The 115,343-nt window shown below is 47.1% G+C and carries 96 protein-coding genes, 1 tRNA gene and 3 riboswitches (1 of these 100 running past the window's edge); of the genes, 46 read left to right on the top strand and 51 right to left on the bottom strand.

Annotated elements, in window-relative coordinates; translation table 11 throughout:
- The 6 genes from astD to OCU49_RS13795 all read left to right on the top strand — a co-directional run.
- Positions 1 to 261, top strand: partial view of a succinylglutamate-semialdehyde dehydrogenase gene (gene astD / locus OCU49_RS13770; RefSeq protein WP_261841140.1) — the final stretch only. It extends 1,209 nt beyond the left edge of the window; 261 of the gene's 1,470 nt are visible here — the last part of the coding sequence; its start codon lies off the left edge, out of view; its stop codon occupies positions 259 to 261.
- 196 nt (positions 262 to 457) lie between these two features.
- Positions 458 to 1,810 (top strand): N-succinylarginine dihydrolase, encoded by a 1,353-nt coding sequence (astB, locus tag OCU49_RS13775; protein ID WP_261841141.1) that lies wholly within the window; start codon positions 458 to 460, stop codon positions 1,808 to 1,810.
- A 92-nt stretch (positions 1,811 to 1,902) separates the two neighbouring features.
- Positions 1,903 to 2,763, top strand: coding sequence for a PhzF family protein (locus tag OCU49_RS13780; protein WP_261841142.1), 861 nt, complete (start codon positions 1,903 to 1,905; stop codon positions 2,761 to 2,763).
- A gap of 179 nt (positions 2,764 to 2,942) precedes the next feature.
- The gene (locus tag OCU49_RS13785) at positions 2,943 to 4,424 is read left to right on the top strand and encodes an SPM autocatalytic domain-containing protein (RefSeq protein ID WP_261841143.1); all 1,482 of its coding nucleotides are present in this window, start codon (positions 2,943 to 2,945) and stop codon (positions 4,422 to 4,424) included.
- A gap of 223 nt (positions 4,425 to 4,647) precedes the next feature.
- On the top strand, positions 4,648 to 5,607 hold the full coding sequence (locus OCU49_RS13790; protein ID WP_261841144.1) for a LuxR C-terminal-related transcriptional regulator: 960 nt from the start codon (positions 4,648 to 4,650) through the stop codon (positions 5,605 to 5,607).
- 111 nt (positions 5,608 to 5,718) lie between these two features.
- Positions 5,719 to 6,351 (top strand): cytochrome P460 family protein, encoded by a 633-nt coding sequence (locus tag OCU49_RS13795; RefSeq protein WP_261841145.1) that lies wholly within the window; start codon positions 5,719 to 5,721, stop codon positions 6,349 to 6,351.
- Between the two features lies 1 nt (position 6,352).
- Here OCU49_RS13795 and OCU49_RS13800 read toward each other — a convergent pair whose 3' ends face one another.
- Together OCU49_RS13800 and OCU49_RS13805 are read right to left on the bottom strand one after the other, a co-directional pair.
- The gene (locus OCU49_RS13800) at positions 6,353 to 6,772 is read right to left on the bottom strand and encodes a GNAT family N-acetyltransferase (protein ID WP_261841146.1); all 420 of its coding nucleotides are present in this window, start codon (positions 6,770 to 6,772) and stop codon (positions 6,353 to 6,355) included.
- Complete coding sequence (locus tag OCU49_RS13805; protein WP_261841147.1) at positions 6,772 to 7,254, bottom strand: Lrp/AsnC family transcriptional regulator; 483 nt, start codon at positions 7,252 to 7,254, stop codon at positions 6,772 to 6,774. Before OCU49_RS13805 ends, OCU49_RS13800 begins: the two co-directional genes overlap by 1 nt.
- A 332-nt stretch (positions 7,255 to 7,586) precedes the next feature.
- On the opposite strand from OCU49_RS13805, the gene astA reads away from it, so the two are divergent.
- Entirely contained in the window at positions 7,587 to 8,645 is a 1,059-nt protein-coding gene (astA, locus tag OCU49_RS13810) for an arginine N-succinyltransferase (RefSeq protein ID WP_261841148.1), read from the top strand.
- Between the two features lie 110 nt (positions 8,646 to 8,755).
- Here the strand turns inward: astA and OCU49_RS13815 are convergent, their stop codons facing one another.
- The 3 genes from OCU49_RS13815 to OCU49_RS13825 form a co-directional block, all read right to left on the bottom strand.
- Positions 8,756 to 9,583 carry a hypothetical protein gene (locus OCU49_RS13815; protein WP_261841149.1) on the bottom strand — a complete coding sequence of 276 codons (828 nt, stop codon included), beginning with the start codon at positions 9,581 to 9,583 and terminating at the stop codon, positions 8,756 to 8,758.
- A gap of 190 nt (positions 9,584 to 9,773) precedes the next feature.
- Positions 9,774 to 10,580, bottom strand: a complete 807-nt coding sequence (locus OCU49_RS13820; protein ID WP_261841150.1) for a DUF1338 domain-containing protein — start codon at positions 10,578 to 10,580, stop codon at positions 9,774 to 9,776.
- 153 nt (positions 10,581 to 10,733) lie between these two features.
- Entirely contained in the window at positions 10,734 to 11,153 is a 420-nt protein-coding gene (locus OCU49_RS13825; RefSeq protein ID WP_261841151.1) for an Lrp/AsnC family transcriptional regulator, read from the bottom strand.
- Positions 11,154 to 11,444: 291 nt separating this feature from the next.
- Between OCU49_RS13825 and lysA the strand changes: the two genes are divergently transcribed.
- On the top strand, positions 11,445 to 12,782 hold the full coding sequence (gene lysA / locus OCU49_RS13830; RefSeq protein WP_261841152.1) for a diaminopimelate decarboxylase: 1,338 nt from the start codon (positions 11,445 to 11,447) through the stop codon (positions 12,780 to 12,782).
- 61 nt (positions 12,783 to 12,843) lie between these two features.
- Here lysA and OCU49_RS13835 read toward each other — a convergent pair whose 3' ends face one another.
- Positions 12,844 to 13,839: a DMT family transporter gene (locus OCU49_RS13835; RefSeq protein WP_261841153.1), complete on the bottom strand. Its 996-nt coding sequence runs from the start codon at positions 13,837 to 13,839 to the stop codon at positions 12,844 to 12,846.
- 182 nt (positions 13,840 to 14,021) lie between these two features.
- Here OCU49_RS13835 and OCU49_RS13840 point away from each other — a divergent pair, with 182 nt between their 5' ends.
- Together OCU49_RS13840 and OCU49_RS13845 are read left to right on the top strand one after the other, a co-directional pair.
- Positions 14,022 to 14,969 carry a LysR substrate-binding domain-containing protein gene (locus OCU49_RS13840; RefSeq protein WP_261841154.1) on the top strand — a complete coding sequence of 316 codons (948 nt, stop codon included), beginning with the start codon at positions 14,022 to 14,024 and terminating at the stop codon, positions 14,967 to 14,969.
- Between the two features lie 186 nt (positions 14,970 to 15,155).
- Positions 15,156 to 15,908 (top strand): HDOD domain-containing protein, encoded by a 753-nt coding sequence (locus OCU49_RS13845; RefSeq protein WP_261841155.1) that lies wholly within the window; start codon positions 15,156 to 15,158, stop codon positions 15,906 to 15,908.
- Between the two features lie 131 nt (positions 15,909 to 16,039).
- Here OCU49_RS13845 and OCU49_RS13850 read toward each other — a convergent pair whose 3' ends face one another.
- The 3 genes from OCU49_RS13850 to OCU49_RS13860 are packed head-to-tail and all read right to left on the bottom strand — an operon-like array spanning position 16,040 to position 19,976.
- Positions 16,040 to 17,002: a LysR substrate-binding domain-containing protein gene (locus OCU49_RS13850; RefSeq protein WP_261841156.1), complete on the bottom strand. Its 963-nt coding sequence runs from the start codon at positions 17,000 to 17,002 to the stop codon at positions 16,040 to 16,042.
- Positions 17,003 to 17,013: 11 nt separating this feature from the next.
- Complete coding sequence (locus OCU49_RS13855; RefSeq protein ID WP_261841157.1) at positions 17,014 to 19,446, bottom strand: mechanosensitive ion channel family protein; 2,433 nt, start codon at positions 19,444 to 19,446, stop codon at positions 17,014 to 17,016.
- A 38-nt stretch (positions 19,447 to 19,484) separates the two neighbouring features.
- Positions 19,485 to 19,976: a methyltransferase family protein gene (locus tag OCU49_RS13860; RefSeq protein WP_261841158.1), complete on the bottom strand. Its 492-nt coding sequence runs from the start codon at positions 19,974 to 19,976 to the stop codon at positions 19,485 to 19,487.
- Positions 19,977 to 20,079: 103 nt separating this feature from the next.
- Here OCU49_RS13860 and OCU49_RS13865 point away from each other — a divergent pair, with 103 nt between their 5' ends.
- On the top strand, positions 20,080 to 20,976 hold the full coding sequence (locus OCU49_RS13865; RefSeq protein ID WP_261841159.1) for an endonuclease/exonuclease/phosphatase family protein: 897 nt from the start codon (positions 20,080 to 20,082) through the stop codon (positions 20,974 to 20,976).
- A 169-nt stretch (positions 20,977 to 21,145) separates the two neighbouring features.
- Here the strand turns inward: OCU49_RS13865 and OCU49_RS13870 are convergent, their stop codons facing one another.
- Together OCU49_RS13870 and OCU49_RS13875 are read right to left on the bottom strand one after the other, a co-directional pair.
- The gene (locus tag OCU49_RS13870; RefSeq protein ID WP_261841160.1) at positions 21,146 to 21,835 is read right to left on the bottom strand and encodes a hypothetical protein; all 690 of its coding nucleotides are present in this window, start codon (positions 21,833 to 21,835) and stop codon (positions 21,146 to 21,148) included.
- Positions 21,836 to 21,940: 105 nt separating this feature from the next.
- Positions 21,941 to 22,282 (bottom strand): hypothetical protein, encoded by a 342-nt coding sequence (locus tag OCU49_RS13875; protein WP_261841161.1) that lies wholly within the window; start codon positions 22,280 to 22,282, stop codon positions 21,941 to 21,943.
- A gap of 337 nt (positions 22,283 to 22,619) precedes the next feature.
- Between OCU49_RS13875 and OCU49_RS13880 the strand changes: the two genes are divergently transcribed.
- Complete coding sequence (locus OCU49_RS13880; protein ID WP_261841162.1) at positions 22,620 to 23,582, top strand: integron integrase; 963 nt, start codon at positions 22,620 to 22,622, stop codon at positions 23,580 to 23,582.
- 112 nt (positions 23,583 to 23,694) lie between these two features.
- Here the strand turns inward: OCU49_RS13880 and OCU49_RS13885 are convergent, their stop codons facing one another.
- From OCU49_RS13885 to OCU49_RS13905, 5 genes are all read right to left on the bottom strand, one after another.
- The gene (locus tag OCU49_RS13885) at positions 23,695 to 25,674 is read right to left on the bottom strand and encodes a Rieske 2Fe-2S domain-containing protein (RefSeq protein ID WP_261841163.1); all 1,980 of its coding nucleotides are present in this window, start codon (positions 25,672 to 25,674) and stop codon (positions 23,695 to 23,697) included.
- A gap of 26 nt (positions 25,675 to 25,700) precedes the next feature.
- Complete coding sequence (locus OCU49_RS13890; protein WP_261841164.1) at positions 25,701 to 26,876, bottom strand: SRPBCC family protein; 1,176 nt, start codon at positions 26,874 to 26,876, stop codon at positions 25,701 to 25,703.
- Between the two features lie 151 nt (positions 26,877 to 27,027).
- Positions 27,028 to 27,172, bottom strand: a riboswitch (cobalamin riboswitch).
- Between the two features lie 194 nt (positions 27,173 to 27,366).
- The gene (locus OCU49_RS13895; RefSeq protein ID WP_261841165.1) at positions 27,367 to 28,755 is read right to left on the bottom strand and encodes an MATE family efflux transporter; all 1,389 of its coding nucleotides are present in this window, start codon (positions 28,753 to 28,755) and stop codon (positions 27,367 to 27,369) included.
- Between the two features lie 102 nt (positions 28,756 to 28,857).
- Positions 28,858 to 30,186 (bottom strand): sensor histidine kinase, encoded by a 1,329-nt coding sequence (locus OCU49_RS13900; RefSeq protein WP_261841166.1) that lies wholly within the window; start codon positions 30,184 to 30,186, stop codon positions 28,858 to 28,860.
- A 27-nt stretch (positions 30,187 to 30,213) separates the two neighbouring features.
- Positions 30,214 to 31,746: a response regulator gene (locus OCU49_RS13905; RefSeq protein WP_261841167.1), complete on the bottom strand. Its 1,533-nt coding sequence runs from the start codon at positions 31,744 to 31,746 to the stop codon at positions 30,214 to 30,216.
- An 814-nt stretch (positions 31,747 to 32,560) separates the two neighbouring features.
- Between OCU49_RS13905 and OCU49_RS13910 the strand changes: the two genes are divergently transcribed.
- From OCU49_RS13910 to OCU49_RS13960, 11 genes are all read left to right on the top strand, one after another.
- Positions 32,561 to 33,820 (top strand): flavin-containing monooxygenase, encoded by a 1,260-nt coding sequence (locus tag OCU49_RS13910; RefSeq protein ID WP_261841168.1) that lies wholly within the window; start codon positions 32,561 to 32,563, stop codon positions 33,818 to 33,820.
- Between the two features lie 79 nt (positions 33,821 to 33,899).
- Positions 33,900 to 34,319, top strand: a complete 420-nt coding sequence (locus OCU49_RS13915; RefSeq protein WP_261841169.1) for a RidA family protein — start codon at positions 33,900 to 33,902, stop codon at positions 34,317 to 34,319.
- Positions 34,320 to 34,426: 107 nt separating this feature from the next.
- Entirely contained in the window at positions 34,427 to 35,098 is a 672-nt protein-coding gene (locus OCU49_RS13920) for a DUF1028 domain-containing protein (RefSeq protein WP_261841170.1), read from the top strand.
- Positions 35,099 to 35,245: 147 nt separating this feature from the next.
- A complete protein-coding gene (locus OCU49_RS13925) occupies positions 35,246 to 36,031 on the top strand; it encodes a helix-turn-helix domain-containing protein (RefSeq protein ID WP_261841171.1) in 786 nt (261 codons plus the stop codon).
- Positions 36,032 to 36,216: 185 nt separating this feature from the next.
- Positions 36,217 to 36,576, top strand: a complete 360-nt coding sequence (locus OCU49_RS13930) for a cupin domain-containing protein (RefSeq protein WP_261841172.1) — start codon at positions 36,217 to 36,219, stop codon at positions 36,574 to 36,576.
- A 41-nt stretch (positions 36,577 to 36,617) separates the two neighbouring features.
- Positions 36,618 to 38,684 carry an oxidoreductase gene (locus OCU49_RS13935; protein WP_261841173.1) on the top strand — a complete coding sequence of 689 codons (2,067 nt, stop codon included), beginning with the start codon at positions 36,618 to 36,620 and terminating at the stop codon, positions 38,682 to 38,684.
- A 72-nt stretch (positions 38,685 to 38,756) separates the two neighbouring features.
- A complete protein-coding gene (locus OCU49_RS13940; protein WP_261841174.1) occupies positions 38,757 to 39,929 on the top strand; it encodes an MFS transporter in 1,173 nt (390 codons plus the stop codon).
- Positions 39,930 to 39,988: 59 nt separating this feature from the next.
- Entirely contained in the window at positions 39,989 to 40,735 is a 747-nt protein-coding gene (locus OCU49_RS13945) for an electron transfer flavoprotein subunit beta/FixA family protein (protein WP_261841175.1), read from the top strand.
- Entirely contained in the window at positions 40,735 to 41,676 is a 942-nt protein-coding gene (locus OCU49_RS13950) for an electron transfer flavoprotein subunit alpha/FixB family protein (RefSeq protein ID WP_261841176.1), read from the top strand. Before OCU49_RS13945 ends, OCU49_RS13950 begins: the two co-directional genes overlap by 1 nt.
- Positions 41,677 to 42,163: 487 nt before the next feature.
- A complete protein-coding gene (argE, locus tag OCU49_RS13955) occupies positions 42,164 to 43,342 on the top strand; it encodes an acetylornithine deacetylase (protein ID WP_261841177.1) in 1,179 nt (392 codons plus the stop codon).
- 131 nt (positions 43,343 to 43,473) lie between these two features.
- Positions 43,474 to 44,901, top strand: coding sequence for an APC family permease (locus OCU49_RS13960; RefSeq protein ID WP_261841178.1), 1,428 nt, complete (start codon positions 43,474 to 43,476; stop codon positions 44,899 to 44,901).
- Positions 44,902 to 44,982: 81 nt separating this feature from the next.
- Here the strand turns inward: OCU49_RS13960 and OCU49_RS13965 are convergent, their stop codons facing one another.
- Positions 44,983 to 45,894 carry a LysR family transcriptional regulator gene (locus OCU49_RS13965; RefSeq protein WP_261841179.1) on the bottom strand — a complete coding sequence of 304 codons (912 nt, stop codon included), beginning with the start codon at positions 45,892 to 45,894 and terminating at the stop codon, positions 44,983 to 44,985.
- A 134-nt stretch (positions 45,895 to 46,028) separates the two neighbouring features.
- On the opposite strand from OCU49_RS13965, the gene OCU49_RS13970 reads away from it, so the two are divergent.
- The 3 genes from OCU49_RS13970 (at position 46,029) to OCU49_RS13980 (ending at position 48,733) form a co-directional block, all read left to right on the top strand.
- Positions 46,029 to 46,469, top strand: a complete 441-nt coding sequence (locus tag OCU49_RS13970; protein ID WP_261841180.1) for a VOC family protein — start codon at positions 46,029 to 46,031, stop codon at positions 46,467 to 46,469.
- A gap of 83 nt (positions 46,470 to 46,552) precedes the next feature.
- The gene (locus tag OCU49_RS13975) at positions 46,553 to 47,653 is read left to right on the top strand and encodes an alkene reductase (RefSeq protein WP_261841181.1); all 1,101 of its coding nucleotides are present in this window, start codon (positions 46,553 to 46,555) and stop codon (positions 47,651 to 47,653) included.
- 213 nt (positions 47,654 to 47,866) lie between these two features.
- A complete protein-coding gene (locus OCU49_RS13980) occupies positions 47,867 to 48,733 on the top strand; it encodes a substrate-binding periplasmic protein (protein WP_261841182.1) in 867 nt (288 codons plus the stop codon).
- A 23-nt stretch (positions 48,734 to 48,756) separates the two neighbouring features.
- On the opposite strand, the gene OCU49_RS13985 is transcribed toward OCU49_RS13980, so the two are convergent.
- The 3 genes from OCU49_RS13985 to OCU49_RS13995 are packed head-to-tail and all read right to left on the bottom strand — an operon-like array spanning position 48,757 to position 51,521.
- Positions 48,757 to 49,785, bottom strand: coding sequence for a FecCD family ABC transporter permease (locus OCU49_RS13985; protein WP_261841183.1), 1,029 nt, complete (start codon positions 49,783 to 49,785; stop codon positions 48,757 to 48,759).
- 4 nt (positions 49,786 to 49,789) lie between these two features.
- Positions 49,790 to 50,746 carry an ABC transporter substrate-binding protein gene (locus tag OCU49_RS13990; RefSeq protein WP_261841184.1) on the bottom strand — a complete coding sequence of 319 codons (957 nt, stop codon included), beginning with the start codon at positions 50,744 to 50,746 and terminating at the stop codon, positions 49,790 to 49,792.
- On the bottom strand, positions 50,691 to 51,521 hold the full coding sequence (locus OCU49_RS13995; protein WP_261841185.1) for an ABC transporter ATP-binding protein: 831 nt from the start codon (positions 51,519 to 51,521) through the stop codon (positions 50,691 to 50,693). Before OCU49_RS13995 ends, OCU49_RS13990 begins: the two co-directional genes overlap by 56 nt.
- A 176-nt stretch (positions 51,522 to 51,697) precedes the next feature.
- Positions 51,698 to 51,899, bottom strand: a riboswitch (cobalamin riboswitch).
- 210 nt (positions 51,900 to 52,109) lie between these two features.
- Positions 52,110 to 52,225: riboswitch (TPP riboswitch) on the top strand.
- A 66-nt stretch (positions 52,226 to 52,291) separates the two neighbouring features.
- Between OCU49_RS13995 and thiD the strand changes: the two genes are divergently transcribed.
- From thiD to OCU49_RS14035, 8 genes are all read left to right on the top strand, one after another.
- Positions 52,292 to 53,116 (top strand): bifunctional hydroxymethylpyrimidine kinase/phosphomethylpyrimidine kinase, encoded by an 825-nt coding sequence (thiD, locus tag OCU49_RS14000; RefSeq protein WP_261841186.1) that lies wholly within the window; start codon positions 52,292 to 52,294, stop codon positions 53,114 to 53,116.
- Positions 53,116 to 53,886: an ABC transporter ATP-binding protein gene (locus OCU49_RS14005; RefSeq protein ID WP_261841187.1), complete on the top strand. Its 771-nt coding sequence runs from the start codon at positions 53,116 to 53,118 to the stop codon at positions 53,884 to 53,886. Before thiD ends, OCU49_RS14005 begins: the two co-directional genes overlap by 1 nt.
- Positions 53,879 to 54,724: an ABC transporter permease gene (locus OCU49_RS14010; RefSeq protein WP_261841188.1), complete on the top strand. Its 846-nt coding sequence runs from the start codon at positions 53,879 to 53,881 to the stop codon at positions 54,722 to 54,724. Before OCU49_RS14005 ends, OCU49_RS14010 begins: the two co-directional genes overlap by 8 nt.
- A gap of 21 nt (positions 54,725 to 54,745) precedes the next feature.
- Complete coding sequence (locus OCU49_RS14015; protein ID WP_261841189.1) at positions 54,746 to 55,675, top strand: ABC transporter substrate-binding protein; 930 nt, start codon at positions 54,746 to 54,748, stop codon at positions 55,673 to 55,675.
- 44 nt (positions 55,676 to 55,719) lie between these two features.
- Positions 55,720 to 56,385 carry a thiaminase II gene (tenA, locus tag OCU49_RS14020; protein WP_261841190.1) on the top strand — a complete coding sequence of 222 codons (666 nt, stop codon included), beginning with the start codon at positions 55,720 to 55,722 and terminating at the stop codon, positions 56,383 to 56,385.
- Positions 56,386 to 56,599: 214 nt separating this feature from the next.
- Complete coding sequence (locus tag OCU49_RS14025; RefSeq protein ID WP_261841191.1) at positions 56,600 to 57,004, top strand: helix-turn-helix domain-containing protein; 405 nt, start codon at positions 56,600 to 56,602, stop codon at positions 57,002 to 57,004.
- Between the two features lie 63 nt (positions 57,005 to 57,067).
- Positions 57,068 to 57,457, top strand: coding sequence for a VOC family protein (locus OCU49_RS14030; RefSeq protein WP_272885298.1), 390 nt, complete (start codon positions 57,068 to 57,070; stop codon positions 57,455 to 57,457).
- Between the two features lie 206 nt (positions 57,458 to 57,663).
- A complete protein-coding gene (locus OCU49_RS14035; RefSeq protein ID WP_261841192.1) occupies positions 57,664 to 58,128 on the top strand; it encodes a cyclic nucleotide-binding domain-containing protein in 465 nt (154 codons plus the stop codon).
- A gap of 148 nt (positions 58,129 to 58,276) precedes the next feature.
- Here OCU49_RS14035 and OCU49_RS14040 read toward each other — a convergent pair whose 3' ends face one another.
- A complete protein-coding gene (locus OCU49_RS14040; protein ID WP_261841193.1) occupies positions 58,277 to 58,735 on the bottom strand; it encodes a hypothetical protein in 459 nt (152 codons plus the stop codon).
- A 252-nt stretch (positions 58,736 to 58,987) separates the two neighbouring features.
- Positions 58,988 to 61,591 (bottom strand): inverse autotransporter beta domain-containing protein, encoded by a 2,604-nt coding sequence (locus OCU49_RS14045; RefSeq protein WP_261841194.1) that lies wholly within the window; start codon positions 61,589 to 61,591, stop codon positions 58,988 to 58,990.
- A 495-nt stretch (positions 61,592 to 62,086) separates the two neighbouring features.
- Between OCU49_RS14045 and OCU49_RS14050 the strand changes: the two genes are divergently transcribed.
- On the top strand, positions 62,087 to 62,533 hold the full coding sequence (locus tag OCU49_RS14050) for a pseudoazurin (protein ID WP_261841195.1): 447 nt from the start codon (positions 62,087 to 62,089) through the stop codon (positions 62,531 to 62,533).
- 89 nt (positions 62,534 to 62,622) lie between these two features.
- Here OCU49_RS14050 and OCU49_RS14055 read toward each other — a convergent pair whose 3' ends face one another.
- The 4 genes from OCU49_RS14055 to OCU49_RS14070 all read right to left on the bottom strand — a co-directional run bounded on the left by OCU49_RS14055 (position 62,623) and on the right by OCU49_RS14070 (position 67,818).
- Complete coding sequence (locus tag OCU49_RS14055) at positions 62,623 to 64,023, bottom strand: ATP-binding protein (RefSeq protein WP_261841196.1); 1,401 nt, start codon at positions 64,021 to 64,023, stop codon at positions 62,623 to 62,625.
- The gene (locus tag OCU49_RS14060) at positions 64,010 to 64,657 is read right to left on the bottom strand and encodes a response regulator (protein ID WP_261841197.1); all 648 of its coding nucleotides are present in this window, start codon (positions 64,655 to 64,657) and stop codon (positions 64,010 to 64,012) included. The genes OCU49_RS14055 and OCU49_RS14060 overlap by 14 nt, the downstream gene beginning before the upstream one ends.
- A gap of 192 nt (positions 64,658 to 64,849) precedes the next feature.
- The gene (locus OCU49_RS14065) at positions 64,850 to 66,736 is read right to left on the bottom strand and encodes a methyl-accepting chemotaxis protein (protein ID WP_261841198.1); all 1,887 of its coding nucleotides are present in this window, start codon (positions 66,734 to 66,736) and stop codon (positions 64,850 to 64,852) included.
- Positions 66,737 to 67,239: 503 nt separating this feature from the next.
- A complete protein-coding gene (locus tag OCU49_RS14070; protein ID WP_261841199.1) occupies positions 67,240 to 67,818 on the bottom strand; it encodes a TetR/AcrR family transcriptional regulator in 579 nt (192 codons plus the stop codon).
- Positions 67,819 to 68,322: 504 nt separating this feature from the next.
- Between OCU49_RS14070 and OCU49_RS14075 the strand changes: the two genes are divergently transcribed.
- Positions 68,323 to 69,237 (top strand): SDR family NAD(P)-dependent oxidoreductase, encoded by a 915-nt coding sequence (locus OCU49_RS14075; RefSeq protein WP_261841200.1) that lies wholly within the window; start codon positions 68,323 to 68,325, stop codon positions 69,235 to 69,237.
- Between the two features lie 18 nt (positions 69,238 to 69,255).
- A complete protein-coding gene (locus OCU49_RS14080; RefSeq protein WP_261841201.1) occupies positions 69,256 to 70,308 on the top strand; it encodes an MBL fold metallo-hydrolase in 1,053 nt (350 codons plus the stop codon).
- Between the two features lie 112 nt (positions 70,309 to 70,420).
- Here OCU49_RS14080 and OCU49_RS14085 read toward each other — a convergent pair.
- Positions 70,421 to 70,497, bottom strand: a tRNA-Val gene (locus tag OCU49_RS14085).
- 278 nt (positions 70,498 to 70,775) lie between these two features.
- Here OCU49_RS14085 and OCU49_RS14090 point away from each other — a divergent pair.
- The 3 genes from OCU49_RS14090 (at position 70,776) to OCU49_RS14100 (ending at position 73,295) form a co-directional block, all read left to right on the top strand.
- Positions 70,776 to 71,648, top strand: coding sequence for a transporter substrate-binding domain-containing protein (locus OCU49_RS14090; RefSeq protein ID WP_261841202.1), 873 nt, complete (start codon positions 70,776 to 70,778; stop codon positions 71,646 to 71,648).
- 106 nt (positions 71,649 to 71,754) lie between these two features.
- Positions 71,755 to 72,303, top strand: coding sequence for a heme NO-binding domain-containing protein (locus tag OCU49_RS14095; RefSeq protein ID WP_261841203.1), 549 nt, complete (start codon positions 71,755 to 71,757; stop codon positions 72,301 to 72,303).
- Complete coding sequence (locus OCU49_RS14100) at positions 72,300 to 73,295, top strand: sensor histidine kinase (RefSeq protein WP_261841204.1); 996 nt, start codon at positions 72,300 to 72,302, stop codon at positions 73,293 to 73,295. The genes OCU49_RS14095 and OCU49_RS14100 overlap by 4 nt, the downstream gene beginning before the upstream one ends.
- A 57-nt stretch (positions 73,296 to 73,352) precedes the next feature.
- Here the strand turns inward: OCU49_RS14100 and OCU49_RS14105 are convergent, their stop codons facing one another.
- The 6 genes from OCU49_RS14105 to uvrB all read right to left on the bottom strand — a co-directional run bounded on the left by OCU49_RS14105 (position 73,353) and on the right by uvrB (position 83,948).
- Positions 73,353 to 76,034 carry a bifunctional diguanylate cyclase/phosphodiesterase gene (locus OCU49_RS14105; protein ID WP_261841205.1) on the bottom strand — a complete coding sequence of 894 codons (2,682 nt, stop codon included), beginning with the start codon at positions 76,032 to 76,034 and terminating at the stop codon, positions 73,353 to 73,355.
- 491 nt (positions 76,035 to 76,525) lie between these two features.
- Positions 76,526 to 77,812 carry a response regulator c-di-GMP phosphodiesterase, NosR family gene (nosR, locus tag OCU49_RS14110; RefSeq protein ID WP_261841206.1) on the bottom strand — a complete coding sequence of 429 codons (1,287 nt, stop codon included), beginning with the start codon at positions 77,810 to 77,812 and terminating at the stop codon, positions 76,526 to 76,528.
- Positions 77,813 to 77,857: 45 nt separating this feature from the next.
- A complete protein-coding gene (locus tag OCU49_RS14115; protein WP_261841207.1) occupies positions 77,858 to 79,756 on the bottom strand; it encodes a sensor histidine kinase in 1,899 nt (632 codons plus the stop codon).
- Positions 79,753 to 81,012: an ABC transporter substrate-binding protein gene (locus tag OCU49_RS14120; RefSeq protein ID WP_261841208.1), complete on the bottom strand. Its 1,260-nt coding sequence runs from the start codon at positions 81,010 to 81,012 to the stop codon at positions 79,753 to 79,755. Before OCU49_RS14120 ends, OCU49_RS14115 begins: the two co-directional genes overlap by 4 nt.
- 33 nt (positions 81,013 to 81,045) lie before the next feature.
- Positions 81,046 to 81,759, bottom strand: a complete 714-nt coding sequence (locus OCU49_RS14125) for a response regulator (RefSeq protein ID WP_261841209.1) — start codon at positions 81,757 to 81,759, stop codon at positions 81,046 to 81,048.
- Between the two features lie 170 nt (positions 81,760 to 81,929).
- Positions 81,930 to 83,948, bottom strand: coding sequence for an excinuclease ABC subunit UvrB (uvrB, locus tag OCU49_RS14130; RefSeq protein ID WP_261841210.1), 2,019 nt, complete (start codon positions 83,946 to 83,948; stop codon positions 81,930 to 81,932).
- Between the two features lie 233 nt (positions 83,949 to 84,181).
- On the opposite strand from uvrB, the gene OCU49_RS14135 reads away from it, so the two are divergent.
- The 3 genes from OCU49_RS14135 to mepK all read left to right on the top strand — a co-directional run bounded on the left by OCU49_RS14135 (position 84,182) and on the right by mepK (position 87,847).
- Positions 84,182 to 85,363, top strand: a complete 1,182-nt coding sequence (locus OCU49_RS14135) for a pyridoxal phosphate-dependent aminotransferase (protein ID WP_336605337.1) — start codon at positions 84,182 to 84,184, stop codon at positions 85,361 to 85,363.
- Positions 85,364 to 85,730: 367 nt separating this feature from the next.
- Complete coding sequence (locus tag OCU49_RS14140; protein ID WP_261841212.1) at positions 85,731 to 87,146, top strand: L,D-transpeptidase family protein; 1,416 nt, start codon at positions 85,731 to 85,733, stop codon at positions 87,144 to 87,146.
- A 110-nt stretch (positions 87,147 to 87,256) separates the two neighbouring features.
- A complete protein-coding gene (gene mepK, locus OCU49_RS14145) occupies positions 87,257 to 87,847 on the top strand; it encodes a peptidoglycan L,D-endopeptidase MepK (protein ID WP_261841213.1) in 591 nt (196 codons plus the stop codon).
- A 4-nt stretch (positions 87,848 to 87,851) separates the two neighbouring features.
- Here mepK and OCU49_RS14150 read toward each other — a convergent pair whose 3' ends face one another.
- From OCU49_RS14150 to OCU49_RS14165, 4 genes are all read right to left on the bottom strand, one after another.
- The gene (locus OCU49_RS14150; protein ID WP_261841214.1) at positions 87,852 to 88,268 is read right to left on the bottom strand and encodes a hypothetical protein; all 417 of its coding nucleotides are present in this window, start codon (positions 88,266 to 88,268) and stop codon (positions 87,852 to 87,854) included.
- Positions 88,258 to 89,283, bottom strand: a complete 1,026-nt coding sequence (locus OCU49_RS14155) for an alpha/beta fold hydrolase (RefSeq protein ID WP_261841215.1) — start codon at positions 89,281 to 89,283, stop codon at positions 88,258 to 88,260. Before OCU49_RS14155 ends, OCU49_RS14150 begins: the two co-directional genes overlap by 11 nt.
- Before the next feature lie 108 nt (positions 89,284 to 89,391).
- The gene (ada, locus tag OCU49_RS14160; protein ID WP_261841216.1) at positions 89,392 to 90,444 is read right to left on the bottom strand and encodes a bifunctional DNA-binding transcriptional regulator/O6-methylguanine-DNA methyltransferase Ada; all 1,053 of its coding nucleotides are present in this window, start codon (positions 90,442 to 90,444) and stop codon (positions 89,392 to 89,394) included.
- Positions 90,441 to 91,376, bottom strand: a complete 936-nt coding sequence (locus OCU49_RS14165) for a DMT family transporter (protein ID WP_261841217.1) — start codon at positions 91,374 to 91,376, stop codon at positions 90,441 to 90,443. The genes ada and OCU49_RS14165 overlap by 4 nt, the downstream gene beginning before the upstream one ends.
- A 363-nt stretch (positions 91,377 to 91,739) precedes the next feature.
- On the opposite strand from OCU49_RS14165, the gene OCU49_RS14170 reads away from it, so the two are divergent.
- Positions 91,740 to 92,405, top strand: coding sequence for an OmpW/AlkL family protein (locus tag OCU49_RS14170; protein ID WP_261841218.1), 666 nt, complete (start codon positions 91,740 to 91,742; stop codon positions 92,403 to 92,405).
- Between the two features lie 192 nt (positions 92,406 to 92,597).
- On the opposite strand, the gene OCU49_RS14175 is transcribed toward OCU49_RS14170, so the two are convergent.
- Complete coding sequence (locus OCU49_RS14175; protein ID WP_336605338.1) at positions 92,598 to 93,242, bottom strand: LysE family translocator; 645 nt, start codon at positions 93,240 to 93,242, stop codon at positions 92,598 to 92,600.
- 368 nt (positions 93,243 to 93,610) lie between these two features.
- Here OCU49_RS14175 and OCU49_RS14180 point away from each other — a divergent pair, with 368 nt between their 5' ends.
- Positions 93,611 to 96,763 (top strand): HD domain-containing phosphohydrolase, encoded by a 3,153-nt coding sequence (locus tag OCU49_RS14180; RefSeq protein ID WP_261841219.1) that lies wholly within the window; start codon positions 93,611 to 93,613, stop codon positions 96,761 to 96,763.
- Positions 96,764 to 96,831: 68 nt separating this feature from the next.
- Here OCU49_RS14180 and htpG read toward each other — a convergent pair whose 3' ends face one another.
- The 7 genes from htpG to OCU49_RS14215 form a co-directional block, all read right to left on the bottom strand.
- On the bottom strand, positions 96,832 to 98,739 hold the full coding sequence (htpG, locus tag OCU49_RS14185) for a molecular chaperone HtpG (protein ID WP_261841220.1): 1,908 nt from the start codon (positions 98,737 to 98,739) through the stop codon (positions 96,832 to 96,834).
- Between the two features lie 178 nt (positions 98,740 to 98,917).
- A complete protein-coding gene (locus OCU49_RS14190) occupies positions 98,918 to 99,886 on the bottom strand; it encodes an MBL fold metallo-hydrolase (protein WP_261841221.1) in 969 nt (322 codons plus the stop codon).
- A 19-nt stretch (positions 99,887 to 99,905) separates the two neighbouring features.
- Complete coding sequence (locus OCU49_RS14195) at positions 99,906 to 100,451, bottom strand: YceI family protein (protein ID WP_261841222.1); 546 nt, start codon at positions 100,449 to 100,451, stop codon at positions 99,906 to 99,908.
- A 19-nt stretch (positions 100,452 to 100,470) separates the two neighbouring features.
- Complete coding sequence (locus OCU49_RS14200; RefSeq protein WP_261841223.1) at positions 100,471 to 100,992, bottom strand: cytochrome b; 522 nt, start codon at positions 100,990 to 100,992, stop codon at positions 100,471 to 100,473.
- Between the two features lie 5 nt (positions 100,993 to 100,997).
- Complete coding sequence (locus OCU49_RS14205) at positions 100,998 to 101,585, bottom strand: YceI family protein (protein ID WP_261841224.1); 588 nt, start codon at positions 101,583 to 101,585, stop codon at positions 100,998 to 101,000.
- A 211-nt stretch (positions 101,586 to 101,796) separates the two neighbouring features.
- Positions 101,797 to 102,696 carry a LysR family transcriptional regulator gene (locus OCU49_RS14210; RefSeq protein WP_261841225.1) on the bottom strand — a complete coding sequence of 300 codons (900 nt, stop codon included), beginning with the start codon at positions 102,694 to 102,696 and terminating at the stop codon, positions 101,797 to 101,799.
- A 4-nt stretch (positions 102,697 to 102,700) separates the two neighbouring features.
- Positions 102,701 to 103,429 carry a DUF599 domain-containing protein gene (locus tag OCU49_RS14215; RefSeq protein ID WP_261841226.1) on the bottom strand — a complete coding sequence of 243 codons (729 nt, stop codon included), beginning with the start codon at positions 103,427 to 103,429 and terminating at the stop codon, positions 102,701 to 102,703.
- Between the two features lie 178 nt (positions 103,430 to 103,607).
- Between OCU49_RS14215 and OCU49_RS14220 the strand changes: the two genes are divergently transcribed.
- A complete protein-coding gene (locus OCU49_RS14220; RefSeq protein ID WP_261841227.1) occupies positions 103,608 to 103,925 on the top strand; it encodes a DUF3301 domain-containing protein in 318 nt (105 codons plus the stop codon).
- Positions 103,926 to 103,995: 70 nt separating this feature from the next.
- Here OCU49_RS14220 and OCU49_RS14225 read toward each other — a convergent pair whose 3' ends face one another.
- The 6 genes from OCU49_RS14225 to OCU49_RS14250 form a co-directional block, all read right to left on the bottom strand.
- Positions 103,996 to 104,712, bottom strand: a complete 717-nt coding sequence (locus tag OCU49_RS14225; protein WP_261841228.1) for an esterase/lipase family protein — start codon at positions 104,710 to 104,712, stop codon at positions 103,996 to 103,998.
- A gap of 49 nt (positions 104,713 to 104,761) precedes the next feature.
- Positions 104,762 to 105,772 carry a class I SAM-dependent rRNA methyltransferase gene (locus OCU49_RS14230; RefSeq protein ID WP_261841229.1) on the bottom strand — a complete coding sequence of 337 codons (1,011 nt, stop codon included), beginning with the start codon at positions 105,770 to 105,772 and terminating at the stop codon, positions 104,762 to 104,764.
- Positions 105,773 to 105,942: 170 nt separating this feature from the next.
- On the bottom strand, positions 105,943 to 108,015 hold the full coding sequence (recD, locus tag OCU49_RS14235) for an exodeoxyribonuclease V subunit alpha (protein WP_261841230.1): 2,073 nt from the start codon (positions 108,013 to 108,015) through the stop codon (positions 105,943 to 105,945).
- Complete coding sequence (gene recB / locus OCU49_RS14240) at positions 108,002 to 111,706, bottom strand: exodeoxyribonuclease V subunit beta (protein ID WP_261841231.1); 3,705 nt, start codon at positions 111,704 to 111,706, stop codon at positions 108,002 to 108,004. Before recB ends, recD begins: the two co-directional genes overlap by 14 nt.
- Positions 111,699 to 115,004: an exodeoxyribonuclease V subunit gamma gene (gene recC, locus OCU49_RS14245; RefSeq protein ID WP_261841232.1), complete on the bottom strand. Its 3,306-nt coding sequence runs from the start codon at positions 115,002 to 115,004 to the stop codon at positions 111,699 to 111,701. Before recC ends, recB begins: the two co-directional genes overlap by 8 nt.
- Before the next feature lie 115 nt (positions 115,005 to 115,119).
- Positions 115,120 to 115,323 (bottom strand): hypothetical protein, encoded by a 204-nt coding sequence (locus tag OCU49_RS14250; RefSeq protein ID WP_261841233.1) that lies wholly within the window; start codon positions 115,321 to 115,323, stop codon positions 115,120 to 115,122.
- Positions 115,324 to 115,343: the final 20 nt, after the last annotated feature.

Consider the following 115,343-nt stretch of genomic DNA (forward strand, 5'->3'; position numbering starts at 1 on the left):
GGTTTGTCAGCAGGCCTGTTCAGCGACAGCGAAGATCAGTTCAATACTTTCTATAAAAAGATTCGTGCCGGTATCGTTAACTGGAACAAACAGATTACCGGTGCCAGCAGCGCCGCACCATTCGGTGGCGTAGGTGCCAGCGGTAATCACCGTGCCAGCGCTTACTATGCGGCAGATTATTGCTCATACCCTGTTTCCGGTATCGAAACTGACAGCCTGGCCATGCCTGCCACCCTGTCTCCTGGTCTAAAGCTAGACTAAGAAGCATGACTAAGAAGCAGAACTAGGAAGCTGGACTAAACAGACACCAGAGTTGATGTATTTTAAGCCGCAGTTCGATTGCTATTAAGCTTGATAGCTGCGTAAACCTTCAGGCACACGGATTTTTCCGACCTGATGCTATCCTGATACACGCTCTGGCAAACCATTCTAACGATTACATATTCAGGTACCTTCGATGACAGCACGCGAAGCTAATTTTGACGGCCTGGTCGGCCCAACCCACAACTATGCCGGCTTATCTTTCGGCAACGTTGCCTCTGAACAGCATCAGGCTGCGGCTTCCAACCCAAAGCTGGCAGCTAAGCAAGGCCTGCAAAAGATGAAAGCTCTGCATGATATGGGCTTTGTTCAGGGCGTACTGGCACCTCAGGAACGCCCGGATATTGATACTCTGCGACGTCTCGGCTTCACTGGCTCAGATGCCAGCGTACTCGCCAGCGCAGCTCGACAGGCGCCACGTATTCTTGCTGCTTGCTGCTCAGCTTCCAGCATGTGGACAGCTAATGCTGCAACCGTTTCACCCAGTGCTGATACTGCAGACGGCAAAGTACATTTTACCCCGGCTAACCTGACCAACAAATTCCATCGCTCTATCGAGCACAGTGTGACTGGCCGTATTCTGCAAGCCACCTTTGCCGATAATCAGCACTTTCAACATCACCATGCATTACCAGGCGTTGAGCATTTCGGTGATGAAGGTGCCGCGAACCACACGCGTTTTTGCCATGACTACGGCAAAGCCGGCATCGAGTTTTTTGTGTTTGGCCGCTACGGCTTTGATATGAGCAAGCCAGCGCCTCAAAAATATCCGGCCCGCCAAACGCTTGAAGCTTGTCAGGCAATAGCCCGCAAGCATGGCTTGCGCGACAACGCTGTTGTATATGCGCAACAAAACCCAGCGGTTATCGATCAGGGCGTCTTCCATAACGATGTTATTGCTGTCGGCAACGGTACCCTGCTGTTCTGCCACGATCAGGCCTTCCTGAATCAGGCAGAGGTAAAAGCAGAGCTAACCGCAGCTATGGACAACGACTTTGAAATTATCGAAGTCCCCAGTAACAAAGTATCAGTACAGGATGCTGTTCAAAGCTATCTATTCAACAGCCAGTTACTCAGTAAACCAGAAGGCGGCACTTTGCTGATCATTCCGGAAGAATGTGAGAAAAACCCGGCAGTATGGTCTTACCTGCAGGAACTGGTTAGCAGTGATGCCAGTATTGATGAACTGAAAGTATTCGATCTGAAACAGAGCATGAGTAACGGGGGCGGTCCAGCTTGCCTGCGCTTACGGGTAGCAATGAATACAGCAGAGCAAGCTGCTTTTAACCAGCATACCCGCATGAATGACACACTCTTCAACACGCTGAACGCCTGGGTAGACAAACACTACCGTGACCAATTACGGGAGCAAGATCTGGCTGACCCTCAGCTGCTAACTGAATCCCGAACTGCACTGGATGAGCTGACTCAGATTTTACAACTGGGATCGGTATATCCGTTCCAGCGCGAAGGCCGTTGCCACCCCTAATCTATTCACTCAAAGATATTTTGTCTGCAAGTGTTTTACGCCGGTATTATTATACCGGCGTTTTAGTTTCAATGACTGAGAGAAAGACCTACATGCAGACAGAAGTCTATACGGTTAATGCATTCACCTATCAAAATCAGGGAGGCAATCCAGCCGGAGTTGTAGTGAATGCTGATCCCCTTAACACTGACCAGATGCAAAAGATTGCCAGCAAAATGAGCTACCCGGAAACTGCATTTGTCTGTACACCTCCTCAGAATATACATGCCGACCTTACCGTACGTTTCTTTACCCCATCATCAGAAGTAGATTTCTGTGGTCATGCGACACTGGCAACATTTTACCTGCTCTGGCACCTCAAAATACTTTCTGCAGGTAACTATACTCAGGCAACCAAAGCCGGATTGCTGAATGTCTGTATTACGGACAATGGCCAGATAATTATGGACCAGCAAGCGCCACAGTTTATGTCCATCTTTCCCGCTCAGACAATCGCACCTTTACTGGATTTACCCATCAATGCTATTAATTCGCAGTTTCATCCGCAAAAAGTAAGTACCGGCCTGCCAGATCTGTTTGTTGCTGTAACAAGTGGCTATCTTCAGCAGGTAACGCCAGATCTGCCTGCAATTTCTGAGCTATCCCGACAACATAACCTGACAGGTTTGCATGTATTTGAATTAACACCTAAGGAAACACACGACGCTATCTGCCGCAACTTCGCCCCGCGCTTCGGCATTGATGAAGAAGCAGCTACAGGTAGCTCCAGTGGCGCACTGGCCTGCTATCTACAACGTCACTACTTCCCACAAAAAACTGATTACAGCTTCTTACAGGGACAATCTCTTGGCCTGGAATCAGAGATAAACGTCTCACTAACAATCGCAGACAATGCAGTGACTCAGGTCCAGGCCTTTGGCACAGCAACACTTATTAAACGGCAGACGCTATAGCCATCTAACTCTTTACAACATTGCATTAGCGACACCCTAAAATTCCAGCAATTTTTATGTGTATATAACTTACTTTTTCTCTCCACCAGCCGATAGCCTTATTATTCACCAACACCTGGCTCGCATATTGTTTATATATCTGTTGTTATTACAGCCAGCAGAATCATAGGACGATTACTGTGAAAATCTCATCATCAGAGGTAGCCTTCAGGGCATTACATAACAAAGAAGACAGCCATCATTACGAAAAACAAACCACTGCGTCTGAGCAACGCCGCCGTGGATTCGGAATCCAGACAGGCCTTAGTATCACCGAAACGGTGACCGACCTGTCTTACCAGGCCAAAATGCGCCATCAACAAAGTAACTCCTTATCAAGCCAGTCAATCATCAGCCTGAACGGCCAGACACAAAAGCTTGAAAGTACCAGCAGTCTTGAAACACTCACCCGAACAACCCTTGGGCTTAATGCGCAAACGGCCCGTATCAATATTGAACTGCCAGTCCAGACTCGCAGCCTTAATCTGCAGCATGCCGAAACCTATCAAAATGTTTCCCAACTGACTCAGGGCGACGTAGAGGCAATCGCGGTGAATGCCTCAGGTGGAACCAATGCCAGACTGGATATAACCGAACAGCATTTTTATAAAGAAAAAGAAAAACTCCAGGTTGATACTCAGGGAACCGTAACCACCGCCGATGGCCGCCAGATCAACTTTCTTATGGAACTGGAAATGGAGCGCAGCTTCGAATTAGAAGAATCAATGCAGATCCGCCACAGCGAACGTGAAGTCATGGACCCACTGATGATTAACCTGGGCAATGCCGGTGCCGCACTCACCAGCACCAGCTTCAGCTTCGACCTGGACGCAGACGGCACCACAGAACAAATATCATTTGCCACCGGTGGCAGCGGCTTTCTCGCTCTGGATATTAACAACGACAACAAAATCAACGATGGCAGCGAATTATTCGGCACCCAGGGAAGTGACGGCTTTGCTCATCTTGCCCGCTACGACGATGATGGTAACAAATGGATCGATGAGTCTGATGAAGTGTTCGACAAACTTAAAATATGGAGCCGTGACGAAGCCGGTAATGATCAGCTTATCAGCTTAAAACAAGCCGGTGTTGGCGCCATTTACCTGGGTGCTGGTAGCGGTAACTTCGACCTGACTGACAGCTCTAACCAACTGCTTGGCCAGGTTAAAAGTACCGGCATGTTCTTAATGGAGAGCGGCGAAGCCGGAAGTATTCAGGAAGTTGATCTGGCGATTCATCCTGAAGCAGAGCAGCTGCAAAACGTACCTGATCCGGTTGAGCAAAACCTCAGCACTAATGTGAATCAAACGGCTGACACCCCCAGATTTGTCAGTATTTTTGACCTGATGATGCCAGAAAACAACCCGCCTCAAATGACCCGTCGTACTGAAACCACTACGGTGACAAACAATGAACAGGTTACCGTTAAGACTGATAACAGCGAAGAACAGCCCAAGGAAGTGAAGAAAACACATTCGGGAGAGCTTGGTGAAAGCATCCTCGAGTCACTCAACCGGCTAATCGAGCTGGCACACCTTAAACAAGAAAAAGAGTACGACGAAAACCAGAACCTTAAGGATATCATTCAGAATTTGCGCAAACATCATCTGAATAATTAACCAAGCGTTCTTAGCGGGATCAGGGCCAATCAATTAAAGCCCTGATCCACAACCTGAAAAGCTCTTAAAAACTAACGACTTCCGAGCCAAAAACAAAACCAGCTTAGCGGTGGTTCCACACACCTGATTCTGTTGGCACACCTTCATCCCCAGACGCTGCGTTACCATCCCGTCATACCTAATATCCAAATACAATAAAAATAACAGTATCCTGGAGCCAAGTATGACAACGTCTCAACGGCCCGTAGTCCCTTCTGCTTTGCTGAATAAATGGCAGCACATTATCGACTTACTGGCCCGTCTCAGCCACACCCCGGCAGTACTTATTACCCGCGTGCGTCAGGATGATATAAGCCTGTTATTGCGAAGCCGTAATACTGAAAACCCGTTCCAGCCTAAAGGCTTCAATAAACGTTGCAGCGACATGTACTGCGACCGGGTAATAACAGATCAGACGCCCCTGTTAATTAACAATGCTCTGGAAACAGCCGATTGGAAAAACGCCCCCAGCGTTGAACGGGGAATGACCTTCTATCTGGGCTACCCTCTTAGCTGGCCTGATGCAGAACCCTTTGGCACCATCTGCGTCATGGATCAGCAAGCCGACAATCAGGCGCTTGATTATCAGCAGCTGATGGAAGAGTTTCAGGCTTTGATCAACCACGACCTCAAACTGTTACATGAACTGGAAAGCCATCAGCAACAGCAACTTCAGATGGAGCATCGTCTGAGCACACTGAATACTGAGATAGATGCCCGCGCCATAGACTTAAATGAAATAAACACTGCACTGCGGGTATTACTCCGTCAGAGGGAGAGCGACCGACAAGCCCTGGAGCAGGAAGCCTATGCCGAACTCAGCCAACAAATTACGCCCTTATTAGAGCAGCTTTCTGCAGAGCCGCTAAGCGACGCACAACAAAGTTGCCTGCTGAAAATCCAGCGCTGTCTGGCTCCCGGCGACAATAATGCTCTGCATAATCTGCGCTTGCTCAGCCCGGCGGAACAAAAAGTCGTTGGCTATATTCAGGCGGGAAAATCAAGTAAAGAGATTGCTGCATTATTGCATGTCAGTAAAAAAACCGTTGATTATCATCGCCAGAACATTCGTAAAAAACTTGGCCTTAACAGTGCTTCATTAAGTTTGAAAAGTTATCTGACCCCGTACTTTCCCCGCACTTAACTGGTATTTAATTCCGACAACCCGCTATTTATTCTGAAAGTGTACATCTGACTTACTTCGGTAAGCTGCAGTAGATGCACGCCTTACAGACATTTGCTCGGAATAAAAATAATGACAAGACGCATTGCTACACACTCAAAACTGACAGAGAAACTCCTTAAAACAGCGGCAATAACCCTGCTAAGTACCGGACTGCTAAGCAGCCCCGTCATTGCAGAAGACCTGCCCCCACCAGCTCACTTCAACGCCAACAACGAAATGCTATTACCGTTAGATTATCGTGAATGGATTCAGGTAGGCGCTAACGTTTCACCCAATGAACTCAATAACGGCAAAGCCCCTTTCAATGAAATGCGTACCATTTATATGGACCGAGGTGCATTCAAGCACTGGAAGGAAACCGGCGAATTCCGAACCGGTACTCTTTTACTGAAAGAAGTTATGAGTATCACCCACTATCAAGGCATGACGGGAACAGGTTATGGCGCAGGTGAAGTAGTCGCGGTAGCTGGCATGCTTAAAGACCCGATAAAGTTCGCCGATGAACCTGGCCAGTGGGGCTTCTATCGCTTCCCAAAACTGGAAAACAGCGAATTTTTCCAGAAAACCAGTGAGCAGTATCCAACCGGGAAATGCTCAGGATGCCATACTGCCGGCGCACAGGACGATATGGTATTCACCCAGCATTACCCGGTATTAACCGATGCCAAAGGCACCGGACGGGTTGCAGTACCGGTGGAATAAGTTAACAGTCTCCAGAGGCTGACCAGTCATAATACATGCCCTCACTGCGGGGCCTGGTCAGCCGAAAACCATACTTTTCGTAAAGTGCTGGCACATCTCCCATCAGGGTAATATAAGAATCCCTTGGCGCATTACTTTGTAACCATGCCATTAAAGCATTCATTATCAGCCGGCCCAGCCCTTGCCCCTGATACGCCGGATCAACCGCCACATCAACGATATCAAAGTTAAGCGCACCATCACCAATGATCCGCCCCATGCCAACCGTTTTGCCATTATCATCAATACAAACGGCATAAAGACTCGCAGCCAGTCCACGGGAAACTGCATCTACAGGTCGTGGGCTAAGGCCGGTAATTTCCCGCAGATGTATAAAATCTTCCGCGCTAACTGTCTGCTCAATCAATACTGGCTGTGTCATCAGTTATACCCTTCCCATAATTCATTAAGCGGATATCCACTAAACTCTTTCGGTGTGTGTAACACCACATGACTACTGATATTTACCTCACCGGGCAACACATCCAGCAGTTGATCATTAATAGCGTTATAACGCAGCATATCCGGCGCAACTATACGCATAAACAAGTCAAAGCTACCACTGACAACATGACACTCCACCACTTCCGGAATCGCTTGCGCGGCTTCCTGGAAACAACGAAATGCTTCTGTACTCTGGTCCTTCAGACTGACAGTCGCAACTACAGTTACACTGCGAAACAGTTTAGCCAGATTAACAATACCCAGGTAAGGACCAATCAGCTCAGCATCCTGTAATTTACGTACCCGGTTCAGGCAAGAGCTTGGCGATAATCCAACCCGGTCAGCCAATTCCTGATTAGTAATCCGCGCTTCACCCTGCAGCACCGAAAGAATATTTCGATCAATACGATCTAACTGCATTTTATATCTCTTTTATGCTTTATTTTTATACCAACAGAACACCTTAAAACAGGAAGCTCTGTCGCTAAGCCCAAGTATATATTGGTATATCTTCTGGATATACGCCAACTGACTGGCATTTTTATAAAAACAGACTAGACGAAATATTATTTTGCTATCTGACAAAATCGTGCAGATTCTATCTGCCACCCGGGTAAATTACACAGCTCATTTGGCAGCAGAAACTTTAAAATAGACCTAATACAAAAGATTACAGCAGCCGGCCAAGGATAATAATTTCCTGTCATACATCACCAGACAGTCCCGCCGGCTCACTATAAAAGGTAATATCTATGCTGATTATCCGTCCTTGCCAGCCAAACGATCTCCATGACCTGATGCATATTTCAGCTGTTGTTGGTCGCGGTATGACCTCGATGCCTGCAGATAAAGCCGCATGGGAAAGTAAAATCACCGCATCACAGAAAGCCTTTGCCGGCGAAGCGGATACCAGCAGCAGCACCTATTTTATGGTTCTGGAAGATAATGAAACCGGTCAGGTTGTAGGTACTACTGCTATCTATACAGGTATTGGCCTGTCACAACCTTTCTATTCATACAAAGTTTCTACGCTGGTCAGTAGCAGCCAGCAACTGGATATGATCCGGCAGGCAAAAGTTCTGAGTATGGTCAACGACTATACCGGTGCGACTGAAATCGGCTCCCTGTTCCTACTGCCTGAATACCGTAAACCCGGTGTCGGTCAGTTCCTGTCACGGGCGCGTTTTCTGCTAATGGCAGACTTCCCTCACCTGTTCGCCGATACCATTATGGCGGAATTGCGTGGCTGGCAGGATGAAGCAGGCAACTCACCTTTATGGCAGCACCTGGGCCATAAATTCTTCGCGATGGAGTTTCAGGAAGCTGTACGTACTGCAGCCCTTGAAGGCTCGCAGTTTATCTCTGACATGATGCCTAAATATCCAATCTATATTGATCTTCTGCCGGAAGCTGCACGAGAGGTGATTGGCAAGCCTCATGACAGCTCAGCGCCTGCGCTAAACATGCTGAAGAAAGAAGGTTTCCAGTTCACTGGCTATGTTGATCTGTTTGACGGTGGCCCAAGCGTTCAAATCGCCCGGGATGAAATCCATACCGTACAGCAGAGTCGCACGGCAGATATCACTACTGATCAGACCACTGAGACGACAGGCCTGCAACAGGATTACATCATCAGTAACGGCAAACTGGCTAACTACCGTCTGGCACTGGCTCCTGCCAGCGTTGATGCTAAAGGGCAGTTACATATAGACACTGCACAACTGGACGCTTTGCAACTCAGTGAGCATGCTCAGATACGTTACGTAGAAGCACGCAAAGCCCGACCAGTAAGTAATGCCAAGGTCGCCTAAAGGCTTAAAACAAAACTAGAGCAATCTAAAACGCCGGCTAATCAGCCGGCGTAATTTAACTATTCCGTTTTAACTGTATTCTTTTAACCGTCCTCTTTTAACTATCCCTTCTAGCTATCTTCTTTCTTTCCAGATACCCGGGCTTCCATCTTCTGGAGAATACTCGGCACCAGGGTTTCCGAAAACCCCGCCACAACCAAAATCAGCATTACCTGCCAATAGCTTTTAAAGCTCGCAAGAGACAATATTGCCCCGGACTTCAGCACTATAAAAGCAATCGCAGCCGCCACAAAAGACAAGAGCAAGCGCTCTCCCCCCAGAAACACATATTTTCTCTTCTGGCTGTACTCGTAGAAATTCAGTTTTGAGGCATTCTTCAATACGCTCATAAAGCCCCCCAGAGAGGCTGCCAGAAAAGACGTAAAGATAATCCACCATTCATTATCAGGTGCTCTGTTCTCCATCAGTATTAAACACACCAAAAACAGAGCCGGAACAGCGACAAAATGCGGCAGTAAATAATAGAACCGGTTCTTTGTCGCCTTTGCGTATTCTTCTTCAATAAAATTAATCAGATTTTTAAACGTTTGCTCTGCCGACTCTTTAGACAACTCTTCATCTTTTAAACAGTCTTCAACCGTTTTAGCAATTCGATATTTCATTGCATTGAGGTTAGGAGAGCTGGCCAGCAAACCTTTAGCATTAAAGTAAAAATGCCTGATATAGCTATACCGTTTGTCTATACCTTTACTGTCTTCATGTTCAGAAATGTAGACTCTCAGACTGTTATTAACATCAGCGTCGTCTATCTGGTAGATCATGAACAGCTTACTTTTAACAAAGACATGGCTGACCTTGTTACCAAAAACATCTTCTTTGAGATCCCAGATACTCTGAATATCTGCCGCAAATTCCATCTTTCCTTCTGACACGGACATATCCGCTCCTTCCTTTTATAGCTTTCAACTGCAGCCTTCTTCCGCTCCTCACAGCCACAACTGTCATATATACAAATACATTCATATTCTTGCTCTTATTCTTACTACAAAGGATAAACCAGATATCCCAGATAATAAAAAATCCGGCGAGTCTGCAACCGGCCGGATTTAGAAACAGATGAATTAGGAATCAGTTGGTTGATTCAAAAATCTTATCCGCATTGGCTTCAACAAAACCCTGATACACAATGCCATCTGCTCCCGGATAACGCTTAGCAAACTCATAAAAACAGGTTGGAATTTCTTGCTGAGCACCGCATCCAAACTCATACACCTGACGATCAGCCATAGTAGAACCCTGCTCCAGTAAATTCGCAGGTGTGCCTTTAATCTCACCACCCACAGTATTGATTCCAAAGCCAGCATCTTTAACCCGTTGCAGAACAGTCTCAATGCTATCAGTACTATTTAGATGATTAATGCTCACCGTAAAGTGGTTAACTCTCACACCTATTGCCAGCAACCATGCACCGTACTCACTTTCAGCCATTACCGTCTGGTAATCTTCCAGGCTTGGCATATCCCAGTGACGCGCTGAATAAAACACATCAGGGCTTAAACTCTGAGGTTCAATCTGAACGGTATAGCGGGCAATGATTGCCTGAGTTGCTTCACTAAGCTGCTCTGTTAACAATTCAGAGCAGAAAATTTTAGGCTGCTTAGGATCAGGATGAATAAAGCTGTGGGCACGCAGTTTCTTAGCTTTAAAATCATAGCTATCCTGACGTTCGTACCCCATGCTAAGAATAACCGGTTCCAGATTATCCAACTGCAGTGGTGTGCCGGCAAAAGTACGGAAAGCTACATGATCGTTAATCACCTCACCGTCACTGGCAACAAACAGTTCCTGAATAGCTTTAGCCTGTGGGGTAATCTGAATATAGTCCTGCCAAAGGTTTGAAAAGAACTGATCGACTTGCATAGTAACTCCACTCATTGGTCCGTGATCCGGGCTGAAACAGCCTCAGCTAGTTATCTAAGTTTGGTATGTACCGCAGGCTTTATCAACCAATAAAACTTACCTACAAGAACAAGTTATACTTGTTCCTGTTATCAAACCGACGAAGCAGACAGTATGATTACGCGCCACTTACACCAGTTGTTCCAGCGCTGTAGAAGTAACAATCTTTTCCAGATCTGGTAAATCAGCCAACTGCTGTCGAATACGTGTAAGACGCTCCATCGACCCAGCTTCAACAAACAGCAACACATCGGTAGAGCCACTCAGTGCATGCGCCTGACGTACTTCAGGAATCCGCTCAAACTGCTGTTTTACCGCCTGCAAATCAAATGGCCTGAATGTCAGCTCAAAATAAGCGCTGACTTTTTGCCCCTGTAAATCACCACCTAATTCGAGCGTGTATTTACGGATAATACCCTGACCTTCCAGCTTTCGGATTCTGTCGTTAACGGCTGTTCGGGACAGGCCAACACTATTACCGATCGCAGCAACAGACTGACGGGAATTTTCCGATAGTAGATCAATAATTGCGTGGTCAAACTTATCCATTATGTTCTCTGTTTACCATTACCTGATTCTTAGTGAAGGCAATCAGCCTGAAACCTTTATTTAAGACCTGCTTACATCTGCTCTGCTTAGCCAAGCCCTGCCTACCTTAGCCCTGCTTACGTGACAGCACGTCCACCTGAATCAAGTTTACTAAAAACAAATGCAGGTGTGGCCCGACGATTTAACTGAAATACAGACACTTTAACCGTTTGATACGTGAATCTGACAGCAGCCATTACTCTGTGGTTTTCGTAAGCTATTCATACATACAGACCAGCACCGGAGCATATTGTGACAACACTGCTGACAGAACAAATTTACTACGATAACAATCAGTTGCAAATAGAAGCTTGCAGCATTTCATCCATCGCAGAACAGATACCAACGCCTTTCTACTGCTATTCAAAAGCCAGACTGCTAACGAACATTACTCATTGTAAAGAAGCCTTCGAAAACTATGGCATTGATATCCATTACGCCATGAAAGCTAACAGTAATCTGCACATACTACGCCTGATGAATCAGCAAGGCTTAGGAGTAGACATGGTATCCGCAGGTGAAATGCGCAGAGCAGAAGCCGCTGGTATTCCGGCTAACCGAATGATTTTTTCAGGCGTTGGCAAATCAGAAACAGAACTTCGACAAGCCATAGAAACCGGAATCTGTCAGTTTAATGTCGAATCGGCAGAAGAGCTGGCGTTACTGGCATCGCTGATGAACGAGTATACCCGCCCGGTCAATATAGCACTGCGGGTTAATCCCAATGTCGCCGTCGATACTCACAAGCACATTACCACCGGAACCAAAGGCAATAAGTTTGGTATAGAAGCGACGCAGACACTGAGTCTGTTCCGTCAATACGCAGACCATCCTTTGCTGAATATGAACGGCCTGGCAATGCATATCGGTTCACAAATTTGTGATACCGCCCCTTATCATCAGGCAATATCCAGGCTTTTAGAACTGGTAAACATACTCGAAGCAGAAGGTATGAAAGTTAGTAGTCTGGATCTGGGCGGTGGTTTCGGCATTGATTATGGTGATGGCCAGAAGCTGAGTTTCGAAGCCGTCGCTAAAACCATAGCCGAAGCTACGACCGACTTTAACGGCAAAGTTGTTATTGAACCCGGCCGCTCACTGATTGCTGATGCAGGAGTTCTTGTCAGCCGGGTAAACTATGTAAAGCAGGCAGAACCACGGTCATTCCTGATTCTGGACGCGGCAATGAATGATCTGATGCGCCCGGCACTTTACCAGGCGATTCACCCGCTGGTAGCAGCAAACACAACTGACTACGATTCAAATGCACAAAGCTCTGAACTAAAAAGCTCTGAACTAAAAAGCTCTGAACTGAATAGCTCCGAGCTAAAAAGATCTGAACTGATGAACGTCGATGTCGTCGGCCCTGTATGCGAAAGTACAGATACCTTTGCCCGGGATTATCCAGTGAGTAGCCGAACCAAAGCTGGCGACCTAATGGTCTTCCTCTGCACCGGCGCCTATTGCTCGGTAATGAGTTCCGGCTATAACAGTCGCGATATAATCCCCGAAGTAATGATATCTAACGATGAGATTCAGATAATCCGCCAAAGAATTACTCAGGACGACTTAATGAAATTCGAAGTGTAATTCGTTAAAAACCTGCATCGCCGGTGAATACAACACCGGCCATGCCTGTTACGAACGATAATTAACGGCCCGCCTGCTGAACAGATAGCAGTTCAGCTTTCTGACTCTCTGATTCACTATACTCAGATATTTTATTTTCAGACGTTTTATCGCCACCATCTGGCACCGCCAACACTTCCAGTACACAGGCACTGATAATCAACGCCGCACCACTCCATTCAATCAGTGACATTTGCTCTTCCGGCAACAGTAAACTGGCAGAAGCAACAGCCACAATCACTTCCGACATCATCAACAGACCGACACGGCCCGGCAAAAGAAACTTTTGTGCCCAGAAAATAGCCAGAACCGCAGGCAGAATTATGCCAATCGCTATCAATGACGTTACCGGCAGTACAGGCATAATTTGCGCAAAGCTGATCTCGCTAACAACATCACTGGAAACACCATAAGACGAGCTCGCAATCAGACCCAACGCCAATGCACCTGTGACAGTGAAAAAAAACTGGCTAAGTAACATACCTGGCAGAGGCACAGTGTCGTAACGCTTAATCATGGCGGCGCCCAAAGCCCAGCAAACACCGGAAAAGAAGGCAAACACATCACCAAGGTTAAATGCAGCAGAACCCTCACCAGATAACAGCAGCGCCATACCCACTAAACCAGCAACCGCTGCCATCCAGCGCGACCAGCCAGCCTTCTCCTTAAACCAGAAAATCTCAATCAGAGTGGCCCAAACCGGTGTCAGATAAAACAGCAAAGTCGCCCGAACCACTGACGAATAAATAACCCCGGAAGAATACAGCGCAATTGCCAAACCGGTGAAAATACCGATCAACAACATACGATTCAAATACCCCCGATGGGCACGAAACTGAAATGCCACCAGCAACAACAAAGGCAAAATAGCCGGCATGTTCAATACAGCAACAGCAGCCGTTCCGGTGATGCCCTGCTCTTCCAGAAAGCGTAACGGAATCCAGTAAATGCCCCACAACGCAGCGGAGAAAAATACGACAACCGATGCCAGCCCGGCACTTGGAGATTTTATCAGCACGGCTAATCACCCTTACAATGAACGCGTTACATATTATTAATATTGACTGCACGAAAGGCCTGTATAGCAGCCTCTTGTGTTTTTGTCTTATGCTTCTTAATTTATCAACATTCTAGCCATCTTATTATCCGGGCGGAATTCATATATTATCGATTGATCATTAACATTTTCTAAATACTCATATGATTCAGTCATTGCCATCGCTAAACACTTTAAAGGCTTTTGAAGCTGTTTCCCGGCATCTCAATTACCATGCAGCCGCAGAAGAACTAAATGTTACACCTGCGGCGGTAAAGCAACTGGTTAGCCGGCTGGAAGCTTCTGTCGGAACACCACTGCTTAAACGTAAAGGTCGTGGACTGGTCTTAACTGTTGCAGGCCTGGCCGGGCTCGATGACCTCAGCCTGGCAATGAACCACATGAAAATCTCTGTCGAGAAAATGCGTGAAACACAGCACAGCCGACAGTTAATCATTACTGTTGAACCTTCTTTCTCCAGCGCTTGGCTAGTACCACGTTTAGCCCATTTCAGAAAAACACATCCGGATATAAGTGTACTGATTGATTCATGCCCTCAGGTGATGGACCTGCAGCGCAGCAACATTGACCTGGCCATCAGATACGGCACATCGCGCAATGACAACCTGGTACGGCATACCTTATTTCATGATCAGATTATTCCTGCCTGCAGCCCGGCATTCGCAGCTGAACTTTCTACACCACCAGCACTGACAGACCTTTTAGCCACTTCGCTGATTCACTGGGACACGACACAACTGGAGAGCGCTAAATCCAGCCAGCAGTGGTTCGCCTGGAAAGGTTGGCTGGCAAACTTTGGCATAACGAACATCGCCACCAACGAAGGCCTGCACTTCAGCGAATACAGCCAGGCATTACAGGCGGCTATTGCAGGCCAGGGTGTAATTCTTGTCAGTGAACCTATTGTCAGTAATCTGTTTCAGTCCGGCCTGCTGACCTGCCCGTTTACAGAAAAAGCCGCACCGGAGCTGAGCTATGATGTTGTGGCAACCAATGAATCAATACAGCGCCCGGAAGCTCAGGCGTTCGTCGACTGGATTATTAAAACGGTAAAAGATGAACAATACTCAGGGGCTTTTTCAGCATCTTAAGGCTACGTATCTTTACTGACTTACACCGTGAAAAGCACATTCTGAGTACCTTTCCTCACATACGGCGACTATAACAACCAAAATACATACCTGAGTCAGGTGTTTGTATTAAGTAGTATTGCCATTACTGCGCCGTCTGTAATAATTTTCATAACAACATGGCGAGGAACACCCAGCAGGACGCCTATGGACACATCCGATAACAAGCGCAAAAAATATTTAGATTTAGATGCAATCGAAAAGCATATCGGTCAATTGCCAATGCTACCCGGTGTGATCGATAAGTTGATGCAACTGAACACAGACTCAGAAACATTCTTTGAAGCTGTGTTCCGTCTGGCCAGAACTGATCCACCACTGGCATGCCTGATACTCAGCCACGCTAATTCAGCAACCTCTGCCCCCAGCCACCCTATTTATGACCTACGGGAAGCTCTGACACGCATAGGCTCAGAAACCGTCGTAAAGCTGGTGACAGATGTTTCTGTCGGCAAGGTATTTATGCCCTCTACAGATGCAGAAAGAAGCCTCTGGACACATTCAGTAAATGTCGCCTCTCAGGTTGAACTCAGATGCCAGCAAAAGGACAGTAAAATCCCACCGGAGCTGGGTTATATATGTGGGCTGCTCCACGACCTGGGCCGATTTATATTGCTGCAGTTCTCACCAGAAACTATTAATCAGGCGGCCGCTGCTGGTTGGGAAATACTGGACGATCTGCCCAAAGCTGAATTTGAACTCATCGGTACTACTCATGCTCAGATTGGCTATATAGCTGCCAGAAAACTGAATTTACCTAAGATCATCTGCAGCCTGATCAAACATCATCATGATGCAGCACTTGCAGAAAGCCCTAAAGCACCGGAAAGATTTAAGCTACTGGTCAGTTTTACCAGAGAAGCTTTAAACTCGAACCCTAATACCGTGATGAACACATAGCAGAAAAAGAACATGAGTAGAGACAGCAGTTAAAGAGAGCAGGAAAAAAAAAGAGCAAGTAAAGACACCTGCTATCTACCATCACGCATTAAGAACTCAGACCGTATTTCAAAACACTTTTTACAGCCACGTTATTCAGTAGCAATCCGATGCTTCACCAGAGCATTAGCCTGCAGTTGCTGCTGTTGCCAGCGAATGAAATCAGCAACTAAGGTGTCACTGTGCAAATCATCCAGACTTTCGCTGGCGATTAACCAGTAACCCGGCATCAGTGCCGGATCAAGCTGACTCACGGTCCAGTCGCCTAAAGGCTGAATCAGATCACCGCTGGCAACATACTCACGCGCTACATCTTCAGACATCAGCGCAACACCCAATCCCCGCAGCGTTGCTTCTATCTGGCTGGCCTGGCTATCCAGTGGCATCGCCTGACGCTCAACCACTGTATCAAGACCAAAATGCTCCAGAACCTGCTGCCAGAGGTATACCGATAACTCAGTACACAATAAACGCTGCTGCAACAGATCCTGAGGATTCAGCAAAGGCTTACGTCTGACCAGTTCCGGGGCGCATACTAAGCACTTATCATCACGGATAAGAGATTGTTTATGTCGAAAAGGCCACTGACCAAAGCCCCACTGTATCGCAACATCGATATCTTCCCGGGAAAAATCCGGGAAACGTAATGCGGTCCGAACATTAAAATCAACCTGCGGATAGCGAGCTTCAAACTCGCTGAAACCCGGCAGCAAACAATGCACCGCAAACCAGGGAGAAACCCGGATATTAAATTGCCTGCGCCCCTGCTTGGCACGAATATCTGCAATACCGGTTTCTATCAGATTGACGCCCCGCTCTACATAATCCAGTAGCTGCCCGCCTTCTGCTGTCAGTTGAATACCCGCCGGTAAACGGACAAACAATTCAAACTGAAGCGATTCTTCAAGTGAGCGCACCTGCAGGCTAACCGCTTGCGGCGTCACACACAGCTCTTCTGCTGCTTTCTTAAAACTGCCGTGCCGTGCAGCAACGGCAAAGATATGCATTTGCCTGAGCGGCAACCGGCCAGAGGCCAACTGGGCTTTTTGTTTCATTTCTTCATCCGTTACGCTGGCTTAGCTGCATCCGCAGACTGACTGCTCTGAATCGCTTCACTGGCAGCGGCCACAGCCCGCTCTCTGTCCTGTTCAGTTGCGTGCTCCGGCATCTGAACCTCTACTTTACGGCGAGCAAATTCAATACCGTTTTCAGCAAATATACGCTGTACCTGCGCGTACACTTCTTTACGAATCATAAACTGACCACCGGGCTTACAGGTAAACTTACCCCGTATCACCATACCGACTTCATCCACTTCAAGAACGCCCTGGCTCTTGAATGGCTCGATAAAATCTTTACCTATAACCGGATCATTCAGCAACTCTTTACCCAGGTTCTTAAACAGCTTCTTCACTTTATTAATGTCGGTATCATGCGGCACCCGAAAGCGCAGTTTCATGATTACCCAGTCACGACTGTAATTAGTTAGCCTGGCAATATCACCATAAGGCACTGTATGTAATGCACCCAAATGATGCCGCAAGCGTAATGAGCGTAAGGCAATCTTTTCGACAGTTCCTTTTATCTCGCCCACATCCACGTACTCCCCCATCCGGAACGCATCATCTATCAGGAAGAACATACCTGAAACAATGTCTTTCACCAGCGTCTGAGCGCCAAAACCAATCGCCAGACCGACCACACCAGCACCTGCGAGTAGCGGTGTAGTATTAACACCCAGGCTGCTAAGAATCGCAAACAGTGAGCTGACAAAAATCAGTACAAACGCAATGATCCGTACAATCGGCAACAATGTAGCTGCGCGGGACAAACCCTGACCACCTTCTGAATCATGTTCATCACCACCGGATGGCAATTCCATCGCCAGCTTACGTTTCACCAATACATCAATAACCTGAGCAGCAATCATCGCCAATAGTAACAGCACGGTAGACTCAACCAGGCTGGCGGCAATACGCGCACTGATGCCCTGACTCGCCAGATCTACATAACTGACGCCCCACAACAGCGGCAAAATAATCAAAATTAAACTCGCTAACAAAAACCGGGTTACCCGCAAAGCACTTACCTGTACTTCACCGCGCATCATTGCTTCCTGCGCCCAGCTTTCCTCAGCCGTTTCATTATCTGCCTCTGTATCATCAACATCGGCATCAGCACCATCAATTACAGCTTCGCTTTCGGACTCTTCAGCTGAATCATTAAGATGCAAAGGATACAAAGACTCAATCATTGCGCGGATAGCCACATCAAAGAAAGGCACTACAAGAAAGATCACCAGTGTCACAACAGCCGCGTAGATGACCTCTAAACTAAAACCACCGTTGGCGATTATCACCTGCAAACTTACCCAGGTAAGTACCACAGCAATCATAACTACCTTGGGCCAAAACTCCGCAAATCTGATCCGCGACGGGCTGCTTTGCTCATTTTGCAATAACAACATCGCCGTAAATGTTTGGCGGTTACTCCAGACAATCCATAGCAAGGCCAGGTAAAAACAGAACTCCAGCCAGAAACCAAGGCCGGCCTCGAATGGCTTAAGACCCAGATGCCAACTCCATTCCAGCACAATGCTGCTGGTCGCCAGCAAGGCAAGCACAACACCCTGATACACCATTCGCGATGCGTCACGGTCAGGTAGATTGATCATCCGCAAATGACCATGACAAGGCGCCAGAAACACTGACATCAACACGTAAGCAACCCGGGCGATATACACGTAATCCAGAATGGCAACAGCCGTCATCATCGCAGTACTGTTACTAACAGATAACATAATCAAGGTTTCAGCCAGGCTGTAAAATATCAGTAGGCCAATATTAGCCAGAACAAATTGTCGCCCAAGCAATTTTAATTTAACCGCAAACGGCACTATGCTGCCGTCATCTTCCGGTAAACGATAGCGGGCGGGTAATATCCGCAACGCAATGACCGCAACAACGTAAGCAGCAGCAAGAATCATAGCGACCAGCCCCGCAAACCAGATGACCGCAAAAAAATCACCGAATGCGTCACCTAACTCATTACCAACAACCGATAAACTTTGTGGTAAATCCAGCAATCGCTGTATCGCATTATGCAAATGATCCCGGGTATTAATAATCCCGGAGGTAAATCCCTCAGACAGACTCTGCTTACCTTCAGCAGACTTCTCTGCCAGCCCCTGCAGCTGTTTATTCAACAGACTACGAACTTCTTTATCCGACAATTCTGCCAAAAAACCACTGACACTTTCTTTTGTCAGTGTCTCGGGCAACTGAGGTTCAGCAGTTGATGTTGCTGCTGCCTGAACATTTACCATCAGACTGAACACCAGAACCATGGCCAGACCCAGAGACATCCGGAACTGCGACAACAAAGTTCGTGACAACAAAGTTCGTGACAACAAAGTTCGTGACAACAAGTTTCGTAACAACAAGGTGCGTAACAACTGAATACCCGACACAGAATATAGGGATAGAGATTGCTTCAGCATTGAGACTTTCCTTTTTTATTATTCTATTCGAAGGCTACTCAGAACCAGCGACGTACCTGCTGCATATAAGCCTGATACTCAGCACCAAACTTAGCCAGCAAATAAGCTTCTTCTTTACGAATGACAAAGTGCGACAACAACCGTAAGGTCAGACTGACACAGAGCAAAATCCAACCATTGGCCAGCCATAATCCAAGGCCAATCTGAAACATAAACATCGCCAGATAAATTGGGTTACGGGAAAACCGATAAACACCCGTGATAATAATCCGGCTGGTTGGCTGCCAGGGCTCTATATGGGTTTTTGCCCGCAAAAACTGCAAGGCACATACCAATGCTAGTAACACAGCGGCAGCCATCACGCTTACACCCGGCCAATACACTACAGAGCTCAGCGTTAACGGAATGATAAGGTTCAGTCCCATCCCCAGTAATATCGAACCTGCAACCATCAAAGGTGGTGGCACCCGAACTCCCGGCCCACGTTGATCGTTATCAGGATCAAACTGCTTATCTGGATTGGCAGTCATAGACATTTCCGGTCAGTTAAACTGTTATCAAAACAAACCACTGGCTTGTCATCATTAACAGGCAGTATATTGAATCCACAGTGTAATGATAAGGAAACGCAGAATGTTCGTGTTACAAAACAATAAGCTAGCAAAACTGCAACTCATTACCGCCCTGATTCTGTGCAGTCAGTACAGCTTTGCCGATTCACTGAAGCTCGCCAGCTGGAATATCGAATGGCTAGATACCACCCCGGAACAACGCCAGCAAGAACGTAGCCCCTCAGACTATAAAACCTTACGCGCTTACGCCCGCCAGTTGGATGCCGACATCATCGCTTTTCAGGAAGTAGCCGACACAGCCAGCGCCGCTAAATTATTTCCAGCGAATGAATACCAGCTACTAATATCGTCCAGAGACAATGACCAGAAAGTCGGTTATGCGATACGCAAACACCTTAAAGTAACCCCCCTTCCAGAGCTGAGATCACTAGATCTGCATAACATACAAAGCCTGCGTTACGGCCTGCCAGTTACTGTTACCGCCCCAGACAAGCAAAACCTCACCCTGCTCAACGTTCATTTGAAAGCAGGCTGCTACAACAATAAAGCCGACAAACAAAGCAAGCGCCGTAAAAGCTGCCAACAATTGAATCAGCAGATTAGTCTTATCAAATCCTGGGCTCAGCAACAGGGCAATACAAAGTTTGCAATTCTTGGCGACTTCAACCGCCAGCTAAAAAACAATGCTGACAAGCACTGGAAGAATTTGAAGCAAGCAGACCTGCGTACCACCGGCAACAACAATGCCAGCCAGTGCTATAGCCGCCGCTATGACAAAAAAACAAATACCTGGAAATTACGTAACTACAAGCAATACATCGATCATATATTGCTGAGTGATGCAGCCAATCAAACTATGGAGTCAGGCTCTTTCTTCCAACACGTCTATAAAAAAGAAGACGTGTTAAAGGACTACCTGAGTGATCATTGTGCGGTGTCGGTGGAATTGAAGCTTTAATATAAGTGGAAGTTTAAGCAGAGCCTACATCTAAAAATTCAGAGCTGAGAGCAATGCGATTAATTTTTTCATATGCAACCTAACGCCTTGCTAAGCGGAAAATAATGGTTGGCTATAATCGCGGAGCGGTGGCCAACTGTTATTTTTCCGTTTAAGCAACTTGTTAGATTTATTCTGATTCTGAATTTAAAAGTGGAGGTTTAGCATCACTAGGAAGCTCTTCTGCTCTCGACTGAGTTCTCCATACAATTTCTGTAATCTCTTTAACCCTATCGACTATGGGCTTTGCATCTTTTCCAAGCTTACCCAATATTACTCCAGCGTCACCAATTAATCCCCAGTATCGGTCTAAGTCTGATTGTTTTTTATGCAACTCTTGTTGTAGTAACTCAAGTCGCTTTAAAAGCCTTTGCTTGTGTTTATCTTCAAACAACGTTGATTTAGAAATGAAATCTCTCAGGGAGTTTAATTTACTTTGAATTTGTTCTAGATCGCCATCAGAAAACTCGTAAATAAAAGTGTTTTTAATTTTAGTTAAAAAGCCTTGTCTATAGTTTTTTAACTTACGTTGTTCTTCGCTTACTAGAGCGTAAGGTGATAATTCATCTTTTAAGCTTTTGAAAAAATTGATCAACTCTTCTTTATGAGACTCAGGTTCATCAAATTTAATTGGTGGTAATTCCCAATTCAGACTGTTGGCCTCTGAAATAGCTTCCAATAAAGCATATGTACAAAGGCCAAGTTCACTTTCATCATCCACGGAGACATTTTGAAATTTTTTATCATATTGAGAAAGAACTTCGTACCCAGCTATTTTAGGGTCATTAGATAAGCTATCTAAAAAATTATCTGTAAACATTCATACTCCTTTTGAAATAAATCTAACGCTCGCAGCACACGTGGCTTTGTAGTGGAGGCGAAGCCGCAACGAAAAAGCCGTCGCTGTGACTGCGCTTGTTAAAGGCTACTTGGCAAAATACTCTTTTACTTCGCCATTACTTTTTGTTGTGCGTTTACCAATTAAGCCTTTGGTTTCATAAATGTACTCAATCCTAAAAAACATATTTTTACCAATGTACTTCGTGAGCATCAGAACTTCCCCAGAATCGCATACCAACTGCACATAGTAGCCTTCGCCATCGTTCCTTTTTCGGGCAATCTCTTTCTCATCGATAGCTTCTGCTACCACCTCTGGAAAAACCTTTAAACCCGCAGCTGCGTAAGTCGTCTCTACCGCGTTATCGCAAGCCAAAACAACCACAGGTAAAAAAGCCGATAAAAGTAACACTGCAATGCGAATGATCATGTGCTCTTTTGTCCTTTAACATTTTAATACTGAGCCGGCTCGTTTACCCAGTTTTTGAAACGGAACAAATAATCCATAACCATATGATATAAAAAAGAGTTATTAGATTACTCTTCAAGTCCTGCCTATAAAAACGAGCCGACGTATATATTCTGAAGGTATGGCGCGGTATCTACACACCTGAATTTTATAACTTACTGATAATGCGACAGTTTAAATTTTATTTCCAGCATAAACGCGCATCAAAAAACATACTTTCGTGACCATTTTCTTGAAACCCCACAATAAACTGTATATACATACAGATATCTTAATGAGAAGGATCTCCGAGGTAATCATGGCAAAGAGCAAGCTACTGGAACAGGTTCGACAGGAAATCAGACTGCGCGGCTATAGCATCAGAACCGAAAAAACTTACATAACCTGGATAAAGCGCTATATATATTTTCATCAACTCTCGCACCCAGCATCCATGGGGACAGATGAGGTGAGAAGTTTTTTATCCTGGCTGGCAAATGAACGACATGTCGCTGTTAATACACAGAAAACAGCATTAAATGCTCTCGCCTTCTTATACCATCAGGTTTTATCTATTCAATTAGGTGACATTGGCTTCACCCATGCAAAGCAACACCGTCGATTACCAACGGTGCTAAGCCGTTCAGAAATCAGTTTAATACTGCAGCAGTTACACCCACCTTACCGGCTAATTTTCTCACTATTGTATGGGAGTGGGTTACGCATTACCGAATGTTTACGGCTTCGCGTTCAGGATATAAATTTTAATGATGCTTCATTGACCGTACGTGATGGCAAGGGCGGCAAAGATCGTAAAACTCTACTGAGTCGAAACCTTAGCGAGCCCCTTAATGACTGTATTAAAACCAGCTTACGCATTCAGGCTTTAGATAACCAACAAGGCTTAGGACCATCGCTTCCACACGCTTTGGGACGAAAATACCCCAATGCTTATCGACAACCGGCATGGATGTTTCTATTTCCTTCTCAATCACTTTGCCCCCACCCAATAACAGGTGAAGTTTGCCGCCACCATCTACACGATTCAACGCCCCGAAAAGCATTAAAAACAGCTGTGAGAAAAGCTGGCATTTTAAATAAACGCATCAGCTGTCATACATTCAGGCATTCATTTGCAACCCATTTACTTCAGTCAGGGCGCGACATCAGAACAGTGCAGGAATTATTGGGCCATAGCGATGTATCAACCACCCAGATATATACTCATGTGTTGGGCCAACATTTTGCAGGAACAAGCAGCCCCTTAGATGAATTGCAATAATTGCAATACGCCTCACCTTTAACATATCGTCGCTGGTATCCGTCCGAGCACAAAAAGGAGAGCCGAAGCTCTCCCTTTTTACCGAATCTCACTTACGTACTTATACAATCACCTACAGCGCAATTTCAGTATTGGTAATCGGGTTAGTACAGCATGCCAGTACATAGCCCTGATCGATTTCCTTCTGGCTGATACCGCCACTGTGAACCATGTGGGTTTCGCCGGAAACGACTTTAACCTTACAGGTACCACATACACCGAAGCCACAGGCACTCGGAATGGCGATATCTGCAGCTTTAGCAGCATCCAGAAGCGTTTCACGCTGGCTAACTTCACGGCTCTTATCAGACTTGCCGAAGTTAACGTGCACGATTTCTGCGCCATCCGGGAACTGATCTTCCTGATTAGAGGTATCCGGCGCACCGAAGCTTTCTTCGTGGTAACGAGCCATGTCGAAACCGGATGCATCCAGTGCATCCCGAACCGCTTTCATGAAAGGTGCAGGTCCGCAGCAATATACGTCACGGTCCATATAATCCGGAGCCGTCAGACCCAGAATCAACTTATTGAAGCGACCACGTAAGCCGGTCCAGGCGTTGTACTTAGTATCTTCAGCACACACCCAGCTCAGACGGAAGTTAGGACAACGTCCTGCTACATTCTCCAGCTCTTCACGGAACAGAATGTCCTGCGGTGTATTCACACAGCTGATGAAGTTCACATCCATGTCGTAACCGTAATCGAACATCCAGCGTGTCATAGACATCATTGGCGTGATGCCTGAACCCGCAGAGATGAACAGATACTTATCTGATGGCTGATTAAAGAAGCTGAACTCACCTGCTGGGCCATAGGCCTTCAAAATATCGCCAGGCTTAACGTTTTCGAACAACCAGCGGGTACCTGTGCTATCTGGCTGCACTTTTACAGTGACAGACAAAGAGAACGGCCGTGAAGGTGTTGATGAAATCGTATACGTACGCAGAACAGGACCGTCTTCAGTTGGCAGTGACAAAGTCACAAACTGACCTGGCTTGAACTTAAACCAGCTGTTGCCATCTGTTTTAAAAGTATAGGTCTTAACGTTCTCGGTCTCATCCACCACCATGGTGCACACCAGTTCCTGGGCACTGCTATCCCAGGTACGGTGTTCAGAGAACATGTCGTTGTAGTCCATGTCGTTATGACGAAGGACAGGTGCTTCCAGACCGTACTTTTCAGCGAATTCCATATTCGCCTGATGTTGCTCATCAGGGTCAGTTTCAGTCGTTACAATAATGCTGGACTGGTAGTCAGTAACGCCCCACTGCTCCATCAATGCCTGGTCATGATAATCACGGCCCATAACTGAATCTGCAGCTACCAGACACTGAATCGAAATTTCAGTCTGATACAGGTTTAACGGGATCTGACGAATAATGGCGATATGATCCGGTGCCTGCCAGATGCTAATACTTTTACCGCTATACAGGCATTCAGCAGCATCATTAACAAAGCTTTCAGCTTCATCCCAGTGCGCATCAACTTGCTGACGGTAATCCGCAGCAGAGCTCCACTGATCGATATCAGACAAGGATAAATCAGACAGCGTCTTCTTAAAGGAATCATCGACGCCTGCAAATACCGCGTCTTCATCTGTCAGGTGTACAAAAACAAAACCATCATGTTCAGCAACCGCAAACTTCTTCAGCGGAAACTCATCAATGTTGATTTCATCCATCATGTTGCGGGCAAAAACCAGCTGGCCGTTCAGATCGTAAGTCCACTGATGATAAGGACACACCAAATTAGGCGCATTACCCTTATCCTGCTGGCAAACCCGTGAACCACGATGCCGACAGCTATTATTCAGGGCAACGATTTCAGCATCATTATTACGGACTAAAATAACCGGATAGTGACCAGCCTGAACCGTGATGTAGTCACCATTAGCAGGAATCTGGCTGCTATGGCTGGCAAAAATCCAGTCGCTGTACCACTGATCATGCAGTTCTGACTTAGAACTTTCATGGCTTTGGTAGATCAGCTCCTGAGTGTCATCAGTTCCGCTATTAGTACCACAAGGGCGGCTTGTCGTATTAGTTGTTGTCATTATTATATCTCTTACTGATGCGCTGCTTAGCTCAGACGTTCTTGCAAAGTGTTGGTGTACCATTCAACAAACTGGATAACACCGTCTTCCTGATTGACAGAATATGGGCCTGGTGCATACAGAGGAGAATTAATACCCCGCTGATTCTCTTCTACCAGATGCTTATCCTGCGCATTGGTGGCTTCCCATACTTCAAGTAATTCCGCCGGGTTGTAATCAACGCCTTCTTCAGCGTCGGCACGTACCATCCAGTGCGTGGTTACCAACGTCTTTTGTGGGCCCAGTGGCAGCGTCCGGAAAGAAATAACATGATCGCCCAGGAAATGATTCCAGGTATTCGGGTAATGGAACAGCACCAGCGCACCAACATTCGGCAGGCTTTCATCACACAGAGGCTTGGCCACTGCATCAGCACCGCTCATGGTGTAGCTGGTGAAGTCTTTCAGCAGAGGCATGCGGGCAACGCGGAAGTCACCTTTATCAGAAATTTTGAAACGGCTCGGTAAGCCTGCAGCTTCGCAACGCTCCCAATGATCAGACACCATCTCAGGCACTTCTCCACTTGGGCTCACACCTGTTACTGCCGGATCTTCCGGATAGGTGATGATCAGCTCAGGATGATTACTCAGGCAGTGATAACATTCGCGGTTGTTCTCAAATACCAGCTTCCAGTTACCTTCTTCGATAATGGATGACTGAGTAGCAATCTTCAGATTATCCATGCTGTGCGGTGCCATATATGGCTCAACAACACTGCTGAAAGTTGCGAAGTCTTCAGGCTCTTCTGCCAGACAGATGAACATATAGCTCTGCACAGAATTTAACGCGATAGCCTGTAGCTGTGCTTCTTCTTCGCCCAGTGACTGACCATCCAGCTGATACTGGATAGTTGCACCGCTGTCGCCCAAAGTTTGCTGATTACCGCTTTCTTCATTACACAGCGGATAACCACTAACCGGACAACGGTTATAAAAGGCTTGCAGGGAATCACCCTGGTTGATGATGACGACATTGTGCTCACCAAGTGGGAGCGTCATGTAATCGCCGGTATTGGCTAATTCGAAATCATGGCCGACAAATATCCAGTCTTTGTACCAGATATTTTCCAGGTCCATCTGATAAAGCGCAGGGTCGTTATAAAATTTGCCTGCCAGACTAAAATTCTTTGGCTTATCGGCAAGCTCAGTAAGTACGTGTTGCATAGGGCGCCTACACTAAAAAAAACAATAGCATCTAGGCGGCGAACAGAATGAATCATGACGGCTTCTTTCGGCAAGGGGTAACCCTGCAGCTAAGCCACAATTCATTTTTTGTTGTCCACCGCAACCTTATTCACCAGGCTCCATGCCTGGTATCCAGTTTGTTACTTAGGTGGGATCGGGCTAGAAACGACTCTTTATCAGAAGACGTTCTCACCGTTACGGGGATAGCAACAGAGTTTCACTGTTTTCACCAACCCGCCGCTTTTGGCGGCGTGTCCTAAGTGGCGCCAGTATCGCAAAAAAAATATTCGGTCATTGCACAAAAACGACCATTCCAGACCCAAAACAGCCGCTTAAAGGGTCGTAAGTCGCATAACAACAGGGTTAGAGTCGCAATTGGGATCGGCGAAAAGAAGAAAATCACACAGCAGGAAGCACGAATAAACGAAAAGCCTCTTAATATTCGTGCCGGTAGAATCTATAACAGAGTTTAAGCGCCAGCCAGCCAGCCCTTAGTACGCACCATACGGTACAAACGGCGTGACTGAAATAATGCACTGAGCAACACACCGCACATAAAGCCAGCCCAAAATCCAAACACGCCGTATTGCTCTCCCCAGATATCCGTCAGGCCTAAGCTGTAACCAAGCGGAAACCCTATTACCCAGTACGCAGTGAGCTGAATCACCATCGGCATGCGGGTATCCTGAAATCCACGCAATACCTGAATACACCAGACTTGCAGTGCATCGAAAAAGAAAAATAACGGTGCGAACACCAACATAGCAGCAGATAACGCGATAACAGTGGCATCCCGTACAAACAATGCTGGTACCTTTTGATGCCAGAACATAATCAGCAAACCGGACACCAGGCTGAAGACTACAATCATTCCCAGGCCCGCACTCAACTGCTGACTAACACCAGCAGTATCCTGACGACCAATGCTTTGCGAAGCCCGAATGGCGGTCGCCTGACCAATACAGAGCCCTACCATCAGCACCAGTGCTGCCACCTGAATAGTAATCTGATGTGCACCCATAGAGCTGACGCCCAGCGGTGCAATCAGTAGAGCTGATATATTGAAGTAGCCCTCTTCTGCCAGCAGCATCAAACCTATTGGCAAACCCAGGCCAAGTATTGCTTTGATACGCGCTACATCAATACCCGGCCAGCGTTTATAAAAACGGTAAGCTTTCAACTTAGGATGCTTCACCGCATAAACACAGAGTGCAATCGTCCACACAGCATATAAGGATGCCGAAGTAATCGCACAGCCCACACCACCCATTCCTTCAAAAGGCCCGATACCAAATACAAACACGTAATCAAGTAACAAATTCAGAGGCAAAATACACAAACTGCTCAGTGCGATAAAGCGGGTCAGACTGTGGCTTTCAAGCAAGTTCATAATCACGATGAACACGCCTATTGCCGGAAACCCCAAACCAATAATTTTCAGGTAGCCTTGCGCAATAGCAGTTTCAGCCTCACCTGCTCCCAGAGCCGGAAGCCAGCCCGGAATAATCCAGCTCAGTGCTGTCATCATGAAACCAAGACTGACTGACAAAATCAGCCCCTGCTGAATCTCTCCAACAACATTGTCTTTATCGTCTGCCCCATGGAACCGCGCCATACGGGGCAATACTGCGCCCAGTACGCCCACCATAAACAACACCAGAATCAGCCAGATATTACCGCCCATCGCCAGGCCGGCGAGATCTTGTGCACTGTATTGTCCGGCAACGATAGTGTCGATCACCTCCATACCAACCATGGCGATATGCGCAACCGCCAGTGGTACAGCAAGGTTTAAAATAGCTTTCGCTTCGTTACCGGCAGAAGGAGAAGAGACTGAGGAATATTGATTCTGATGCATTTTCCATAACCACAAAAAAACCGGCACAGATACATTGCCCGGTGAATAAGAGCATCAGCATAACAGAAAAAGCTGAATAATCATTCAGCTTAAGTTTGAAGTTTATTGCTCAGTAAAAGAACTGAAGCGGTAGCAAAAACTTACTCCGGTATCTCCCGGCAGTAATTCAATCTGACCTTTCAGCGACTGTACAATCAGGTTAAACACAATAGACATACCGAGCCCCGTGCCACCTTTGTTACGGGCAGTGGTATAAAACGGCTCGAATATTTTTTCCCTGCTTTCGGTATCAAGACCTTTACCGTTATCTGAATAATCAATCTGTACGGTACCGTCATCATGACTAAATCCCGTGATCAGAATATGATTATTTATGTCTTCCGCATCAAAGCCATGCCGGGCACTGTTCTCTATCAGATTATTCAGAACCTGCGCATGTACACCGGGTAAGGTACGTACCTCAAGATCCGCAGGTATTTCCAGATGCAGACTGATACGTTTTTTATTGAGTACGGCTTTCAATGTAGAAATCACATCCGAATAATAATCACTCAGGTTGATGGTTTCTTCTTCCAGAACATGCTGATCCGCAGCTGTACGCTTAAAACTGTCTATCAGATTTTTAGCATGATTAAGATTAAACTCCTGCAACCGTAACGACTCCCGTGTAGAAGAACAGTAGCTATCCATGTCTTCAATCGTCAGTGCCTGCGCTTCAACCTGGCGCAGGAAATCGTTGAATTTCTTTGCCATAAAACTGTGCGCGGTGATGGCAATTCCCAGTGGAGTATTAACTTCATGGGCAACCCCTGTTACCAGTCGGCCTAATGCCGCCATTTTCTCTGACTCAACAAGTTGCTGCTGAGCATCCTGAAGATTATCCAAAGTAGACGACAATTCCTGCGTGCGCTTACGAACCTGTTCTTCAAGGGTTTCATTCAGGCCTTCCAGTGATGACTCAAACCTGGCACGTTCAAGCTCCGCCGCTATCCGCCCTGAAAACACTTGAAACAGACCAGATATTAACTCCTGCTGTTCAGTAATATCGTGCTCATATAAAGCAGCTATCAGCCCCATAATCCGGCCTTTTGAATCCCGAATAGCGGTACCGATATAGCCTTCTATATTAAGGTCCGCCAGAAACTCATCTTCCGGATAGGTTTGCGCAACACCGCTGGGAAAGCAGGCAACCTTCTGACACATAACGTCTGAGCATGGTGTATCTTTTAACGGATATGAAAAGGTGTCACTAAGTTCACCTTTTGCCACCCACACCACAAGCTCTGCATTTTCATATGCTTCATCTGCTTCAGCAATATAGGTGTAATCCGCTTTCAGCACTTTATTCAGTTTGAGGGTAATCTTCTGAAGAAAATCCGCGCCATAGGCATTCGACGCATCTTCAATGATCTCTTTAATGTAATCTTCCATTACCTACTGCTCCACAACTGTCAGGTATTAATCCGGATACAGATCGCGGGTAGCGACCATTTCACCGAAAGATTCAAAAAACAGATCCACCAGTTGCGGATCAAACTTAATCCCGCGGTTGGCTGCAATAAAACTGCGAATATCATCTAACAACCAGGCATCTTTATAGCAACGCTTCGCCCCCAGGGCATCAAACACATCTACCAGCGCCATAATTCTGGCCTCAATTGGAATTTGTTCGCCTTTTAAGCCCAGCGGATAACCACTGCCATCCCAGTTTTCATGATGATAGTGCGCAATTCTTGAGCCCAACTGAGCCACGGGTAAATGACTTTTTGCCAACATGTTGCCGCCAATTTCTGCGTGACTTTGCATCACAGCCCACTCAGCCGGATCAAGTTTACCGGGCTTGCCTAAAATATTGTCTGGAATGGCAATTTTGCCAATATCATGCAACGGAGCTGCAGTCTTAATTGCGGTACAAAAACTTTCTGGTAGCCCTAACTTCTGAGCCAGCAGTTCGCTGAGAATAGCCACCCGTTTTACATGTGATCCGGTTTCCTTACTGCGTGCTTCAACAGCTTCTCCCACTATATACATCAGCTCCCGCTGGTTATCTGCGAGCTGTTGTTTACGAATCAGGTTTTCCAGAATCAGCGCAACATTGGTGATATACAGTTCAGCCAGCCTGGCGTTGAAGTCCTCACCCTTATCGGCATATTGCACATAGAAAACGGAACTGGTGATTTCCGAGGTTTGAAAGTAAGCAACAAAGTAGTCACTGGTCTGAACATTTTGCCCCAGACGAAAAACAGCGTTGATCTGTTCTCTGACAGGGTTAGGTACAGTGCTAAGACACTGAGTCCGCTCACCTTCTCTGCCGGTGCAGGCAACAATGGTTTCCTGAGTTTCCCCCATGAAATCATCTTCATGGCGTACCATATAAAAGGAAGCACCCTGTAAATGCAGTAGTGAAAGCATATGATCCAGCGCTGCTGATGCAAAATCCTCAAGGTTCTGAAACTTAAGAATGGCGTTAGACGTGCTGATAAGATTACGAAACTCATGCAAGCTACGGAGAATTGTTTCAATATCCCGATAACTGCGAATACCTGAAATAACCGATGTAGTCATCTTCAGGGCGGTAAACTCAGTCTTGGTTTTATAATCGTTGATGTCGTACTTGCGAATAACTTCTTCTTCCGGTGCCATACCTGCCTGACCGGTTCGCAATATAATTCGGATAGACTGATTCTGCAGATGTTCGCGAATCCAGGACACCAGTTCCAGACCGGCGTTATCGCTCTCCATCACAACATCCACGAACGCCATCGCGAACTGAGTGCCATTTTGAAGCATCGTCCTGGCTTCGGTCGCGTCATAAGCAAAATGTAATTTTAAAGGACGGCCAAAAACTTCAATGCCAGAAAGGACCAGTTGAGTAACATCATGAATGGCCTGCTCATCGTCCACTACCAGTACATGCCAATGATCAATAGCAGTAGAATTGAGTATCTTATCCGGTTGTTGCTCTGACTGTTTAAACTGAAACAGTGTCATATTGTCATCGTTCCCCTGAATGCATAATGTCCGTCGTTGCGGACACGGCCTAACGCAAACTTGTAACGTCTTCCTGACACCAACATCCACCGGGCTATCTGATAACGCAGTTGCTTACTGCAAGCCCTTTTTCCAGACGGTCAGTTTTAACAAACGAAAGCTTAACAACTGCCGACAAACGCGAATGATGACGACACCTTTAACAGATGCCTCCTATAACTCCAGCTCACCTGATACAAGATTCAAACCTGATAGCTCACCAAATATAACCAGTGCTTGATATTCAAAAGCCTAACACCAAAATCATGATCTTGAAAAAACTCAGGTTCACTTTCACAGCAAAACCTTCGCTAAGTACACAGCTTAAACATAAACCCAACAATCACTCTTAAAAATCAAACTATTAAAATCAACAGCTTACTAAGACCCATTCTTTTCAAGCCTTGAATGTTACCTGTCAGTCAGTACTAAAACAGGGTTAACCATTTTAGTAACTAGGCTTTCATTACTGCAGATTCAAAGCATTTTGCAGCTCTTTTTTCCGGTAACAAGATCTCACTAAATCAGTTTTTTTAATCCATTCTAAAAGTTAAAAATATTTTAATAATGCAAGCAAAGCTCATAGTCTGAATGCACAACATGAGGGCTGTGTATGTTCTCTGCATCATCAGAATCCCGGTGTTTTTCTCCGGAACATCGAACACTGAGTAATGCCGCTTCACACACACCACTCTCGTTCCGCCCTGCTGTGCGGAACGAGAATTAGATTTTGGACCCTCGCAGATACACTGAATAACAACAACAGGACTCAGACATGACAGTTGAAAAAATAGATACGCTTGTTATAGGTGCCGGTCAGGCCGGCGTGGCCATGAGTGAACACCTTAGCAACCTCGACGTGCCACACCTGGTTCTGGAACGTGACCGTATTGCCGAAAAGTGGCGCTCTGCCCGCTGGGACTCTCTGGTTGCTAACGGTCCGGCCTGGCACGACCGCTTCCCGGGCCTGGAATTTGAAGATGTAGATCCGGATGCATTTGCCCCTAAAGAACGGGTTGCCGATTACTTCAACGACTATGCCAAAAAATTCAACGCGCCAATTCGTACCGGCATTGAAGTAAAGAATGTTGTTCGTAATGCAGATCAGCCAGGTTTTACAGTTGAAACATCTGAAGGCACCATCATTGCTAACCGTATCGTGTCAGCAACGGGTCCTTTCCAGCATCCTGTTATTCCACCGATTGCACCGAAAGATGACAACCTTCACCAGATTCACTCTGCTGCTTACAGAAACCCTGAGCAACTGCCTGAAGGCGCTGTACTGGTTGTTGGCGCAGGCTCATCCGGCGCTCAGATTGCTGACGAATTACAGCGTTCTGGTAAGAAGGTATTCCTGTCTGTTGGTCCTCATGACCGTCCACCACGTTCATACCGTAACCGTGACTTCTGCTGGTGGTTAGGCGTTCTGGGTGAATGGGATGCTGAAGCAATGAAGCCAGGTACCGAACACGTCACTATTGCTGTAAGTGGTGCGAATGGCGGCCAGACTGTCGACTTCCGTCGCCTGGCAAACGAAGGCATGACACTGGTAGGCCTGACTAAAGCATTTAATAACGGTTCCGTTACTTTCCAGACAGACCTGGTAAACAACCTCAACCGTGGTGATGAGAACTATCTGGAACTGCTGGATGCTGCCGACGCTTACATTGAGCGCAACGGTCTGGATCTGCCAGAAGAGCCTGAAGCCCGTACCCGCTTCCCGGATGCTGAATGTGTAACCAACCCGATTCTTGAGCTGAATCTGGCTGAAGCCGGCATTACTTCGATTATCTGGGCAACCGGTTTCGCCACTGATTACAGCTGGCTGAACGTTGATGCTTTCGATGATAAAGGCAAGCCAGCTCACCAGCGCGGTGTGTCTACTGAACCGGGCATCTACTTCGTTGGCCTGCCATGGTTGTCACGTCGCGGCTCTACCTTCATCTGGGGTGTGTGGCACGACGCTAAGCACATTGCCGACCACATCGCGACACAGCGTAAATACCTGTCTTACCGTGATGCTTCGCAGCGCTAAGTAACACCATAAATAGTTAAACCTCCATCAGGCCGGCTATATCTGGCCTGATGCAATTCAGAATTATTGGAGCAAGTTGATGCCGACTCATACCCGCATCCGTATGTTCAACACTAAAGAAACCTATCCGAACCAGAGTCTGGATAACGACCTTTGCCAGGCAGTACGTGCCGGCAACACCGTTTATGTCCGTGGACAGGTAGGTACAGATTTCGACGGCAACCTGGTTGGCCTGGGCGATCCCGCTGCCCAAACCGAACAGGCAATGAAAAACGTTAAGCAATTACTGGAAGAAGCCGGTTCAGATATGAGCCACGTTGTTAAAACAACGACTTATATTACCGACCCCCGCTTTCGTGAAGCGGTTTATAAAGAAACCGGTAAGTGGTTCAAAGGTGTATATCCAATCTCAACTGGCCTGGTTGTTCAGGCGCTGGCACAACCAGAATGGTTGATGGAAATCGATATCATCGCCGTCATTCCGGACGATGAAGCCTGATAGCTGCGCAGAACTTTTTGTAAGCATGCTTCAGCTCAATGAATTGAACCATAGCCCGCCTCCGAAATGACGCGGGCATTTTCACAACCGCAGAACAGGATAACAATATGACATTTTCAGTTGCAGGAATTTGTCCTGATACCGGCATGGTCGGCTGTGCAATCACCTCTTCGAGCATTTGTGTCACCAGCCGGTGTGCCTTTGCCCGTAGCGGTACAGGTGTAGCACTCACTCAGAACATTACCAACCCTGACCTGGGCCCAATGGCACTGGACTTACTTGCGGAAGGACACAATGCCGAAGCGGTCATGGAAAAACTTCAGCAAGCCGAGCCCCATGTGCAGTGGCGCCAACTGGGCGTGCTGGATAAAGACGGCAATGGCAGTACATTCAGCGGTTCCGAAGCACTGGGTATTTATGCCACCAGCGAAGGCACTAACTGTATTGCCATGGGCAATCTGTTAGCAAATACAGACGTGCCTAAAGCCATGGTTGAGCATTTCGAAAACAGTAGTGGTGACCTTGCAGACCGCCTGCTCGCAGCGCTTGAAGCAGGTCTGGCTGCCGGTGGAGAGCTGGGACCAGAGCATTCAGCAGGCTTACTGGTATACGGTGAGCCAAACTGGCCTATTGTCGACTTAAGAGTCGACTGGCACGTTTCACCTATCAGTGAATTACGTATGGTACTGAACAACTATCAGCCACAGATGGATGCATATATTACCCGCGCTAAAGATCCGGCAAACGCAGAATCATATGGTGTACCGGGCGACGAATAACGCCTCAGCATCCATTCCGGACCCGCCCGCCCATATCAGGCCCGCGGGTCTTTTACTTACACCGCTAAACGCAGGTAATCTATACTTCTTATTGCATGTAACACAGCCAGATAAGTAAGAATAACAACAAAAGATGACGTACTGCTTATGCCAAAGACTTCGCTTGCCAACCGTTATTTACAGGCTTGGAACAGCCATGATCCTGATCGGGTACTAAGTTTTTTTAACAAAGATGCAACCTATGTAGACTCTGGCCTGCTACAACAGGTACAAGGGCAGATGGTGGGTGACTATGTTGAGAAAATCATCCTTCTTTGCCCTGATGTCAGCTTTGAACTTCTTGACGGTGGAATTACCGGCAACGGCCGGGCCGCAATTCAGTGGCGTGCCACAGGTAAAGAACTTAATCGCCTCTGCCCACAAATCGACGCAGGCAGTATTGATACAATCTGCGGCTTGGACTATATCGTTCACGATCATGGCCAGTTACTTTCTACCCATGTCTACTTCGATCTGAGCCCTTTCCTGCAAACCACTCACGTATCAGCTATAGCTGCCAGAAAGCATTATCAAAAATCAGGGCTTTCTGAACAGGAGCTGCGCAGTTATCAACAGCAACTCAACCAGTTGATGCAGCACCAACAGCTATATCTTAATAATAACCTGACTCTCGCAGAGCTGGCCGATGAACTGAACCTTTCCAGTAATCACTTATCACAGGTCATTAACAGCCAGTTTGGTTTCAGTTATTACGAGCTGCTCAACCATTACCGTATCGAAAAAGCTAAACAGTTACTTCAGGAAACTGATCCACAGACCTCAACCCTGGACATCGCCTTCAACTCCGGTTTTGGTTCCGTTTCGGCTTTCTACCGCGCGTTCCAGCAGCATGTAAAAATGACGCCGGTGCAATACCGCAAGCGTTATTGTTAGTCCCATCTAAAAGCCCTCAAAACACCATCACTGATTACCACTGTTAATTTTTCCCAGTTTATACGCTGGGAAGTTTATTCCCTTCGCCTCTGTTTGAATGACAACAGATCAGCATTTCGATCTGCGGACACTATCTAAAAACATAAGGTCCGCTTCATTCACTGCAACAGACAAGCGAGCCAATCATGAGCAACGTTTTCAAACTTGATCCTAACGGTATTAACGGTCAGACACTGGAACCTTCCGATTATGTTACCGCGGAAAACCTGACATCCGGAACTGCCGTTGAAAGCGCCCAAACCTTTCTTATCAGTAACGATGAAAAGTTTTCCATCGGAGTATGGGAATGCAGCCCTTGTTGCGAAGAAATCGCAGCCTATCCCGGTGATGAATATTGTCGGGTAATGGAAGGCGCTGTTGAAATCACTGTCGATGGCAACACCGAGCGATATGAAGTTGGTGACAGCTTTGCCATTAAAAAAGGAACCCGTCTGACCTGGAATATGACCAGCCAGTTCAAAAAGTACTTCGTTCTGTACTGCTAAGCCTCACCTTGTCTCCAACATAACAATAACAGGAGAGCAAAATGTCCAGAGATCCTCGTTACGACATTCTCTTTGAGCCGGTCACTATCGGACCGGTCACTGCCAAAAACCGTTTCTATGCCGTGCCTCATGCCGCAGGTATGGGTGACTACTATCCGCAAGCATCTGCCGAATTCCGTGGTACCAAAGCCGCCGGAGGCTGGGGTACAGTTTGCGTTGAACTGGCTGAAATTCACCCGAGTACGGATATTCTCCCTTACATTATGCCCCGCATGATGGATGATACAGACATCAGCTACCACCAGAATATCGTCGAAAAAATTAAAGCCCATGATGCATTGGCAGGAATTGAAATCGGCCACAATGGCCTGAATTCATCTAACATTGTCAGCCGTGAAGTTCCTCTAGGCCCTTCCGGTAACGTCTTCAACGAATACTACCCGGTTCAGTCCCGCACCATGTCTAAAAGTGATATTCGCGACCTGTTGCGCTGGCAGCGCAACGCCGCAATTCGCTCTAAAAAAGCTGGCTATGATGTCGTGTACATATATGCAGGGCACGGTATGGGAATCCCCCAACAATTCCTGTCACGACGTTACAACCGCCGAACTGATGAGTACGGCGGAAGCTTTGAAAACAGAGCGCGTCTGCTCAAAGAAATGATCGAGGTGACCAAAGATGCCATCGGTGATACCTGTGCTGTAGCAGTACGCTTCGGCATAGAAGAGTTGCTTGGCCCTGATGGAATTACCGCGAAAGAAGAAGGCCGTGCGGTCATTGAATATCTGGGAGAAATGCCTGATCTGTGGGACGTTAATCTCAGCGACTGGACCAACGATTCGGTGTCGTCCCGTTTCTCCAGTGAAGGCTATCAGACGGAATACATCAGTGAAGTCAAACAACTCACTAGCAAACCCGTTGTAGGGGTTGGCCGCTTCACTTCCCCAGACAGCATGGTAAGCATTGTTAAACAGGGCATTGTCGACTTTGTCGGCGCAGCCCGCCCGTCAATTGCAGATCCTTTCTTACCCAATAAGGTAGATCGGAATAATCTGGATGAAGTGCGTGAATGTATTGGCTGCAATATCTGTGTAAGTGGAGATCTGACCTACACCACTATTCGATGCACTCAAAATCCGACAATCGGTGAAGAATGGCGTAAAGATTGGCATCCCGAACAGATAGCACCCAAACAAACCGATGCCTCCGTGCTGGTCGTCGGCTCCGGCCCTACGGGTTTAGAAGCCAGTTACCAACTGGCCCGACGCGGTTACGATGTAACCCTGGCTGAAGCCGGTACCGAACTGGGTGGCCGGGTGGAAAAAGAAGCCAAGTTACCAGGTCTGTCGGAATGGATTCGGGTCAAAGACTATCGTGAACTGCTGCTGAAGCAGATGGCTAACGTCAATATCTATATGGACAGCCCCTTGAGCGCTGAAGAAGTACTGGAGTTTGGTTTTGATCATGTGCTGCTCGCCACCGGCGCTCACTGGCGCAAAGATGGCATCGGCCGGCATCATTACAAACCGGTACCCGGTTCAGAACAGGACAATGTGTTCACTCCCGATGACATCATGAATGACGCGGAAATCAGCGGACCGATCGTTATCTTTGACGACGATCATTACTACATGGGTGGTGTGATCGCTGAGAAGCTGGCGGCAGAAGGTCATCAGGTAGCACTGGTAACTCCTGCCGCACTGGTCTCTATCTGGACGGAAAAAACCATGGAACAACATCGGATTCAGGCACGCCTGATGAATGCCGGTGTACGGCTAATTACTCAGCACAGTCTCGACCTGATAAGCGATAGCGACGTGACCATCAGCTGCCTAACGACTGGTAATACTGAGCAAATTGGCTGTCTTTCTGTCGTGATGGTGACCTCTCGTCAGGCAAACGATGAGCTGTATCAAAAACTCGTCAGTGAACCGGAAGCTTTGCAGAACGCAGGCATTCTCAGCGTCAGTCAGGCCGGTGACGGTGAAGCTCCTTCCACCATTGCAGCAGCTGTATACGCGGGACACCGCTATGCCCGCCTGCTGGAAACAGAACCTCAGGAAATCCCATACAAACGGGAACGGGTAAAGCTAATTCATACCAGTTAATGCATTGCAACGCATTCAACTCAATCGAAACAGTTGCTGTACAAACAACAATAACAAAACCGGAGTCAACTCATGACCAACACATCCCCTCTCGATATCAATCGCTGGCAGGTAATTTTTGCTAATGTGTACCTCTGTACTCTGCCAGCGCTGGTTATTATTTTCCTGCCAATGCTGGTCGGCGGTATGGTAGAACATCTCGGTATGACCGCTCAACAGGCCGGCTTTGTCGCCACTGCAGATATGCTTGGCTATACCATAGGCACTGTCGTCTCTTTCTTCTTTATCCATAAACTCAACTGGCGCACCCTGACGCTGGGTTGCATCATTCTGATGGCTATCGCCAACGGAATATCCGGCACAATTACTGACTACGAAACCTTGCTGATCATCCGTTTTATCTCAGGTCTGGGCGGCGGTGTCCTAACTGCAGTAACCTTTGCTGCTATCGGTCAGATGCGTGATCCGGATTCAGCTTATGGTTGGTGGCTGGTCTTCCAAGCCGCTTTTGGTTTCGTCGGGTTCCAGTATTTCTGGGACATCAGTGTAAACGGCGGCTTTATCGTACTGACAGTATTGCTAGTGTTAGGCACCCTACTGATCCGACTGGTCCCTGAACAGGCCTTGCAACAAGGCAACAGCCGTCAGGGAATTGATAAAAGCATGGTCGGCAAAGCGATTGCCGGAGTGGCTGCCATTTTACTGGTGTACATCGGACTCATGGCTGAATACACCTACCTGGAACGGATAGGTAACGAAGCAGGCCTCAGCCCAGATGAAATCGGTACTGCCTTCTCAGCGATGTCTATTGCTGGTCTGATCGGCGGTGGCCTTGCAGCAAAACTGGGTGCAAAGTTTGGCCGTCTGATTCCTGCTTTGCTGGGGGCTTGTGGCTGTATCGCTTCGTTCTACCTGCTGTCTGCCGACCAAATGGACTTTAGCCTCTATGCAGCTGCATGCTGCCTGTACTTCGGCCTTTGGAGCTTCCTGCTGCCATATCTGGTAGGTGCCTGTGCAGCCGTTGACAGCTCTGGCCGCACCCTGGCAATGGGTAACGCAGCCATCGGTGCAGGTCTAGCCTTTGGTCCATTCATTGCAGCCAGCCTGATCGGAGAAAACGGTTACGGCATTCTGGCGGGCGTTGCAACAGCCTTTGTTGCAGTTGGCTTCCTGCTAATACTGCCGTTGCTAAAAGCATTAGGTAACACAGCTGAACCAACAGCTAGCAGCCAACCAATCAATTAATTTCAGAGCCGCACCGGCTCATCACCGGTGCGAGGTTATACCTGCAAGGAAATCTGATTATGAAAATTATTGTCCCCGTTAAACGGGTAATTGACCCAAATGTCAAAGTCCGGGTCATGACAGATAACTCAGATGTAGATCTGAGTAATGTAAAAATGGCCCTCAATCCATTCTGTGAAATAGCTGTAGAAGCCGCCATTCAGCTGAAAGAAAAGCAGCAGGCAGAAGAAATCATCGTTGTTTCTATCGGCGCTAAAGAATGTCAGGAACAGCTTCGTACCGCCCTGGCACTGGGCGCAGACCGGGCTATTCACATTAATGCAACGCCAGAAAACAGCTTGGATGTAGCTAAACTACTCAAAGCTGTCGTGGATCAGGAACAACCTGGCCTGGTAATACTCGGAAAACAGTCTGTTGACGCTGATAACAATCAAACCGGCCAAATGCTTGCAGCTCTTACAGATATGCCTCAGGCAGCCTTCGCCTCAGAAATAGACCTGCAGGCGGACACTGTAACCGTCAACTGCGAAATCGATGACGGCATTCAGGTACTGAATCTGGACTTACCCGCACTAATCACCACCGACCTACGCCTTAACGAACCCCGTTATGCTTCCCTGCCGAACATCATGAAAGCCAAGCGTAAACCGCTAACTGAAACCGATGCTGCAAGCTTAGGCGTTAATTTTAAAAACTCACTAAAAACCCTGCGAGTGGATTCCCCTACAGAACGACAGGCCGGTATTAAAGTGACATCAGCGAAAGAACTGCTCGATAAACTCACCCATGAAGCGAAGGTAATCTGATGACAATTCTGGTTATAGCGGAACATGACAATAACGAACTAAAACCCGCAACCCTGCATGCAGTAAGCGCCGCCTGTGACATTGCCGCAACACATGGTGCTGAAATCCAGTTGCTCGTTGCAGGTTATCAGTGCACAGCGGTTTCAGAAACAGCGTCAACTATCAGTGGTATTCACCAGGTAATCTGTGCTGATCAGCCAGAATATGCACAACAATTGGCAGAGAATATCAGCAAGCTGATCGTCGCCCTGGCCAGTGATTACAGCCATATCATTGCGGCAGCTACCAGCCAGGCAAAATCTACGTTACCGCAAGTGGCTGCGCTACTGGATGTAACTCAGATTTCAGACATTAATCAGGTTATCAGTGCGGATACTTATCAACGTCCAATCTATGCAGGTAACGCCCTGGCAACCGTTCAAAGCAATGAGAAAACTCAGGTAATCACGGTCAGAACGACCGGTTTCCCTGCCGCACAAAATGATGGTCAGGCTAACATCAGCAGCACTGATTTATGTTTCAGCACCAATAAAATACGCTTTATCGAAAACCGCCTGTCGCACTCAGAGCGACCAGAACTTACCTCCGCCCGCATAGTCATCTCAGGTGGCCGTGGCATGGGTAGTAAGGAGAACTTTGCCTTACTGGACCCTCTGGCGGACAAGCTGGGGGCCGCTATAGGAGCGTCCCGTGCAGCGGTTGATGCCGGATATGTTCCAAACGATATGCAGGTAGGTCAAACCGGGAAAATAGTTGCACCTGAGCTCTATATTGCCGTCGGTATATCCGGAGCAATTCAGCATCTGGCAGGGATGAAAGATTCCAAAACAATTGTCGCGATTAATACAGATGAAGAAGCACCTATTTTCTCAGTGGCAGACTATGGGCTGGTTGCGGACCTGTTTGAAGTCGTGTCAGAACTGACTTCAGAGCTTAAATGAGGACTTATGTGAGAGCCTACTTAAGAGCCCACCTAAGAACTTAACTTAAGAGCTCATCTAAGAACTTAACCTAAAAACTGATAACAGAACTGTCTCGGTTCCCAAATTGATCTAACCAGTCACACATCGAATACAAAACGCTCCGATATGCCTTTTGGATGATTTAGCGTATTCATCTGTCGGACATTTTAAGGCATATCTTTTTGGCAAAGGTACACCCGTACCTTTGCCGTTTTTTTTGCAATTCCTACACCGATTTATCCCACACATTCATTCTAAATAAGTTTTTTTGATCCAAATCAAAAAATAAAAATATTTTAATGATGAAGAACAAGCGCATATTCTGAAATTATCGTCAGCTGGCCATTGCTCCCCAGCACTGCAACTGTTCTTCACGGCGCAGTTTCAGTTGGTCATCCGGCGACATGAAAATAATGGCAAGCGCAACAGCGCACTGCCGGATAATAACAAAGCTTCAGGAATCAACATGGCTCATACCACCCTGCAACTGCTGAAAGATCTGATCAGCTTCGATACCACCAGCTGTAATTCCAATCTGGAGCTGATGGCCTATGTGCAGGAATTCCTGAACAGCAACAGTGTAGACAGCCAGCTCATTTATGATGAAGCCGGCGGCAAAGCGAATCTTTACGCGACTATCGCCGGTTCGGGCAAAAACCAGCAACAGGTTGCCACTAAAGCTGGCGTAATGCTGTCCGGCCATACGGATACTGTTCCGGTCACCGGTCAAAACTGGACCTGTGAGCCTTACCAGCTAAGCGAAGCTAATGGCCGCTACTACGGCCGTGGCACCAGTGATATGAAAACCTTCATAGCATCAGCACTGGCAGCAGTACCTGCAATGCAGGCAGCTGACCTGCAGCTGCCGATTCACCTGGCATTCTCTTACGACGAAGAAATCGGCTGTGTTGGTGTACGTCGTATGATCGACACTCTGAAAAGCCACCCGGTTAAACCTGCAATTTGCATCATCGGTGAACCCACTGAAATGCAAGTTGTTACCGCGCACAAAGGCAAGTTGGCGGCAAAAGTCAGTGTCTACGGCAAAGAATGCCATTCCGGCATGGCACCATACGGTGTTAACGCCGTGAACTACGCCGCCCGCATGATTACCTGGCTGGAACAGCTGGCCCATGAAAAGCAAACTCTGGGCCCCTTTGAAGACGGCTACGACATTTCTTACACCACAGTACATACAGGTGTTGTGCATGGCGGCACCGTTGTAAATATCGTGCCTAATTTATGCGAGTTCATTTTTGAATTCCGCAACGTTGCTGCAGAAGATCCCCGCGGTCTGCTCGAACGCCTGCAAGGTTATGCCGACAAACTGACTGAAGAAATGCGCACTGTTGATTCGGATTGCCGCATTGAAATCAATATCACGACCGAATACCCAGGGTTAAGTACCGCCAGCGATAGCGAAGTAATTGCCTTCGTTAAAAACCTTGCCCAGCCGCTGGCAAAAAAACATATCAACTTCGGCACCGAAGGTGGCCTGTTCAGCAAAGCTCTGGGCATTCCAACCGTCGTCTGCGGCCCGGGCAGCATGGATCAGGGCCACAAGCCGGATGAATTTATTCATATTGATCAAATTAACCAGTGCGATGCCTTCATGGACCGCTTGATTACCCAGCTAAGCGCATGAGTCGCCAGCCAGGTTTTAACAAGATGCGCACATCGCAAATTGTGGAGGAAGTCTTACCCGTTGTACCGTCCGGTCTTATACTTGAATAAGACCAACCTGATATCAAAAATATAATAAACCAGGAGTAAAAAATGTCTGACAATTCTACCTACGCCTCAGGCGGCGCTGATGCTTCCCAGAGAAGTGCCAGCAAGGGGTTCAGCAGAGTTCTCGGTTTAGGCTCACTATTAGCCGTTGCCGTTGGTCTGGTTGTATCCCAGGGTGTTATGGTTCTGATGCTACAGGGTGCTGGCATCGCGGGTCTGGGCTTTATTGTCCCACTGGCCATCGGTTATATTCTGGCCCTGACCTATGTCTATTCATTCTCTGAACTATCACTGATGATTCCCCGTGCGGGCAGTCTCAGTAGTTATACTGAGGTGGCTATTGGCCATTTCCCCGCTATTCTTGCGGTCTTCTCCGGCTATGTCGTGGTGGCAATGTTTGCCCTTTCGGCTGAGCTGTTACTGGTCGACTTTATTATCGACAAAATTTATCCGGGTGCTTTCCCGCAGTACACCGTAGGCTTTGGCTTACTGGCTATCTTTACCGCACTGAACCTGATGGGCATTGATGTATTTGCCAAGCTACAGTCAGTACTTGCGTTTGTCATGGTTGTTGTTTTGCTGGTACTTGGCCTGACAGCAGTATCCGGTTTTGCTAATCCACAGCCTGCTGATATTGATCTGACATCTACCTGGAACCCATTGGGTGCAGAAGTAATTACACTGGTTGCACTGGCAATCTGGGGTTACGTAGGCGCGGAATTTGTTTGCCCGCTGGTGGAAGAATCCAAAAATCCTGAGCGTAACATTCCTCGTTCTATGATTATCGGCGTTACCGTTATTTTCGGTACTATCGCTATCTACTGTCTGGGTGCCCTGCTGTACATTCCAGCAGATGACCTGGCGGGTTCTCCGTTACCACATTACGACTACTTCAAAGCAGTATTCGGCGATGTAGGTTTAACTTTCCTGGCCGTTGCAGCTGTTACTGCCACCTGTTCTACGGTTAACACTTCCCTGGCTGCTATTCCACGTATGCTTTACGGTATGGCACAAAATGGCCAGGCGTTCCCACAGTTCAAAAAACTGACTAAAACGACTAAAACCCCTTGGGTTGCGGTGGTATTTGTTGCTGCTGTAACGGGCATTCCAATGCTGGTAATGGGTGACAACCCGGATGCCATTGGTCTGTTACTAATCTCCGCTGCTATTGCATGGTTGCTGGCTTACATCATTACCCACATTAACGTTATCGCACTGCGTAAACGCTACCCGGATATGAAACGCCCTTATAAGACACCTTTCTACCCGCTGCCACAGATTATCGGTATTGCAGGTATGATCTACGCGGTGATCTACGCATCACCGGCTCCTGAACTGAGTAATCAGATCTTCGGAGCAGCTGGTGCTGTGCTGGCTATCGTATCGGTGATTGGTGTGTTTTGGGTGAAAGTGGTGATGAAGAAAAACCTCTTCGAGCCTGAACCTATTGAAAAAGCACTGGACGCTGAATAACAGCTCTGGTCTGACTTAGTAACACCAAAAAAGGCAGTGAATTCACTGCCTTTTTTTATGGAATACCAATTACCAAATCTATTACTGCTCACACATAAAGTCAGTTAAGAAATCACTGAATGCCTGGACCTGACGTGGCATGTAACGACGTTGCGGATAGACTATCTGTAAACCAACGGATTCATCATCCTGCTGACTCAGACCTGCCGTAAAGTCTTCCAGTAAAGGTATCAGCCGACCGGTACTGATATCCTTACAAACATCCCAGTAAGACTTCAGCACAATGCCCATTCCCTGAAGCGCCCACTGACGTACAAGCGCGCCATCATTACCGGTCATAACAGGTGTTATATGCATCGCTGTTTCCTGCCCTTCAATCACGAAGAACCAGACATTCCTTACTTCTCCAGACGGCGCCATAACAATACAGTCGTGTGTCTCGAGGTCAGCAGGATGTTTTGGCTTGCCTCTGTGCTGTAAATATTCAGGAGACGCACACAACAGTCGGCGGTTTGACACCAGTGGACGTGCAATCAGACTGCTGTCTGGCAGGTTGCCTATTCTGATGCCCAGATCAAAGCCTCTCTGCGCCAGATTCATGATGCCATCGTCCAGATGCAGCGAAACCTGAACCTTAGGATACTGACGTACAAACTTCGCCAATGCTTCAGCTATAAACTGACGGCCGAAATCAGATGGTGCAGTGACAGCCAAACGGCCACTTAACTCCGCTGCCTCATCCTTTAAGACAGCTTCTGCTATGTGCAGCTCTTCAACTATGCGTAAACATGACTGATAAAAACGCTCTCCTGACGGAGTCAGGCCAATGCTACGGGTACTGCGATGTAAAAGACGGGTTTCGTACCTGGCCTCCAGGCTGTTAATTCTGGCAGTCATTGCTGCCGGTGATAAGCCCACCTGCCGACCTGCAGCCGCTAAACCACCCGCTTTAACTACTTCAACAAACAACTCTACGTCATCAAGTTTCGCCATAAAAGTACGGACCTTTGACTTACCATTATTCACATTAAGTGAATTATCATTTCACATTGACACCAATTATCAAAATATTCTGCAAAGCTTAGCCTGTCACTATTCAGTCAACACAACCCCATACAGGCCAACACATGAAACTGAATCACGCGTTACTGTCATGCATGAACATAGCTGCCATGGAAGACTTCTTTACCCGGATTATGGGTTTCACCGACGGACCACGCCCGCCATTTCCATTCGAGGGAAGCTGGCTATATAGCGACAACCTGCCAGTACTTCATCTGGTCAGTTCATCTACATCGGCAGTATCACAGCAACAATATCTGCAACCAGTGAAACCGCTTAACGACCTCACTGTGTTGTCATCAGACTGTGCAGGCCAGCAATTAATTGACCATCTGGCTTTTCAGGGCGACGACTATAACGCGCTGATACAACGCCTTGATCAGCATCAGGCAACCTACTTTGAACGCACCGTTCCACTGAGTAATGAACATCAGGTTTTCATTGTCGGGCCTGAGCAACTCAAGCTGGAAATTCTTTTCAGTCAGAACAAAACACCATTGCCCTGAAAATCCGTGAGCAAACACCATGACTGCAACTTCAGCAGTCGCCACCACATTCAAAATCACCAGCCGTTAACCAAGGAATACACATGTCAGATCTGAACCTTCAAAGTCAGGGCCGCATCGGCCAGACAAGCACAGCTAACCGAATCGTCATGGCGCCCATGACCCGAGCCCGCACCACTCAACCCGGCGATATTCCCAATGCCCTGATGGCTGAGTATTACGCACAGCGTGCCAGCGCCGGACTGATCATTTCAGAAGCTACTCAAATTTCACCCCAGGGCCAGGGATATTCCTATACCCCAGGTATATTTTCAGAAGCACATTTACAAGGCTGGAAACTGGTGACAGAAGCAGTGCACCAGGCTGAAGGTAAAATTTTCTCCCAGTTATGGCATGTTGGCCGCATGTCCCATGAATCTTTCCATACCGACGGAAAACCCGTCGCACCTTCAGCTATCGAACCCATGGCTCAGGTATGGATAGTTGATGAAAATGGTGAAGGACAAATGCTCGATTGCCCAACACCCCGGGCCCTCAACTTGCCAGAAATCAGACATATTATTGCGGACTACCGGCAAGCAGCCAGTAACGCTATTAATGCAGGCTTTGATGGTGTTGAAATACATGCAGCCAACGGCTATCTGATTGACCAGTTTATGCGCCGCAGCTCGAACACCCGCACTGATAACTACGGCGGCTCAATCGAAAATCGTATCCGCTTTGCCTGTGAAGTTACCGCTGCAGTCTGTGAAACAATCGGCGCTGAAAAAGTAGGTATCCGGCTGGCGCCATTTATTACCCAGCGCGGCATGAACGACAGCGAAGCCATTGAAGCGATTCTGCAGGCGGCACGCTACTTCAACGATCTAGGCATTGCTTACATTCATCTGGCAGAAGCTGACTGGGAAGATGCGCCTGTTGTAACCGACAGCTTTCGTCATATTCTCCGGGATGTGTTTGATGGTGCCATTATTGTTGCCGGTAATTTTACCCAGGCAAGCGGCGAACAGCTGATTCAAAGCGGCATGGCTGATTACATAGCCTACGGACGTAAGTTCATTACCAACCCCGATCTGCCGCGACGTTTCGCCGAAAACCTGCCTTTGGAATGCCTTAAAGATAAGAGCAACCTGTTTGGTGGAACAGCAATCGGCTATACCGATTACCCTGCACTCCCTGACTAAGCAAATACTCAAGTCAATTGCACAACAGCATGACACAGCGCCAACTCAGGATGCCTGAAGGTATCCTGAGTAACTACGGTACTTTTTACTAAATTGATAATATTTGGGGATGTAATTACCTATGGATTTCCGTAGTATCTACTTAATACGAAAGGGAATTCTCAGAAAACATAGACGAAGGATCAGCAGCTTTTCTGTCATAAGGCTTATTGCATGTTCGGACGTATCGTCGGAATACCCTTACCCTCCGGTAAGTATCACAATTTAATCAGCCCAGCTATCAAAGCGATTACCGCCGTGCTGACTCTGTGCTTACCAGTGCACATCCAGGCGGCATCCGCTCCGGCTAATCTGGAACTGATTACTGAAGACTTCCCACCGTTACAAATCCAGCTGAATAATCAGCCAAAAGGCTATGTTGTAGAATTTATTCAAGCACTGGTAAAAGAAGCCGCGCAACAACAGCCAATGGTAATAAAGGAAGTACACTTCGTCCCCTGGCGGCGGGCAATCAAAATGTCTCAGGACGGACCGAATAAACTGTTTTTTTCAATTTCACGCAACCAACAGCGCGAAAGTAAATATCACTGGATCGGCCCTGTATCACCCTATGAAGTCGTGGTCTATAAACATAAAGACGGCCCGACTCTGGTACCTACCAAACTCGATCAGCTAAAACCTTATCGGGTTGCAGTACAGGCCGGAGGCAGTCTGGACACTTACTTTACCGAGCAAGACTTCACCCCAGTAAGAGTCTCCTATACTCGCCAAACTATCAAAATGCTCCGTGCTAATCACATCGATTACGCACCACAAGTAAACAGCTTTCTCTATCGTATTGAAGAATTTGGCTACAACCCTGATGATTTCATACCGGTAATGAAAGTCGATGATCTTTCGAAGCAGTTATGGCTTGCTGCCAGCCCGGAGACACCACTGGAAGTCGTACATGCCCTGCAGGCTGCATATATAAAACTGTCTGAGATAAACCTGTTAGATGATCTGATAAGTATATATACGCCAAACAGCCCGGTGATGCTGGAATATAGATTACAAAAACGGCTGAAAAACCAGTTCTGAATTCTCAGTACTCAGGTACGCAGCTAGCGACGCGCTAACAAATAGCAAAAATAACTGCCACCTACTGCTCCAGTGATGATGCCAATCGGCAATTCCTGCGGCGCCAGTAATATGCGTGCCACTATATCTACACCTAACATAAAGCCAGCGCCTGCCAGCGCACATAACGGCAGTAAAATACGGTTATCGCCACCCACAAAAGTGCGCATAATATGTGGCACAACTAAACCAACAAAACCAATCGTCCCGGTAAGAGACACGATAATACTTGTCACCAAAGTCGCCAGTAAGAGAACCGTTACTCGCACCCTGTTAACTGAGATGCCCAGAGCAGCCGCGCTCTCCTGCCCCATCATCAGTGCATTCAAATTACGCGCCTGCCAGATAAGTAGAATCAGCCCTGCAGAAATCACCGCCACCGGAATCGGTAACAAATCCCAACGCGCTCTCCCCAAGCCACCTAGCATCCAGAAGACTACTGCTTGCGCAGCCCGCTGATCACCCAGAAAAATAAGCGCATTCGTACCGGCCATGAGTAAAAAGGAAATCGCTACCCCGGCAAGCACCATACGATCAGGTCGCTGATTTTCAGGACGACGGATTAACAGCAATAACAGAAAGAAAGATAACAATCCGCCGGCAAAGCTAAATACTGGCATGGTGTAAGCACCAATCACTAAACCTATGTGGGAAATAACCAACACAGCACCCAGTGAAGCACCGGAAGAAACACCCAATAGAAAAGGATCAGTCAGTGGGTTACGGGTAGCGGCCTGCAAAGCAGCTCCGGCAACAGCTAAACCTGCACCAGCCAGCATCGCCAATATTACCCGTGGCACCCGTAGCTCATTAATAATGACAGCCTGAGAGCGGCGCCAGTCAGGCTCGATCATAGTGCCAAGCCAATCCGGACTAATGCCATGTAGCAGAATGCCCAGCACTTGTGCCGGGCTAATCTGGCTAACACCTATCATGATGCCAGCCAGCGAAAACACCAGGATAATCAGCAGCAGAACACTGCCAGTCAACCGTGGACTGTAGGTATGACTCAAAAGTTTAACGTCCGGTCAGATACATCTTCTCAGCCAGTTTCTCGACTGCCTGAACATTCAGTGGGCCCGGGGTAATTTCACCGTATTCAAGCGGCAAAAAGCGATCATTCTTCACAGCGTCCAGCGTAGAAAGTACCGGATGGCTCTTAATAAATTCCCATGAACCTTTCCAGCCGCCTTGCTGATAATCAACCAGAATAAAGAAATCAGGCTCAGCATCCATAACCGCTTCAATGCCTACTTTGCCCCAGCTGGTATCAATATTATCCATCACATTTTCACCACCAGCCGCACGGATCAGCGCAGTTGGCATGCCAAAACGGCCAGACGTGAAGATCTTGTCTTCACCGGAGTCATACAGGAATACTTTTACTGGCGGCTTCCCTTCAGTGTTATCAGCTACTGTCTGCAAGCGGGACTTCCAGCCATCAACCAGCGTTTCGGCTTTTTCCTTTACGCCAAACACAGCGCCAAGGCGCAGCACGTCTTTATACAGCAGATCCATAGAAGCATCCGGACCTGACTTAGTCAGATGCACACATGATTCCGTCAACTCGAGAACAGGTACACCTAATTCTCCCAGACTCTGCGGCGTCAGTTCACCGTCGGTGCGCATGCCGTAGTTCCAACCGGCAAAAAACAAATCTGGATCTGCACTAAGAACGTTTTCAGTGGTCGGGTTCTTTGGTGCTAATTCCGGAATATCACCGCGTTCACGATCATATTCAGGGGAGGTTTTATACCAACCGGTAATCCCGGTCAGGCCTGCAACGCTTTTCTGAATACCCAGTGCAAATGCCATCTGACTCATATTCTGATCATGAATCACTGCCCGCTGTGGTGCAGCATCAAAAGTAACTGTACGACCACAACTATCAACGGTAACAGGGAAATCAGATGCCTGACTAAGCGGCGCCAGACTGGCAAGGAGGACTGCTGAACTGAACATTAGAGCGCGCATGTGCTTGTTCCTTCTTCTTTTTTGTGCAAGAAAAAAAGGGGAGCGAGGTGGCATAAAACGACCACTGCTCCCAAGGGTTAGAGTAGGTATTGGCACTCACGGCAAAAACTTTTTCGAATAACTCTGGGGTCAGTACTGTTTGAGGGCTACCCTCTCCCACTAACCGCCCCTGCTGCATGACTAGCACCCGATCGCAATAACGCGCCGCCAGTGGGAAATCATGCAGAGACACTAAACTGCTGACCGGTAACTTTCGTAATAACTGCATCAGACTGAGCTGATGCTCAATGTCCAGATGATTACAGGGCTCATCGAGCACCAGTAACTGCGGTTGCTGCACCAGTGCCCGACAGATCATCACGCGCTTACGCTCACCGCCTGACAGCTCACTGATATCCCGATCCAGATAACGGCTTAAATGAAACTGCCTGACAGCATCATTAATCACCTGCTCTGCATCCGGATCATTACCGGTAAACCAGTGCTGGTGCGGCGTACGGCCTGTCGCAATCACCGAACGAACACTCAGCTGAAAATCAGCGGGCATTTCCTGCGTTACAGCAGCAACCTGCAGCGCCCGTTGCCGATCTGTAAGGTCACGGACATTCCGACCATTCAGACAGACAGATCCGGCATATTGGCGCAAAGCACCAAACAGGCAGCGCAGCAGAGTCGTTTTACCGGCACCGTTAGGCCCCAGCACTCCGACAACTTCGCCAGGACGCATACTGAAACTGACATCATCGAGCAGCAAACGCTGTTGATCGCCAGACACAGTCAAGTCCTTAACCTGCAGCAGATCAGCCACGGCTTTAACTACCGGTTATTCCGGAAGGATATTGTGTAATTTCGAATTGTCTTTGCCATGTGTAACCTATGTTCACACACGGACAAGCTTGCCCAGGAAAAAAAGCTAAAAAGCTTTTTGCCCAGAACCGCCCACCGCGATTGTATAAGGGTAATCAACAGGCTGGTTTCCGGGCTTAACAGTTGGCAGATGCCGGCGATCAACCCTTCCCAAGCATTTGCTCAGTGGTATTGCTGATCGCTAAACTGTAATTACCGTTGCGGGGGCAGCGCCGGAGTTACACCGGCTTCCCAATTATCAGCCGAACATAAAATGTTCGGCTGCACCTGTCGCGTACAGAATTAGTTGGCCAGCATATTATTTAGGAAATCAGAGAAACACAACCCCTGTTTACGGATATTTTTTCACCGGCCTGAACGGTCCTTTACACCGCCCTGCTTTAGACCAAAGCCTGATCCAGCGCTGACAATGCCGCAAACACTCATGCTTTAGGCGTGCACACATAGATAACAATAAGTTTCATTTGTCTTTGTATATCCAACTCTCTATCATCGCTCAATACAGTCGGGGAACCAGATTTCTGGTTGAGATTGCACACGTTTACTCACGCGTGTTGAACCCGTAGAACCTGATCCAGTTAATTGGCGTAGGAAATCTGTGAACATCGCTTACAGCTATTCTTCTCACTGCCCTGTTTTGGATCTATCCGTTGTTAACGCCAAACGCAGGAAAGCCCCATGTCGCAGTCACCCAACACCCCTATCGTCCTTAGCGTAGCTGGCTCAGACAGCGGCGGCGGTGCTGGTATTCAGGCAGACATCAAAGCAATTTCCGCAACCGGCAGTTATGCCTGCACAGTCATTACCGCACTGACAGCTCAAAACACCCGTGGTGTATCCGGCGTAATGGCTGTTCCCGGAGACTTCATTGAACAGCAGTTCGAAGCAATTTTCAGTGATATCCAAGTAGATGCCGTCAAAATCGGCATGCTTGGCGATTCAGCCACTATCAGCACTGTTGCTGCAGCTATCCGCAAATATAAGCCTGAATACGTGGTGTTAGATCCGGTGATGGTCGCGACCAGTGGCGATGTTTTACTTGCTGCTGAAGCAACTGACACCCTGATAAACGAACTGATACCACTTGCGGACGTTATCACGCCTAACTTGCCCGAAGCGCAGGCATTACTGGCAGCCCGCCCGGCTCTCAATACCACTGACATGAACGAGACCGAAGCACAGTGTAAGCAATTGCTAAGCTACGGCTGTCAATCAGTATTAATTAAAGGCGGTCATCAGGAAGCAGACACAAGTACTGACTTCTGGCTCGGCAGTGAAGGTTTACGCACCTACAGCAGTCAGCGTATAGACACTAAGAACACCCACGGCACAGGCTGTACGCTATCCGCCAGCATTGCGTCTTTTCTGGCACAGGGCTACCCAATGGCCGAAGCAATTCAACAAGCTAAAAACTATATTCAGGCAGCCATCGAACATGCCGACACCCTAAAAATTGGCGAAGGCTCTGGCCCGGTACACCACTTTTACCGTCAGGCTCTGTAATGACCGCCACTGAGATAAACATTCGTCAGCTTAGCCTGCAGTACGAGCATGCACCGACACCTGTTTTTAAAGATCTTGATCTGCGATTACCCGCAGGACAGTGGACTTGCCTGCTAGGCAGCAGTGGCTGTGGCAAAACCAGCCTGCTAAGAATGCTGGCGGGTCTGATTGAACCTCAACATCACAGCCATGGTAAAATTACCGATCAGCAAGGCCAGCCTCTGGATGGTCGAATCGCTTATATGGCCCAGCAGGATTTACTACTGCCATGGCTCAAAGTACGTGACAATGTTTGTCTGCAAGCCCGTCTTAGCAAGGGCAAACCTTCCGCTGAGGATTACGCCCGTGCAGATCAGCTATTAGTTCAGCTCGGTCTGGAAGACAGCCTTCATCTGTTACCTGATGCCCTGTCTGGCGGAATGCGCCAGCGAGTCGCACTGGCCCGCACTTTAATGCAGGACACTCCGGTTGTACTGATGGATGAACCCTTTAGCGCGCTGGATGCTGTGACCCGTCACCGTTTACAAGCCCTGGCATTTAAAGCCCTTGAAGGCCGTACGGTTCTACTTATTACTCACGACCCTCAGGAAGCCCTTCGGCTTGGTCAGCACGTTTGGTTGTTTCAGCAACGTCAGCTTAAGGCTGCCACGACACCCAATACTCCCGTTCCCAGATCTGTCGATGCGGAACTTGGTGAATACCAGCACCGCTTGTTAGCCGCGTTACAGGCTGCAGATGAGCAGTTCAGCATGGAGACGGCCGATGAATAAGCCAGTAACGCCGGCAGATACTAAAACGCCGGTTACACTCAGCCCCGATCTGCAGCGCAATAAGCACCGAAATTCGGGCCGTCGACAGATTCTGTTTCGCCTCACTGTTACCACTCTGGTTTTACTTGGCCTGTGGCAAGCAATCGTCGTTATCTTTGCCATGCCGCCGTTCATCCTGCCATCACCTTTTTTGGTATTCGATAAGCTCATCAGCAATCCTGAACTGCTCTGGGATCACAGTCTGATAACGCTGACTGAAATAGTCTTAGGTCTGTTTCTTGGTCTGTTTATGGGCATAGGGCTGGCCTTGCAGATGCTGCTTTTTAACCCGGTACGCCGCTGGTTATTACCCGTTCTGATTGCCAGTCAGGCAATTCCTGTTTTTGCCCTCGCACCTATTCTGATGCTCTGGTTTGGCTATGGTATGGCCTCAAAAGTAATCATGGCTGCACTGATTATCTTCTTTCCGGTAACTACTACCTGCTTTGACGGTCTGCGTCATACACCTACTGGCTATCTTGACCTGGCCACAACCATGCGCGCCAGCCGCTGGCGCCAGCTCTGGCATATTCGTCTACCAGCTGCCCTGCCTACTTTGGCATCAGGTATTCGGGTTGCCGTTGTAGTTGCGCCTATTGGAGCAGTTGTCGGTGAATGGGTAGGTTCTGCCGGAGGTTTGGGCTATCTGATGCTACAAGCTAACGCACGAATGCAGATTGCCGACATGTTCGCGGCACTGTTTATCCTCGCGATATTTTCCATCCTGCTGTACTACAGCACGGACCAGTTACTTAAAAAAGCCATTCCCTGGTATCGGGAAAAGCCACACAACATCTGAAATGAAACAACGGAAACCGTTATGAAAAAAATTCTCGCTTTTGCCTTGATTATGTTCAGCCAGCAAGCGCTGGCTGAAAAAGTCACTCTTATGCTGGACTGGTTTGTTAACCCGGACCACGGCCCAATTATCGTTGCTCAGCAGCAAGGTCTGTTTAAAGCACAGGGGCTGGATATCGAAATCACCGAACCTGCTGATCCAAGCACCCCGCCTAAGCTGGTTGCTGCCGGTAAATTCGATCTGGCGGTAACCTACCAGCCACAGCTTATCCGTGACGTGGTGGAAGACCTGCCTCTGAGCCGGGTATCTACGCTGATTGCTACCCCACTGAATACAGTGATGGTACTTAAAGACAACGGCTACAACACACTGGCTGACCTGAAAGGTAAGAAAATCGGCTACGCCTTCGACGGCGGCCTGGTTGATGCTACGGTCGGTACTATGCTGAGCAAAAACGGCATCAGCATCGACGACGTTGAACTGATCAACGTCGGCTGGTCCCTGTCTGCTTCACTGGCAACTGGCAAGGTAGATGCCATCTACGGCGGCTACCGTAACTTCGAAATGCATCAGCTGAGCATGGAAGGTTTTGAAGGCAAAGGCTTCTACGTAGAAGAAGAAGGTATTCCGCCATACGACGAACTGGTTGTAGTGGCAAACAGCAACAAGATCGACAAAGACATGCTGCGCAAATTCAACCGCGCCCTGGAACTGGCAACTCAATACACAGTTAACCACCCGGATGAAGCATGGGACCTGTTCAAGTCTTACGGCGACGGTAATAAGCTGGACACTGAACTGAACCGCCGTGCATGGAAAGACACCCTGGTTCGTTTCGCCCTGCGCCCACAAGCGGCTGATCTGGGCCGTTACGACAACTACGCACAATTCCTGTTCGACAACGGCGTGATTAAAACCCTGCCAAAAGCTACTGATTACATTGTCCAGTAAGAACGAGTCCAGTAATGCCGGATAAAGCATAGGAAAACACCACTATGAATCATCAGGACCTGATTAAAGGCTGCCAGCAAGACTGGGACCTGTACATCAAACACCCCTTCGTGCAGCAGCTCGGCCAGGGGACATTGGCGAATGAGAGTTTCCGCCATTATTTGCAACAGGACTACCTCTACCTGATCCACTACGCCCGTGCCCATGCTCTGGCGGTATTCAAGAGCGACAGCCCGGCACAAATGCGTGCCAGCCTGCCATCTCTGTCTGCACTGGTTGAACACGAAATCAGCCTGCATATCGATTACTGCAAGTCCTGGGGCTTACAGGAAAACGACATTCTGGAACTACCGGAAGCCGTTGCCACTGTTGCCTACACCCGCTACCTGATCGATGCAGGCCTGCAAGGTGACCTGGCAGACCTGTACGCGGCACTGGTGCCCTGTGCACTGGGTTACGCCCACGTCGGCCAGTACCTGACTGAAGCCGGCAACAGCATCACCGAAGGCAACCCATACACCAACTGGATCGACATGTACGCCGGTGAGGAATATCAGGAAGCAGCCTATGCGACTACGGCGTTCTTTGATGAACTGATTGCAGAAATCCCGGTAGATTCACGCCGTGGACGCCAGCTTCAAAAGCACTTCACCACTGCAACCCGCATGGAAATTGCTTTCTGGCAGCAAGGTCTGGATCTGACGGAATAACACTTACCTCAGATAGCCGCGGAGCTTTTGCGCCAAAACAGAAAAGCCTTAGCGATCACCCGCTAAGGCTTTTTTATTTGTCTGAATTTAACTAACAGGTACTAAAAACAGGCGCACTGAACCTCCAGCATACATTTCTACCGGGCACCAACCCTGTATAAATTGTGATGTGCTAAAGTCAGACTGAACCTGTCATATAGCGATAAATAACAAAATGCCGAAAACGCTAAGAACATTTTTTGAAAGTGAACTGGAACGTATCTACAGCGAAGAGGTTCTGTCACCTGAAAAGTATGAACAGGTAAGACAATCCCGAACATTCATGAATAAATACTTTTCAGAGAAGCTGGAACTGGATGACCTTGCTAAAGCGGCGTGTATGTCCCGATTTCATTTTGTCAGAATATTTCAGCGCATGTACGGTTTAACACCCAGAGTGTATTTAAGGGACCTACGCATTTCTAAAGCCAAAGACCTTATAAAAACAGGTTTATCTGTCACGCAGGTTTGTCTGGAAGTTGGCTACGAAAGCGTGCCGACATTTTCGTCGGTCTTTAAAAAATGTACCGGCTGTACCCCCAGAGAGTATCAGCGTATGCATAACAGCAATCCGGAATAAGTTTTCAACGCCGATCCCGACTATGCTTTATCTGTACGCCATTCAGCAGAGAGTTTTGAAGATATGATTAAAATATACGTCACCAGTATTCCCGTTGATGATCAGGACAAAGCCCTGGACTTCTATACCCACGTTTTAGGCTTTATCAAGAAGAAAGATATTCCTTTGGGAGAACACAAATGGCTAACGGTTGTATCACCCGCCGAGCAGTCTGGTGTTGAGTTACTGCTGGAACCGATGGGATTTGAGCCTGCAAAAGTATATCAACAGTCTCTGAAAGAAGCGGGTATTCCATGTACATCCTTCGCAGTTGACGATATAGACAAAGAGTACGAGAGACTTTCCAGTTTAGATGTGCAATTCTCAATGGAGCCTACAATAGCCGGAACCGTTAAGATTGCAGTACTGGATGATACCTGCGGTAACTATATTCAACTGATGCAGGAGCTGTAAACACAACACAGGTCTATGCGATTAACATCTACATACAGGGTCAGATTGTGTCTGACCTCCCTTCCTTCTCTTTTAGCAAGTTGAAGACAAAAAAAGTTCTGGCCCTCTCTCTTTGGTACTACTTCCTCCGCTGACAATTTAATTTTTCACAATGCGCCCTGATAATACTTTAACTAGACTAAAATCAGAGAAATGAGGCTAGTACTATGGTGAAGTTATCCAGAGCGCAGTTTGATCAGGATTATACTATCGGGCATCTTCAGGAGTTGTCGGTATTTGGCGCGTTGAATCAGGAATTTGTCGGACACCTGCTTGAGCAGTGCGAGATATACCGTACAGAACAAGGCGACCTTCTTTTCTCAGACGGCCAGTCCCCAAGAGGTTTTTATATCCTGATTAAGGGCGACAGCACTCTCTATCATGGCCCTCAGATACAGAATCGTATCGTCAACGTTCTCCAGCCCGGAGAATGTGTTGGCTTTATCAGTATGCTCTCAATGAACTCTGTAATTGGGGATGTGACTCCAGTTACCGGTTCCGTGGTTCTGCGAATCAGCGATCATCTGTTTGCCAGCCTGCCGGAAATAGACGGTGAGCAGTCCTTTATCCTGTTAATGAACTTGACCCGTAATATCTGCCGGGCTTATATCAAGCATGCGATTCAGAATTAAAGGAGCCTGTTCACTCCTGACCTAAAGTAACACTGTTCCGCTATAGGCAGAATAAATAGCTTTAAAAACAAGATGATGTAATCATCTGCCCAGATTAACAGGCAAAAGGCCTGCTCATCTGGGAAAATTAAAAATAAGCTTCTGGACTTTACGTCATACCTGAATCAGTCTGACCATAATAATTAGCGGTTGCTGGCTGACCTGTTCTGAGTACCCGGTTATCGGCTCCCTCGAACTCATCAACATCATAACGACGATCGATAGGCGCGTTTGCCAAACCAAACAAAGAATACTTTTGTGCAGCCAGAACAAAATCCGCCAGACGTATCTGCTCAAGCTGTTTATTGAATGCGTCATCATCCAGCACTTGCTGACGCTGTAACTCTAAGCGTTCTTCATTCAAACGCTCCAGCTCCAGCTGTTCTTGCTCCTGCGCCAGCGCTGCCCGACCAGCATCGCTGATGCTTACCTGTACACCGGGACGTTCATTACGTATCGGTTCGATAGTGTCGGTGTAAGCGGCAATTGCCCGCTCAGCACGGTTAACGGGAGTAACAGAAGATACCTGGTTGACTGCTACTGAAGTAATATTTGTGATGCCTTCCATAACCGATCCTCCATATCCCTGCTATTCAGTTGGTGGGATGGAGTGAGCAAATAGCTCACCTATTGATCGATATATAAACACTTGTAACTGAAATATTGCTGAAAGAGTTGTCACAGCTTGTGAGAATCAACGGATATGCTCTCATGATTTTCACGTTATTTAGAAAATCAGCCCTGCAATTTTCAAGCAAACATAAAAAAACCAACGACTTTTCAGCCGTTGGTTTTGGACTTTCAGATTAAAATAATCCGATTATTGCTGAGTAACGATAAATCCCTGCAGATTGGTCAAATCCAGCACCGGCGTACCAGTATTTGTCAGATTCAGATTACGCATAATCAACTGACGGCTAATAGCTAAATTGTCGCCAGAACCGTTGAAGGAAACACCTGCATCAAAACTGCCATCTACTAATATATTGTCGAGTGCTACCTGATATCCCAATGCACCAGCCTGTATACCGGTAAACTGATTGAAGGAATCTCTGATTGACACACCATAGCCAGGCACGACATTTCGAACCTGAATGCCGCTTAACTGAAGTGAAGCGTTACCACGGGAATTGGTAATTTCATCATAAGCATGACTGATATCAATACCGTTAGAAGCGCCGTCTACCAGGATATTTCGCAATATTGTTGTGCTGTTAACAGTACTGTTTGTCGTCTCGTCGTAAGCACCGCTCATATCAATCGCGTCAGCGTTTGGATTAAGAATACCTATATCTTTAGCTGTTACATTCTCAACGAGAAGCTGTGCGTTCAGAGTGCTGTCAGACAACTCATCAAAAACCTGTAGATTAATACCGTCGTCAGCGGTTCGGTTAATAGTGATATTGCTCAGAGTAAGCTTCGCCGCTAAAGTACTGCCAATAAACTCATCAAGACCACCACCGAAGTAGATTCCCTCGCCCGATCCCGCAAAACCGGCATCAGCAATATTAATGTTTTTCATTGCTATTTGAATATCAGCATTTGCATTATTGAACTCATCAAATGCTCCGTTAAACGCAATCGCTGTTCCCGGTGTTTTACTGACAGCTACGTTATCAAAATCCAACACGAGCTTACCGTTTCCGCCATCAAACTGATCAAACATGTTCGACATACTGAAGCCGTTAGCTGCTAAATCAACAATTCCCACATTCTCGATAGCAACATTCTTAAAGGCAATTTCAAAATCCGCTGTGCCATTCGCAAACTGATTAAATGCATTGAGCATACGAACACCATCTTCGCCGGTATTCGATATGTTCAAACCGTTGAAACTGAGCGTGCCCTTACCGGATTTAAACCCATTCACTGAACTCCTGAAATCTATACCAGTCAGGCCGATATCATGAAGAGTAATGTTATTAAACTGCGTATCCAGATTAACGGTATCAGCACTCACCAAGCCTCCGGGGCCAGTAAAATCAATACCAGAGCCGCCCGCCTGCTGTATATTTATTGAATTGGCACGCAAGGTCAGATCAGATGCGCCACCTAACCGGATACCGGCACCGCCAACATCGGTTATATTCAGATCGTCAAATACCAATGTCTGGCGTGTTAATACTGCACCGGTCATTTCCTGTGTAACATTACGATCACTGAAACCATGGTTAAAAATGCTACCAGACGCAAAGCCTGCACCCGTCACATTTAAACCAATAAAGTGATTACCATCGGCAACCTGAAACACAGGCGTATTCGCGGTATGTGTAATCTGTGGTCGGCTGCCTGATGCGGTATATACACCGCTACCGCCTGTTTTAGCGCCTGTTAATTGCACCCTGCTCCCACCGCCCAGTAAGGTCTGTTTAGCAGCCATCACCCGGCCACCACTCAGTGCTCCCGCACTTCCATCCAATACAATTAAGGTATTACTGCCCTCACTAATAGCCTGAGTCAGGCTGGCATCATCCTTAGCAAATGCAACCTGTGTCAGAGCCGTTCCTGTAGCTGCATCTTCTACAGCTTCACGTCCGGAATCTGCAGAGACAATATCAGTATCCCGTTCCAGAGCCGCAAGCATACGGGTCTCCTGAACAGACAAGCCTGATTTAAAGCGGTTAGGCTTACCTGTAATTAACGGAATTTTCAGTTTCAGACCAAATTCCCAGTTATCATCCCGCACCTTGTCATGGCTATAGCCAGTTTCAAGCACCAGCGAAGAACCTGGCAGCGCTGCAAAAATATCATTAAAGCGCCATTCTGCCCGCAACTTTGGCCCTGTCACCGGCTCAGCAGCCAGATCATCATCAAACCAGAAAGCACCGCCATGCAACCACAGCTCACTGCCTGTTCCCACATTTATGGGTAAACGGTAACCCGCTTCAAAATCCACACCATGCAGCGGCACTTCGGCTGCACCGGTAATAAATATCTGGTTGCCAACAACCTGAGCAGTAACAGGTGTGTTGTATGCCTTAGCATCTGAAAGTGGATAATAACCATTAAAGCGCAAGCCCCAGTCGGCACTCAGTGCTTCCAAACCCGCCGCCACCTGGCGAAACCGGTTATCTGAAGTTGATACCCGCTGATCCAAACCGACCCAGCCCCCCAGGTTCCATCCAGAATCAAGCATTTGGCGATATCCCAGTGCCACGTTGCCTTCCCGGCTGCCTTCAGTAAATAATTTGCCTCGTAACTCTGTAAATAGCATCCGGTCTTCAGCCTGATACAAAGGTACAAACAGCGCAGCTTCACCGCGGCTGGCATTATCTGAACCGGCAAAGCCACCAACTTCCAGCCAGGGCTGCCATTTATTTTCTTCGCTCTGGCTGGCCTTCACACCCTGAACAAGGGCAATGCTGGAAATAACCAGACAGGTGGAAATTGTTTTGCCGAATAACGCTGGATTCAGGGCTAACATCTCGGTTTGATGCTCCGTTAACTAATAGAAAACGACAGCCAGACAAAACAGAAAAAAGCCCGCCAACAGGTTGCAGTTAATATGCAGGTTTCGCAGATCCCCCCCGATCAAACGGGACCACCTGCCAGCGGGCGACTCTTCCTGTCAGCATTTGCTGTCAGTCAAAGAAGCTCCGATGCGGACGTCTCTCCACGACACTTGATGATCCCTCAGTGCTGTACCGGCTTGGAGCGTACAGCTGATGATTCCCGACATCAGAACGAGATGAAGTTTTACAAAGAAAACTTAAGAAACTCTTAAGGAACTACAATAAAACGCGGTTATAGCTTAGCTATCATGGCTATCCAATACCGCTACTAACACAAGAACGGCGATGCATAAACATGAACGCTTAGAAAGTAGATATACCAAGCTTGATAGGGTTTATAATTGTGCATTCTACACAGCAAATGTTAAGTTAACTGATTGAAAGCAAAGTATTACTTTGGACATAGAATGAAACTGAGTATCAAATTTTTCTCCACATTACTGCTAACCTGCCTGGCCTTATCTCAAGTCAATGCCGCTGAATACGAAGTAAAAATGCTCAATGCCAGCGAGAACGGCAACATGGTATTTGAACCTGCAGTCTTACAAGTTGAAGTGGGAGATACAGTTACTTTTGTTCCTACTGACCCTATCCATGATTCAATCTCGGTACTGGCCCCTCCCGGTGCAAATACCTGGCACGGTCAAAGAGATCAGAGTGTCAGCGTGACCATCAATAAAGAAGGTGTCTACATCTATAAATGTGCCCCCCATTACTACTACGGTATGGTCGGTGTCATCCATGCTGGCAAGCCGGTTAACCTGACAGAAGCCCAGCAGGCTGCGAGAGAGATCAGCTCAAAATTCCTTATGAATAAAGACCGCCTGATCAGTTACCTGGACCAGCTGAAATAAAACAATCCCACAAAAAAAGGCCTCATAACAATGAGGCCTTTTTTTAACTGCTATTAATTCTGCTAATCATATTCAGCAAAATCTGAACGTCAGACCGGCAAGGTTATTTGTACAGTCAGGCCACCTTCTGGCGTATCACACAACTCATAATTACCCTGGTGCAGCTCAACGATGGTTTTAACAATCGTCATACCCAGCCCGGCCCCCGGTAAATGTTTATTACCTGCCCGATAGAAACGTTCGAATACCTGTGCCTTTTGTTCATCACTCAGCCCAGGGCCATGGTCTATTACCCGCACCTGTACCTGATCGCCAAAGGTAAGTAACTCAATCTGAATTTTATCGCCTTCATTACTGTAGCGAATCGCATTTTCAATCAGGTTACGTAACAAAATACCCAACAGCACTGGCTGCCCCTGAATACTCAGTTCAACATCAGACGCCGTGTGCTGCAGTTCAACATCCATATTGCGATTCAGCACTTGCGGATAAAGCTCAGCAATCACATCCCCCGCAACAGCAGGCAAAGCAACAGCTTCAGTTTGCATACCTTCTGCATTTTGCGGATTCAACCGTGCCAGCTCAAGCAACTGATTAATCAGCCGCTCCATTCTAACCACGCCTTCATTGAGCTGTGTTTCATTGGAGTTATCGGTATTAATGAACATCCGCAGCGCAGCCAGCGGGGTTCGCAGCTCATGGGCGGCATCATCAGTAAAGCGACGTTCCCGTTCCAGCATATCCTCAACTTTGGCAAACATTGAATTCAGCGCATCAATCGGTGCATTCAGCTCTTCTGCTAAATCCGGTTTCGTAAGTGCCGTCAGATTATTCGGATCACGCTCACTCAGCTCATGCCCCAGATTTACCAGAGGCTCCATACCTTTACGTACCACCAGATAAATACCCAGACACAACAAGAGTGCAGCTATCGCCAGCGCCGGTATAAAACTCAGGCTGATCTCAAGCCCCAGATAAGACCGCAAAGGCATATTCTGAGCACTGCTGATCCATAACTCCCGTTGCGAATCGTAAATACTGAATACCCGCCATTCATCTTCACCTAACTCAAGTTCGCTGAACCCGGAGACAGGTATTGCTTCAGGTAAGTTGCCGGGTATCGAATTGAACAACACCTGGCCATTTTTATCCTGAATGATTACCGCCAGACCATCCGTAAAATATTCAACAGACTCCTGCTCTTCATGATCAAGATTTTGTCCCAGATACTGGGTCAGATCACCAGCATGCTCCGACGCCTGCTCACGCTGCCATCCGCCAAGTACCTCCTGAAGATCGTCCTCTTCATGGGGCAACAAGGTATCTATCAGAGATGCTGCCTGTATCAGGCCAGCATCAAACACTTCTTCGGTTTCATGATTTGTCATATAGATAGCGCTAAGCAAAGACAGCGAGCCCCCCAGACAAATCAGCATCAGGGTCCAGTAGAGGATATAACTCTGAATTGAATACACCTTAGCTTTCAACAAAATACCCTACTCCCCTGACGGTTTTCACCAGATTTTTACCAAACTTTTTACGCAGATTATGCACGTGCACTTCCAGTGCATTACTCTCTAAATCATCCTCATAAAGTTGTGCTTCTATCTGACGGCGGGTCAATACCCGGCCGGCGCTCTCCAGCAAATACATCAGCAAATCGTATTCACGGCGCCCCAGCGATACCAACTCACCCTGTAAAGTCACTTGCCGCGCCTGAGTATCAATGCTGATATCTCTATACGTCAGCAATGCCTGACTACGGCCAGCCGCACGACGCTGTAATGCTCTGATGCGCGCTTCCAGCTCATCCAGGTCAAAGGGTTTCACCAGATAATCATCCGCACCATTATCCAGACCTTCAACACGGTGACTAATGGAATCCCTGGCGGTGAGTATCAACACCGGCAACTCTACTTCACGGCGAATTCGCCGCAGCACTTCCAGGCCGTCAATGTCCGGTAAATTAAGGTCAAGAATCAGTAAGTCAGGCCGCAAGTCCAGCACTGCACTTACCCCCGGCTCGCCGGCTTCAACCCAGTCAACCCGGTAGCCTCTCTGCTGCAGGTTTAGCTGGATACCCTGACCGAGCAATGGATCATCTTCAATTAAGAGAATTCGCATAAATATCTATACACATAATTAACATCTGCCGGATGTAGCACGTATTCTCCGGCGCATAATTGTGCGTCAGCATACACCATTGCCACGAAAAGTTAGCTGGCCAAAAGTACCAAACAGAGCATTCCTGTTTTTTTATGAAGCAAAAAAAACCAATAGCCTCCCAACTATTGGTTTGGTTTAAAGCCAGACGAGTCAGACTTTAAAAGCGTCTACCGACTTATTTAACTGTCCAGCTATATCTGCCAGACTCTGCGCCAGTTGTTTATTTTCCTGTGAGGTATCGAAGGTATTCTTCGCCAGATCATTAATCTCTACGATGCTAACGTTAATCGTCTCTGCAACTGCAGACTGCTCTTCTGCTGCTGTGGCAATCTGACCGTTCATATCCTGAATACTCACGGCTTCGCCGCCAATCACCGACAGAGCCTGATTAGCATCGGCCGATTTAGCCCCGGTAACTTCCGCACCGCTGGCATTTTGTTCCATCAGTTTCACGGCGTTCATTGCTGCGTTCTGCAAGTTGGTAATCATGTTCTGAATTTCACTGGTACTGGCCTGAGTCTGATTCGCTAAACCACGAATTTCATCAGCAACCACCGCAAAGCCGCGCCCCGCTTCACCGGCACGGGCTGCTTCAATCGCAGCGTTCAGCGCCAATAAGTTAGTCTGCTCAGAAATGCCGTTTATCACATCCAGAATACTGCCAACTCTGTTAGTCTCACTGTCCAGCTGCACGATCACCGTCTGAACATTACCTATGCCTTTAATGAGCTCAGCAATGTTGGTGTTCATCTCAGCCACTACTGTGCTGCCATGACCTGCTGAAGCGTGGGCCTGATTTGCTGAATCCGCTGCTGTCTGCGCACTGCGTGCGACCTCTTCTACCGTCATTGTCATTTCATTCATGGCGGTTGCAGTATGTTCCAATTGCTCCATTTGCTGATGCGAACTCTGATGCACCTGCGCCGCAGATACCATTATGTTTTGCGAAGAGTCACTTAACTGGGCCGCGGTAGTATTAATAGTGCCAACGGTTTGCCGTAAATTAGCAATCATCAGCAACACTTGGGAATAAATACCGGTTTCGTTACCCTTCACCTCTATCGTTCCGCTCAGATCGCCGGCAGCCACCCTCTTCACCAGCGCTTCAATCTCCCGCGGTTCTCCACCAATGGGCAAATACATCAGGCGATGAATAAAGTAATACACCACAACCAACGTCAGCAGAATGAACATCAGTGCCAGTAAACTCGCCAGCTTCAGGTTTGCATTAGATGCCAGCAAGATCTCGTCCCAGGAAACCCAGGCCCATACCGTCCAGCCAAATTCTTCTACACGGGAAGACACCACAAAGTATTCATTACCGTCGAAGAAATAGCTGTGCTCACTGGTTTGCTGATCTTTAAACGGCACATAACTCGGACGCTGCTCATACAAGTTAGTACCAATATAATCAGGATATTTGGCCGCCATAATGAAACCGTCAGCCCGGCTCACAAACAACTGATTATTCTCATCCAGGCCCTGAATAAAATCAGTAATCTCGTTCAGTGCCAGATTAATCGACAACACGCCCACTACCGCGCTGTTTCTGACAATAGGTACCGCTACCGCCATTACCATATTGCCCGAAGCACTCTCGTACGGCGTCGTCATAATCTTTCGTTCACCGGCTAATGCCCGCAGATACCACTCACGCTTTTTCTGTTTAGCATTAAAGTTAGGAATCAAACCGTTTTTATTCACCGAATAAGTACGCCCGTCCTTCAGGCCGACATATGCATTGAGTACTTTAAACTGACTCTTAAGCGCCTCTAGCTGAGGCATCAGCACCTCAGGAGTCACCTCTCCATCTGCCGATATATTCACCTCCCCCGACACCAATTCCAGCGCATCGAACATACGGTTCATCTTCTCACTTATAGCGCTGGAGATAAGAAATGACTGATTCTGCAACCGCTGCTCATAGTCATGAACTGAAGCGGTTTTAAAGTGGTAAAACCCGACCACAGATATGCTGACAATCGCCAGAGCGAACAACATACCAACATAAATTAACAACTTAGCTTTAGCACTCATCAAACATTCTCCCAGGAAATTCCTGACAGAGAATATCGTGTGTACCAGATAAATTTCAAACAAATACTGCCAAAAATGATATTTTAAGTATCATTTTAAAAAAATACGATACTTCACTACTTGTTAGATCACATCTAAATTGTTTAAGCACCCACTTAAATACGAGTCATCGACAGATTCGCGGCATAAGGTATTTAATAAGACTCAAACAGGAATAGGTGAAGCGCTATAGAGATACGTAACAGCAGGGAAAACGAAACTATGAATGAAGGGTGCGTTCACCCACCGCAGACTTCATGAACAGATATTTGGTGGCGTAACACGGCATGTACTCGCTAACGCAGAAACACCACTCTTCATGATGCACTGATCCGTTCGGAAGCAGAGAGGCACCAAAGGAGGCTTAATCGTAATGCTAAGCCTCCTTTTTATGGCACAACTTACTATTTAGCAGCTCATCATACGTTGTAAAAAAACTCAGCAATAAATTAAGCAAAAACTGCTCACTGAAACTTATGAATCGCTTTTTCTAAGAGCAAAAACAAATCATTAAAATCTTCTCTGATTCTCTCATCACCCCACTCATCAACATGTAAAGGATGGTGGTAGCGAAAAGTTGCAATAAAGAGACTACGGGCTGTTGAAGCGCAATCCTGCACGGTAAATGTTCCGTCTTCTACACCAGCTAGCAGGATTATTTCTACTTGCTTAATCATGGCATCGAGATGCTTGAAGATTACATCTTTAGCCATTTGCTGGGCTAGTAAACTATAGGAAGCAAACATCTCGGGATCATCCTGAGCTTTTGCCAACTTTATATCCATCAGGGTTTGGAACCATTCACGTAAGCGCTGCTTTGGTTGAGTGCCACCGTTTGCAATCTCAGCCAAAGGTAAAGTGATTCTCTCAATCCATCTTGTAGTAATTGCTTCATGCAGCGCAGCCTTGGAAACAAAATGCCTATATACAGTTCCATGACTGACATTAAGTGCACGTGCAACATCAACTACTGTGGTTTTACGTGGGCCGAACTTTCGTAGCACATCTTCTGCCACGTCTAATATTTGCTCTTTAGTAAGCATTCTCAAAAACCGAAAAAAAATTAACGTACTCAACATTGCCAACACGCCAGTATGGTACTTACGCAGCAACAAAAATCTTATAAATGCTAACCACCACGGAAGGTATCAGAATAATGCGCAGGTAGCTGGAAGGAATTCAAAAAATATTACCATAAGCCTGATTCACCAAAAAAGTGGCTAGCAGGAACTCCCTTTGCACTATCAACGTTCTACATTTCTCTCATCCTGAATGTATCCCTGATCATTACTGTAATCATAGCGAAGTTTTCAATGTAACAGCATCTTATAACACCTAACGAATAACAAATGACATATTTTGTTTTTTGTCATTTCAATACTGATTCTATACAATTCATTCCGTCATCACATAAGACGCACCAGAATCCAATGTGCCGACACATTCTACGAACCTATTAAATAGTCGCCATAACACTGACTAAATTGCCTCAAATAACTATGTAACAGAGTTCTGGCAGGCATAAATTATGCGGGATATTCAAAACTATGACGTTTGATCTAACACCAACTAAACCTGCTTCCACTGTTGCAGGACGCATGTTCAAATGTATATTCAGGCAAAAAAAGAAAAATCGCATTTGCCCTGAACTACCTAACCTTATCAGCAAAAGAGCATTAGTTACCGGTGGTGTTGCTGGCGTTGGTGAATTCATTTCACGCGGACTTATGGAACGTGGTGCACAGGTTACATCATTGTCGCGAGGGCAATCTTCCGGTACAGGCGCCATACCCGGTATCCATAATCAGTATGTTGATCTGGCTAATCCGGAAACAATTCTTACTGCTGTTGAACTACTCGGGAATACACCTTTCGACTTACTCATTCTTAATGCAGGTCTAGTATCCGCAAAAGCTAAACAAACTGTTACAGGGGTTGAAAATACCTTTGGTATCAATGTTCTCGGGCATCACATTCTCTATCGGTTACTAATTGAGCGGGGCTTACTCACTAAAGATGCACGCATCATCATTACAACCGGCGACATTTATATCAGTACTGATGACTGCTCTCCCGAGATTCCATTTGAAACAACACAAAAAACATATGCCCGCAGTAAACTCGGTAATCTCTGGCAAGTTGCTGAACTTAAAAATCGCTACCCTAATGCCTACCCATTAGCGGTTCATCCTGGTGTTGTTGCCAGCGGTTTAGCTGGCGCAAAAACTGGATTTTCTGCCTGGCTAATGAATAAGGTCCTTGTCTCAGAAAAAGCTGGGGCTCAGGCCTCACTGATTGCAGCAACACAAAACCTTCCCCGTGGCGCTTACTGGCACAACACTTTAGGGCTGGTTGATTTGCCAGCAGACGATCCTGCTCTCGACAAGGAAAAAGCTGCACGTCTATGGGAGCAATTGGAACAGCTAGCCGTCCCATATTTATCCCGTAATCCTTCACTTTAATAAAGCGAGTCCATTACAGTGAAAGCAGTCATTATTACTTTTTTTAGCATTTTTTTAGCATCCTGTATCACCGGTGAAGGCGACGTAAGGGAACAGTCTTCCCACTTTAAAGAAGGCGAATTTAACAACTATAGTCATGCACAAACGCATACTTTTTGGGAAATCGTATGGACGAGCTTAACCACAGATTTTGAAAGAGCAACCTGGCCTGAGCAAGTAAATACTGCTGTTGATGAGTCACCACTTGAACGAGTTGATGGTGACAATGTTCGTATTACATTTATCAATCACGCTACCCTTCTAGTCCAGTCGGGTGGCTATAATATATTGACAGACCCAGTATTCTCAGAAAGAGCCAGCCCTGTATCGTTCATCGGCCCTAAGCGTGTTCACAAGCCCGGCATAGCCCTTAAAAACTTACCTAAAATTGATGCCATCGTAATTAGCCATAACCATTATGATCATTTCGATCTGGACTCTGTAAATACGCTTATTGAAAGAGACACCCCCCAAATATTTACAGGCCTGGGAGTTAGCCAGATACTAGAAAACACAAGCAATGTTACAGAAATGGACTGGGGCCAAAGCGCTCAGGTAGATAAAAATTTCAAACTCTGGTTTCTTGATGTTCAGCACAACTCAGGCCGTTCGTTAACTGACAGAAACACCACTCTTTGGGGAGGTTTCTTATTTGAAGTAGGCAAAAAGAAAATCTACTTTGGCGGCGACACCGGTTATGCCGACCATTATAAGCGTACGTTCGAACGCTTCGGCTCCGTGGATGTGGCCTTTTTACCACTGGGTGCATATTCACCAAGAATCATGTTTAAACCTGTTCATCTCAACCCAGATGAAGCAGTACAGGCACACAAAGACCTTAATGCAAAAGTATCAATCGGCATGCACTTTGGAACATTCCAGCTAAGTGCAGAACCCCGTAATGAGCCTGTAGAACTCCTCGAACGAGCTAAGCTAAAAGCAGGAATTGCAGCATCATCCTTTATAACCCTGGATGTAGGCGTCCCTTATAACCTGTCCAATACATTGTTAGCACAAGCGGACCGATTATAAATAACGGCCCTGTAGACATATTGACGAAGAAGATTCACAAAAAAGTTGTTCAGAGACACAAACAAAAACAGCCGCTCGGCATGATCCGTTAGCGGCTGTTCTCATTAGTATTTGGTAGGACTACCCAGATTCGAACTGGGGACCTCTACCATGTCAAGGTAGCGCTCTAACCAACTGAGCTATAGTCCTGAAGTGGGTCGTATTATAGGCAAATCATTGTTGGACGCAAGCAGTTTTTGTCTGAGTTTGAACAACTTAAGCTTCTGATTAAGACACATTTTTATTCGTTCACGCCATGCGCTGTAGTAATTCAGCTGTGGCTCACAAAACACCCCATACACTCAGCTAAATGCTCAGCACATATTGTTGCTTTACTGAGTACATGAAGGTTACTGACATATGTCTTGTACCTGCCATGCTCACTCCCTATACCAGATCGCTGAAGCATTTATCTAACAGGTTGCTCTATGATTGCTGCTGTTCGCTCTCTGACCTGTGTACTGCTTTTGCTGTTCGGTACCCCGGTGTCCAGTGCGCCCCTGACAATGAAGTACTTTCAGACCAATAGCCGGTATAGCTACCGTTTCGAGCTGATGAAACTTGCGCTGGATAAAACCGCTGCAACTGATGGCGCATATCTGCTTGAACCCACCACTCAAGCTATAACACAGAACCGGGGCTTAAAATCTCTTGAAATGCGCCAGGGTATTAACATTGCCTTTCTCGCTGCCACAAAAGATCGCGAAGCCCGCTTTCTGTCGGTCAAAATTCCGATCCTGCAGGGTATTCTGGGTTACCGAATCGCTATGATTCACCACGATAGCGCTGATACATTTACAGATATCAAAACGCTGGATGATCTGCGTAAACTAAAAGCAGGCTTTGGCAGTCACTGGGCAGATATGTCGATTTTGGAAGCAAATAAACTTCCAGTGATTGGCGTGCCCCGCTACCCCAATTTGTTTTCAATGCTGAATGCCCGGCGCTTTGATTACTTCCCCCGGGGCGTTAACGAGATATATAAAGAACTGAATGAGCGTAAGCAGACATTTCCGCAATTAACTGCCGACCAGGGCTTTGCACTGTATTACCCTTATCCGGTGTTCTTTTATGTGAATAAAAACAATCATGCCCTGGCAGATCGCTTACGCAGAGGCCTTGAACTGGCTGAAGCCGATGGTTCTTTTCATCAGTTGTTTATGCAGCATCACCGGGCGATGATAAACAAAGCTCGCTTTCAGAAACGGCGCATCTTTATACTCAATAATCCTGACCTCCCCCGAGGTCTTCCCCGCCCCAATATAGGTTGGTGGCTTGAAGAAGCTTTTCAGGCAGATTAAGACACCGGTACCTGAGCCCCGTTATGGGTAATTAACGTACTGCAATTATCTGAATTCCCGTTATATTTAAATGATATAGGTGAATAGCTACGTCAGGAGGACGTGTATGAAAGGTGTTATCTTCAACATTCTCGAAGAGATGGTTATTGATAAGTGCGGCATGATGGCCTGGAACGATATTCTCGACAAACTAGGTCAGGATGGCGTTTACACCGCGGGCAAGAGTTATCCGGACGACAAACTCTTTGCTCTGGTAGGCGAAGTATCCGCCCGGTTGGAGCTACCCGCTGAAGCGGTTGTCGGTGCATTTGGAGAGTTTTTGTTTGATCAGTTAGCCCGCCGCTATCCTGTATTTCTGGAAACCCAGGCAACCTTAAAGGACTTCCTGAAGAGTATTGATTCGGTTATCCATGTTGAAGTTCGCAAACTCTACGAATCTCCTGACTTACCAACTATCAGTTACCGTGAACCCGAGGCCAATACACTGGTAATGGAGTACCGCTCCCCCCGCCAGCTTTGTCTGCTGGCGGAAGGCCTGATTCGCGGGGCGGCCAGTCGGTATAAAGAATCCATAGAAATGACCCATCCGGTTTGTACTCATCAGGGGGCGGATCATTGTGACCTGATCATCAAATTTAACGGACCAGCATCATGAGTGATGAAGCAGAAGCTTATAAAAAAGCTTATGCCCGTGAAAAATCTGCCCGGCTGGAAGCCGAGCAGCTGCTGGACGATAAAAGCCGCGAACTGTTCATGAAGCACCAGCAACTGGAAGAAACTAACCGCCAGTTGCAGGAGCAGCACAACATTATCCTGCGAAATGAAAAACTCGCGACCTTAGGCACGCTGTCTGCCGGTGTCGCACACGAAATTAATAATCCGCTGGCCTTTGTTTACAGCAATCTGGGCAGCCTGCACAGCTATATTGAAGGCTATCAGAAGCTTCTCAAACTGGCTCAAACCTGGCAGACCGATGAGCAACTCAAGCCTGAACATAAACAGGCGCTTAGCGAGCTGATCGAAGCGGAAGACCTGACCTTTATCAGCGAAGACATTGTCGAACTTTTAAAAGATTCCCAGGAAGGCCTGGATCGGATGAAAGATATCGTGCAAAACCTACGCCGTTTCGCTCATTCACAGGATACCGACTGGGAAAGCGTCGATATTGTCGATGGACTGGAAAGCACGTTAAAGATACTCAACAGTCAGTTGCAGGATACAGTCACTGTTGAAAAGCACTTCTCTAAATTACCGCTATTACCAGGTAAAGCTAACGAGCTGAATCAAACCTTCCTGAATATTATTGTTAATGCCTGCCATGCTATGAAAAACAGCAAACGGCCAACCCTGCGTATTGAGACTAAAACAGAAGGCAATGAAGCCCTGATTAAGATTACTGACAACGGCTGCGGCATGGATGAAGATGTCATTAAGTCATTGTTCGACCCCTTCTTTACCACTAAGCCAGTTGGCGAAGGGACAGGTATGGGTATGTCGATCAGCTATTCAATTATTAAGGATCATCAGGGGCGCCTGAGCGTTGCCAGTAAACCTGGCGTGGGCACCCGCTTCAGTATTTACCTGCCACTTAAACGAGCAGAAAGCTCTCCTCCTGATACCGTTGCAGCACCGGAACAACTTAGTTAAAAGCCAACGAAAAGCCCTGCCACTACGAGTGCTTCATGCACTTAGTATTGATAGACTTCAGACGCTGGCTTCCTGCGATCGACGGGCACGTGCAGAAACTGGATTCTCAAATGTAGGCGTACTCACCACCTGTTCGGCAAAGGCTTCTGCTGACATTGGGTGTCCCAGTAGGTATCCCTGTACAGCATCACAGCCCGCGGTATGAAGGAAATCATACTGATACTCGTCTTCAACACCTTCAGCAACAACCTTCAGCCCTAACCCCTTGGCCATTGCGATAGACGCAAGAATCAGCTTCTGATCACTCGGGTCGATAGCAAGATCCCGAACAAAACTCCGGTCGATCTTGACCACATCAAACGGGAATTGCTTCAGATAACTTAGCGATGAATAGCCGGTCCCGAAGTCATCCATGGAAAGGAATATCCCCATGTTCTTAACCTGCTGTAATATCGATTCAGTATTAGCATCGTGCTTAACCAGTAAACCTTCGGTTATCTCCAGCACTAACTGATGAGCCGGAAAACCGCTTTCGTCCAGTGCCTGATGCAACTCCTGAACGATATGACCATCTTTAAACTGACGCGGTGATACGTTAACACCCAGCGTAAATTCGCCCTTGAGCTGGTCACTCCATGCCTTTGCCTCACGGCAGGCATTGCTAAGAATCCATTCCCCCAGAGGTACGATCAGACCGGTTTGTTCTGCCACTGGAATAAAGACATCCGGAGGTACCATGCCCAGTTGCTCATTATTCCATCGCACCAGTACTTCAGCACCAAGTAAACGCTGTTCTTTGAATGAATAAATAGGCTGATAATTAAGGTAGACTTCACCCCGTTCAAGAGCACCCCGTAACTGGTCTTCTACTTCAAGACGGTCGGTAATTTCGTTATTCATTTCCGGCACGTAAAAAGCGAAATTATTCCGCCCTTCCGCTTTCACATGATACATAGCAGTGTCAGCCTTTTTCAGCAGCTCTTCCGGCTGAGTGCCATCCTGCGGGGCAACGACCAAACCAATACTGCCTGAAATAAAGTAACTGCGGCCCTGTAAACGAAACTCCATCGCCAACGCTACCAGAATTTTACGGGCTACAACTTCTGCATCGGCCTGGCTTTCCTGATTTTCAAGAATCAGGATAAACTCATCGCCACCATAGCGGGCTAAGGTATCCTCTTCATGAATCACGTCCTGCAAACGTTGAGACACAGATATCAGAAGTTCATCACCAACTTTGTGTCCCAGGCTGTCATTGATCTTTTTAAAGTCATCCAGATCGATAAACATCAAGACGACAAAACTATCACTCAAAATAGCCCTGCCGACTGCACGCTCAAGACGCTGCGTCATGAGTGTTCGGTTAGGTAAGTTCGTCAGTGCATCGAACTGCGCCTGATAACGCACCAGTTTTTCCCGCTGACGCCGAACAGTAATATCCTGCAAATTGATAATTGTTGCCGGGCCATCATCAAGCTGAATTTGTTTCGTATTCAGCTCAACCGGAAAACTCATGCCATCCCGACGAACAGCTTCAGCTTCGATATGCTGTTCACCATTTGCCATCGCTTTAAGTACCAATCCAACCTGAGCACTTCCCCATAAATCCATCATTTCGATACTTAACAGTTCATCGCGGGAATAACCAAACAAGCCCTCCGCAATTTCATTAAAATCGATAATCTGGCTACCACGGTGCATCAGAACGGCTTCACTTGTCGTTTGGGTAAGCTGACGTAAACGCGCTTCACTTATCTGCAACTCATTAATGCTATTAGTCATCTGAGCAATATAAAAGCGCCCTTTATTTACCAGCATCCAGATAACCATGATTAAAATCAGCGCTATTAAAGCCAGCATAGGTAGCACTGAAAAATCTGTGAAATGGCTGGAAGGCAAGTAATTCTCATCTTCCAGATACAACCATCGCCAACCGGGCAGCAACTCTATTTCAGCTACGGATACCCGGTAGGTATTACCAAACTCATCAGTCACTTCTGAAGAGCCGGCTTCCCACACAAAAGGCAATGTTTCGGTAACTTTTTCACCAAACTGACGACCATTAGCCAGTAATTGCTGCTGCCAGTTATCCAGTGGATTCATGCTCTTATAGAGCCACTCACGAATGTTTGAAGCCATAACAATGCTATCGGGAGAGAGTAATACTATTTTTCCCGGCGCGTCTGTGAAGCGTTGTTCTAAGCCACTGATATCAATTTTATTGACGATCACACCCAGTAACTGGCCCTGGTCTTCACGTACCTGATGGGAAAAATACAATCCACGCTTTTTCGTCCGGTAACCCAACGCAGGGTAAATAGAAGAAATGCCCGAAAGTGCTCGCTTGAAATATGGCCGGTAGGCAAAGTTATCGCCCAGAATCTTTTGCTTCAGAGGATTATCATTAACGGCAACCATGTAACCATCCAGGTCCATCAGATAGCACAATGCGGCGGCATTAATTTCACAAATACGGTTGAGTACAGGGGTCGGGTCATTACCTGACTGGGTATAGAAGTTTTTTACCTCGGAAAGGCTGGCCTGCAGACTAAGCTGACGTGACTGAGCACGCAAATAAGCATCCAGTTCTGCGTTTACTTTATCAACGTAATGATCTGCCCGTTCCTTAGACTGATAGACGGCGTCGGTTTCGAGCAACCAGACATAGCCGGCAAAACTGCCAAGCACAGTCAGCAGGCAAAGAAAGGCAAGGGAAAGCTGTATATTTTTAAGCTTCATGACGCAGGCTTATGAACTGACCGGTTGAATTCGCGTTAACATAAGACCCCCTCCAAAAGCTTTGCCGATGATACGTTTAAGCTAACAGAATGGATCAAGGTACAATTTGAGAAAACATAAAATGCTGTAACTGCATGCATAGTACTGCTCCGGGAACGAATCCAGATGTTTAACAACACCCATTCAACTTCCCGTGTTTCCGGCAAACGGCCATTGCTGCACTGCCCGGGCGTATTTACATGAACTTAAAACTAAGCGTACAACGATATGCTGTGTTTATCCTCCACGACAGACAGATAACTCACCAGACTGGGTATCTCTTGCCGTAAAATCAAACTGTTAAGCAAACTCATTAGAAAAACTGCCAAGAGGTAAACCTTGTCAGCATTTAAGGCATATTCATTTAATAAATCATGTTCAACAGGTTGACGATTCATAAAGCCTGTTTTCATATGCCTGGCATCGATAAGATTTATTCAGATAAGGCTATGTTAACCAGCACGGCGCTGCTGAATATATATTCTGAAGTGTTCGCCGAGATTAAACTCCATCTCCCGCAAGCGCTCAATTGCCACTTCATCCATGACCATGCCGGCACTGAGCAATAACACATGCTGTTCACTGAGCAGGTCTCTGGTGAGCTTCATACCCGGTTTAAGCTCAACACTGCCAACATATTCGTCTTTCAGCGTCGCACCTTTACTGCTTAATTCCTGTAAGGCAGTTACCAGTGTTTGCAACGCTTCGGGGTTATAACGTTCAACGGCAGTTTCATGCATATAGTGAATAGCTTCAGCAGTACTGTAAGCCCGTTCAGAATAGCGCCCATTAACCAGCTCTACATAATCATTCACGACGCAAAGATACTGCGCTCCAAGATTAATATCATCGCCCTTCAGGCCATTAGGATAGCCACTGCCATCCAGATACTCTTTATGCTGGCTGATAACTTTACCGGCATCATATAGCGGCTTTACCAACATAATTTGTGCCTGAGCCAGCAAAGGATGGCGCTGAAACAACCGCTGTCGGGCGGGTGCAAGCTGTAAATATGCGGGTTTAATTAGCTGATCATCAAAGCTAAGTTTGCCAATATTACGCAGTTGCCAGGCATAATACAGTTGCTTTAAGTCTCCCCCTTTCAGCGGGCTTAGTTTAGCTACTGTTACCATCAGTTCATTAAGGCGAACATTGTCTTCAGCTAACTGGCCAAGACGGCGTGCAGTTAATGCCGAAAACATCCGTACAACTAAGCGATAACTGCTTTTCAGTTCCGTATGGCTATGCAGCAAACGTGCAGTCCTGTCTTCAACTGCGCCTGCCAGCTTATGGGTGAGTTTTTTAAGCTGTTTGTTGTTCGTTAAGGTAAGTTCATGGAGCTGTTCGTTTTCCCGCTTCAACTTGCCAAGCCGCAGACACTTTTCGACGGCTTCAAGCATTTCATCATCGTCCCAGGGTTTAAGCAGAAAGCGACTGACTTTACCTTTATTGATTGCCCGCACAGTGACTTCTGACTCTACCGAGGCGGTCATGCCTATACGTTCAGTTTCTGGCCAATTGGCGGCGACCTCACTAAGAAACTCATCGCCACTCATATTCGGCATGTTCATATCGCTGATCACCAGATCCATTGGAGTATCCGACAATATGTTTAAACCTGCTTCACCTGAGTCGGCACAGTGAATCTGATGCCCCGTCGATTCCAGCAAACGTTGCAGTGCTGTAAGGTATTCAGGATCATCATCTACCAGAAGTATCGATCTGTACTCAGTATCCATGCCGCTCCCTGTCTGTCTGAAAAACTGGTGTTACCAGCTAAGTTCCTACTCTGCCTGCCGGTTTGCTTTAACAGGCAAATAAATTCTGAACTCAGTTCCCTTACCTGGCTGGCTGATCACCTTAATACTGCCACCATGCTTTTCGATGATGCCATGGCTGATCGAGAGGCCAAGTCCGGTCCCTTCACCTACCTTTTTACTGGTATAGAAGGGCGTGAACAAGTCTTTCATGTTTTCGGCCGCAATCCCGCAACCTGTATCACGTACACTGATAATAATGTTGTCATCACAAAAACGGCTGGCTATAAAAATTTCACCCTTGGCATCTATCGCCTGCACCGCATTCATTAGTAAGTTGATAATAACTTGCTGAAACTGTCCGGCATTAGCATCTATCTCCGGCAAATCACCATAGTCTTCATATACATTGGTTTTGTATTTCAGCTCATTCCAAATCACTTTAAGGGTGTCCTGAATGATCTTATTCATGTCTACCCGGGCCATTTCGGCTTCGCCGACGTGCGCAAAACTCTTCAGGTTAGTCACTATATCTGCAACCCGCTCAACACCTGACTTCGACTCACGAATCAGTTGTGGTGCGTCTTCTATGATGTAACCAATATCAGCAGCATGGCGTAGTTCTGCCAATTTACTTCGCTGCTCAGGCAAAGCATCTAACCATTCAGGGCTGTGTTTATCGATGTATTGCTGATAACGCAGAATAGATTCTAGGTAGCCTTCCAAAGTTGCCAGGTTACTTTTGACGTAACCGATCGGATTATTAATCTCATGAGCAACTCCAGCCGCCAGCGTACCCAGGCTTGCCATCTTCTCGGCGTGTACTAACTGGTCCTGACTCTGCTGTAATTGCTGGTTGATGTGCGCTAAATCCTGATTAGAACTTTTTAGCTGCTGCTCCCGCTGATCAATACGTCGCAACAACCGGTTAAAACCTTTCGCTACATCCTGTACTTCTCGCCAGGCGCTGGTCTCATCAATAGGATCTTTATTCTTCTTAATGCTTAAGCGACGAATTTCCTGCTGTAAATATAAAATAGGTTTGGCGATAGCTCTCTGCCCCCAACGGTATGCCAGCAACACCATCACCGTCGCTACCGAGGCCACCAGCACAACCAGCTGCAACAAAATTTCCCAGCGCTGCTGGCGCAATAAAGTGTCATCAACCTGAAACTCAAACTGCAAATTCTGGGCTGGCCAGTCAGCCACGTACACGGCTGAATCTGCTTGCGGCTGCCCGTAATGCGCGATTTCTTTACTACCCTGCATCAAACGAATATGCATATCACTGATGCGCTCATTCAGCTGATAAGCATTGCTCATAGCACTCAGTGGAACCTCTGTAACTAACGCCCCTTCCACAAACCCCTGGTATTCCACAGGAATAACAATGCACCAGTAATATTCATCACCAATGGGATGCAACATGACTAACTCTGCAACTTCACCACTGATGACTTTTTGCATCCATGGCTTATGGCTGTAATCAGCTTCTAATTCTGGTTTAGTAGAAAAAACGGTTCGACCTTGAAAGTCCACCAGTGTCTCTTTGTACTGACGACCAAGTACAGACAGATTTTGCATAAAATCACTAACATACCCCTGCATTGACTCTGGCTGTAACACCCCCTGACGCATCACAGGAAATGCAGCATGATCACGCAATACCACCAGCTGGTTAGCCAGAAAACGATCAAACTCTGCCACCAGTATCTGGCTTTCATGCTGTAAATGATCTTCTCTCAGCTGCTGCATCACGCCATTAACCCGTAACCCGACAAGCAACACCACCAATATGCCCATCACCGCAATACTTAACGCCGTCAAACGTGCGACGCCCCGGGCAATACTGGGTTTACGCGGCTTATTTGATCTGAGAGTTTTACCAGACTTTCGTTCTGATCTTTGCTCTACCGACATATTCATTCAGACTCCAGAATGATATTGCCCTGCTGATTGAAGTACGCCATGCGCAAATCACTCAGCCCGAGGGCTTCATGGGCATCCGGCCGTTGTGGAAGATAAGCTGTAAAAGGCTGTTTATAGGTCTTTATCAGGCCTTTTACGGATACTTGTAAGTTATTTAACGCATCACGAATATTGGCACGGTCGGTGACTACGTCACCGCTCAATCCTGCCTGCTGAATAGCCGCAATTAATACCCGGGTAAGATCATAAGCATGTATAAAACCGGCTGGAGCTTTTATATCTCTGGGGCTGACTAAACCATCAAAGTTTATTCGTGCCTGCTGCAAGACCTGCTCAGCTAATGGCGCCCGTGGCAATTCAAAAAATGAAAAACGGGTCTGGATAAACTTCAGATCAGCAAGCGCTCGCGCTTCAGCGGAAACATCGATGGCAAAATCACCGCCGGTGATGCCCCAATGGCTACGTACGGGTAAACTCAGTGAAGGATCCTCCGCCATTGCCTGTAACAGAACCTTACCTTCAGGGGCATTCGCCACCAGAAAAATCACATCAGCACCGGATTGCCTGGCTTGTCTCAACATTGTTTTGGCGTTGTACTTACCCAATGACCAGTTAAACCAACCAATGCCTGCTACTTCTATACCTCTGTCAGCCAACGCCTTGAGCATGTTTTTTTCATTTGAACGTCCCCAGCCAGTATTTTCCAATAGCAAATACGGCTGCCTAAAACCTTCTTCATCAACCGCGTGAGCGGTTATGAACTCCCCGGCTTTGCTGTCATCTACGGACAACCGGTAAATCCAGTTATCAACGCCGTTACTGCGGGTGATGGGCGCCGCTGCCGCCCAGGGATCAAGCAAAAGAATCTTTTGCTGATTAATAAATGCTTTGTTGGCCAACAGAGGCGGTGAATGCAATCCACCAAATACCAGTAACCCCTGATCATCCTCTAAGAAGGATTTCAGGTTAACCTTACTACGGGATGAGTTACCCCGGTGATCTCGAATAACTATTTCAAACTGATAGCCTTGCAGCTGAAAATCATGCTCTTGCAGTGCGGTATAAATACCCCTGTAAATCGACTGAGTCGCATTTCTGGAAATACTGTTATCTGCATCAATATACAAACGCATCAGTTTTTGTTGCGCCCCGGCCCCGGCTTCTGACGATTGTTCAGTCTCAGCATCTGTCTGTGCAATCAGTGGTAAAGCCATACAGCACAGCATCAAAAAAATGATTAAACGTATCAGCATATCGATTACTCCATACTAAGCAGCCTGCTTAATTCAAGATGTAGTCTCGCGATTCTTTATATCCGGGTTATCTGTTTCAGAGGACTTGGCGACTGAGCCTTTCGCCAACGGTCTTTCTTTTAACGAGCTTTCCTTTAACAAACTTTCTTTTAATAAGCCTTGTACCCGCTCACGCAGCTGTAGGTTATCAAAAGGCTTCGCCAGTACCTCATCAGCTCCTGTATCCAGCGCTTGTTTCAGTTTGGCCGGCGCCAGTGCAGATATCACCAAGATCCGGCAGTGACGAATCTGTCGGTTACCCCGGATATATCGAATAACTTCATAGCCATCCAGACCTGGCATGCTCAGATCAAGCAGCACGATATCCGGCTTTTCCTGCAGCAACAGACTACCTGCCTGAAAACCATCAGCAGCTTCATGCAGCTCCCACTGCAGTGGCCGAAGCACACGACTGATTGCCCGACGAACTTCTTTCTCATCATCGACAATCAGAACTTTCGGCCTCGCTGGGCTTTCAGCAGTTTTAACATCTGCTGACTGAGCCGTATCAGTATCCGTTCGGTTAAGCTCTGCAGGAATTGGCAAGCTATTTTCCTGCAGAAAATTTATAAAATCGGCTTCAAGTATACGGTGGTTACCGCCAGGTAAACGGAAGGCTTTCAGCTTACCGCTGTTAATCCAGCGCAACACTGTACGGGGATTCACGTTACATAAGCTGGCAATTACACCACTGGTCAATGTCTGCATAGTTTCTCCTTGCTGCCTCCTATCATAGAACATTTTCAGACAATTGCGACTTATCAGACAAATCGGACATTTGTGACAAAACGGACTCAATCACACCGGTATGATGCTTATCTTCAAATTTCAGACATAAAAAAACCCGGCAACTGCCAGGCTTTTTACTGATTCAAAATCTACAAACCACTGTGTTTGAGTTTTTCCAGTTGGTCGCGGAAATGCGCCGCGGTCTCAAACTCCAGATTTTTCGCCGCCTCATACATCTGATCTTCAAGCTTGCTAAGTGCTTTAGCCAACTCTGCACCGCTCAACTTAGATGCATCCAGGGTATATTCAGCGGTAGCTTCAGCCACTTTCTTAGAAGCTTTGTTACTCTTCTTACGGCCAGGAATATACGCGGCACCTTCCATAATATCGGCAACTGACTTCGTAATGCCTTTCGGAACAATACCGTTCTTCTTATTGTGCTCGATCTGCTTTTCACGACGACGCTCTGTTTCATCCATCGCCCGTTGCATAGACCCGGTTACACGGTCGGCATAAAGAATTGCCCGGCCATTGATATTTCGCGCCGCACGGCCAATGGTCTGAATCATTGATGTTTCAGAACGCAGGAAGCCTTCTTTGTCCGCATCAAGAATTGCCACTAAACCAACTTCAGGCATGTCGATACCTTCCCGCAGCAGGTTAATCCCCACCAACACATCAAACTCACCGATACGTAAATCACGAATAATTTCTACCCGTTCAACGGTATCAATGTCTGAGTGCAGGTAACGAACTCTTACACCATGTTCGTCTAAATAATCGGTTAGATCTTCAGCCATACGCTTAGTCAAAACAGTGACAATAACTCGTTCGCCATTCGCTGCGACTTTATTAATCTCACCTAACAGATTATCAACCTGTGTTTGTGCAGGCCGGACTTCTACCACAGGGTCAAGCAGCCCCGTTGGTCGCACAACTTGCTCAACTACCTGACCCGCATTCGCTGCTTCATACTTACTCGGCGTCGCAGACACAAAAATCACCTGAGGCGAGATAGACTCCCACTCATCAAAACGCATCGGCCGGTTATCCAGTGCCGAAGGCAAACGGAAACCGTATTCCACTAACGTTTCTTTCCGCGAACGGTCACCTTTATACATTGCACCTAGCTGCGGCACAGTTACATGTGACTCATCCATTACCAATAATGCGTTGTCTGGCAAATAATCAAACAGTGTTGGTGGCGCCGCACCAGGGTCTCGACCTGACAGATAACGTGAATAGTTTTCGATCCCCGAGCAGTAACCCAGCTCCATGATCATTTCCATATCATAGAGGGTGCGCTGTTCCAGACGCTGTGCTTCTACCAGTTTATCGTTATCACGTAACTGTTTAAGCCGGTCCTGTAATTCAACTTTGATTTTATCAACCGCGCCGACCAGAATTTCCCGTGGAGTTACATAGTGAGACTTAGGATAAATCGTGGCACGGGGGACTTTACGCAGCACTTCACCGGTCAATGGGTCAAAGTAACTGATATTTTCTACTTCATCATCAAACAGCTCGATACGTACCGCTTCTTTTTCAGATTCAGCCGGAAACACATCAATCACATCGCCACGTACCCGGTAAGTGCCCCGGTGTAATTCGATATCATTACGGGTGTACTGCAGCTCGGCTAAGCGGCGCAAAATAAAGCGCTGATCAACTTCATCACCACGGTCAAGGTGCAGCATCATACCCAGATAAGACTTAGGATCACCCAGACCATAAATCGCTGAAACGGTCGCAACAATGATCGCATCTTCTCGCTCCAGCAAAGCTTTAGTCGCTGAAAGTCGCATCTGTTCAATGTGATCGTTTATTGAGGCATCTTTCTCAATGAAAGTATCTGAAGAAGGTACATAGGCTTCTGGCTGATAGTAATCATAGTAGGAAACGAAATACTCAACTGAGTTGTTCGGAAAGAACTCTCTGAACTCACCATATAACTGAGCCGCCAGTGTTTTATTATGCGCCATCACGATTGTTGGCCGCTGTAACTCAGCAATAACATTCGCAATAGTGAAAGTTTTACCTGAGCCTGTTACCCCAAGTAAAGTCTGTGAGGTCAGTCCTGCATTGATGCCTGTTACCAGACCTTCGATCGCTGCCGGCTGATCACCGGCAGGCTGAAAATTCGACTTTACCTGAAAGCGTTGCTTCATAATGTAATTTCGCTTGTACCACAGAAGATTGAGACAATCCGGCATTATACCCGGCTGGCAGAAAGCGGGACAAACGAATGTGTCCCCTGATTTTAAAAAACACTGCCATATTTCAGAAATATGTCGTTTTTTTACCTTTCAGGGGGATGATTCCACATGTCGCTTTCCGGTATGATTGTGCGGTTAATCGACCGTGGAATAAATCCACATTTTCAGAGGATATGGGCTTGGATATGCAACTTTCCGACCGCGTAAACAGTATCAAACCTTCCCCGACACTGGCAGTAACTAACCGTGCTGCCGAACTGCGTGCCGCGGGTCAGAACATTATCGGCCTAGGTGCCGGCGAACCTGACTTCGACACCCCGGAACACATTAAAACCGCAGCAATTACCGCACTGAACAACGGCTTCACGAAATACACCGCTGTTGACGGTACTCCGGCCCTGAAAACCGCGATTATTAAAAAGTTTAAACGTGATAATGGCTTCGACTACGAAGCAAACCAGATTCTGGTTTCATGCGGCGGTAAGCAGAGCTTCTTCAACCTTTCTATGGCTCTGCTGAACAAAGGTGATGAAGTTATTATCCCTGCGCCTTACTGGGTGTCTTACCCGGATATGGTTCTGATGGGTGAAGGTAAGCCAGTTATCGTGACGACTGAACAGTCTGCACGTTTCAAGCTGACGCCTGAACAGCTGGAAGCAGCAATCACTGAACGTACCAAACTGCTGGTTCTGAACAGCCCGTCTAACCCAACTGGCGTTGCCTATGAACTGGACGAGCTGAAAGCGCTTGGCGAAGTACTGAAAAAGCACCCACAGGTAATGGTTGCCAGCGATGACATGTACGAGCACATTATGTTCGACGATAAGCCATTCGTTAACATTCTGAATGCTTGCCCTGAACTGTATGACCGTACCATCGTACTGAACGGCGTATCTAAAGCTTACTCTATGACTGGCTGGCGTATTGGTTACGCGGCTGGCCCGGCAAAGCTGATCGGCGCAATGAAAAAGATTCAGTCACAGAGCACGTCTAACCCGACATCCATCTCTCAGGTTGCCGCTGAAGCTGCTCTGGAAGGCTCACTGGATTGCGTTAACGAAATGCTGACAGCATTCCAGGAACGTCGCAATTACGTAGTAAGCACACTGAACGAAATCGAAGGTGTTGACTGCCTGGACGTTGACGGAACTTTCTACGCATTCCCTAGCTTCCATGCAATCATCGAAAACGACGCTCGTTTCGAAGACGATATCGCGCTGGCTGAATTCATGCTGATGGAAGCAGGTGTTGCACTGGTACCAGGTTCTGCATTCGGCGCACCAGGTAACATGCGTTTGTCTTTTGCAACTTCAATGGAAGTACTGGAAGACGCACTGGGCCGTATCAAGAAAGCACTGCAAGGCTAAGGCTAAAGCTTAGTTTTACAGCTATAAAAAACCGGGCAATTGCCCGGTTTTTTATTACCTGAAATTTGAGAAACAATCGTTTCATTTTACATTCGGTCAAGAAATAACTTGAAGAAAGCCCATAGCCGGACTGTACTTATCTGTACTAACTTTCATTTTCGAAAGCGTGATTAGCCGCTACATAGCAAGACCGCAGCAGGACCCGGGAACATCTCAGCTGCTCGCCACTATGAAGTAAATACGCAGTAAACCTGTGGGAGCCACCGGAAAGACTGACCACTGACAGCAACATTTTTGCACGTATTATTCGCCATGCGTGATAACGGACAGTCGTTGACCGGCTTCGCCCCATTGGGAGGAGTATGTCATGTATTGCCGAGCTTTCTTTTACCGTACTTTCTTTTACCGAGCTTTCTTTTACAGAACTGCCTGTCCCCCAAAGACTGACCACTCCGACCTGTTTAGCCATACCTTATCCGCAATTCTCTTTCTGTTTCTGACCAGCATCACAGCTTCCGTTAATGCATCCAGCCGCCCTGCTATAACTCCTCTGGATACAGAGCCTTACAGCTTTAAAGAACTCCAGCAAGCCATTGGTTTTTACCAAACGCTTAATACCTTACCCTGGCCTGTATTGCGGAAAACGAACAAACTTTTACGCCTGGAAGATAACCATCCTGATTTGGCAATCATGCGCCACCAGTTATTACTGCTTGGCGATCTGACCGCACCATATACAACCCCGCACAATACTTCAGATAACGCAGCTGATACTGATACTAAAGCCAACAGTGCTGAATACTTTGATCAGCATCTGGAGCAAGCACTGAAGCACTTCCAGCAACGTCACGGTATCAAAGTCGATGGCATTCTTGGCCCACAAAGCCGTAAAGCGCTTAATATTTCTCCAGCACACAGGATTCAGCAACTGGCACTGAATATCCATCGTCAGAATCAGTTTGCAGACAAAGCCAGTCAGCGCTTTATTCAGGTGAACATTCCGGAATTCCGCCTGCGCCTGTTCGATCAGAATGAACTTTTGCTTGAAATGAAAACCATAGTCGGAAGAAAAACCCGAAAAACACCGGTTTTTGATACGCATATTCAGGCATTAGTGATTAACCCTTCCTGGAATGTACCCAAAAGCATCGCCTTTAAAGATATTCTGCCTCGCTGGCAGGAAGACCCTGAATACCTGCAACGAAAAAACCTGCAGGTGCTCGCCGGCTGGAATTCTTCACGCCCGGTTCCCGCTGAAGAAATCGACCTGACTAAAATGTATCAGGGAAATGAGTATCAGCGACTCTGGGAGCCGCCGGGAATGGGCAACACTCTGGGGCGTATCAAGTTTATATCCCGCAGTCAGTACGCTATCTATCTGCATGACACCTCCGCACCGCGATTATTTGATGAACACAACCGTGCTTTCAGTTCTGGCTGTATTCGCGTTGCCGAAGCACGCCAGCTTGCCGATACCCTGCTTTCCCTGAGTGAGCCGGAAGATGTTTCACTCGAACCTATACTTAGCCATTCCCGTACGCAGACATTACCGTTGCAACAGCCTGTTAACTTACACGTTACTTACTGGACAGCCTGGATTTCGCCAAAAGGCACACTAAATTTTCGCGAAGATTTGTATAAACGGGATCGTTGGCAAATGCAGGAACATCAACAGCAACTGGCTGAAATCATAGATAAAAGCTCAGTACCCGCACCACTGGAAACCGCTCAGGTAGCTCTCAGGCAAGTGCATCAGCAAAGCCTGGACACGCAAACTGAGTGATCATTTTATGTACAGAAAGACCTCTCTCAGGCATAATCCACATCCATGATTCAGGGCGGCCAATATGGCCGCCCTGGTAGTATTCATCTATCAGCAGTACCTACGTTATTATGTCTAAACAGTTACACAGTCGCAGAAAATTCTTGCGCACGCTAAGCGGCTTTACCGGTTTATCAATGGCGCCTAATGCGTTTGCACAGATAAATAAACTGCCATTATCTGACAATCAGGAAATGCCGTTAGCCTCAGGTAAAGATAAACAGCTGGATTTTTTGCATCTGCATACCGGAGAGTCTCTTTCGACAACGTTCTTCAGCGGTAATCAGTTCGTTGCCACCGAAATGTCTGATGTAAACTATCTGCTGCGTGACCATCACAACGGTGAAGTCTACGACATGAATCCTGAACTGCTGAACCTGCTATACGATGTTCGTAGTGCTCTGGGGACTCAAAAACCAATCCATGTCATTTCTGCTTACCGTTCACCGGCAACCAACGAAAAGCTGCGCAAGAACAGCACTAAGGTCGCCAAAAAGAGCTTACACATGCAAGGTAAGGCTATCGATATCCGTATTCCCGGAGTCGATGTTAAAGACATTCATCAGGCAGCACTGGCCGTCAAAGGTGGCGGTGTTGGACTTTACACCCGCAGTGATTTTGTCCACCTAGATGTTGGCCGGGTACGACGCTGGGGTAAATAACGGCTTAATCGCCATTGGCTGGCCAGGTAGGGTGTGGCCAAAGTAACGCCGAAAGCCCCAATAAGGACTGTATCGCCAACAACACAGCGATACCAAAGTTCGAAGAAGACAGATTAAAATCGCCGCCAATTGTTCCGGCGGCGATCAACAGTATAAGTCCAAATACTGACACAATGCCGGTTACTCTGGCCAACGCAACAGCCGCCGTATTCAGGACCGCTGATTTCACCGATACAGTGACAATTCCGCTAATGACAGTACTGGTAGCCAGTATCGAAATATCCAGCCAACTAACGGCTTTATAGCCTCGCTCAAGAAAATCAGGGTCCACAACAAGTGATCCTGCCGTCAGTAACAACACAACCGAGAAACTGTATTTAAGCCAAGTAATCGTAGGATTACCGCCCAGACTATCCGGCAACAGCCGGCTCCTCAGCTGATTGCCCAATCACATCCCCAGCCAAATCTTCAACATCACTGAGTAAGCTGCTCAGTTTTGCTATGAACCAGTCATGCATACTGTCCGGTAGATCATGTCCCCAGCCTGAAAGAACCTCCAGGGTCGCATTGGCGATACTGTCAGCAACACTTTCTCCACTGCTAACCGGAAATACCGGATCATCGGAACCATGTAGTACCAGCGTAGGAGCAGTAATTCCCGCATTTCCAGAGCGTAAATCTTCATGGCAAAGTATCGCCAGTAACTGCCGCATATAACCTTCAGGACAATAAGATCGACGCAAGGCCCGCTCAGCCTGCTTTAACTGCTGTTCATTTGTCAGACAGTGTTCGGTACCTGTAAACAGATGGCTTTCAGCGGCAGAGCCTTTAATCATTGCAGCGAAAGCATCTTCAGACTCAGGCAAACTAAGATTAGCTGCCACCGGTGCCTGGTTCCCGTCATACAACAAGTGCCGGCCATGACCTTCGGGCAATTCACGGTCCAGTGTCGTTGAAAATACCACACTCAGACTCAACGTGCGCTCGGGCCATTTGCCAGCAAAAATCTGCGCAATCAAACCGCCCATTGAACCACCCAATATATGCGCCTTTGAAATATCCAGATGATCCATTAAATGCACTACGTCTGTTGCCATATCTGTCAGGGTATATGCTGGCTCAACAACTTCTCCCTTCCACGCCTGCTGTAAACGTACAGCAAGATTATGACCCGTAAGCTGATCAAATTTATCTGACAGACCAGAATCCCGGTTATCAAATACAACAACCCGATAACCTTCATCTGCAATACGCTGCAAAAGCGTTTCTGGCCAGTGAATTAGTTGCGACCCCAAACCTCTGATCATAATCAGAGGCGGATGTGAAACATCTCCATACGCCTGCCAGTAAAGCCCACAGGCCTCAGAATACTGTTCTGCTACCGGCTCATAATTCTGTGTTTTACTGGCTATCACTGAATCGCCTGATTGTGACATTCACTATCCTGTTTTTTTATATTGTTTGTTAGGCTGAAAATCTCACCGGAATTATACCGCTACTATTTACCAGAAGTATTCCAGGGCTATGTTAAAACGATACCAGCGCTATAGCTGCTCTTCAGTATCCAGCAATTGTTGCTTCCTATCTCGGCCCCAGCGGTATCCGCTTAAGTCACCATCACTGCGTACAATACGATGACAGGGAATAATTACCGCCAACTTATTTGCACCACAGGCTCCGGCAACTGCCCGGCTTGCTTTTGGCTGGCCAATCGCAGCAGCTAGCTGACTATAACTCATCGTTTCACCGACCGGAATCTGCTGTAACGCCTGCCAAACCTGCTCCTGAAAAGCCGTTCCCTTAATATCCAGAGGCAGGTCACATTCAGCCTTTGGCGCATCGACAAACGCTAGCACTTCGATCAGTAAATCGGACAGTTCATCTCCTGCGGCAATCAGTTGAGCTGCTGGAAAGCGAGCCGCTAAAACCTGTTGCAAGTCAGCATCAAAATCAACGAACTCTACACAACAAATTCCTCTGGCGCTCACCGCCATCACCAGCGGACCGAATATACTCGCCCCGGTGCAATAATAGATCTGCTGCCCCTTGCCGCCTTTACGAAACTGCGACGGTGTCATTCCCAGACGGTTATGACTATAAACCGATGCCGCGGAGCCTATACCTGAGGCATAAATCGCCTCAGTAACACTGGCCTGATCCAGTAATGCTTCGCTGAAACGTTTATTCTGATGATTTCGCTGATATGCTTTCGGACTTACCCCGACCAGACGGCTAAACAAACGCTGAAAATGCCAGATACTCAGCTGGGCATTTTCTGCTAACTCAGCCAGATCGACAATATCTTCGGCTGCCTCAATATGCCGGCAGGCATTAACAACCACTTCTATAAGCGCTTCAGAAGCCGACTTCTGTTCCGGTTTACATCGTTTGCAGGCACGAAATCCGGCATCTACTGCTGTTGATGTATCTTCATAAAAACGAACATTTTCCCGCCGTGGCTGGCGGGAAGAACAGCCAGGACGACAATAAATACCAGTGCTCAGAACTGCATAATAAAACTGACCATTAGCAGCAAGATTGCGATCACAGACAGCTTGCCAACGACTGTCCTCATCAGTAAATAACAACTGACTCATTTCGTAACCTCCTGATGAACTTCAGACTTTCTGGTAAAAATAGCAAAGACTCTGCCATCTATTGCCAACAAACCTGCCCCTACTAACACCATCCCAATGTAATGCTCGCTGGCGAAAGACTGACCCAGAAAAATAGCCCCTAAAGCAATGGCACTGATCGGCGCCAGAAAAGTAACTAAGAGCAAATTAGTTGGGCCTGCTGTAGAAAGAATCCGAAAATAAATCACGTAAGCCAGTGCCGTACAAATTAATGCCAGCCCCGCTATCGCCAGCAATACATGGGTATCCGGCATACTCAGCAACCAGGGCTGATCAAACCACAATACAACCGGCAATAATAAAACCGTCGATGCCGTTACCTGACCAGCAGTAATCACTAAGGTACTGAAGCCACGCCCCTGCAAACGTTTGCCATATACTCCGGCGCACGCGTAACTAAATGCAGCCAGTAAAATCGCCAGTTGAGCAGTTAAATCAGCCTTTAAACCTTCAATGACATCTGGCCCGATAATCACAGCCACACCGGTTATTCCCAATAGCAAGCCTGTAAGTTTGCCTCCCCCTATACGTTTCTCAACCCCCAAACCACGCAGTACAAGAATACTGAATACCGGTGTCATGGCTATCAGGACCGATGCCAGTCCACCACTGATATGCGTTTGTCCCCACACAATCAAACAAAATGGCGCTGCATTATTCAGTAATCCAATGCACATCATGCCTCGCCATGCATGCCAGGTAGCCGGCATCCTCTGCCCCAGAATATAAACCAACAGAATAAGAAACAGTGCAGCACCGGCAACACGCAGCGTAACAATACTGATAACTGGTAACTGGGCTAGAGCAACATCAACAAAAAAATATGAGCCGCCCCAGATAATCGCCAGACTAAATAGCAGTGCCCATTCCTGCAAATTCATTGTTTGTTTCATGGAATATTTCCTTTAACCATTCAAGATTATGATCAATGTAAGTCAGTCATCACAGGAAAACACTCAGCTTCTTGCGCTCTAAACAAAATCTTTTACTGTAGCTAATGAAAGTGACCGTTAAAAATAACAAAGCGATGGATAACAACCACATACCAAAGGATTAGACGCTTCAGAGAAAAACTTGATCTAGGTTAATTTTTACAGATAACTCTGCCCTATTCGCTCTAAAAACTAATCCAGATCAAATTTTCTTGTGCGGGTCTGTTGTTTAATGGCGCCAGTTCAGGAACCCGCGACCAAGCAAAAACTTCTTCACTGGTTCTATTCAATACAGTTCCAACATATTTCAGAGCGAACACCACCATGAAAACTTCTGCAGCACGTTTAGGATTAACAGCCGCAATTCTTGCCACTCTAACTACAGCTCCAGCTTTCGCATACGAAGCCGGCGATATCATTGTCCGCGCGGGTGCGACCAATGTTAACCCGAATGACGACAGCAGCGCTGTTTCCCTGAATGGCAGTGCAGTTGCAGGTTCCGGCGTGAGTGTAAACAGCGATACTCAGCTGGGTCTGACAGCAACTTACATGCTAGATAGCAACTGGGGTATCGAATTACTGGCAGCGACTCCTTTCAGTCATGACATTAGCGGCAAAGGTACTCTTGCCGGACAAGGCAAAATTGCCTCAGCTAAACAACTGCCTCCTACTTTAAGTGCCGTGTACTACTTCGATACTGAAGGTGCATTCGACCCTTATATTGGCGCCGGCATTAACTACACTACTTTCTTCAGCGAAGAAGGTGAAGGTAACTTCACTGGCTATGACGTAAAACTGGATGATTCATGGGGTCTGGCAGTACAGGCAGGCTTCGATGTACAACTGAGCGAAAACTGGCAGCTAAACGGCTCCGTACGTTACATCGATATCCAAACTGACGCGACAATTTCTAACGGTACAAACACATACACCGTAGATGTAGATATTGATCCAACTGTTGTTTCTATGATGATCGGTTACAAATTCTAATAGACCATCTGATTTTCTGACGGATTCAGTAAACCGGCCTTAATGATACTTCCCCTGGTATCGGTTATGGCCGGTTTTTTATTGTTGCTATCTACAACGGCCCTCTATCGATTCTCGTTATAGTTGCTTTATATAAGGTTTCTTTGGCGCTAACTTCTCTTTGGAACCACCAGGTTTAACTTCTTTTTCTGACTATTGGCGTGAAGCCATCAGACCTGCACCGGCAGCAGCCAGTAAACCGGCGCAGCCCCGGTTAAAATAACCGCGCATTTCCGGTCGGGAAAACCATTGGCGCAAATACACACCCATCAACGCATATATCGAAATAGCCAACCATTCGAGCAGCAGGAAAATCCCACCCAGTAATCCGAACTGTGCCAGCATTGGTTGCTCAGGGTTAACAAACTGCGGTAAGAATGCAGTAAAAATCAGTATCGCCTTAGGATTACCAATCGCCATCAAGAATTCCTGTCGCATAAGGCCAGACAATGACATCGACCGATTACTCGCTTGTTGCTGAAGTTTGACGTCGGCATGCCAAAGCTGCCAGGCGAGCCAAAATAGATACAGAGCACCGGCAAGCTTAACGGCAAAAAAGATTTTCTCCGATGCGTATAACACTGTCGCTACGCCCGTTGCCGCTAAAAATATCATCAGACTAAAAGCCAGTAAACGTCCGCAACCGGCTGCTACTGCCGTGCGAAAACCAAACCGCTGAGCATTAGCCATCGCCATCAGATTATTCGGACCCGGCGAAAGATTCAGCGCAAAACATGCAGGTATAAACAAGAACAAAGCAACAACTTCCAAGACACCACCCCAAATAATTAACGACACTAACTTATGCAACTCAATGCTGACGCAATGAAACTGTGCACCTAATTCCCTTCAACAACTAAACGACGTAATCCACCAATCTACTTAAACTGAGTAACTAGAGAAAGATACAAACAACAACGTTTCAAATCTATCAAGCCATTGAATTTATTATATATGTTAAAAAATATTCTCCGTAAAAACGAATATATATTGAGAATTACCGCTTTTTAGCCACTTAGTATTTCAGCAACATGCTATAAAAGTGTTTAGCTGCTGTAATTACGCCGCTTGGGATTCCTTTCATCTGATAACTAAACATGAACAAGGTATCGCAAGCACGTAGACATTGGAAAGATACAGCCATATGCCACGGAGGGCATCATCAAATGAAAAACACACTATTAAGTCCGAAAAGATTTTCGATTCGCTTCACCATCAGCTGTATTTTCTTAATCGTTACCGGATTAACCGCTTTACTGGCACTCAGCCTGAAATTTCATTTCACTCAGGCAATGTCCGAAGAGCTGCTCCTGTCTAAAATAGCCAACGCGTCATCCAAAATCAGTGCCTATATCCAAAATCTTGATATTGATGCGTCAAGAAGTATTAAAATCCTTAAAGACGTATCAATCACCAATACAGAGAAGTTTTCACAACAGGAAACCAGAAATCTGTTGATTCAGGTATTAAAAGAAAACCCTCTCTTTTTCAGCATTTACTATGCAAAAGCTAACGAAGATTTTTATCAGGTAATAAACCTGGAAGCTTCCTCAACCGTTCGCAAGGAACTCTCTGCATCTGAGCACGACCGCTGGGCCACTATTAACATTTCCGGTGAAGGACCTCAAAGGCATAGAAACGTAAAATACTTCGATGAAAGGCTTAACCTGACACACAAAAATTCTATACGAAGTAACACTCTGCCTACCCAACGCCCGTGGTACAAAGCTGCAACCAGTAATCAGGTGTATAAAACAGAGCCCTATTTATTTAAGCAGTTAAACGTAACCGGACAAACCTATGCGATCAGGACATCTGATTCTGTTTTAGGAATTGATGTCGTGCTGTCCTCAATTAACTCACAGCTTACCTCGGCGACTTTTGAACTTACAAACGAACAAGGGGTAGAATCTTTCATATATAACGCTGCGGGAGAACTACATGCCTCCAATATGATAGAAAATCAGCAATTTAAGATCCCCGTATCAAAGGCTCTTAAATTATCAGCAAGACAACAAAGACTCATTGCTAATACCCCTACCCTTATCATCTCAAATCAAAATAACTGGCCACCTCTGGACTACTCCATAGCGGGGCAGCCTGATGGATATGCGATAGATCTGCTAAAACTTATTTCTGAATTAACAGGCTTACGCTTCAAATTTGTTAATGGTTTCAGGCTCGACGAACTCCAGACACAATTCAAAAATGGCAAAATTGACCTGTTGCATTCAGTATCAGCGATGCACAGCCCAGCCAACATTGTGAGTTGTACTATGTATCAGCAAAAGCTGGCAATAGCGGTCAACAATGATTACCTGAAATATTCGAACGCCTCTGACCTGAACGATAAGACTCTGGCACTTATTTCCGGCCAGGGCTTTGGAAAGCATCTGACTGAACAAGGTATCAGAGCAACATTTAAACACTATTCAAACCTGAATCTGGCTATAGAAGCTTTAAAAGCAGGATCAGTAGATGCGATAGTAAATACGGAAGCAGCCCTTCGCTATATCAACTTTACCAACCTAGGAAACAGCAATATTTCGATCAACCTGTTGCCTAAACTCCCCCCTGTTAATCTGTATATTTATTTACCGTCTAAACACACAGAATTAATGGAAGTGATTAACAAAGCACTTAGCAATATCAGCGTTGCACAAAAAAATGCACTACATGAAAAATGGCTAACTAAAGACGCCTATATGCAGCGCAGCCATATTGTTCCTTATCATCAGCTAACAACCTTTGCACAAAATCCTCAGCGACAAAGGGTAATGATTAAGCAACAAGTGGCAGATGCTAATAAATATTTTTTTGTAGCACCTCTGCAAACTCAGGGATGGCGTGAAGAATATTTCGCCATCGTGGTACCGGAACACATAATCACAGATGCAGCATTTGAACAGGCATTTAGTTCCAGCGTAATCACTGCTGCAATATTACTCCTGCTGATACCATTATCCTGGCTGTTCGGTTCACCTATAGTGCGGGCAATAACCTCTCTTAAAGCCGAAACAAATAAAGTAAAGCATCGCCAGTTCGATGAAATCCATCCTGTTAATACCCGCATTAAAGAAATCTGGCAGCTGTCAAATTCAGTTCAGGATATGGCCGGCAAAATACAAAAATATCAGCAGGACCAAAATGATTTTATAGAAGCCTTCATTCGCCTTACTGCACAAGCGATTGATGATAAATCCCCCTATACCGCAGGACACTGTAACCGGGTACCTGAACTCGGTTTAATGCTGGCAAAAGTGGCTGAAGAAACCCGGACTGGCCAATTCAAAGACTTTTGTTTTGCCAATGACAATGAACGTCGTGAATTTCGCATTGCTGCCTGGCTACATGACTGCGGCAAAATAACCACACCTGAATTCATCGTCGACAAGGGTACTAAACTCGAAGCAAACTATAACCGTATCCATGAAATACGTATGCGTTTTGAAGTACTTTGGCGAGACGCCGAAATTGATTACCTAAAATCTCTGCTTCAGAAACCAGAGTCAGAAGCAGTCGCTGTTACAAAGCTACAACAACGACAGACACAGCTTAAAGATGACTTTGAATTTGTTGCCAATTCGAATGTTGGTGGTGAGTTTATGAGTGAGGATAAAATCCAGCGAATAAAAACAATAAGCCAGCAAACCTGGATGCGTCACTTCAGCGACCGCCTTGGTCTTTCGCCATTGGATGAACTTAGCCGCCCCTCAACAGAACAAACACTACCTGTTACAGAACCTTTACTTGCTGACCGTCCTGAACACATCATTCATCGTGACAGAGAAATGACATTTGATCCGAAATTCAATATCAAAATGGATGTTCCTGAACACCTTTACAACTTAGGTGAAATTCATAACCTGTCTATTAGCCGCGGCACTTTGACCGCGGAAGACCGGTTCAAAATTAACGAACATATGATCAGCGGTATAAAAATCCTTGAAGCTCTTCCTTTTCCAAAAGAACTCAGCCGGGTACCGCGTTATGCCACCAGCCATCATGAAACCCTTAAAGGCACTGGCTATCCACGGAAATTAACAGCCGAGCAGCTATCTGTTCCTGAACGTATCCTTGTAATAGCAGATATTTTCGAAGCACTGACTGCCGCAGACCGGCCTTATAAAAAAGCCAAATCGTTGAGCGTTGCTGTCGAGATCATGTTTAAGATGGCCCTTGACGAACATGTAGATATGGAACTGTTTTTATTGTTTCTGGAAAGCGGCACTTATCATGAGTATGCACAGAAATTCCTGCCACCAAGCCAAATTGATAACGTTGATATAAACAAATACCTTGAGCGCATTGCCGAATAAAATATTTACAGGCACAAAAAAGCAGCCATCAGGCTGCTTTTTTAATGGTAAACCTTATGCCTGGTTCATTAACCAATCATAGTCACCAACAGCTTGTTCAGACGTGTTACGTAAGCCGCAGGATCATCCAACGTTCCGCCAGCAGCAAGCTGTGCCTGTTCAAACACAACCAGACTCAGTTCGTTAAAGCGGTCTTCATCAGATTCCTGATCCAGCTTAGCAATCAGCGGATGCTCTGGGTTTACTTCGAAGATAGGCTTGCTTTCAGGTACTTCCTGACCGGCTGCTTCCATGATCTTGCGCATCTGCATGCCCATATCGTAAGCACCCAGTACTACACAGGCAGGAGAGTCAGTCAGACGGTGCGTGATACGCACTTCGCTTACTTGTTCACCCAGACCAGATGTCAGACGCTCAACCAAACCTTCCAGTTCTTTAGCAACTTCTTCCTGTGCCTGCTTTTCTTCTTCGTTTTCGACTTCACCCAGATCCAGCTCGCCTTTGCTCACGTCCTGGAATGACTTACCGTCGAAGTCAAACAAATGGCTCATCAGCCACTCGTCAACACGGTCATGCATCAAAATAACTTCGATGCCCTTCTTACGGAAAATTTCCAGATGCGGGCTGTTCTTCGCCGTGTTGTAGTTTTCAGCAACGGTGTAGTAGATCTTTTCCTGACCTTCCTGCATGCGGGAAACATAATCATCCAGCGATACGTTCTGAGCAGAATCAGCATTATGCGTAGATGCAAAACGCAGCAGCTTACAAACTGTTTCACGGTTAGCATGATCTTCTGCTGGACCTTCTTTCAGTACTTCACCGAAAGATTCCCAAAACGCAGCGTATTTTTCCGGATCGTTCTTAGCAATCTTGCCCAGCATATCCAGTGCACGCTTCGTCAGTGCCGCACGCAGTTTATCAACCACAGGATCTTTTTGCAGAATCTCACGGGAAACGTTAAGAGACAGGTCATTAGTATCAACCACACCCTTCATGAAGCGCAGGTACATTGGCAGGAACTGATCAGCGTCATCCATGATGAAAACACGCTGTACGTACAGTTTCAAACCGCGTGGCGTATCACGGTTCCACAGATCATGTGGCGCATGAGAAGGTACATATAGCAGGCTGGTGTATTCCAGCTTACCTTCTACACGGTTGTGGCTCCATTTCGCCGGCTCCTGGAAGTCGTGAGAAATGTGCTTATAAAACTCTGTGTACTCTTCATCGGTGACTTCGCTCTTAGAACGGGTCCACAATGCTGTTGCTGTATTAACAGTTTCATCTTCCGGCGCTTGTTGTTCTTCACCTTCCGCTGCTGGTGCAGGCTCAGACAACATAACAACTGGTAATGAAATATGATCGGAATACTTACGGATCAAATTACGCAGACGGAAACCGTTAGCAAACTCTTCTTCACCTTCTTTCAGGTGCAATACGATACGGGTACCACGTTCAGCTTTTTCAACAGTCTCAACACTGAAATCGCCTTCACCGGCAGACGCCCAGTGAACACCCTCAGCAGCAGACTCACCCGCTTTGCGGGAAAATACGTCAACCTTGTCAGCAACGATAAATGCAGAGTAGAAACCTACACCGAACTGACCAATTAACTGAGAATCTTTCTTCTGGTCACCGCTCAGTGACGTCAGGAACTGAGACGTACCGGACTTAGCAATCGTACCCAGGTGATCAACAACCTCCTGGCGGTTCATACCAATACCGTTGTCATCAATAGTGACTGTTTTAGCATCAGCATCAAAATCGATACGAATACGCAGTTCACCGTCACCTTCATACAATGCATTATCAGAAAGTGCTTTAAAACGCAGCTTATCAGCAGCATCCGATGCGTTGGATACCAACTCACGTAAGAAAATCTCTTTGTTGGAGTACAAAGAGTGAATCATCAAATGCAGTAGCTGCTTAACTTCGGTCTGAAAACCAAGTGTTTCTTTCTGAGTATCTGTGCTCATTATTCAATCCCAAGCTTGAAACAATAATTACGGAATCTTCTATACAGCCAGAATAGCCTGACAAGATTAGAAGTAAGATTCCTTAACCCTGCATTCAAAATGGGGATTCGCTTACAGATTTCAAGGCCATCTGAAAGAAAAAAGGCAATAGAAGCACTCATTGCCTTTCAGGTAATCGTTAACGATTCTTCTCCCAGCGATAAAATGCCCGCACATTGCCTTCAAACCAATCGTCATAGTTTGAAAAGTATCGATACTCTTCCAATTCGATTCTTTCCGCGGCCTGATCTTCGGTCCAACCGGCAGCTAACGCTTCACGGGCGGCTTGCTGAAGGGCTGTAAAATAATCAACCTGTCGCTGCAGCGTCGCTTTATTACCTGGCGCGCCATGACCAAACAAGAAAGTCTCTGCATCTACTTCCAAAGTTCGTCGTTGCTGAGCCATCAACACATCCAGATTAATACCCGGCAGATCTGTCCAGCCAACAACATCGCCGTTGATATAGTCCACGGTGTAAGCGACTTTCTTCTGCGGAATAACCGGAACAAGAATAGACGCGGTATGTACATCACCTAAGTACTGCAGCTGGATTTCTGTGTCGCCGAACTGAAAGGCTTTTCCGGCATCGCTGACTACTTCTGTAGGCATATCGATAAACGGTACATCGCGGCGCTCAAAAAAACGCTTGGTCCGCTCATGGGCTATGATCGGAATTTCACCACCAAAAGCCTTACGTAAGACCCTCGCACCGGCAATATGGTCAGTATGTAAGTGAGAATAGACAATAGCCGCTATAGGCAATCCCGGGGCTTTCTCTTTAATCACAGCAACGGCTGCTTCAGCTGCACTATCTGATAAAGGATCAAATATTACGACACCCGCTGAAGTAACAATAAAATGGTTATAGTAAAACTCCTGTTCATTTTTGTACTTCAGTGAAAATACGCCCGGAACGGTTTCCTGAACATCTACCAGATCAAACCAGTTATAAAATGTACCGCGATCATTAAAGTATTCTGACTTTTCAGCCAAATGGTTGGCCTGAGCCAGACTGCTAAAACCCAAATAACTCAGGCCAACGGTACCAACCCCCAAGCTAGCCAGGGACAACACACCGGTCATTAAAAGTGGCTTTATTGTTAACATTTAATGTCTCCTAAATTCTTTATGACGGCTTGAAAAACAGTACCGCGTTAAAACTTATAATCGCATCAACAACTGCCGTATCCAGCCATTCACCGCTGCCCAGACCAAAGGCCAGACGGTCAATTTCACTCTGTGTACTCAAGCGGAGCAGCCCATTCTCTGCGTTGACATCCAGCATCAGATTCAAGGGCAATGTTTTATCTCTGATGGTAAGAAAACCATTAATCATCCCATCGTTATCAGAGGTGCCTTCATAACGGATCTCCGCGTAACGCTTAACATCCAACCATTCATTACTGTGCAGTAACTGATCCCGTTCGGTGTTATTTGTATCAAGAGAATCGGCACTAATCTTAAGCTTCAGGCTTGTCAGTAATCCAACTGATGTAAATTCAGCATCCACGCTGAACGCTTTGACCTGACCTGAAAATACTCTCCCCATTTGCTTGCCACTAAACTGAATATAGCTGGCATCTTTAACCAAATCAGCAGCCCCAGCCAGTCCACTGGCAAGCATACTGACACTCAGTAAAGCGATGCTTAAACATTGTTTCACTGTAAACACATTTAAACTCCCACAACCTCTACTGGTACGGACTCATGCGTTGCCATACATCATCTTTCAGCCACCAGCGATGCCAGATAACAGCGCCTATATGACCCGTCAGCAGCAAACATAATCCCCAACTTAACCACTCATGCACGCCGGCTAATACTTCTTTGAGCGACTGACTTTCGTCCAGTAAAACTGGCAACTTGGCGGTACCGTATACAACCACATCAAAACCCGCTGCATTAGACATAAGCCAGCCACTCAGTGGCATGCCCAGTAAACACAGGTACAAACAACTATGTGCGAATCTGGCGTAACGATTAGACGGTAGTTGAGCAGCAGGTCGAATTACCCAGTGATATAGCAAACGCATTAGCGTTATCAGTAAAAGCAGCACTCCAAGTGATTTATGCAAACTCACCATATCAAAACGCTTCAGTCCCAACGGCATATCCATCATTAGCCAACCAAGCACCAGAAGTACAAAAATCAGCAATGCAGTCAGCCAGTGCAATGCACGACTGACTGTTTCATAACCTTTAGAAACAGACATGCTGATTACTGCTTACGCTTCAGCTCTGCTTCTAAAGTAATATTCACCTGATCAGCCAGCATAGGTGCATATGTCATCATGCCGAACTCGGTACGTCGAATACTGGCAGTGGCGGAAAAACCAAGATACTGAGTATCGTATGCGGGGAAAAAATCAGCTAATGGATGGCGCCCCTGAAAGTTAAGACGGGTATCTAATGTGACCGGTAAGGTCTTATCCAGCATTGTCAGCTGCCCTTCAACTGCATATTTATCGGCTGAAATCTGAACAATACGTTCACTTTTGAAGCGCATTTCCGGATATTTATTTACATCGAAGAAATCAGCATTCTTTAAGTGATCATCAAGCGCCGGCACGTCAGTATCAACACTGGCGGTTTTAATAATCACATCAAAAGAAGATTTGGTCAGATCCTTCTCATCGATATCGAATTTACCGGTAAAGTCCTGAAACTGACCCAGAAAGTTCGACAGGCCATTATGGCTAATGCCGAACTGAACGTTAGTATGTGCTTTATCAAACTCATAATCAGCAGCAGTTGCAGGCAAAGCCATCACTAAACCTAAGGAACACAGAGCAAGCGTTTTTTTCATAGTAATCTCTATCTCAGTCAGAGAGTCCGGCTGGCTGGCACTGCAACCTGTGACCGTACCCGGTTAATTAATCGACGCTGACCAGATTACTATTGTTGCCAAAATATGATTAGATGCTTTATTTGGGATGTATTGTTCCATATAAGGAACAATATTCAGGGAACTTTTAGAACTATTACTGAGGAAAAAAGAACCGCAGAAAGGCAAGTATTCAGGATGTTCCTGAAGTCTCTGCAAAATATGCTCTGAGATGATCTACAAAGCTACGTACTTTAGGCGACAATAATTTACGATGCGGATAGACCGCATATACACCGCCTTCCGGGTAACGCCATTGCGGCAGAAACGCAATCAACTGGCCACTGGCCTGTTCTTCCTTACATAAATGCTCAGGCAGAAAACCAATTCCACCTCCTCTTAGCGTGACATTTTTGATAAACCCCAGGCTATTCACAGCCATCCGCCCGGAAAGCGTTACTTTCTCGCGCTTTCCATCATGAATAAACTGATGCAGTACTTTAGCCGTTCGCTCGCCATAGAGAAAACAATTGTGCTCAGCCAACTGACTGATATCAGCCGGCGTACCATGCTGCTTAAGATAGTCCGGGGATGCGTAAGCTGTCATATGTTCTTTAAACAGCTTCACTGCAATCAGCGATGAGTCCTGCAACTCACCGGCGCGAACCGCCACATCGTATTCACCGCCAACAAGATCAACAAAATCATTAGTAAGATACAGCTGGAGCTCAACTTCCGGATACTTAATCAGATAATCAGCAATGACTGGCCCAAGCACATCATTGCCTTCTTCGACGGGAGCCGAGACTCGCAACACACCCCTTGGAGCCGCCAGGCTATCAAGCATTTCACTTTCTGCATCTTGCGCTTGCTGAATAATCAGACGACAGCGCTGATAAAAAGTACCGCCCGGCTCTGTCAATGTTAGCGACCGCGTCGAGCGCTTTAGTAAACGTACGCCCAATTCAGACTCCAGCTGAGAAAGCTTACGGCTAATCGTCGACTTAGGCAGCCCTAGTACTCTGCCGGCCGCACTAAAGCCACCGGCATCAACCACCTGAACAAAGATCCTGACAGCATTCAGATCCAGCAAATCGTTAATCCTTCTGCATCGGATCTGCCTGACTGCTCACCAGCTGCAGTAAAGTAGCGGACTTAAATTCACGACGGTAAAGCACAAACAGAACCCCACCAGACAAGGCCATAAACAACCAGGGATTAATAAACCATCCCAGAACAGCCATGCTGAAATAGTAGGTGCGTAGTCCGAGGTTAAAGTTGTTTGCCGCCAGAGAACTCATAATGGCAATCCTGTTGGCATGGCTCATCAGCTCTTTTTCCACCACCCCTTCACTTGGCATCGGAGCACCACCAATCATCACTGAAGTAAAACCATACTGACGCAGACTCCAGGTAAATTTGAAAAAGGCATAAATGAACATGCCTATCAGCACCAGCAGTTTTAATTCCCATTCCGCTTTTGTCGCATGGGTAGCAAAAGGAATATCACCGACGATGTCGATCGCTTTTTCAGTGGAACCTAACACCGTCATCAAACCGGCAAGTATAAGAATAGTGGAGGAAGCAAAAAACGATACGCCCCGCTCAAGATTAGAAATCACAGTAGCGTCAGCGATCCGTACTTCACGATGCATCACCTGGGTCATCCAGTCGAGTCGGTATGCATGCATTACACTGGAAAGGCAGTGGCAGTTCTTTGCCTTTGCTTTGCTATAAAGGTTATAGCCCTTGAAACACATCAGAAACCAGACAAGCGCCAGTACCTGAGACCAGTTTTCGTGCAGAAACAAATACAACGGTTCCACAATCGCAATCCATGAATAATAAAGGAGTCATCATTCTAATCATGGTGCTGTTAAATTGCACTGTATAAACATAGGCTTATACGATCTAACTTCTGCCTGAATCAAACCCATCGCCAAGTTGGCATAGCCTACCAGCTATGCTAACTTGCCAGTGTGTCTGTCCAGTAGAAACGTCCGTATGTATGTAGATTTAAAAGCTTTATTATGGCTCAGCCTGATTTGTATCGGTTGCTGGCACTGGTGGTATTCACTGAAAGTTAAAGATATCGCATTGCGTGCTGCCAAAGTGTATTGCAAAGAGATGGATGTACAGCTGCTTGATGAGAGTATTTATTTACGGGGATTCTGGCTGAAACGGGATGAAACCGGCAGGTTCCGTATCTGGCGTTCGTACTTGTTTGATTTCACCGCTAACGGTGAAGACCGTGCGCGAGGCAGGGTAATTCTACTTGGCTATAAAGTAACAAGCACAACACTGGAACCTCACCGGATCTGAGTTCAGATCCTTTTTCCAGATGTTGTTTCCAGTTCTTAACTTCAGTGCTCTAGCCCACTGCAGCTATTGGTCAGCGCTGAAAAGCACCGTTTTTTAAGAAATATAACGTCTGCGCCATTACTTTTCGATTTTGCATCATAAACGTATGGGTAACCGGCATTACCAAATGATCAGACATACCATCCAGACGGGTGTTTTCAACAGAGACCTTACCGTCGTTGGTGCCCGGAATCAGTGTTGATAACCAGAGATTTACGCTGCGACTACCGGCGATAATACCTAATTCTCCCGTAAATGCGCCCAATTTAGATGGCAATCCATTACGGGTACCCAGCTGTAAGCCAGCAGGTCCATTAATCCAGCGAAATGGTGGCAACCAGCTAAGTTTATCTACCACTTCACTGCCACCGTTAGGCGGTCCCAGCATGACTACTCTACCCATCTTTTCGATCCGTTGCTCACGTAAGAAATAGCGCAGTAAAATACCACCCATAGAATGCGTCACGAAATGGATTTTATCGGCATTATCACAGGCCTTAATCGCAGCACTGATAGCCGGACCAGCCAGTTCTTCGACAGGTAACGAGGTGGAAGGATAGCTCTGATTAACAACCTGATACCCAGCTTTTTCAAGATAATGCACCATCAGGGAAAATGCGGCAGACGTTCGTGCCAAACCATGCAATAAGACAACAGCTTCTTTAACTGCTGTATTAACACTCACCTCTTCGGAACACACCTCTGAGAGTGGCCGCTGCTGATTCAGAGTCTGATCTTCCATGTTCATCTCTGTTACACCTCCTGTCTGCTCAGCGCTTTACTACATGTATTTGAAACTATAACCGCAATACAGCAATCTTCAATGGATGGTTACCATCATTGGTTGGAAAATCCGCTTCAGGAGTAATCAGTTGCAGATCTTTAACGGGTCGTCCGGCTTTGCTTGCACAACGTTTTACAACATCGAGCCAGTCTTCAAGATTCACCTTGGCAACATTGTTGGTGCACACCAGCTGGCCACCTTCCTTAACTGTAAGTAATGAAGGCTTCAGAACACTCGGATAATCCCGTATCAGATCAACCGTACCGAAATGGCTTTTCGCCCAGCGTGGCGGATCGAGGTAAACTAAATCAAACTGTTCAGCATCAATACGTGGAAACGCGCGTGGCTTCTGACCGCGTTTTACCCGTTGTTTAATTTCTATATCCGCCAGCTGCTTAGCCGCAGTAAAAAAATCACTTTGAAAGAAATCAATTCGGGTATCAGACACTTCATTCAGGCGCGCATTTTCACGCCCCACATCCAGGCTTCGAGTAGCAAAATCGACGTTAAGCACACGACTGGCTCCGGCCTTAGCAGCCACTACACCAACACCACAAGTATAAGAAAACAGGTTCAGAACTGACTTACCTGCTGCCTGCTGTTGTAACCAGCGACGTCCGGCACGCATATCCAAAAACAGTAATGGATCCTGTCCCTTATGCTTACCCTTAACCAGGTAATTAACACCCAGCTCCTGTCCTGTAAGTTGCTGACGCTCAACGACCTGATCATCAGTACGACGGGAATTACTCTTACTCCGATCGTTATAGACCCGCTGAAGACTATCAACGCCCATGGCCTGCAGGAATGTCTCAGCCTGATCAAACATAGCTCCAGCTTCAGTATCTTCCAGTGGTTCATGGAAGCTCTGCAGTAATAACTGATCACCATAACGATCCAGCGTTAACCCCGGTGCACCTTCAGTTGTACCATGATATAGCCGGTAGCAACTGGTTGACTCAGCGTGCAGGTCTGCAAGCAATGTTACGCGGCGCTGTAATGCTGCCTGGAGTTGATCGGACATTAATAAATCTCAGTGAATAAATCGGGTCGGCGGGCAGTATACGTGGATACCCGCGGACATCAACAGCGTGTAATTTATGACGTTAAAGTAAGCCTGCCAGATTCCTGTTTATATTTGCGAAGACAGTCTATCTGGCGGCTGAATCAAGCACTACACTTCAGCTACTTGAATCAGGCCCAAAGTTTAGGACCTAAACCGCTGGCACGTTCAGTACGGCGCGAAGTAGCTCCTTTCAGACTCGACAGGCGCGCATACAGTTCCAACCGCTGTTTCGCCCGGGTAACCCCGGTATACACCAGCTCTCTGGTCATCAGCGGGCCATCTTCCGGCGGTAGAATCATCAGCACTCTGGCAAACTCAGAACCCTGACTTTTGTGAACTGTCATAGCAAAGACCGTTTCATGGCCTGGTAAGCGGCTTGGCAGCACGCCGCGCACGCCGTCGGGATGATGCGGATCCTCGAACCAAACCCGTATCCGGCCATCTCCGTCCGGTTGGACAATGCCAATATCACCATTATAAAGCCCTAGCTGATGGTCATTCTGCACGATCATCACCGGCCGGCCGGCATACCATTGCTGACTCGTCTGAATTAAGCCCATACGGTTTAAACGCTGTTCCAGCGCTGCATTCAAACCTTCTACCCCATAAACACCCTGACGTAGCACTGCCAGTAGCTGCACCCGGGCAAAAGCATTCAGTACTTCCAATGGTGCTGCGCCGGAGCGTAATGCGCGCAGGTAGCCTGAATACCCTTCTGCCGCAGCATCTATCATCTGCGTATAACTATCAGAAGATAACGGTATAAAATCTATATCATCGTAACCTTTGTTCAACACCGGTTCGATCAGTGTGGCATCGCCACCATTAATCGCTGCTGCAAGCTGACCTATGCCACTGGCAGCATCAAAACGGTAGCTGTGCCGCAGCAATGCCAAGCTGTCAGCCACTGCCCGTTGCCCACCTGAAACACTTCCGGCATCCAGACCACAAACACGGCTAAGATAGCCTGCCTGATCCGCGCTATACCTAAGCTCTGCAGACACCGGATCTGTGCGCCCTGCTGAATGCGCTTCCTGTAAATGCGTTTTCTCTAAATGCCAAGCACAGATATCACCCAACACACTGCCGGCCTCTACTGACGCCAACTGGTGTTTGTCACCGATTAAAATGATGCGCCCCTGAGGCGGTAATGCCGCCAACAGCCTGGCCATCATCGGCAAATCAATCATTGATGCTTCGTCCACCACCAATAACTCAAGATGCAACGGATTATCGGCGTTATGTCGAAATGACTTACTGTTAGGGATAGTCCCAAGTAAGCGGTGAATGGTGGTGGCTTCCACCGGAATACGCTCAATAATATCCGCAGACAAAGGCAGCTGCTCCCTTGCCTGTGCGATAGATTCACTGAGTCTTGCAGCCGCCTTGCCTGTCGGTGCAGCAAGCTTGATAGCCGGCACAAAGTCAGGACCTTGCTGCAGACACTGTTGCTGAATATATAGTGCTAATAAACGCGTTACTGTAGTGGTTTTACCCGTTCCCGGACCACCGCTGATAATGCTAAACCGACGTCGTAAAGCCACTGCAACGGCTACTTGCTGCCAGTCCACTGGCTGCGCTGGATCGGCGGTAAAGAGTTGCGTCAACCCCTGTTTAAGGCTGGGTTCGTCAACATCTAAAGGTTGAGCTAAACGGGTAATCTGCTGACTCAGATAAGCTTCAAAACTGAAATAACGCTGCAAATACAGGCGTTCACCATCAAAAATCAGCGGTGTTTCTTCACCCGGCTCACCAATACTGCTGTAGCGACTGCACAGACTAACACCCGCCCCCATATAAACAGCTTCAGTAACGACTGGAGCCGGCTCCGCAAACATATCCAGCGTCACGGGTACTTCATCAGGTGCTGCATTAATAACGGTCTGAGGTCGCAGACAATCACTTTCAAGTGCATTAAAGAACAGGCGAAACTCTTTTCGCAGACCTTTGGGCCACTCATCGACCAGAGTTGCTAAACGCTCCACCGGTAAACAGACATCACCCCGGCCGAGCTGATAACTGGTAAAAGCAGCTAACAGCGCCAGATGCTGATCCGCATTAGCATCCTGTTCGCAGATAAAACGGGCAAACTGATAATCCAGAGGCCGCAACAGGTTCTGCTGACGGGCACGTAGCAACGCTGCCAGACGACTGTCCTGGTTTAGCAACTGATTACTCTGCTGAGCTTCAAACGACTGCATTACCACCCCCCTGTGAAGACAATTCAGCACCCACTGCGGTACTTAGTTCACCTTTAAAAAGAGCGTCCATTTCAGTGACTAACGCCAGCGAGGGCCTGTTATAGAACACACCATACCCGGGTATTCCTGCCCGCATGCCACGTAGAAACAGGTAGTAAGCCCCACCAAAATGCTCTTCGTAGCTGTACCCTGGTAAACGACTTTCCAGTAAACGATGTAATGCCAGCGCATAGAGTTGATACTGCAGATCATAACGGTGTTCAAGCATTGCCTGATCAAGCTTTTCAGGTGTGTAATCTTCCAGTGAACTTCCCAGATGATTAGACTTATAATCGAGGATGTAATAGCGCCCCTGATACTCAAAAATCAAATCGACAAAGCCTTTCAGCATGCCCTTTAACGGCATAAAATCCAGCGGCGCAGCATGCTGTGACAAAGCATCATGCCGTGCCACCAGTGCATTTAACCCAGCCGCATTAAGCCCTTCAGAAGGCAGCATAAACTCCATTTCAACTAAGCGCTGCGCATTACTGATCTGACCTAAAGTCAAACCATTTGCAGGGTCTAGCGGACACTGCAATACATCATCCAGCAGTTGCGGCAATACCGGCAGCCATTCAGGGCCATAGCCCATCACCTGACTGCGAGCTTCAAGTAACTCTGCTACGTCTGCAGTGCGATAGTCGGTAAAATCTACCGACTCAAATATTTCGTGCAAAAACGTACCGGCCTGGGCGCCTTTATGAAAGGTAAAAATATCAAATACCGGTTCGGCATCAGCTACTGAATCAGTGCTGGCTTCAGCAGCCACTTCTAAATCCAGCCCGGGTAAGTTTGGCAAACTATGACTGCTATGGCTGGTCAGTCCGGAATAACTGGATATACGCCAGTTGCGCAACAAACGCCGGCTAAAAGTTCTCGCTTCAGGCTGGTTTAGTTCATCAGAGCCTGAGACAGGCAGTTCATCAGTGAAGCCCTCTGTGAAAATTTCGTCAGCGAACAGGGATTGCTGTTCAGCCGCTGCGAATTTAGGCGGTTCAGTAACAGCGATTGCACCACCTGACGCAAACCGCAGACTTTCAAGCTGTGCATCAAGGTCTGGCATGTCCGCAGCTTTTTTAGCAACCAGCTTCTCAACATCACCTTGCAATAACAGATAACCCAATGCACTGCGTGCCAAGCCACTGGCTTTGCGCCGACCATCCTGAAGGTTAGCCAGCCCTACATAACAGGCGTAAACAGAACGTGTCAGGGCTACGTATAACAGGCGAACATCTTCCGCCAAACGCTCTTTATCAGCTGCTGCAATAGCATCGTCAGCATCCGTCAGATCGACTTTATACTGGCCATTATCGTCATGATAACTGGCCTGAGTTGCGGGTTTGAATGTGCAGGCAAATGGCAGATAAACCAGTGGGTATTCCAGACCTTTACTCTTATGCACGGTGATCACCGTAACCAGTGCGCGGTCACTTTCCAGCCGTAAGCGCTGCTCATCACTCTCACCATTCGGCTGTAGCAGCTGATCAGCAAACCAACGCATCAGGCTGGTCATACTGTCTTGCTCCAGACTCACCCGCTGCAGAATCTCCCCCAGGTGTAATACATCGGTCAGGCGTCGCTCTCCCTGCTCACCGGCCAGCAACTGCTCTGCAAGCTGGCGCTGACTCAGAAGGCGACGCAACATAGGTAAAATACCCAAACTCAGCCAACACTCATGATAAGCGGTAAACTCAGCGACCAGCGCTTCCCATAATTGCTCATCACGGCTCAACCGCTCTAAAAAGCTGGCGGGATAATCCAACAGCCCTGTCGCCAGAGCAGCCCGCAACCGTCGCTCATCCTGAGGGTGCTGAATTGCCTGCAGGATCAGATTCAGATCAACCGCTTCCTGACTATTAAACACACTTTCACGGCCGCTCAGATAAACACTTGCTACCGCCCGTCCCGCCAGGGCCTGACGCACGGCATTGGCTTCAGTTCGGTCACGCACCAGTATTGCGATGTCTTTTGCTGCAACCGGTTGGTCACCAATTAAGGCTTCGCCCCGGGCTGCCGCTGCCAGTACATCAGCAATATGGCCGGCACAGGCCTGCGCCATATTATTCAGGTAAGCTTTTTTACTCAGCAGGTCTTGCTCACCAAACCACAGGTTGAGTGCTGTTTGTTGCTGCCCCGCCAGAGTGAAAGGTGTTTTATCCGCTTTATTCGCCGCCGCTACCGCCTGAAACGGAATATCCCGGTTGTACATAAACGGCGCATCATGATGATTGAACAGGCTGTTTACACCATTGATCATCTGGCTACTCGAGCGCCAGTTCGTGCCGAGGGTATAATGTGCCTTGACTGAACGGCGAGCCTGAATATAGGTGAAAATATCCGCACCACGGAAACCATATATAGCCTGCTTAGGATCACCGATCATGAACAGGCCCGTTTCACTACTGTCACCGTATAAGCGGCTGAAAATACGGTACTGTAGCGGATCTGTATCCTGAAACTCATCTATCAGCGCTACCGGATACTGCTCCGCAATACGATTCGAGAGAATATTATGCTCGTCCCGCTGCAATGCCCGATCCAAATTGCTCAGCAAGTCATCAAAGGACAACACACTTAAGCGATTTTTAAGCTGACTAAAGCGCTTATTCAGCTGCTCCAGACCTTGATGGATCAGAATTTCTCTCAAAGGCAAACGCCAGTCGAAAAACTCATCACACAGCATAAACAGAGGATGTTCCGGCACCGCTTTAGCAGCAGGCGTTTTCGACGCCAGAACAGATTGCCTGAAACGCTGAATTTCAGCTTCAGGCACCTGACGAATATCGCCCCGGGCAAAGCTATCGATAACGGCAATATACTTAGGTACCGAAGCCTTGCGATAACTGTTTTTATTTACGCCTGAAGTTTGAATAAGCTCAACCAGATCTGTTTCATTCGCCAGCCATTGCTGCCGAAATGTAGTCAGCTTTTGCTGATAATCTTTCCAGCCAGCCAGCAAATCATAGCCACTGCAGTCAGGGGTGAATTCTGCTTCTGTCTGCCCCAGATACGGCCGTAATGTCTTCATGTAACGGTCAGGGGTTGGCCAGATATATAACAGCGCCTCGGTCAGATCTTCCGGCAGGCAATAGCTAAGGCTGCGCCAGGTATCGAGCAATGCTTGCCGACGCAAGTCTGCGTCATCACTGAGCAATTCTGTGGCAAACAATGCACCACTCTCAAACGCATGTTGCTTGAGCATCCTTTGGCAAAAGCCGTGAATCGTGAAGATTGCAGCTTCATCCATTTGTCGGGCAGCCAGTTCCAGCAATTTAGCGGCTCGTAGCTGTTCTTCTGCATCACCCTGATCAATTAACAGTTGGCGCAGGATCGGATCATCCGACAGGCTGCCGTCACCGGCAACTGCCAAAAATGCCTGTTGCGCCTGTTGAATACGTGCCCGGATACGTTCACGTAGCTCTTCGGTCGCTGCTTCGGTAAAGGTTACTACCAGTATCTGATCAACACTCAGAGGAATTTCCCGGCGGGATTTTTCATCGCCGTGGCCCAGCAATAAACGTAAATAAAGTGCCGCAATTGTAAACGTCTTACCGGTACCGGCACTGGCTTCAATCAACCGCTGTCCATGTAAAGGAAAGGTCAGCGGATTGAGCTGCTCCGGAACGTTAGAAGCTATTAAATCAGTCATCAGCATCCTGCTCGTTAGAAGTTTCATACCAGGTCAGCATTGGCTGATAGCACTGTTCGATCAACTGCACGAACTTTTCTCCCAGGGCAGCATATTCAGGATAAACACGGGCTATATAGGCGTCAGCAGACTCTCCCGGACTGAAAACATCGTGATTAAAACGGCTCTCGGCTTTCTGAGCAGCCGTCTCCGGGCCTTTCTCTTCATTTACCTTGCACCATTCCCAGGCAGTGTCTGCAGGCAAAGGCAGTGGTTCACAGAGCCCCTGCTGATAAAGATTCAACCAATCTTCCAAATGTGCCTGAGCCTTAGTCGCCGAAAACATTTTAAAACCGTGCCGGCCATTCAGGCCGAAGAACCATGAATCATGCTGATTGTGATGCGCCATACTCACCAGATGCTCAAGCCACAGGCTGACCATATCCCGGCCTTTAGAATGTGCTGGCCGGTAACGCAATAAACGGTTTTCATGATAGTCATCAAGCCAGCCTACCAATTCAGTATCGCTGCCATCTGCAAGAGATATATTCAAACGACATTCACGCCGTTCTGGCTGAGAACTGAAATACGCATCCATTTTCTGCGCCATATCCTGGCAATCATGCACCAGCTTGCGGGTTTGTAACTGACCGGCCAGCCCATATGGCAACTCTCCTGCAGCCTCAATCCGCGCCAGCAGCTTACTCAGACTTTCGCCTTTTAGCGCTGCTAACAGTAGCTTCTGCTTTAGCTGATAGCCTTCCAGACCATCAAGCTTAAAAGGTTCTTCATCCTGATTGACGATACTGTGATCCAGGAAGTAGACCTGTAAACGCCGCTGAAAAAAGTGCTTTACCGGATTACGGGCAAACGCCAGCAGATCTTTCAGTTCCAACTTTGGTAACGCTTCTGCAGACAATGGCTGTGTCAGGAACTGATCTGGCTGTTCACCACTGCCTACCGCCGCCGGTAACCATTCATCGGCATAACTGAACAGCTGGGAATCATTGCTGAAATACGCTGAATTAAAAGGCTGTAAAGGATGTTCAGTAAACTCTGTGACAGCCAGGCCTCCCAGCTCATCAATATAATTCTGCTGACAATATTCCAGCAGCTCACTGACCAGTACCGATGGCACCCGGGGAGAGTTATCCTGCGCGCTGCGTCCCAGATAACTGATATACAACCGCTCCTGCGCAGAAAGCAACGCCTCAAGAAACAGGTAACGATCATCATCACGACGTGAACGGTCACCTCTTCGTGCGTGTTTAACCATCAGGTCAAAGCCAACCGGCGCAATACTACGGGGATAAACACTGTCATTCATACCCAGCAAACACACCACCCGGAATGGAATCGCCCGCATTGGCATTAAGGTACAGAAGTTAACAGCGCCGGCAAGAAAGCGCTGACTGGAACGCTGACTGCCAAGATGCTCCTGCAGCCAATCATTAAACACCTGAGCACTGAGTGGCGCGTCGAAACGATTCTCCTGCAATGTATTACTGAGGTTTTCCAGTGCTTCGCGAATCTGATTAAGAATAACTTCATCCGGCGCATCCGGCGCATACGCACTGTTAAGCAGATGATTAATAATCTGTAACCAGTCATCCATACCTCTTGGCTCGCTAAGACTGCTGAGACAAAACTCTAGCAGTTCAACAAACTCAGCTAGCTGGCCTAAATCGCGGGCTTCAATACCTTCGATCTCTGCGTAAGGATCAATCCCCTGCCATAGATCATCACACCCTGCCATTGCATAGCCAGCCAGCATTCGCTTCAAACCAAATTGCCAGGAATTCTGCTCAAACGCAGGCAACTCAAGACCGGAACGTTGCTGGCTGTCTAACCCCCAGCGTATATTGGTCTGATCTATCCAGCGGCGTAAACGCTCAAAACCTGCTTCGTCGAGCTGGAAACGGCGTAACACAGCAGGCACTTCCAGAATCGCCAGCACATCGGATACGGTTAAGCGGCTTTGTGGCAGAGATAACAGCGAAAAAAAGCTCATCAACAACGGACTTTCCTGCTGTGCAGTTCTGTCCGAAATGGAGTATCCAATAAAGCGGCCGGCTGGAGCATTACCAAACACAGCTTCAATGTAGGGTGCATAAGTCGCTACATCCGGGACCATAACGATGATATCCCGGGGTGTCAGGCTATGATCTTCATCAAGCATCGCCAGTAACTGATCGTATAACACTTCTACTTCACGCAGATGGCTATGCGCACTGTGAAGCATCAAAGAGTTGTCGTCCGATGTTAACGGACGTTTTTCATCTGCAGACAAAAGCTTATTCGCTGCGGGATCATCAAGGTGGAGAATATCGTTCTGAATATGTTGTAGCAGCCCCTGACGCTCATCGGTCAGCGGTGATTCAAACAGCTCGACTTCTTCGACACCCAATTTTTCTGCACCCAATTCCTGTAGCTGGTACAGATAATCACGCCCCAATTTGCCCATAGAAGATAACAACGGGTTACCGTGGCTGAAGTAATTTTGCTCGGTCATACCCGGCTTTGCCAGCCAGCGCTGATTAAGCCTGGCCAGATACTTGGGATCAACAATGTCACCCCAGAAATACCGGCACGGGTTATTCACCATTAAATGCACATCAATCTGCTTGCCTAGCGCCTGTAAGGCTTCGATGAAATTTCCTGGTAAAGCAGAAATACCGAATACATACACACGCTCCGGTAATTGTGAGGTATCAAACTCGCCGCTACGCAATGCAGCAAGAAAGTCATTAAACATGTTGCCACGGTGCCAGTGTGGCTGGCCAAGTTTAGCCACTTCAGCCACAACTGCCTGCCATAAAACTGGCTGCCAGGGTTGTGTCTCGGTTATACCGGCCAAAGGATCACCAGCCTCCCAGCTGGCAATCCAGTCAGGACGATATACCAGATACTGGTCAAAGATATCCGCAACTTTAGCGCTTAACTGATAGAGCTTATAACCATCATCGTCATCTCGCAGATACTGCTGCAGCGGTAAGAATTCAGTTTGAGGCAAGTAATCAGGAAGGAGGCGCACTAACAGCCAGGTCATCGCTTCTTTATTGAAGGCCGAACGCTCTGGCACGCTGGACAAAACCTGAGTAAAAATTCGCCAGAGAAAAGATGCAGGCAGGGGGAATTCGATATTCGCGGCAATACCCAACCGCTCAGCAAGCTCCAGCTTGAGCCACTGCGCCATCCCGGGGCTTTGCACGAGAATCTGCTCACGGCTAAAAGGATTAGGCAGCGGATCCCGGCGGATCATTTCCACCAGCAGGTCTTTTTGTAATTCCAGAGAGTTCGAGTGATAGATTCGAAACATAAAGTAAGCGGCACTCAGTTGCGACAAGCCATAAAAACAAAAAGCCCCTGCAACAGCAAGGGCGGTCCGATGATCGTAGCAGCGCTACAATGTACAACTATGTGTACATCATCAATCAGGTATCAGGTCCTGCAGAGTCGGGTGGCAAAGCGGCCTCTCGCTCTTCTGCTGGCAGCTCCCAGTTTTCCTCGCCAGCCACAACGCTGACTACGCCTTTAAAACGCTTGCGAAGATAAACAATGGCTTCATCAAAATCTTCTATATCACACAGCATCACACCGCCGCGGTCACTTTCTGTAGTAAACAGATAACTCTTCATGTTCGCTCTTCAGGCAAGTC

The organism is Aliamphritea ceti, assembly GCF_024347215.1.
Taxonomy (GTDB): Bacteria; Pseudomonadota; Gammaproteobacteria; order Pseudomonadales; family Balneatricaceae; genus Amphritea; species Amphritea ceti.

Excerpts from the sequence above, each read along its gene's own strand:
- ada (WP_261841216.1), bottom strand. The coding sequence starts at position 90,444 with ATGAGTCAGTTGTTATTTACTGATGAGGACAGTCGTTGGCAAGCTGTC.
- OCU49_RS13925 (WP_261841171.1), top strand. The coding sequence starts at position 35,246 with ATGCCAAAGACTTCGCTTGCCAACCGTTATTTACAGGCTTGGAACAGC.
- OCU49_RS13845 (WP_261841155.1), top strand. The coding sequence starts at position 15,156 with ATGGACACATCCGATAACAAGCGCAAAAAATATTTAGATTTAGATGCA.
- OCU49_RS14035 (WP_261841192.1), top strand. The coding sequence starts at position 57,664 with ATGGTGAAGTTATCCAGAGCGCAGTTTGATCAGGATTATACTATCGGG.
- OCU49_RS13795 (WP_261841145.1), top strand. The coding sequence starts at position 5,719 with ATGACAAGACGCATTGCTACACACTCAAAACTGACAGAGAAACTCCTT.
- OCU49_RS13885 (WP_261841163.1), bottom strand. The coding sequence starts at position 25,674 with ATGACAACAACTAATACGACAAGCCGCCCTTGTGGTACTAATAGCGGA.
- OCU49_RS13840 (WP_261841154.1), top strand. The coding sequence starts at position 14,022 with ATGATTCAGTCATTGCCATCGCTAAACACTTTAAAGGCTTTTGAAGCT.
- OCU49_RS13915 (WP_261841169.1), top strand. The coding sequence starts at position 33,900 with ATGCCGACTCATACCCGCATCCGTATGTTCAACACTAAAGAAACCTAT.
- OCU49_RS13800 (WP_261841146.1), bottom strand. The coding sequence starts at position 6,772 with ATGACACAGCCAGTATTGATTGAGCAGACAGTTAGCGCGGAAGATTTT.
- OCU49_RS13870 (WP_261841160.1), bottom strand. The coding sequence starts at position 21,835 with ATGTTTACAGATAATTTTTTAGATAGCTTATCTAATGACCCTAAAATA.
- OCU49_RS14205 (WP_261841224.1), bottom strand. The coding sequence starts at position 101,585 with ATGAAAAAAACGCTTGCTCTGTGTTCCTTAGGTTTAGTGATGGCTTTG.
- tenA (WP_261841190.1), top strand. The coding sequence starts at position 55,720 with ATGAATCATCAGGACCTGATTAAAGGCTGCCAGCAAGACTGGGACCTG.
- OCU49_RS13805 (WP_261841147.1), bottom strand. The coding sequence starts at position 7,254 with ATGCAGTTAGATCGTATTGATCGAAATATTCTTTCGGTGCTGCAGGGT.
- OCU49_RS13910 (WP_261841168.1), top strand. The coding sequence starts at position 32,561 with ATGACAGTTGAAAAAATAGATACGCTTGTTATAGGTGCCGGTCAGGCC.
- OCU49_RS14010 (WP_261841188.1), top strand. The coding sequence starts at position 53,879 with ATGAATAAGCCAGTAACGCCGGCAGATACTAAAACGCCGGTTACACTC.
- OCU49_RS14115 (WP_261841207.1), bottom strand. The coding sequence starts at position 79,756 with ATGAATATGTCGGTAGAGCAAAGATCAGAACGAAAGTCTGGTAAAACT.
- OCU49_RS14180 (WP_261841219.1), top strand. The coding sequence starts at position 93,611 with ATGAAAAACACACTATTAAGTCCGAAAAGATTTTCGATTCGCTTCACC.
- OCU49_RS13855 (WP_261841157.1), bottom strand. The coding sequence starts at position 19,446 with ATGCTGAAGCAATCTCTATCCCTATATTCTGTGTCGGGTATTCAGTTG.
- OCU49_RS14100 (WP_261841204.1), top strand. The coding sequence starts at position 72,300 with ATGAGTGATGAAGCAGAAGCTTATAAAAAAGCTTATGCCCGTGAAAAA.
- OCU49_RS14125 (WP_261841209.1), bottom strand. The coding sequence starts at position 81,759 with ATGCAGACATTGACCAGTGGTGTAATTGCCAGCTTATGTAACGTGAAT.
- OCU49_RS14070 (WP_261841199.1), bottom strand. The coding sequence starts at position 67,818 with ATGCTTACTAAAGAGCAAATATTAGACGTGGCAGAAGATGTGCTACGA.
- OCU49_RS14250 (WP_261841233.1), bottom strand. The coding sequence starts at position 115,323 with ATGAAGAGTTATCTGTTTACTACAGAAAGTGACCGCGGCGGTGTGATG.
- argE (WP_261841177.1), top strand. The coding sequence starts at position 42,164 with ATGGCTCATACCACCCTGCAACTGCTGAAAGATCTGATCAGCTTCGAT.
- OCU49_RS14200 (WP_261841223.1), bottom strand. The coding sequence starts at position 100,992 with ATGTCTGTTTCTAAAGGTTATGAAACAGTCAGTCGTGCATTGCACTGG.
- OCU49_RS13920 (WP_261841170.1), top strand. The coding sequence starts at position 34,427 with ATGACATTTTCAGTTGCAGGAATTTGTCCTGATACCGGCATGGTCGGC.
- OCU49_RS13975 (WP_261841181.1), top strand. The coding sequence starts at position 46,553 with ATGTCAGATCTGAACCTTCAAAGTCAGGGCCGCATCGGCCAGACAAGC.
- uvrB (WP_261841210.1), bottom strand. The coding sequence starts at position 83,948 with ATGAAGCAACGCTTTCAGGTAAAGTCGAATTTTCAGCCTGCCGGTGAT.
- OCU49_RS13950 (WP_261841176.1), top strand. The coding sequence starts at position 40,735 with ATGACAATTCTGGTTATAGCGGAACATGACAATAACGAACTAAAACCC.
- recC (WP_261841232.1), bottom strand. The coding sequence starts at position 115,004 with ATGTTTCGAATCTATCACTCGAACTCTCTGGAATTACAAAAAGACCTG.
- OCU49_RS13825 (WP_261841151.1), bottom strand. The coding sequence starts at position 11,153 with ATGGATAAGTTTGACCACGCAATTATTGATCTACTATCGGAAAATTCC.
- OCU49_RS13930 (WP_261841172.1), top strand. The coding sequence starts at position 36,217 with ATGAGCAACGTTTTCAAACTTGATCCTAACGGTATTAACGGTCAGACA.
- OCU49_RS14190 (WP_261841221.1), bottom strand. The coding sequence starts at position 99,886 with ATGTTAACAATAAAGCCACTTTTAATGACCGGTGTGTTGTCCCTGGCT.
- mepK (WP_261841213.1), top strand. The coding sequence starts at position 87,257 with ATGTCTAAACAGTTACACAGTCGCAGAAAATTCTTGCGCACGCTAAGC.
- OCU49_RS14025 (WP_261841191.1), top strand. The coding sequence starts at position 56,600 with ATGCCGAAAACGCTAAGAACATTTTTTGAAAGTGAACTGGAACGTATC.
- OCU49_RS13970 (WP_261841180.1), top strand. The coding sequence starts at position 46,029 with ATGAAACTGAATCACGCGTTACTGTCATGCATGAACATAGCTGCCATG.
- thiD (WP_261841186.1), top strand. The coding sequence starts at position 52,292 with ATGTCGCAGTCACCCAACACCCCTATCGTCCTTAGCGTAGCTGGCTCA.
- astA (WP_261841148.1), top strand. The coding sequence starts at position 7,587 with ATGCTGATTATCCGTCCTTGCCAGCCAAACGATCTCCATGACCTGATG.
- OCU49_RS13850 (WP_261841156.1), bottom strand. The coding sequence starts at position 17,002 with ATGAAACAAAAAGCCCAGTTGGCCTCTGGCCGGTTGCCGCTCAGGCAA.
- OCU49_RS14045 (WP_261841194.1), bottom strand. The coding sequence starts at position 61,591 with ATGTTAGCCCTGAATCCAGCGTTATTCGGCAAAACAATTTCCACCTGT.
- OCU49_RS14170 (WP_261841218.1), top strand. The coding sequence starts at position 91,740 with ATGAAAACTTCTGCAGCACGTTTAGGATTAACAGCCGCAATTCTTGCC.
- OCU49_RS14015 (WP_261841189.1), top strand. The coding sequence starts at position 54,746 with ATGAAAAAAATTCTCGCTTTTGCCTTGATTATGTTCAGCCAGCAAGCG.
- OCU49_RS14060 (WP_261841197.1), bottom strand. The coding sequence starts at position 64,657 with ATGCGAATTCTCTTAATTGAAGATGATCCATTGCTCGGTCAGGGTATC.
- OCU49_RS13905 (WP_261841167.1), bottom strand. The coding sequence starts at position 31,746 with ATGACACTGTTTCAGTTTAAACAGTCAGAGCAACAACCGGATAAGATA.
- OCU49_RS14065 (WP_261841198.1), bottom strand. The coding sequence starts at position 66,736 with ATGAGTGCTAAAGCTAAGTTGTTAATTTATGTTGGTATGTTGTTCGCT.
- OCU49_RS14005 (WP_261841187.1), top strand. The coding sequence starts at position 53,116 with ATGACCGCCACTGAGATAAACATTCGTCAGCTTAGCCTGCAGTACGAG.
- OCU49_RS14095 (WP_261841203.1), top strand. The coding sequence starts at position 71,755 with ATGAAAGGTGTTATCTTCAACATTCTCGAAGAGATGGTTATTGATAAG.
- OCU49_RS14165 (WP_261841217.1), bottom strand. The coding sequence starts at position 91,376 with ATGAAACAAACAATGAATTTGCAGGAATGGGCACTGCTATTTAGTCTG.
- OCU49_RS14120 (WP_261841208.1), bottom strand. The coding sequence starts at position 81,012 with ATGCTGATACGTTTAATCATTTTTTTGATGCTGTGCTGTATGGCTTTA.
- OCU49_RS14040 (WP_261841193.1), bottom strand. The coding sequence starts at position 58,735 with ATGGAAGGCATCACAAATATTACTTCAGTAGCAGTCAACCAGGTATCT.
- OCU49_RS14050 (WP_261841195.1), top strand. The coding sequence starts at position 62,087 with ATGAAACTGAGTATCAAATTTTTCTCCACATTACTGCTAACCTGCCTG.
- OCU49_RS13935 (WP_261841173.1), top strand. The coding sequence starts at position 36,618 with ATGTCCAGAGATCCTCGTTACGACATTCTCTTTGAGCCGGTCACTATC.
- OCU49_RS14030 (WP_272885298.1), top strand. The coding sequence starts at position 57,068 with ATGATTAAAATATACGTCACCAGTATTCCCGTTGATGATCAGGACAAA.
- OCU49_RS13820 (WP_261841150.1), bottom strand. The coding sequence starts at position 10,580 with ATGAGTGGAGTTACTATGCAAGTCGATCAGTTCTTTTCAAACCTTTGG.
- OCU49_RS14140 (WP_261841212.1), top strand. The coding sequence starts at position 85,731 with ATGTATTGCCGAGCTTTCTTTTACCGTACTTTCTTTTACCGAGCTTTC.
- OCU49_RS13860 (WP_261841158.1), bottom strand. The coding sequence starts at position 19,976 with ATGACTGCCAATCCAGATAAGCAGTTTGATCCTGATAACGATCAACGT.
- recB (WP_261841231.1), bottom strand. The coding sequence starts at position 111,706 with ATGACTGATTTAATAGCTTCTAACGTTCCGGAGCAGCTCAATCCGCTG.
- OCU49_RS13895 (WP_261841165.1), bottom strand. The coding sequence starts at position 28,755 with ATGCATCAGAATCAATATTCCTCAGTCTCTTCTCCTTCTGCCGGTAAC.
- OCU49_RS13875 (WP_261841161.1), bottom strand. The coding sequence starts at position 22,282 with ATGATCATTCGCATTGCAGTGTTACTTTTATCGGCTTTTTTACCTGTG.
- recD (WP_261841230.1), bottom strand. The coding sequence starts at position 108,015 with ATGCAGTCGTTTGAAGCTCAGCAGAGTAATCAGTTGCTAAACCAGGAC.
- OCU49_RS13890 (WP_261841164.1), bottom strand. The coding sequence starts at position 26,876 with ATGCAACACGTACTTACTGAGCTTGCCGATAAGCCAAAGAATTTTAGT.
- OCU49_RS13940 (WP_261841174.1), top strand. The coding sequence starts at position 38,757 with ATGACCAACACATCCCCTCTCGATATCAATCGCTGGCAGGTAATTTTT.
- OCU49_RS14225 (WP_261841228.1), bottom strand. The coding sequence starts at position 104,712 with ATGAACATGGAAGATCAGACTCTGAATCAGCAGCGGCCACTCTCAGAG.
- OCU49_RS14075 (WP_261841200.1), top strand. The coding sequence starts at position 68,323 with ATGACGTTTGATCTAACACCAACTAAACCTGCTTCCACTGTTGCAGGA.
- OCU49_RS14135 (WP_336605337.1), top strand. The coding sequence starts at position 84,182 with ATGCAACTTTCCGACCGCGTAAACAGTATCAAACCTTCCCCGACACTG.
- nosR (WP_261841206.1), bottom strand. The coding sequence starts at position 77,812 with ATGGATACTGAGTACAGATCGATACTTCTGGTAGATGATGATCCTGAA.
- OCU49_RS14105 (WP_261841205.1), bottom strand. The coding sequence starts at position 76,034 with ATGAAGCTTAAAAATATACAGCTTTCCCTTGCCTTTCTTTGCCTGCTG.
- OCU49_RS13780 (WP_261841142.1), top strand. The coding sequence starts at position 1,903 with ATGCAGACAGAAGTCTATACGGTTAATGCATTCACCTATCAAAATCAG.
- OCU49_RS13980 (WP_261841182.1), top strand. The coding sequence starts at position 47,867 with ATGTTCGGACGTATCGTCGGAATACCCTTACCCTCCGGTAAGTATCAC.
- OCU49_RS14090 (WP_261841202.1), top strand. The coding sequence starts at position 70,776 with ATGATTGCTGCTGTTCGCTCTCTGACCTGTGTACTGCTTTTGCTGTTC.
- OCU49_RS14230 (WP_261841229.1), bottom strand. The coding sequence starts at position 105,772 with ATGTCCGATCAACTCCAGGCAGCATTACAGCGCCGCGTAACATTGCTT.
- htpG (WP_261841220.1), bottom strand. The coding sequence starts at position 98,739 with ATGAGCACAGATACTCAGAAAGAAACACTTGGTTTTCAGACCGAAGTT.
- OCU49_RS13960 (WP_261841178.1), top strand. The coding sequence starts at position 43,474 with ATGTCTGACAATTCTACCTACGCCTCAGGCGGCGCTGATGCTTCCCAG.
- OCU49_RS13990 (WP_261841184.1), bottom strand. The coding sequence starts at position 50,746 with ATGCGCGCTCTAATGTTCAGTTCAGCAGTCCTCCTTGCCAGTCTGGCG.
- OCU49_RS13865 (WP_261841159.1), top strand. The coding sequence starts at position 20,080 with ATGTTCGTGTTACAAAACAATAAGCTAGCAAAACTGCAACTCATTACC.
- OCU49_RS13880 (WP_261841162.1), top strand. The coding sequence starts at position 22,620 with ATGGCAAAGAGCAAGCTACTGGAACAGGTTCGACAGGAAATCAGACTG.
- OCU49_RS13790 (WP_261841144.1), top strand. The coding sequence starts at position 4,648 with ATGACAACGTCTCAACGGCCCGTAGTCCCTTCTGCTTTGCTGAATAAA.
- OCU49_RS13815 (WP_261841149.1), bottom strand. The coding sequence starts at position 9,583 with ATGTCCGTGTCAGAAGGAAAGATGGAATTTGCGGCAGATATTCAGAGT.
- OCU49_RS14220 (WP_261841227.1), top strand. The coding sequence starts at position 103,608 with ATGTATGTAGATTTAAAAGCTTTATTATGGCTCAGCCTGATTTGTATC.
- OCU49_RS13945 (WP_261841175.1), top strand. The coding sequence starts at position 39,989 with ATGAAAATTATTGTCCCCGTTAAACGGGTAATTGACCCAAATGTCAAA.
- OCU49_RS13900 (WP_261841166.1), bottom strand. The coding sequence starts at position 30,186 with ATGGAAGATTACATTAAAGAGATCATTGAAGATGCGTCGAATGCCTAT.
- OCU49_RS14155 (WP_261841215.1), bottom strand. The coding sequence starts at position 89,283 with ATGTCACAATCAGGCGATTCAGTGATAGCCAGTAAAACACAGAATTAT.
- astB (WP_261841141.1), top strand. The coding sequence starts at position 458 with ATGACAGCACGCGAAGCTAATTTTGACGGCCTGGTCGGCCCAACCCAC.
- OCU49_RS13965 (WP_261841179.1), bottom strand. The coding sequence starts at position 45,894 with ATGGCGAAACTTGATGACGTAGAGTTGTTTGTTGAAGTAGTTAAAGCG.